Origin of the sequence: Allobosea rubneri (genome assembly GCF_032464875.1) — a bacterium.
GTDB lineage: Bacteria > Pseudomonadota > Alphaproteobacteria > Rhizobiales > Beijerinckiaceae > Allobosea > Allobosea rubneri.
In genome coordinates, this window is record NZ_JAWDID010000001.1 from 226,008 (window position 1) to 308,662 (window position 82,655).

Below are 82,655 nucleotides of genomic sequence, written 5' to 3' on the forward strand. Positions count from 1 at the left end.
CCGACATCCGGATCTGCGAGGTCCAGGCCAAGATCGGCCTGCCCGAAAGCGGGCTCGGCATGATCCCCGGCTGGTCGGGCACGCAGCGCCTGGTCAAGCGCCTCGGCGGGCGCGTGGCCCGGCGCCTCGCCCTCACCGGCGAGATCATCACCGCCGAGGCGGCACTGTCGCTCGGGATCGTCGATGAGGTCGTCGAGAAGGGTGGCGCGCTGGCAGCGGCCAAGGTCGTGGCCGAGCGCGTGCTGACACGCGGCCCCGTGGCGAACATGGTGGTCAAGCAACTGATCAACGCCGCCGAGGACGAAGACCGCGCCGCGATCATGGAGACGCTGGCGACCTCGCTCGTCTCCTATACCGACGATGTCAAGGAAGGCGTGGGCGCCTTCAAGGACAAACGTCCGCCAAGCTACCGGGGATCTTGAGATGACACGTCCCGTCGCCCTGATCACCGGTGGACGCCGCGGCATCGGCCGCGCCATCGGCCTTGCCCTCGCGCAGGCCGGCCATGACATCGCCTTCACCGACATCGCCGAGGACGAGGCCGTCGCCTCGGCCAAGGCGGCCTTCGCCGAGGCCGGCGCCCGCACCTTGTTCATGCGGCACGATGTCACCGCGATCGAGAGCCATGCCGATCTCGTCGCCAGCGTCCTGCGCGAATTCGGCCGGCTCGACCTCTTCGTCTCGAATGCCGGCATCGGCGCGCCGGTGCGCGGCGACATGCTGGAGATCACGCCGGAATCCTATGATCTCGTCATGGGCGTCAACCTGCGCGGCGCCGCCTTCCTGAGCCAGGAGGTCGCGAAGGCGATGATCGGGCAGGGCCAGGACCGGCATCAGGCGATCGTGTTCATCACCTCGGCCAGCACGGAACTGGTCTCGATCGACCGGGCCCAGTATTGCGTCTCGAAGATCGGCCTTTCGATGTGGGCGAAGGCGCTCGCCGTCAGGCTCGCACCGGAAGGCATCCCGGTCTTCGAGGTCCGGCCGGGCGTGATCCGCACCGACATGACCGCGAAGGTCGCGGCGAAATACGATGCCCGCATCGCCGACGGCTTGATCCCGGCCGGGCGCTGGGGCGAGGGAGAGGACGTCGCGCGCTGCGTGGTCGGTCTGGCAAGCGGCAACTTCGCCTACGCGACGGGAACTGTGATCAATGCCGATGGCGGCTTGATGATTCCGCGCCTGTAGTTAGGTTCGCCGCCTTCAGATTCGATGCAGATGAAGTGGCGGCCGCCGCCAAAGGACAAGGAGCAGGGCGCGCAATGACAGCAAAGACTTGCTCATCCCCGGAGGGGACACGCTGAATGAGCTATGAGTTCGATTTCGCGTCGGTCTTCGAAGCATGGCCGGAACTGCTGCACGGGCTGATCAATTCGCTGGTGCTTTCGGCCGCGGCGATGGCGATCGGCATGATCGTCGCCGTCGGAGGGGCCCTCGGCAAGACCTCGAGCCCGAAATGGCTCGTGTCGATCATCGACGGCTATATCGAGCTGATCCGCAACACGCCGTTCCTGATCCAGATCTTCATGATCTATTTCGGACTGCCGGAGCTCGGCCTCAAATTCTCGTCCAACACGGCGGCGCTGATCGCGCTGGTCGTCAATGTCGGCGCCTATGGTATCGAGATCATCCGGGCCGGCATCGAGAGCATCCAGAAGGGCCAGGTCGAGGCCGGAAAGTCGCTCGGCATGCGGCCGCTGCAGATTTTCCGCTACATCATCCTGAAGCCGGCGATCCAGGCGATCTATCCCTCGCTGACCAGCCAGTTCATCCTGCTGATGCTGAATTCGAGCGTCTGCTCGGTGATCGCGGCGAGCGAATTGACCGCCGTCGCCGGCGACATCCAATCGCGCACCTTCCGCAGTTTCGAGGTCTATTTCATCGTCACCTGCATGTATCTCGCCCTGTCCGTCTTCTTCTGGACGGCCTTCGCCGCGATCGAGCGCACCTTCCTGCGCAAGCCAACCCGGTAGGTCTGAGACGATGCGTGAACTTGGACCCAACGAAATCATCTTCATCCTCGCCGCGGTGCGCTGGACCCTGCTGCTCTCGCTCGTCGCCTTCCTCGGCGGCGCGCTCGGCGGCGCGCTGGTGGCGCTCGCCCGCACCAGCGAGTTCAAATGGCTGCGGCTCGCCTCGAACGGCTACATCAAGCTGTTCCAGGGCACGCCGCTGCTGATGCAGCTCTTCCTTGCCTTCTTCGTGCCGGGGCTGTTCGGCTGGTCGGTCGACCCGTGGACTGCGGCGGCACTCGGCCTGTCGCTGCATGCCAGCGCCTTCCTCGGCGAGATCTGGCGCGGCGCCATCGAGGTCGTGCCGCGCGGCCAATGGGAAGCGGCGACCTCGCTCGGCCTGCGCTACACCCCGAAGATGGCGCTGATCATCGTGCCGCAGGCGATCCGCATCGCGATCCCGCCGACGATCGGCTTCCTGGTGCAGCTGATCAAGGGCACCTCGCTGGCCTCGATCATCGGCTTCGTCGAGCTGACCCGCGCCGCCCAGGTGATCAACAACGCCACCTTCCGGCCGTTTACGATCTTCGCGCTGGTCGCGCTGGTCTACTTCCTGATCTGCTGGCCACTCTCGGCCTACAGCAAGCGAATGGAGCGCAAGCTCCTGGTCGCCGCGCGCTAGCGCGACGGCCCAAGCCCACCCCGAAAAAGGCAATCTGAGGAGAAACGCCTGATGTCCCTGTTCAAGTCCATCGCCCGCCGCAGCCTCGGCGCACTGGTCCTCGCCGGCTTCGCCGCCGCAGCCCTCGGCACCGCCCCGGCCAAGGCCGCCACCCCGGAGGAGATCAAGGCCCGCGGCAAGCTCATGGTCGGCCTGCTGACCGACTACCCGCCCTTCGGCGGCACCGACGCGCAGCAGCAGCCGGCCGGCTACGACGCCGACGTCGCCGCGCTGATGGCGAAGGCGCTCGGGGTCAAGCTCGAGCTCGTCCCGGTCACCGGCCCGAACCGCATCCCCTACCTGCTGACCAACAAGGTCGATGTGCTGATCGCGACCTTCGGCATCACCGCCGAGCGCTCGAAGCAGGTTCTGTTCTCGAACCCCTACAGCTCGCTGACGATCTATGTGCTGGCGCCCAAGAGCCTGAACATCAAGACGACCGACGATCTGAAGCCGGTGACCATCAGCGTCGCCCGCGCCTCGACGCAGGACACCGCGATCACCGCCGCCGCCCCGCAGGGCACGCAGATCAAGCGCTTCGACGACGACGCCACCGCCCTGCAGGCGCTGATCTCCGGCCAGGTCCAGGCGATGGGCGCGAGCAACACCATCCTCGCCCAGCTCAACAAGGACTATCCGCAGCTCAACATCGAGCCGAAGCTGACGATGCGCGAGCAGGCCAATGGCATGGCCTTCCGCAAGGCCGACACGGCGCTGGCCGAGTTCGCCAACAAGTTCATCGCCGAGATCGAGAAGAACGGTGAACTCTCGGCGATCAACAAGCGCTGGTTCGGCGTCGAGCTGACCAAACTGCCGCCGATGCCGCAGTTCTGATCCGGGCCCTTCCGGTCGAAGACAACGACGCTGCGCCCGGCCAAGCACCGGGCGCAGCGCCACAAGACGCAAGCGACGAGAAAGAACGATGGCGAGCGAAGCAACCGCGACGAAGCCCGCGGCAAGGTCGGACGAAGCCCCGATCATCCAGATGCGCAAGGTCGACAAGTTCTATGGCGAGTTCCATGTGCTCCGGAACATCGACCTCTCGGTGGCGCGCGGCGAGCGCATCGTGATCTGCGGCCCCTCGGGCTCGGGCAAATCGACCCTGATCCGCTGCCTCAACCAGCTCGAGGAGCACCAGTCCGGCGAGATCGTCGTCGACGGCACCACGGTGCATGCGGGCCTTCGCGGCATCGAGGATGTCCGCCGCGAGATCGGCATGGTCTTCCAGAGCTTCAACCTGTTCCCGCACCTGACCGCGCTGGAGAACTGCACGCTGGCGCCGATGAAGGTGCGCGGCATTCCGAGAGCGGAGGCCGAGGCTGCTGCGCGCGTCATGCTCGAGCGGGTGCACATTCCCGAGCAGGCGATGAAATTCCCGATCCAGCTCTCGGGCGGCCAGCAGCAGCGCGTCGCGATAGCCCGCTCGCTCTGCATGAACCCCAAGATCATGCTGTTCGACGAGCCGACCTCGGCGCTCGATCCCGAAATGGTCAGCGAGGTGCTGGACGTCATGGTCGAGCTCGCCGAGAGCGGCATGACCATGCTGGTCGTCACCCACGAGATGGGCTTTGCCCGCAAGGTCGCCGACCGGGTGATCTTCATGGATGCCGGCGAGATCGTCGAGGTCGCGCCGCCGGAAGAGTTCTTCAGCGCACCGAAGAACGAGCGCACCCGGAAATTCCTCGGCCAGATCCTGCACACCGCCGGGCATTGAGGCCGCCTCCGACCTCCGGATCGCGGTGACGCGCGACGCGCATCACCCGTCATCTTCGCTATGCTGGGCGGGTCGAGCCCCGGAGCCCCGCCCGCAATGCGCCTGAAGCAGCCGCTTCTCGTCTACGCCAATGTGCTGCTGCTCGTCGCAGCCGCGACCGCCCTCGCCGCTGCGGTCGTATCCTTCGCGACGCTGGAGAGCGTCTCGGCCATCTACATGCTGCCGGTCCTGGTCGCCGCCGTCCGCTACGGGACCGGGCCGGCGATCATGGCCGCGCTCCTCGGCGCGCTGCTGACGACGCTGTTCTACCCGCCGCTCTTCAGCGTAAAGGTCTTCCGTCTCCCACAGCTCATCGATCTCGTGACCTCGCTGGTGGTCGCGCTGGTGATCGGGCGGCTCGCCGGACGCATTCGCCAGGAGATGCTGCGGGCCCGGAACCGGGAACGCGAAATCAGGCAGCTCTACGAGCTCGGCGGCGCAATGGCCGCCGCGGGCGATGCCGACACGATCTACGTCGAGGTCGCCAGTCATATGGCCTTGGCCCTCTCCTGCCCGGTGATCGTCTTCAGGGTTTCGCGGCGCGGTGAGATCGAGACCGTCGGCGCCCCAGGCGGCAGCGCGGCGCCGGAGGCGCTGACGGCGGCAGCCGGAGACTTTGCCCGCACGGAAGCGACGAGCACGGCGAGCAAGGTCGCTCGCGTCGATCTGGGTGGTCATGGAGACTGGCTTCTCTGCCGGCTCGGCGGCAAGGATCGAACGGATGCGGTGCTGGCCGTTGCGCTCGGCGCACTCGGCGAAGTTCCGGCCGACGCGCTCGTCGCCCGCGCCAGCTCGATCCTGGCCGAAGGATCGCGCTCGCTGGAGCGGCTCGGCCTGTCGAAGACGATCGAGGAGCGCAATCTGCGGCAGCGCACGGACGAACTGCGCGACATCCTGATGGAATCGGTCTCGCACGACCTGCGAACCCCGGTTGCCAGCATCATGGGGGCGGCGAGCGTGCTGGCGGCGGCGCCCGCCATCGCCGGAACGCCCGAGCTTACCGGTCTCGCAGGCGCAATCGGCAGCGAAGCCCGGCGCCTCGACCTGCGCATCCAGAACCTGCTCGACGTCACCCGCATCCGCTCGGGCGCCCTGCAGCCGCGGCTCGACACGGTCGACGCCGCCGATCTCATCAACGCCGCCATGGCAGGCGCCGCCGCAAACCTGCGGGGTCGCAGGATCGAACGGCATTTCGCGGATGACCTGCCCTTCCTGCGCATCGACCCCGCCCTGGTCGAGCAGGCGCTGATCAACGTCCTCGACAATGCCGCCAAGTTCGGTCCGGCGGCGGCCGCCATCGCGATCTCGGCGTCGGTCGAGGCAGAAAAGCTCGTCATCGCGGTTCGCGACCAGGGGCCCGGATTGGATGCCGGCGAGCGGGAGCAGATCTTCGAGCGCTTCTATCGCGGGGAGCGCCACGCCGACATCGCCGGCGGCAGCGGACTCGGCCTCGCGATCGCCAAGGTCTTCGTCGAAGCCAATGGCGGGACGATCGAGGCCTTGAGCGACGGCCCGAACCGGGGCACGACAATGCGGATCGCGCTGCCCCTCGCCGCCGATCCGCCGCCGCTCGGAGACGATGATGAGTGAAGCCACGCGTTCGACCCCGCCGCTGCTGGCGCTCGTCGTCGACGACGAGCCGGAAATCCGCCGCTTCCTGCGCACCGGGCTGGAGATGCGGGGCTTCAGGGTCGTTGAAGCCCAGACCGCGCGCGAGGCCATCGAACTCGCCGTCATGCGGGCGCCCGATTTGGTGGTGCTCGATCTCGGCCTGCCCGATGCCGACGGGGCGAGCGTGCTCACCGAGCTGCGTTCATGGTCGAAGGTGCCGGTGATCGTGCTTTCGGTGCGCAGTTCCGAGGCCGAGAAGGTCGCATTGCTCGAAGCCGGCGCGGACGACTATATCGTCAAGCCGTTCGGCATGGCCGAACTGCTCGCCCGTGCCGGCGTCGTGCTGCGCCGGGTGGCGACGCGAGCAGCGCCGGCGCCCGTTCTCCGCGTCGGCGGGCTGACGCTCGATCTCGCCCAGCGGATCGTCAGCCGCGACGGCGTCGTCCTGACCCTCTCACCCAAGCAGTTCGCGCTGCTGCGGGCGCTTGCCGCCCATCACGGCCTGGTCCTGACCCACCGCCAGCTGATGCGTGAGCTCTGGCCGCACGATCCCGACGAAGACGTGCAGTATCTGCGCATCCTGATGAAGAAGCTCCGCAACCGGATCGAGCCCGACCCTGCCCGCCCGGTCTATGTCGTGACCGAGCTGGCCGTCGGCTACCGGCTGCGCACGCAGGAGCAGTTCGACGCAGCCGGCTATGCGATGGCTATGCCCTAGCCTCCTACGCGCCATGGAACGGCTAAGCGCATAGCTGCTAGCTCCCGACGAAGTCCGCGTGGCGAAAGAGCCGCGCAGGGCCGCGGCAGGGAGCGTTCATGTTCAAGATCTGGCTGGCGCTCGCCTCGATCGGCGGCATGGCTTCACTCGTCGCGATAGCCTGGCTGTTCTGCCGGCAACTGCTGCCGCTTTCCCGCGCCATCGACAAGCTCGGCGAATGGCTCGGCGTGATCGCGAGCTGGCTCGTCCTGCTCGCCTGCCTGGTCAGCGCGATCAATGCGACCGTGCGCTATCTCATCTCCTACAGCTCGAACGCCTGGCTCGAGCTGCAGTGGTACATGTTCGCCGGCATGGTGCTGCTCGGCGCCGCCTACACCCTCAAGGTCAACGAGCATGTCCGCGTCGACCTGATCTATGGCGCGATCTCGGACCGCGCCCGCCACTGGATCGACCTGCTCGGCGGCGCGATCTTCCTGACCCCGATGTGCCTGGTGATGATCTGGTTCACCTGGCCCTGGTTCGTGCAGGCCTGGACGCTGAACGAGAGCTCCAGCAATGCCGGCGGCCTGATCCGCTGGCCCGTCATCCTGCTCCTGCCGGTCGGCTTCGCCCTGATCCTGCTCCAGGGCTTCTCCGAAATGATCAAACGTGCGGCGGCGCTGCGCGGCTTCCATCAACACGAATACGCTTACGAGAAGCCGCTGCAATGATGGACGTGATCCGCGCGAATCTCGGCCCGATGATGTTCGCGGGCCTGGTGCTGTTCCTGCTCATCGGCTACCCGGCGGCGTTCTCGCTCGCGGCGGTCGGCCTGTTCTTCGGCTTCGTCGCCATCGAGATGGGTGTGATCAGCCACACCTATATGGGCAACCTGACCTTCCAGCTCTACTCGATCATCTCGAACGACCTGCTGCTCTCGATCCCGTTCTTCACCTTCATGGGCGCGGTGCTGGAGCGCTGCGGCCTCGCCGAGGACCTGCTCGACTCGATCGGCCAGCTCTTCGGCAGCGTCCGCGGCGGGCTTTCCTATGCAGTGATCTTCGTCGGCGCGATCCTCGGCGCGATCACCGGCACGGTCGCGGCCTCGGTCATCGCGATGGGCGTGATCTCGCTGCCGGTGATGATGCGCTATGGCTACAATATGCGGCACGCCACGGGCGTGATCGCCGCCTCCGGCACGATCACCCAGCTGATCCCGCCCTCGCTCGTGCTGATCGTCCTCGCCGACGTGATGGGCAAGTCGGTCGGCGACATGTATGCCGGCGCGATCGGCCCCAGCATCGTTCAGGTCGCGCTATTCTGCATCTGGGTGATGATCCTCAGCATCCTCAAGCCCGAGCAGGTGCCCGCGCTGCCGCCGGAGGCCCGTGTCCTGTCGGGCTGGCCGCTGGCGCTGAAGTGCATTCGCGGCATCGTCCCCTCGGGCGCGCTGATCTTCCTCGTGCTCGGCACCATCTTCCTCGGGCTGGCGACGCCGACCGAGGCCGGCGCGATGGGCGCCGTCGGCTCGCTCCTGCTCGCGGCAATGTACCGGACGCTGACCCCCAAGCTCACCTATCAGGCGATGTCGTCGACGATGCGGATCACCGCCATGGTGACCTTCATCCTGATCGGCGCCCGCGTCTTCAGCCTGGTGTTCCAGGGCGTCGGCGGCGGGCTGTGGATCGAGCACATGCTGACCGGGCTGCCCGGCGGTCAGGTCGGGTTCCTGACCTTCACCATGGTGTTCATCTTCTTCATCGCCTTCTTCCTCGATTTCTTCGAGATCGCCTTCATCATCATCCCGCTGCTGGCGCCGGCGGCGACCAAGCTCGACATCAACCTGATCTGGTTCGGCCTCCTGATCTGCGCCAATATCCAGACGGCGTTCATGCATCCACCCTTCGGCTTCGCGCTGTTCTACCTGCGCGGCATCGCGCCGCCGCAGGTGAAGAGCCGCGACATCTATCTCGGCTCGATCCCGTGGATCGTGCTGCAGCTCATCCTCGTCGGCCTGATGATCGTCTTCCCGGAGATGGTGACCTATTGGCTCGAGAAGCCGGTCACGCTCGATCCTGCGGCGCTGCAAAAGCAGTTCGACGCCCTGCCCTCAGTCGGCACGTTCGAACTCGAGGGGCTGACGCCGCCGAAGCCCTGATGGCACGTTGGCAATAAGGCCGCCCCGCCGCGCTGGTGGGGCCGCTCTCAGGCCTCTTCGAGCGGAAGATCTAAGCCATCGCCGGCCAGCACGGCTTCGACCAGGGTTTCATAGGGCGCAGGGTCCAACCCCTTCTCGGCGAGCCAGGCCGGATCGTAATAGGTCTTGAGATAGCGCTCGCCGGAATCGCAGATCAGCGTCACCAGCGAGCCCTTCCGGCCTGTCGCCTTCATCTCCGCCGCAAGCCAGCACAGGGCGAAGAAATTGGTGCCGGTCGAGCCGCCGACGCGCCGCCCGAGCCGCCGCGACAGCACATTCATCGCCGCGATCGAGGCCGCGTCGGGAACCCTGACCATCCGATCGATGACGCCGGGCACGAAGGAGGGCTCGACGCGCGGACGCCCGACGCCTTCGATCAGCGAGGCGCGCTCGCAGCGGCATTCGGGATCGGCCGTGCGGTAACCGTCGAAGAAGGCGGACTGCTCGACATCGGCGACGCAGAGCCGGGTGGCATGCCGCTTGTAGCGGAGATAGCGGCCGAGCGTCGCCGAGGTGCCGCCGGTCCCGGCGCTCATCACCATCCAGGCCGGGACGGGATGCGGCTCGCGTTCCATCTGGCGGAAGATCGCCTCGGCGATGTTGTTGTTGCCGCGCCAGTCGGTCGCCCGCTCGGCGAAGGTGAACTGGTCCATGTAGTGGCCGCCGAGGCTGCGGGCGAGCGCCGCGGCCTCGGCGTAGAGCGTGCTGCCATCGTCGATGAAATGGCAGGTCCCGCCATAGTGCTCGATCGCCACGACCTTCTCGCGCGACGTCGTTCTCGGCATCACCGCATAGAACGGCACGCCGATCATGCGGGCGAAATAGGCCTCCGACACCGCCGTCGAACCGGACGAGGCCTCGACCACCGCCGTGCCCTCGCGGATCTGGCCGTTGCAGAGGGCGTAGAGGAAGAGCGAGCGTGCTAGGCGGTGCTTCAGGCTGCCGGTCGGATGGGTCGACTCGTCCTTCAGATAGATGTCGATCCCGCTAAGCTTCGGGCATTCGAGCTTGAAGAGATGGGTGTCGGCCGAACGATGCTGATCGGCGTCCAGCGCGGCAATGGCCTGCTCCACCCAGCCGCGGGAGCACAGTCTCTGAACGGGAACGCGGATCGTCATCGGGCAGGCCCTGTCGGCGGCGAGGCCGGCATTATGCCGCTTTCGCAGGGGATCGCCACCGCTCCGCGAGAGGGCTGCGGGGAGCATGCATCGAGGCCGCCCCCGTCCTGCGGGCAATGAAGGGGCAGATGGATGGTCCCACCGGGCGACATGTCGTAGTAGCATGGCGAAGTGCGGCGGCGCTCTGCGCCAGGCCGACGGAATCCGGTCCCGGCCAGCGCAGCGACCGCCGGCCATGTCCGCGGAAACCCTTATGTGGAGAGATCGATGAAGATCGCGGTCATGGGTGCCGGCGCCGTCGGCTGCTATTACGGCGCGATGCTGGCCCTGGCCGGTCATCCCGTGACGATGATCGGCCGGCAGGCCCATGCCACTGCCATGGCGTCGAACGGCGTCATCCTGCTCAAGGCCGGAGAGACGCACCGGGCGCCGGTTCAGGCGACCACCGAGCCTTCCGGCGTAGCCGACGCCGATCTCGTGCTGATTTCGGTGAAGTCCGACGACACCGTCGCGGCCGCAGAGGCGATCGCGCCTTACCTGAAATCCGACTCGCGGATCCTGAGCCTGCAGAACGGCGTCGACAATGCCGAGCGCCTCGAAGCGGTCTTCGGCCGTGCCGTCATACCTGCCGCGGTCTATGTCGCCGTCGAGACGGTCGCCGCCGGCAAGGTCAGGCACAATGGCCGCGGCGAACTGGTGATCGGCACCGGGCCGGCAAGCGCCGAACTCGCCCGGACCTTCGCGCAGGCGGGCATTCCGACCGACGTCTCGGAGAATGTCGCGGCCGTGCTCTGGACCAAGCTGACGGTCAACTGCGCCTATAACGCGCTCTGCGCGATCGGGCAGCTGCCCTATGGGCCGATGGTCTCGGTGAACGGCGTGGCCGAGGTCATGACCGATGTGGTCAAGGAATGCCGCGCCGTGGCGCAGGCGGCCGGGATCAGCCTCCCCGACAATCTGATCGGCACCGTGATGGGCCTCGCTGCCGCGATGCCCAGCCAGTTCTCCTCGACCGCCCAGGATCTGCAGCGCCGCAAGAAGACCGAGATCGAGCACCTCAACGGCTATGTCGTCCGGACGGCCGAGAAATTCGGGCTGAGCGTCCCGGCCAACCGCACGCTGCTCGCCTGCGTTCGCCTGCTCGAGGAAGCGAATCGCCGAACCGCCTGAACGCCGCCCTCAGCACCAATTCTGGCACCCGGAAAGGGCGCCATCACGTTCATAAGCAGGAAAGAAGCACAACCATGCCCAGCAAGATCGGTGTCATCGGCGTTGGCCTGATGGGCCACGGCATCGCCAGGAACATCCTCAAGAAGGGCTATTCGCTGACGGTGATGGAGCATCCCGGCAACCAGCCGCTCGACGAGCTCCTGGCCGGCGGCGCCGCGACCCGGAAGACCGCGGCCGATGTCGCCCGCGAAGCCGAGATCGTCATCCTCTGTGTCACCGGCTCGGCCGAGGTCGAGGCCGTTCTGAGCGGTCCGTCCGGCCTGCTCGAAGGGCTGCGCCCGGGTGCCATCGTCGTCGATTGCTCGACCTCGGTGCCTGAATCCACCAAGAAGATGGCCGCGCTCGTCGAGAAGGCAGGCGGACGCTTCATCGACGCACCGATGACCCGGACCGCCAGGCACGCCCATGAAGGCAAGCTCAACCTCCTGGTCGGTGGCCCCGCCGAGACGCTGGAGGAGGTGCGCCCGGTGCTCGCCTGCTTCGCCGAGAACATCACCCATGCCGGCCCGCTCGGCGCCGGCCATCGCATGAAGCTCCTGCACAATTACGTCTCGCTCGGCTTCGTTACCTTGCTTGCCGAGGCCTCGGCCTGTGCAAGGCGATCGGAAGTCTCGCTCGACGTCTTCGTCGATGTGCTGGCGAGCGGCGGCGGCGCCGGCGCGGCGTTGGAGCGGCTCAAGCCCTTCCTGCTCGCGAACGATTCCTCCGGCCTGCAGTTCTCGATCTCCAATGCGCTGAAGGATCTCGGCTACTACACCCAGATGGCGCAGGATGCCGGCGCCGCTCACGGCGTCGCCGAAGCGGTGCGGGAAACGCTGGCGCAGGGCGTCGAGCAAGGCGGCAAGCAGGCCATGCTGCCGGAGCTTGCCGGCATGCTCTGAAGCCGCCTGTGCCGTCGCGATGCCGGGCCGCTCGAAGGCTCCTGCTGCGCGTGGCCAGCCGGGACGCTGTCAGTCCCGGCGATCGCCCGCGCTCGGCGGCGAGACCAGGAACGGCTTGAGGTGCATCTCGAGAAAGCCGAGGAAGACCGAGACCCGTTTCGGCCGGTAATTGCGGTTCACCGAGACGATGCTGAGCGCCATGGAATGGTTGGTCCATTCCGGGATCAGCCGCTGGAGCTTGCCTTCGGCGACCGGCGCCCAGGCCAGCCAGCGCGGCAGCATCGCCACGCCCAGGCCGGCCATGCAGCGCTGCATCAGGACGTCGGCGTCGTTGGCGATGAAATCGCCCTCGACATTCACCAGCCTGGCGACATCGCCGCGTGAGAATGACCAGCTCTGCGTGCCGGCATTGGTGGAGAAGCAGAAACAGTTCTTGCCGAGCAGGTGCTCGGGCTCGGTGATCGGATCGACACCAGCCAGATAGGCGGGGCTGGCGACGACGAGCTGCTCGACGATGCCGATCTTGCGCGCCGGGTGATCGTTGACCGGCTGCCGGCCGACCCGGACCGCGACGTCGATGCCGTCGGCCGCGAGATTGACCAGGTTGTTGTTCATCAGGAGCTCGACACGGACCTTGGTGTAGAGCTTCAGGAACTCGCTGACGATCGGCACCAGGAGAACGCGTCCCAGCGTTGTCGGGCAGGCGACGCGGATCAGGCCGCTGGGCTCGCGACCGCGGCCGCGCAACTCCCCCTCGCATTCATCGAGCGCGTGCAGGATCGAGGCGAGCCGCAGCCGATAGCGCTCGCCCTCCTCGGTGACCGTGACCGAACGCGTCGTGCGCCGCAGCAGCTGGACGCCGAGTTGCGATTCCAACCCTGCCACCAACCGGCTGACCTGCGACTGCTGCTGCCTCATCTCCTCCGCGGCGCGGCTGAAGCTGCCGGTCTCGGCAACGCGCAGGAAGGCCCGGTAGGCTTGAAGCATGTCCATTAATGTCGATTCTGCATAAATCCAATGCGACAAACAATCTTTATTCCTTAGCCACGGCAGGAAATTCTCCCTGCGTCACCGGGGTGGAACCGGGCGACCGGCCCCCCAGCGAAGGGCCGGCGGGGGCTCGTTCCATGATGACGGAAAGTGCAGCCGCACCGCGCCTGCACCGCAAAGGCGAAAAGCCGATGGAGGGGAATGTGAAGCTCGACCGCAGGACGGTTCTGAAGTCGATGGGCGCGGCGGTTGCGCTGCCCGCGATCGGGCGCGGCGCGCAGGCGCAGGCCACCGAGACCATCGTGATCGGCGGCTCCGTGCCGCTCTCCGGCCGCGCCGCCGAAACCGGGCTCAACGTCAACAACGGCTATCTCGCTGCGCAGAAATTCTTCAACGAGCAGCTGAACGGCGTCGAGATCGACGGCAAGCGCTACAAGATCGACGTCCGCCTGTTCGACGACGCCTCCGACCCGGCCCGCGCCTCGACCCTGATCCAGCGCCATCTCGACGACGGCGTGCAGTTCTTCCTCGGCTCCTTCGGCAGCAATATCGTGCTGCCGACCGCGGCGATCGTCGAGCGCGCCGGCAAGCCGATGATGCAGACCGGCGGCGCCTCCGACCAGATCTACACCCAGGGCTACAAGAACATCTTCTGCATGTTCCCGCGAGCCTCGCGCCAGCTCTACAACACGGTCGAGTATTTCAAGGTGCTCCAGCCGGCACCGAAATCGATCATGTTCGCCATGGCCAACGACGCCTTCTCCAAGACGCTGGCAGAGGGCGCCATCGCCTTCGGCAAGGAGAAGGGCCTGCCGATCAACGACATCGTGACGCTGCCGGAGAACATCACCGACGCGTCCAGCCTGGTGAACCAGATCCGCAGCAAGAAGCCGGACGTGCTGCTCGCCACGACGCACGACCAGAACTCGCTGCTGATCGCGCGCCAGCTGATCTCCTCGAATGTCGACGTGCCGCTGCTCTATCTCTCGCTCGGCCCGCAGCTGAAGAGCTTCCGCGACGCGCTCGGCGGGTACTCGGAAGGGCTCTACTTCCAGCAGTTCTGGGACGAGCGCTCGCCTTACAAGGATGCGTTCTTCGGCTCGGCCCAGAAGTTCGCGGACTATTACCGCCAGCACTTCAAGCGCGACATCGCCTATCACACCGCCTCGGGCGCGGCCTGCATCGTCGCCTATGTCCATGCGATGAAGGCCGCCAACTCGCTCGACCCGGCCAAGGTCCGCGACAAGCTCGCCACGCTCGACGTGGAGTCGCTCTATGGCCGCATCAAGTTCACCCCCGAGGGCGATGGCGACCCGGTCCATCTCGGCTCGACGGTCGGCCAGGTCCTGAAGGGCACGGCGGAAGTCGTGTTCCCGGAAGCCTCGCGCACTGCCGCTCCCGTCTTCCCCGCCCCGAAATGGGCCGAAAAGCGTCGCGGCTAGGCCTGATCGCATGACCATGCAAACCCTTGTCGACGGCCTCGTTCTCGGGGGGCTGTTCTCCCTTTCGGCCGTCGGCTTCTCGCTGCTCTTCGGCGTGCTCGGCGTCGTGAACCTCAGCCACGGCGCCTTCGTCCTGATCGGCGGCTATGCCGCCTATACCCTGCACGAGAAGCTCGGGCTCGATCCGCTGCTGGCGCTGCCGGTGATCATGCTCGGCATGTTCTGCCTCGGCTACGCCTTCCAGCGCTCGGTGATCCAGTGGGCGACCAAGCGGGCGAGCCTGCTCGCCTCGATGCTGCTGACCTATGGCTTCGCGCTGATGATCCGCAACGCGCTGGTGCTGATCTACTCGCCCGACTTCAAGAGCGTGACGCCGGCCTATGCCTTCGACTCGCTGAGCTTCGGCGAGGTCACGGTCGGGCTGACCCGCGTCGCGGCCCTCCTCGTCAGCATCGTGCTGCTCGCCGCCCTCGCCGCGACCCTGCGCTACAGCAATATCGGCCGCACCATCCGCGCCACGGCGCAACAGGAGCAAGCGGCGGCGCTGTGCGGGGTCAATATCCGCCATGTCTTCGCGCTGACCAGCGGGCTCTCGGCCGCCTTCGCCGGCGCGGCCGGCGTCGCGATCGGCCTCGTCATGCCGTTCTCGCCGCCTGACGAGACGCTCTGGACGGTCAATGCCTTCGTGGTCGTGACCCTGGGCGGCATCGGCAGTCCGGCGGGCGCCCTGGTCGGCGGGCTGATCCTCGGCGTCGTCAACACCATGACCGCCCAGCTCATCGGCGCCGCCTTCCCCAACGCCATGATGTTCCTGCTGCTCGTGCTGATGCTCGTGGTGCGTCCGGCCGGCCTGCTCGGCAACAGCTTCAAGGGCTCGCGATGAAACTCTTCGTCTCCGGCCGTTCGGCCTGGGTGTCGATCGCGATCACCCTCGCCGGCGCCCTCCTGTTCGCCCTGCTGCCCGCCTTCCTCTCGCCCTATGGCGTCCGCGTCGGCCAGCTCTTCGTCCTCGCGGCCGGGCTCGCGGTCGCCTGGACGGTGCTCGGCGGCTTCTCGGGTTACTGGAGCTTCGGCAACGCCGCCTTCGTCGGCACCGGTGCCTTCGTCGCCGCGCTGATCGAGCTTGCCCTGCCGGGCTGGTCGCCGGCCGGCGCCTTCACGGTCGCCCTGCTCGCGGCGATGCTGCTGAACGGGCTGCTGGCGCTGGTGATCGCCTGGCCGATCCTGCGCCTGCGCGGCATCTATTTCGCGATCGCCATGCTTGGCGTCAGCCAGGTCTGCTACGAGCTCGTCAGCAATATCGACGCCCTGCGCGGCGCGCTTGGCGTCAACCTCATCGACATCGTGCCCAAGGACGTCCGGCCCGAGCGCTTCTACTATTGGGCGCTGCTGCTGGCCGCGACCGCCATCATCCTGATCGCGATCTGCGTGCGCCATTCCAAGCTGGGCTACGGCCTGCTCGCCATCCGCGAGGACGAGGACACCGCCCGCATGCTGGGCGTGCCGACCGCGCCGTACAAGATCTCGGCCTTCGTGATCTCGGCGATGCTGACCGCGATGATGGGCGTGATCTATGCCCACAACCTCGGCTACATCACCGCCAACTCGGTGTTCCGCAACGAGTTCAATCTCAACGTCATCGTCTATTCGCTGCTCGGCGGCATGGGCACGATCATCGGCCCGATCGTCGGCGCCGGCGTGATGACTTATGTCACCCAGGTCCTGCTCGGCGACCTGCTCGACATCCACATGTTCATCACCGGCCTCTTGCTCGCGATCCTGGTGCTCGCCGCGCCGAACGGGCTCTACGGCATCTACGACGCCTACAGGCTGCGCCTGAAGCGGCAAAAGCGGGAGGCGGGACGATGAGCGCGGATGTGATCCTCGCCGTCCGCGGCGTCAGCAAGTCTTTCCGTGGCCTGAAGGCGGTGCGGGATGTCAGCTTCGAGGTGCCGCGCGGCTCGATCTGCAGCCTCATCGGCCCCAACGGCGCCGGCAAGTCGACCTTCTTCAACCTGGTCACCGGCTATTTCCGCCCCGACAGCGGCACGATCCTCTTCGAGGGGCGTGACATCGCCGGCGCCTCGCCGGTCGACGTCGCCCATCTCGGGGTGGCCCGCGCCTTCCAGATCGCCAAGCCGTTTCCCGGCATGTCGGTCACCGAGAATGTCCGCATCGGCGCGTTGTTCGGCCGGGCCGGGCCGCGCGATGTCGAGGCGGTGACGCAATCGGCGATGCAGCTCGCCGGACTCGCCGAACTGCATGACCGCGAGGCGCGCGAACTCACTGTCGGGCAATTGCGCCGGCTCGAGGTCGCACGCGCGCTGGCCGCCCGCCCGTCGCTGCTGCTCGCCGACGAGCCCTGCGCCGGGCTCAACCCGACCGAAACCGCCGAGATGGTCGCGATCCTGCGCCGGGCCCGCGATGCCGGTGCGACCGTCGTGCTGGTCGAGCACGACATGCCGGCCGTGATGGAGATCTCCGACACCGTGCTCGTGCTCGAAGCCGGCGCATTGATCGCGCAAGGCGCGCCTCAGGCGATCGCGCGCGATCCGCGCGTCATCGCCGCTTATCTGGGAACCGAGGAATGACGTTCATCAAGAGGAAGGAACTGACGCCGCAGGAGCGCGCCGCCAAAGGCGCCGCCGCGCTCGCCAAGGCGCTCGACGCGCGCGGCTACCTGCTGGCCTATCACCGCATGCTCTGCACCTACGATCCCGATCTGATGGGAGCGTATGACAATTATTATCGCGAGCTGACCCTGCTCGAGCGCTCCTTCACCTATTTCGAGCGCGAGGTGGTCTGGCTGGTGCTGCTGACATCGGCGCGCGAGGCCTATGGCGACATCCACATGCCGCGCGCCGAGGAATCCGGCCTGAGCCGTGCCCAGATCCATGACTGCATGGCGCTGGCCGGCGTCGCCGAGGCCTACCCGGCGATGGATTTCTCCAAGAGCTGGTCGAAATGGATCTCGCCCGAGGAGGCCGATGCCCGTTACGCCAGCATGGTCGAGGTGGCGCGGGGCGAGATCCCCGAGCAGATCGCCGAGATCGCGCTCGTCGTCGCCCATGCCGCGCGCAAATGCCGGGCCGGCATGCGCTTCCACCTGAAGCGCGCCACCGCGCTCGAAGCTCCGGCCGAGAAGATCGCCGAGGGCGTCTCCTATGTGATGCTGCCCTGTGGCGGCCCGACGCTGGTCGAGGCCTGCGACATCTGGGACGAACTCGCCCGCGAAGGCGGCTGCCCGCCGCCCTGGGTCCTGGGCTGACCCCATGCTCGAGGTCGCCAAGCTCCATTATGCCTATGCCGGCGCCGTCGCGGTCAGCGATGTCAGCCTGACCGTCGCGGAGGGCGAGATCGTCGCCCTGCTCGGGGCCAATGGCGCTGGCAAGTCGACCACTGTGCGGATGATCGCCGGCGCCCTGCAGCCGCAGGGTGGATCGATCCGCTTCGAAGGGCAGGACGTGACCCGTGCCGAGTGCCACGAGATGGTGCCGCGCGGCGTGGCGCTCTGCCCTGAGGGCCGGCTGATCATGCCGCAGATGAGCGTGCTCGAGAATCTGCTGATGGGCGGCTACACGCAGCGCGACCCAGTCCGCCGGCGCGAGGCAATCGAGGAGATGTTCGCCCTGTTCCCGCGTCTCGCCGAGCGGCGCAACCAGCTCGGTGGGCTGATGAGCGGCGGCGAGCAGCAGATGCTGGCGATCGCCCGCGCGCTGATGAGCAAGCCGCGCCTGCTGATCCTCGACGAGCCATCGCTCGGCCTCGCACCGAAGCTGGTGGCAGAGATGTTCCAGCTGCTGAAGCGGGTCAACGAGACCGGCACCGCGATCCTGCTGGTCGAGCAGAATGCCCGCCAGGCGCTACGCGTCTCGCACCGGGCCTATGTCCTGGAAAAGGGCCAGACGGTGCGCGAGGACCGCTCGAGCAATCTGATCGACGACGACGCCATCCGGGCGGCGTTTCTCGGCATCTGAAGACTGGAACTGCGGGCAAGGTTCGATGAGCGATTTCGATCTGGTGATCACCGGCCGCGTCGTCGGCACGGACCATGTCCGCGACAAGGGCTATGTCGCTGTTCGCGCCGGCCGCATCGAGCGGGTCGGCGAGGGAACGCCGCCCTCCGCCACGACGCGCCATGACTTCGGGAATGCCTTCGTCCTGCCGGGCGCCATCGATGCGCAGGTCCATTCCCGGTCGCAGAAGGGCCAGGAGGATTTCGTCTGGTCGACGCGCTCGGCGGCGGCCGGCGGCGTCACCACCATCGTCGACATGCCCTATGACGACGGCAACCTGATCTGCACGGCCGAGAAGCTCAAGACCAAGGCGGCCGAGGCCGGCGAGCAGGCGCGCGTCGACTTCGCGCTGTACGGCACCGTCGACCCGCAGGAAGGGCCAGCCCGGATCGGCGAGATGGTCGCGGCCGGCGCCGCCGGCTTCAAATTCTCGACCTTCGGCACGCATCCGCAGCGGTTTCCGCGGATTCCGCCGCAGACCCTGCAGGCCTGCTTCGCGGAGATCGCCCGTCACGGGCTGATCGCCGGCGTCCACAACGAGAACGACGAGATGATCCGCGACGCCGAGGCGCGCGTCGCGCAGGCCGGCATCACCGATTATCGGGCCCATGGGCTCGCCCGGCCGCCGCTCGCCGAAGCTCTGGCCACGGCAGAGGTCTACGAGATCGCCGCGGCGACCGGCTGCTCCGGCCACATCGTGCACTGCTCGATCGGGCGCGGCTACGAGCTCTGCGAGAACTATCGCCGCAATGGCTTCGACACGACGATCGAGGCCTGCGTGCATTATCTCGTGCTCGACGAGGAGAACGACGTCTCCCGGCTGGTCGGGAAGGCCAAGATCAACCCGCCGATCCGCTCGCGCAGCGAGGTGGAACGGCTCTGGCAGCATCTCGCCGCCGGCCATGTCACCATCGTCTCGACCGACCATGTCTCCTGGTCCGAAGATCGCAAGAGCGATCCGGTGATGGCGCGGAATGCCTCGGGCGTGCCCGGGCTGGAAGCGCTCTATCAACTGCTGATCAAGGGGCTGGTGGAGCGGGAGCTGCCGATCAGCTGGGCGGCCAGGCTGCTCGCCGCCAACCCGGCCCGGCTGTTCCGCATCGGCCAGGCCAAGGGCGCGCTCGCGCTCGGGCGCGATGCCGACATCACGGTGATGGCGCATGATCCGCGCCGCTACGATCCGGCACTCAGCGGGCACAACTTCGTCGGCTGGAGCCCCTATGAGGGGATCGAGCTGCCCTACCGGCCCGTCGCGACCTTCCTGCGCGGCGAGCTGATCTTCGACGGCAAGGACGTGCTGGCCGCCCCGGGGAGCGGGCGCTTCGTCTCACCGGCCCGGCACTGACCGGTTCGGCGAGGCCAGGGCGGCGACAGCGCATACCTCCCAAGCATTCGCCCGGTACCTGAAAGAAATCGACGCGGCTTCTGCTGAACGATCGAAACGTCCAACGCGCCGAGCGGCTGACTTTTCCGATTTGACAACGCTCGCGTGCAGGACGACAACAATGCACGACCATGAGCGCAAGGCCTGAATGCCTTGCAGCAAGCGAGTGCTTTGCGCCAATTCGGTCGCCGGCAGAGCCGAGGTTCGGCCATGGCTAGGAGAAGGCAACGTTCGAAACGCAAGGGCGCGCTCGACCGAGCATGCGCCCCGTGGCCTTCCTGCGCCGAGCCTTGCTTCGCCGTCCCCTACACCTTCTTCGACGCCCCCGCCTGCACTGCGGGGCCCGCCACGATTTTCGCGCCTGACTGTAGCTTGCTTTTCTAACGTCGCGACGCGGCCTGGCGCCGCGACGACCAGTGGTCCTGTTCATCGACGCCCCGGCAAGGATGACAGAGATGGCTATCGCGATCGCACTGATTCTGGTTGTGATTGGCTCGGTGGCCTTCCACTTCGTGAGCCCGTGGTGGTGGACGCCGATCGCCTCCAATTGGGGCTATATCGACCAGACCCTGATCATCACCTTCTGGATCACCGGCGCGGTCTTCGCGGCCGTCGTGCTGTTCATGGCCTATTGCGTGATCCGCTTCCGCCATCGCGAAGGCAATCGCGCCGCCTATGAGCCCGAGAACAAGCGGCTCGAATGGTGGCTCGCGATCGGCACCGGCGTCGGCGTCGCAGCCATGCTCGCGCCCGGCCTCGTGGTCTGGCATCGCTTCGTCACGGTGCCGGCCGATGCTGCGACGGTCGAGGTCGTCGGCCAGCAATGGCAGTGGAGCTACCGGCTGCCGGGCGCGGACGGAAAGCTCGGCGCCACCGACATCGCCCATGTCACCACGGAGAACCCGCTGGGGATCGCTCCGAACGATCCGCATGGGCAGGATGACGTCATCATCCAGGGCGACCAGCTGCATCTGCCGATCGGCAAGCCGGTCAAGCTGCTGCTGCGCTCGCTCGACGTGCTGCACAATTTCTACGTTCCGGAGTTCCGCGCCAAGATGGACATGATCCCGGGCGTCGTCACCTATTACTGGCTGACCCCGACCCGGCCTGGGACCTTCGAGGCGCTGTGCGCCGAGCTCTGCAGCACCGGCCACGCCTTCATGCGCGGTGGCGTCATCGTCGAGCCCGACGAGAACTACCAGGCCTGGCTGCAACAGCAGAAGACCTTTGCCCAGTTGCAGGCGCCGTCGAGGACGCAGGCGAAGAACTAGGAGCGGCTCCGGGCGGGCCCGAACCGGGTTCGCCGAGCCGGCGGGAGCGGAAAGGTGTCGCGATGGCGGACGTGACGCATGGCGTGGCAGGGCCGGTGCCGACGGCGGGGCACGACGATGTCGAGCTCTACCACCCGAAAAGCTGGATCACGAAGTATGTCTTCTCCCAGGACGCGAAGGTCATCGCGATCCAGTATTCGGCGACGGCGCTGGCGATCGGGCTGGTCGCGCTCGTCCTGTCCTGGCTGATGCGGATGCAGCTCGCCTTTCCCGGCCTGCTCTCCTTCATCGACGCCAACTACTACTACCAGCTCATCACCATGCACGGCATGATCATGGTGATCTATCTGCTGACCGCGCTCTTCCTCGGCGGCTTCGGCAACTACCTGATCCCGCTGATGCTCGGCGCGCGCGACATGGTGTTCCCTTATGTCAACATGCTGAGCTTCTGGATCTATTTTCTCGCCGTGCTGGTCCTCGTCTGCGGCTTCTTCGCACCGGGCGGGCCGACCGGCGCCGGCTGGACCCTCTATCCGCCCCAGGCGATCCTCGCCAACACCGCCGGCCAGGAATGGGGCATCGTCATCATGCTGGTCTCGCTGATGCTGTTCATCATCGGCTTCACCATGGGCGGGCTGAACTATGTCGTGACCGTGCTGCAGGGGCGAACCCGTGGCATGACGCTGATGCGCATGCCGCTGACGATCTGGGGCATCTTCACCGCGACGGTGATGGCGCTCCTCGCCTTCCCCGCGCTCTTCGTCGGCGCCGTGATGATGCTGCTCGACCGGCTGATCGGCACCAGCTTCTTCATGCCTTCGATCATCGCGATGGGCGAGCGGCTGGCCTACAAGGGCGGCAGCCCGATCCTGTTCCAGCACCTGTTCTGGTTCTTCGGCCATCCCGAGGTCTACATCGTGGCGCTACCGGCCTTCGGCATCGTCTCCGACCTGATCAGCACCCATGCCCGCAAGAACATCTTCGGCTACCGGATGATGGTCTGGGCGCTGGTCGCGATCGGGGCGCTGAGCTTCGTGGTCTGGGCCCACCACATGTATGTCAGCGGCATGCATCCGGCGTTCGGCTTCTTCTTCGCCACGACGACGCTGATCATCGCCATCCCGACCGCGATCAAGGTCTACAACTGGATCCTGACGCTCTGGCAAGGCGACATCCACCTGACCGTGCCGATGCTGTTCGCGCTCGGCTTCATCGTCACCTTCGTCAATGGCGGCCTGACCGGCCTGTTCCTCGGCAATGTCGTGGTCGACGTGCCGCTCTCCGACACCATGTTCGTGGTCGCGCATTTCCACATGGTGATGGGGGTCGCGCCGATCCTCGTCGTCTTCGGCGCGATCTACCACTGGTACCCGAAGATCACCGGGCGCATGCTCGACGACACGCTCGGCAAGCTGCATTTCTGGGTCACCTTCCTCGGCGCCTACGCGATCTTCTTCCCGATGCACTATATCGGGCTGATGGGGGTGCCGCGGCGCTACCCCGAGATGGGCGCGATGGCCTTCGTTCCACCTTCGACGGTGACGCTGAACATCTTCATCACCGTGGTCGCGCTGATCGTCGGCGCGGTGCAACTCATCTTCCTGTTCAACCTGATCTGGAGCCTGAAACGAGGCCGACCCTCCGGTGGCAATCCCTGGCGCGCGACCACGCTCGAATGGCAGACGCCACAGACGCCGCCCGCGCATGGCAACTGGGGCAAGGAGCTGCCGGTGGTCTATCGCTGGGCCTATGATTACAGCGTGCCGGGCGCCGCGCAGGACTTCCTGCCGCAGAACCAGCCGCCCGAGCCGAGAGCCGCCTAGGGAGCCGGCCATGGTCGTGATCCTCCTCTTCATGGTCGTCCTGGCAGGCTTCGCCGGCTGGTGGCTGCTGCGCCAGGGGCTCACCGCCAAGCCCTGGCTGGAGGTCGGCGTCGTCGGCGAGGTGGAATGGACGGGCCCCGCGCCCCGGCCGATCGCCAAGATCGGTCTCGCGGCGTTTCTCGTGGTGGCGGGCTCGCTGTTCGCACTGCTGGTCAGCGCCTATTTCATGCGCCGGGGCATGTCCGATTGGCGCCCGCTGCCGATGCCGCCTGTATTGTGGTTCAGCACCGGCCTGCTGGCGCTGAGCAGCATCGCGCTGCAGACGAGCGTCGTCGCAGCGCGCCGCGGTGAACTCGACGGCGTCCGATCCGGCCTGCTCGCCACCGGCGTCTCGGCGCTGGCCTTTCTCGCCGGTCAATTGCTGGCCTGGCGGGAGCTCGGCGCCGCCGGCTATTTCACTGCGGCCAATCCGGCCGGTGCCTTCTTCTATCTGGTCACCGCGATCCACGGGCTGCACCTGCTCGGCGGGCTGGTGGCGCTCTGCCGGACGACGGTGCGGGCCTTCGCCGTGCCGATGGGCAGCGCACCGGCGAACTGGGGCCGCTTGCAGCTCAGCGTCGAGCTCTGCGCCACCTACTGGCATTTCCTGCTTCTGGTCTGGCTCGTGCTGTTCGCCCTGTTGATGCGCTGGACGGACGATCTGATCGAGATCTGCCGGGCGCTGCTGACTTAGACGCGAGTACGACCACGGAGTGAATTACGGGCGGGACGATCCGCCATTTCGACGAGATCCGGGTGCAGGTTGGTGATCATCCGGCTCCCGGCTGCGAGCGAGGCGAGCGATGAACGAGGTCTTGCCGTCCACTGCGCATACCGAAGTCAGGCCTGCTGCGGGCTGGCCGGGCATCGTCTCGGACTGGTCGTCCGATCGTCAGGCCTTCAAGGAGGTCTCCTGGGGGAAGGCCATGATGTGGGTCTTCCTGCTCAGCGACACCTTCGTCTTCGGCAGCTTCCTGATCGCCTACATGACGGTCCGGATGTCGACCACCGTGCCCTGGCCCAATCCGAGCGAGGTCTTCGCGCTCGAGATCGCCGGCCACCATCTGCCGCTGATCCTGATCGCGATCATGACCTTCGTGCTGATCAGCAGCAGCGGGACGATGGCGATGGCCGTCAACTTCGGCTACCGGCGCGACCGCCGCAAGACGGCCGCCCTGCTCCTTCTGACCGCACTGCTCGGCGCTGCCTTCGTCGGCATGCAGGCCTTCGAATGGTCGAAGCTGATCTCGGAAGGGGTGCGGCCCTGGGAGAACCCCTGGGGCGCCGCGCAGTTCGGCTCGAGCTTCTTCATGATCACCGGCTTCCACGGCACGCATGTCACGATCGGCGTGATCTTCCTGATCATCATCGCCCGCAAGGTCTGGCGCGGCGATTTCGACGACGGGCGGCGCGGCTTCTTCACCAGCCGGCGCGGCCGCTACGAGATCGTCGAGATCACCGGGCTCTACTGGCACTTCGTCGATCTCGTCTGGGTCTTCATCTTCGCGCTGTTCTATCTCTGGTGAGGGAGGAAGCCATGTCGCAACCGACGAGCCCCGCCCCGGTGCAGGCGCCTCCCCCAAGCGAGGCGCAGCACCATCCGATCAGGCTCTATCTCGTGGTCTGGGTCTGGCTGTTCATCCTCAGCGCCTGCTCCTATCTGGTCGACTATTTCCAGCTCGTCGGCCTGCTGCGCTGGTCGCTGATCCTGCTCTTCATGGCGCTCAAGGCCGGGCTGATCATCGCCGTCTTCATGCACATGGCCTGGGAGCGGCTGGCGCTGAGCTATGCGATCCTGCTGCCGCCGCTGGTGCTGCTGGTCTTCGTCGGCATCATGATCCTCGAGGCGGACTACACGCTTCTCTCCCGGATGACCTTCTTCTCGGCGGGATCGTGAGGCGGTGAGTTTCGGGGCCGGCACGAGATGCCGGCTCGCCAAGCGAGCGCCGGTCGCATGCGCTCGGGAGCGACGTGATCGGTAGGGACCGGCCAGGAGGAGACTCGCTCGAGGCTCCCGCGCGCGCCGGTACTGCGACCGCCAGAGGAGGGCCCAGGCATGGCTGCGAAGGAACTGAAGTTCTCGTCCGAGGCACGGGAGAAGATGCTGCGCGGCGTCGAAATCCTCGCCGATGCGGTCAAGGTGACGCTCGGCCCGAAGGGCCGCAACGTCGTGATCGAGAAGGGGTTTGGCGCGCCCCGCATCACCAAGGACGGCGTTGCCGTGGCGCGCGAGATCGAGCTCGCCGACAGGTTCGAGAACATGGGTGCGCAAATGGTGCGCGAGGTCGCAGCCAAGCAGCACGATGCCGCCGGTGACGGCACGACGACGGCGACCGTCCTCGCCCATGCGATTGTCCGGGAAGGCGCCAAGGCGGTCGCCGCCGGGATGAACCCGATGGATCTGAAGCGCGGCATCGACATGGCCGTCGGAGCCGCCGTCGCGGACTTCAAGGCGAACGCCAGGAAGGTGACGGCCAATAGCGAGATCGCCCAGATCGGCACCATCTCGGCCAATGGCGACGAGGAGATCGGCAGGATGATCGCCTCGGCCATGAAGAAGGTCGGCAATGAAGGCGTGATCACGGTCGAAGAGGCGAAGACCGCGCTGACCGAGCTCGACATCGTCGAGGGCATGCAGTTCGACCGCGGCTACATCTCGCCCTATTTCATCACCGATGCCGAGAAGCTGCGGGCCGAGCTGGAAGACGCCTATGTGCTGATCCACGAGAAGAAGCTCTCGGCATTGCAGGCCATGCTGCCCTTGCTCGAGGCGGTGATGCAGACCGGAAAGCCGCTGCTGATCATCGCCGAGGATGTCGAAGGCGAAGCCTTGGCGACGCTCGTCGTCAACCGGCTGCGGGCGGGGCTGAAGATCGCCGCGGTCAAGGCGCCGGGCTTCGGCGACCGCCGCAAGGCGATGCTCGAAGACATCGCGATCCTGACCGGTGGCACCGCCGTCTCCGAGGATCTCGGCATCAAGCTCGAAACGGTGACGCTCGACATGCTCGGCCGCGCCAAGAAGGTCATGATCGAGAAGGAAAACACCACGATCGTCGGCGGCGCCGGCAGGAAGAAGGACATCGAGGCCCGCATCGCGCAGATCAAGGCGCAGATCGAGGAGACCTCGTCGGACTACGACCGCGAGAAGCTGCAGGAGCGGCTGGCCAAGCTCGCCGGCGGCGTCGCGGTGATCCGCGTCGGCGGCGCGACCGAGACCGAGGTCAAGGAGAAGAAGGACCGTGTCGACGATGCCATGCACGCCACCCGGGCGGCGGTCGAGGAAGGCATCCTGCCGGGGGGCGGTGTGCCGCTGCTGCGCGCGCTGAAGGCGCTCGCGGCGCTCAAGCCGGCGAATGGCGACCAGCGCACCGGCGTCGACATCGTGCGCCGCGCCCTGCAGGCCCCGGCTCGCCAGATCATCGAGAACGCCGGCGCCGACGGCTCGGTCATCGTCGGCAAGCTGATCGAGAAGAACGACTATGGCTGGGGCTATAACGCCGCGACAGGCGAGTTTCAGGACCTGGTCGCGAACGGCGTGATCGACCCGGCCAAGGTCGTGCGCACGGCGCTCGAGGATGCCGCCTCGATCGCCTCGCTGCTGATCACCACCGAGGCCCTGATCGCCGACCTCCCGAAGAAGGAGACGGCGCCGGCAATGCCGGGTGGCATGGACTTCTAGAGCATTTTCGAGCGAAGCGGGCACCGGTTCGCGTGAAGAAAATGCGATAAAACAAAGAATTAGAGCATTTCCGCGATTCAGAGAATTGCGGAAATGCTCTAGTTCCGGGTCACCTGAGTTCGATCGTCGTCTCGACCACGTGCTGGAGCGCGGGAGCGTCCTCCGAGGTCAGCGTCATGCGCAGGCGCACGCGTCCACCTTGAGCCGTGCCGTCGCGCACGATGCGTTCGATCTCCCGCTGCGAGGTCACGCCGACCTCCTTCAGGAACTTGCGGACTGCCATGTTGAAACGGTCTTCATCCATGATCTGCCTCCAGGCCCGAGCACGCAGGACGCGCTCTCGATAGATCGCTTGTCTCTCGACCATCCTATCGGGTGCGGATCGGCGATCCATCTCTTTGTCGACCCAACGGATTGCCGTGACATCCGGCCGCGCCGGCGATCAGGAGACGCGCGCGAGCAGGCCGCGAACCCCCGGCAGGAAGCGCATGGTCAGCCAGCAGGACGCGACACCGCAGACGCCCCCGGCCAGCTTGACCAAGAGATCACCCAAGCGGGCATGCCGGTCCGGCGAGAGCAGCTGGAAGAACTCGAGCCCGATCGCGACGGCCACGACGAACAGCAGCACGGCCGCGATCCGCCTCGGATAGACGGCCGCGAACAGGAAGCCCAGGAGCCCGAAGGCCCCGAAGCGTTCGAGATGAACCGCATGGCCGATTCGCGGGCGCATTTCGAGCGAAGACAGGGTGGCGAAGACGATGAAGGCGAGCAGCAGCCAGGGCAGGACGCGCAAAAGCGCTCTTGAATTCATGATCTGCTCGTCTCCGGTTACGGCGAGCCGGCCTTGTCGCGCGCCCGCGGGCCTGAGGCAAGCAAACTAGTTCACCAGGGTGGAACGGTAGACCTGAAGCGTCTTCTGGGCGACGCTCGGCCAGCTATAGGCCTGCTCGACCTGCAGCCTCTGGGCTCGCGCCTGCTCCTCGCTGAGCGGATTCGCCATCTTTGTCGCCATCGCTTTCGCGAGGGCGTCGATGTCGCCGAGCGGAAAGTAGTCGTCGGCCGGCAGGGCTAGCGCCTTGTTCGCGGCAATATCGCTGGCGAGCACCGGCAGGCCCGACGCCATCGCTTCGAGCAGCGCGATCGGCATGCCTTCATGGCTCGACGGAAGGACGAACAGAGCCGCATTGGCGAAGAGCTCCGCGAGCCTGCCGCCGGTCTGGAAGCCGGTCAGCACGACCCCGGGCATGTTCTTCGCCAGAGCCCTGACCTCGCGCGAATAGGGTGTCTCGAACTCCGCATCGCCGGCCAGCACCAGCTGAAATCCGGAAGCGCCGCATTTGGCGAAAGCCTTGATCAGGTCCGGCTGTCGCTTCTCCGGGACGAAACGCGCCGCCATCAGCACATAGCGTTTCGGCTGCAGGCCGAACTCTTCGAGAATCCCGGTCTCTGCGCCGGGCGGCGCGACACTCACGCCATTCGGCACATAGGTGACGGGCGCCGCATAGCGCTCTGCCATGGCCCGAGCGACCTCGCTGGAGACCGCGATCCGGCCGTGCGACAGGCGCATGCCGAAATACTCGCCGAGCTTAAGCGCGCGCCGGGCAAGGCCCCCCCATTTCTGGCGCTCATAGTCATAGCCGTGATGGGTGACGACGACCCTGAGGCCGAGAAGCCGGGCGAGTGGCACGAGCAGGGCCGGACCGACCGCATGGATGTGCAGGATGTCGGGCCGGCGCAGCGCCGCGAGCCAAACCCCGAGGAAGGTGTGGACGAGGGCTTCGAGCGCCATCTTGCGCGGCGCCCATAGCGGAGAAACGCGAATGCCGTTCCACGAGCCGGAACCGACATGCGGCAGATAGCGGCTGCGGCCGATGACCTCGACATCCCAGCCGCAGGCAGCCAGCTCGCCGGCGAGCATCTCGACATGCTTCTCGACGCCCCCCTGGACGTTGGGGATGCCGCGCAGGCCCAGGAAAATGATCCGGCGACGAGGCTCGGGTGTTGCCGCAGCGGAAGCCGATTTACCGGGCGGCATCGCGATGGGAAGACTGGTCATGGTCGCCTCCACCCGTCACGCCCAGTCGAGCCCGGCGTAACGCTGCAACCCGAACGGCGTTGCAAATGTCCCTCTTCAATCCCGAAAGTTCTCCCTGAGGGCCGGAGAAATCTAGGGCTCGAGACCCTCATGTCTCAAGCTGCCAGCAGACATAAGGAAAACAGCCATCCAGCCGCAAGTGAAGCGGCAAGATCGGCGCCATTTTCCATTTGTTAACCTTTACGTCGTGCCCTTCCCTTCCGTTTCAGCTGCCGAGCCTGCCGTAAAGGTCGAGCGTCCGGTCGCGATAGGCGGCGGCGGAAAACTCACTCGCGATCCAGTCACGCCCGGCCCGGCCCATCCGCGCGCGATCCGCATCCGACAGCGCCGCCAGATCCGCCAGCCTCTGCGCGAGATCGTCGACGTCGCCAGAGGCGCTGAGCAGCCCGGTCTCCCCGTCCCGGATCATTTCCGGGATGCCACCGATCGCAGCGCCGATCACCGGGCGCCCGAGCGCATAGGCTTCGAGGATGCTGATCGGCGCGTTCTCATACCATTCGGACGGGAGAACGAGCGCGCGCGACTGGCCGATCAGACGGTGCAGCTCCTGTCCCGAGAGGTGCCCGACGAAACTCGCATCGGCGCCGGTCCTGGCGACGAGGTCGCGAAGCGCCGCTTCCTCCGGCCCGGTCCCGGCCAGGATAAGCCGCTGCCCTGCGCGCGCGGCCGCCTGGATCAGCGTCGCGAGCCCTTTTTCCGGCGCGAGTCGCCCGGCGAAGACGACATAGTCGCCCTCATCCCAGGTGTCGCGAAATCCGTCCACCTCGACGAAATTCGGAATGTAGACGAGCTTCTCGCGCGGCCAGCCCCATTCCACCAGCTTCTCCAGATAGAAGCGGCTGGGAACCACGATACGGTCGAGCTTGTCGCGGTAGAGGCCGAGCGCCCGGTGCACCATCGTCTCGACCAGGACGAGCCCGCTGAGCGGCACCGAATCCTTGACGCAGCGATGGCGCAGGACGTTGTGGATCCGCCCGCCCTTGCAGTCCTCGCAGACCTTGCCATCGCGCAGCATCTTATAGGCCGGACAGGCGAGCTTCAGATCATGCGCCGTCATCACAACGGGAATCCCGGCATCCTTCAGGGTCGAAAAGATCGCCGGCGAGAGATGGTGGTAGACATTGTGGGCATGGGCGACGGTGGGACGCGCCTGCTCGATCAGCCGCGCGAGATTGCGCTGCGCCTCGCGCGAGTAGATGATGCTGGCGGCCTGCGCGACCTTGCGCAGCGGGCTCGTGCGCCGGCCATATTCGATCTCCGAGACGAAATACCCCGACCAGGGCGAGGGCGCATTGTTCTCGTGCTGCATGGCGAAAGGGACGACGTCCCAGCCGAGCTGCGAGAACATCGCGATATGGTCGAAGAAGACGGTCTCCGCGCCGCCGCGGCGGTAGAAGTAGTTGTTGATCGCCAGCAGGCGATTTTCGGCCGGTTGCGCGTTCGACACGGCTTCCCCCTTCACCAGCCTAACCGGTCGAGCACCTGGTCGACCGGCAGGACGGTGCACCCGCGCGCGACCGCATGCGCGACCAGATGCTCGAAGGTCTCGGGCGTGCAGCCATAGGGCGTCGGGCGTGCCGCGATGTCGTGCGTGAAGAAGACGAGCCAGCCGGGCGCCCTCACCACCTCGTCGATCCAGCCTGTCAGGGCTCGCGCCTCCTGCTCCGGTTGGCGGATTTCGACCGCCTTCAGCATGAGCGGGTCGACACGTCCGCGATTGATCGTCTCGCCGGCAGCACGACAACTGCGGAAACGACGCCGGAACTCCGCGCGCGCCGGCGGCCATGCCGAGTTATAGGGAAAGGCGAAATTGGTCGGAGGCCGGGCAATCCCGGCCGCGGCGAGAAAGGCCGCGTTGCGGTCGAGATCGCCGGGCAGTTCCGCGCGGGCAATGTCGCGGACCCTGCGATGCGAGAAGGTATGGCAGCCGACCTCGTGGCCACGCTCGGCGAGATCCCGGCAGCCCTCCGGCCCGATCAGCACGCGCTCGGGCTCAACCTGTCCCGAAAGGCCACCGGCGATGTAGAAGGTGCCACGCACGCCATGTCGTTCGAGGATCGCGGCACCTTCGTACAAGGCGCTGTCGGGCACGTCGTCGAAGGTGAAGGAGACCAGCGGGACCTCGGTCTCGAGCATGCGTCGGGGACCGGCGAACTTCCAGATCAGCCGGTTCGCCAACCGGTCGACCTGACCTCCCTTCTCTCCAATCCGTTCGATCAGGCTAGGCATGCGCGACATTTCCCTGCGGCTTCGGTTCGGTGGCGGGGGTCAGCGCCGCCGAGGTCTGCAGCAAGAGCCCGTAGATCACGATCAGGAAGGTGAACCAGAGCGGATTGGCGCCTTCGAAGAACAGACTTTCCAGGCAGGCATGGAAGATCACGTAAAGCCAGATCCTGATGAAGAGCCGGGTAAGATGGCTGTGCTCGCTCGCAGGCTCGATCCGGGAGATGTGATAGAGCGGCATGACGAAGAGCCAGGCCAGGGTCAACAGGAGCCCCGGCACTCCCATCATCAGGATCACTTCGAGATACGAGTTGTGCGCGTGGGCCGCCGCCACGGCCCAGGTCTCGACCGAGCCGCCGCCGTTCACGAGCTGCGAGGTCTGCCAGAAGCCCTTGATGCCATAACCGGTCAGCGGCTGCTCGGCGATCGCGGTGAAGGCCAGGCGCCAGACATCGGCCCGGTTGGTGAAGGTCGCGTCGATGCCGAGCTCGGTGACGAAATCGCCCAGCGGCCGGATCACGGCCGAGCCTATGGCGAAGAGATTGAACAGCGCGACGCCGCCGATGACGATGGGCAGGCGCAGGATGCGCACCTTCTCGAAAATCCAGGCGACGACCAGCACGGCCGGCAGCATCGCGGTCGAGGTCTTCCCGCCCGTGTTGACCAGAAAGACGAAGGCCAGGCAGACGATGACGATGCCGAGCAGGCGCGACCAGACGTTCATGACGAACAGGCCGAAGAGCGCCATGACCACCATGGCGACGGCAGCGTCGTTCTTGTGCCGGAAATGGCCGCGCCACAGGCCGGCATTGGTCTGCTCCAGCGCCTCGGAAGCCTGATGGATCGACAGTGCCGGCTTGAACAGGATGCCATAATACGAGACCGACAGGACGATCAGGCAGCCGATCCCGAGCAGCTTCGCAAAATGCCGCTCGGAGCGCGGCAGCAACAGGAAGATGCTGGCGTTCACCACCGCGATGACGGCCAGGACCATCCCCTTGATGCCCTGGAACGGATAGGCGGAGACGATGATCGAAACGAAGCCCAGCCAGGCAAAGATCAGCGACAGCAAGACGCGCGGCTGAAGGATGATGCGGCGCATCGGGTGAAGCAGGCCGTACCCGAGCATGCAGGCGAAGAGCGCGAGCGAGACGAGCTGGTTCAACGCGCTCGAGGCGCGCGCCGACTGGTCGAGAACCACGGCGCCAGAGAGATCAACGAAGGGGTTGAGGGTTATCCAGGAGAAGAGGAAAACCGACAGGAAGAGGAAGGTGCCGACGCGCCCCCTGAGCCCGTCCGTTCCGCCCTCCTCATCGTCGATTGCGTCGCGCATCCGGGCGACGCCCTCAGGCGGTCGCGAGCCGCGGATCGCGCAGATAGCGCCACGCGCCGCGCCCCAGGGCGATCGAGACGCCGAGGAGAAGACCGAGGAAGACCGCCGCACCGAGCAGGATCAGCGTCCGCGGCGGCCAGCTACGCGCCTTCGGCGGGACTGGCCGCGAGATGACGCGGACATTGCTGGTGTCGATCTGCTGGCGTTCGCTGATCTGCTGCGTCCGTGCCAGATGGGTTTCGTAGAGCGCGGCCTTGGCCCGTGCGTCGCGCTGCAGGTCGCGCAGCTGGACCTGCTCCTCATTGTCGCTGAAGACGTTCGACTTTTCGTCACTCGCCTTGCTGCGCAACGTCGCGAGGTTCGAGCGCTCCCGCTCGAATTCCGCCCTCGCCCCATCGAGAATGCGACGTGCCTCGCGCACCAGCGCGGCCTCGATCGCCTGCTGCTCGGAGAGCGCCGTGACCATCTGCGGGTGCCGCGTGCCGAAGGTCGCCCTGATCGATCCGATCTGCTGCTGGAGCTGGTTGAGCTGCGCCCGCAGGCTGACCATGGTCGCGGAATCGAAGATCGCTGCGCTGGTGGTCCGCCGTTCGGCGATCGCAGCGCTCATCTGCCGGTAGCGCGTCTCAGCCTGGATGAAGCGCTGCTGGGCATCGAGCACCTGGGTGTTGAGCTCGCTCGAAAGCCGGGCGCTGACCGGCTCGCCATTGTTCAGCTGCAGCCCTTTCGAGCGGCGGAAATCCTCGACCCGCTGCTCCGCCTCGGTGACGTTGCGGCGCAGCTCGTCCAGGCGGTTGTTGAGGTTCTTCACCACCCGGCCGGCACTTTCGGCGGAGGACTGGAAAAGCTCCGCCTCGAAGGCGTCGACGATGGCGTTCGAGATCACCACCGCCTTTTCGGGATCCTCGGCCCAGAAGCGCATCACGACAACGAAGGAGCGCTCCTCGCGGCGCGCGTCGACCCTCTCCGACAGGGCGCGCATCACGGCCAGTCGGTTGTCGCGGGCGACCTCCGCCGGCGAGATCAGGTTCCAGAGCGGCGTCAGCAAACCCGGTTTGACGAATTCCGGATCACTGGTCAGGTCGAGCTTGTCGATCACCCGCGAGAGGACGTTGCGCGAGGTCAGGATCCGGAGCTTGCTCTCGACTTCCAGAAGCTGCGCGTCGCGCTGTGGGTTGGAGGTGAAGACGTCGTCCCGCACGACATTGAGGTTGGACGGGTCGATCAGGATGTCGGTGAAGACGGTGTAGCGCGGCGGCGTCGTGGCGGCATAGAGGAGCGCGCCGACGAGGCAGACGACGATGGCTCCGATGATCCAGCCGATCCCGTCGCGAAGCCAGGCGAGGACGTCATCGACCCCGATACGCGCGAGCTGGCCGATGCGCGCGAGCGGGCTTCTGCTCGCAACCGCCGCCGTGCCGTCGGAACCGACCACGAAATCGGCGGCCGTCCTGGCGCCGCGGCTCTGGCCGACGGGTCGAGGCGTCTGACGCTGCTCCGACTCCTTCGGCCCGTACATTACGCTTCGCCCTCGGTACGCAACTCAAGACGGAAGAGACGCACCTGCCTCCCGCAACTCTGCCCCAGAGCTAGGCATACCCCCCTGAACATTGCGTTAATCCAGTAGGAGACACGGCGAGGACGGCAGCGTCGCCCGGGCGGTATCACCGGGTTCTCGGATGGTATCGGCCGGCGCCGGAATGCGGGTTTCCGAATTGTCAGGCGCGTCTGTTGCAGCCTTCCCTTGCGCTTTCCGGCCTTCCAAAATTTACCATCCGCGTGAATATCCGGCGACGTTAACGCCTGCCCCCGTTCGGCTGGCTATAATTCCAAGAAGAGTTCGCCGGACTTTCGGAAACATCTCGGTATGTGTGGTTTCGTTGGCTATTTCGGCCCCGGCCGGGATGGAAGAGATCTTCTTGGGAGGATGACGGCCGCGATCGCCCATCGCGGCCCCGACGCGCAGGGCTTCTTTGCGACTGACGATGCCGGCCTCGGCCACGCCCGGCTTTCCATCGTCGGCCTCGGCGACGGCCAGCAGCCGATGTCGGATGCATCAGGCGAACTGACGATCGCCTTCAACGGCGAGATCTTCAACTATGTCGAGCTGCGCGAGGAGCTGCAGGCCAAAGGCCGCCGCTTCCGGACCGCGAGCGACACCGAGGTGATCCTGCATCTCTACGACGAGATGGGCGAGGACTGCCTCTCGCTCCTCAACGGCGATTTCGCCTTCGCGATCTGGGATGCTCGCCGGCGGCGCATGTTCCTCGCCCGCGACCGCATGGGCGTCAGGCCGCTGTTCTACACGCGCCAGGGCGAGCGCTTCTATTTCGCCTCCGAGGTCAAGGCGCTGCTCCAGGTGCCCGGGGTGAGCGCGGAGATCGACCCTGTCGCCCTCGACCAGATCTTCACGCTCTGGGCGCCGATCGCGCCGCGCACCGCCTTCCGCGACATCAGCGAGCTCGAGCCGGCACAGCTGATGGTCGTGCAGGATGGCAGCGTCTCGACCCGGCCCTATTGGAGCCTGGACTATCCCGACGGCGACGCCCCCTCCCGGCACAAGGACGAGCGCGAAGCCGCCGAGGAGCTGCGCACCCTGCTGACCGAAGCGACACGCATCCGCATGCGGGCCGACGTGCCGGTCGGCTCCTATCTTTCGGGCGGGCTCGATTCCTCGATCACCTCGGCGCTCGCCGCCGGCATGGCTCCGGGCGGGCTACGGACCTTCTCCGTCACCTTCGACAGCGCCGAGCATGACGAGAGCGAATTCCAGCAGGAGATGGCGCGCGCGCTCGGCACGCAGCACAGCGCCGTCGCCTGCCGCGAGGGCGATATCGCCGCGGTCTTCCCCGATGTCATCCGCTTTACCGAGCGGCCGATCATCCGGACGGCCCCTGCCCCGCTGTTCAAGCTCTCCGGGCTGGTGCGCGAGGCCGGGCTGAAAGTCGTGCTGACCGGCGAAGGCGCCGACGAGGTCTTTGCCGGCTACGATATCTTCAAGGAGAACCGGGTGCGCCGCTTCTGCGCGCGCCAGCCGGGCTCGCGCATCAGGCCGCACCTCTTCCGCAAGCTCTATCCCTATCTACCCGGCCTGCGGCAGCAATCGGCGGAGTATCTCGCCTCCTTCTTCGGCGCGAACGGCCACGCCCTCAGCGACCCGCTCTATTCGCACCGGCCAAGGCTCGACGGCACGGCGGCGACGAAGCTGTTCTTCTCCGGCGACCTGCGCGCGAGCCTCGCGAACTACGACGCGGCCGACGAGATGGTCTCGCGCCTGCCGGAGGCGTTCGCGCGCTGGCACCCGCTGCATCAGGCGCAGTACCTGGAAGCCCGTTTCCTGCTGCCCGGCTACATTCTCTCCAGCCAAGGCGACCGCATGGCGATGGCCCATGGCATCGAAGGCCGCTTCCCCTTCCTCGACCACAAGCTGGTCGAGTTCGCCGCCGGCCTGCCGCCCGAGATGAAGCTGAAAGGCCTCGTCGAGAAGCACATCCTGCGGGAGGCGACCAAGGACCTGCTGCCGCCATCGATCGGCAAGCGCAGCAAGCAGCCCTATCGCGCGCCCGACAGCGCCTCCTTCGTCGGAGCCGGCGCCTCCGACTATGTCGAGACCGCACTCAGCGAGGCCGAGATCGGCGCGAGCGGCCTTTTCAACCCGAAGGCGGTGGCGAAGCTGCACGAGAAATGCCGCACGCGACCCGCTTCCGGCTTCCGTGACAACGCGGCTTTCGTCGGCATCCTGTCGACGCAGCTCTGGCTCAAGACCTTCACCGGCGCGGGCAGCCAGAGCTCGAAAGCCGCCTGACATCTCTTCAGAAAAGGAACTGACATGACCGATACGATCAGGGATGCGGTGAAGGCCTTCGTCATCGAGAATTTTCTGTTCGGCGATACCAGCAACCCGCTCGCCGACACGGACTCGCTGATCGAGAACGGCATCATCGATTCCACCGGCGTGCTCGAGCTCGTCGCCTTCATCGAGGATCGCTACGGCATCACGGTCGCCGATGCCGACATCATGCCGGCCAATCTCGACTCCCTCGCGCGCATCACGGCCTTCATCGCCTCGAAGACCGCGGCGCCCGCATCGGCGTAACAGGCAGGCGGGATATCGGGCAGATGCGGGTCGAGCACTTCGTCATCAACAGCGCCAGAGCGCATGGCGCCAAGATCGCGCTGGTCTCCGGCGGGAAGCGGCTGGCCTATGCCGAGCTGGACGCGCTTTCCAGCCGGCTCGCAGCTTCGCTCGCCGCAAACGGGGTGAAGCGCGGCGACCGCGTGCTCGTCTTCATGGACAATTGCTGGGAAGCAGCCGTCTCGATCTTCGCGATCCTCAAGGCCGGCGCGACCTTCAGCCCGATCAACGCCTCGACCAAAGCCGACAAGCTCGCCTACATCATCGACGATTGCGAGGCCGCCGCGATCCTGACACAGGCCAGGCTGATGCCGGTCGTGACACAGGCGCGCGCGACCAGCGCCGGGCGGCCGCTCTTCGTCGCCTCGACACAGGCCGTGGCCGATCAGACGCCGGAGGGAGCGGTCGCCTTCGAGGATTGCCTCAAGGCCGAGCCGACCCCGGTCGCGCATGGCGGGATCGACATCGATCTCGCGATGTTGATCTACACTTCGGGGTCCACCGGCCGGCCCAAGGGCGTGATGATGACCCACCGCAACATCGATGCGGCGGCGGAATCGATCACCACCTATCTTCAGAACACGCCGGACGACGTCATCCTCAACGTGCTGCCGCTGGCCTTCGATTACGGGCTCTACCAGCTGCTGATGGCGATGCGGCTCGGCGCGACCCTCGTCCTCGAGAAGTCGTTCGCCTTCCCGCAGGCGATCTTCGAGCGCATCCGCACCGAAAAGGTCACCGGCTTCCCGCTGGTGCCGACCATGGCAGCGCTGATCCTGCAGATGCGTGACCTCGAGCCCGGCTTCCTGCCGAGCCTGCGCTATATCTCGAACACCGCCGCGGCCCTGCCGCCGGTGCATATCGCCCGGCTGCGCGAGCTTCTCCCCGGCGTGCGGATCTATTCGATGTACGGGCTCACGGAGTGCAAGCGCTGCACCTATCTGCCGCCGGAAGAGCTCGACCGCCGGCCCGGCTCGGTCGGCATCGCGATCCCCAACACCGAAGCGCTCGTCGTCGACGACGACGGCAATCGCGTGCCGCCGGGCGTTGCCGGCGAGCTCGTCATCCGCGGCCCGCATGTCATGCAGGGCTACTGGCGCAATGACGCGGCGACCACGCAGATGCTGCGCGCGGGCCCGAACCCGTGGGAGAAGCGGCTGCATACGGGCGATCTCTTCCAGACCGACGCGGACGGTTTCCTCTATTTCGTCGGCCGCAAGGACGACATCATCAAGACGCGTGGCGAGAAGGTCGCTCCCAAGGAGGTCGAGGCCGTCCTGCATGCCCATCCCGGCATCGCCGAGGCCGTGGTGATGGGCGTCGCCGATCCGGTGCTCGGCCACGCCATCGCGGCGCTCGTGGTCCGTTCGGACGAGAGCCTGAGCGAACGCGACATCATCCGGCACTGCGCCGCTCATCTCGAGGACTTCATGGTGCCGAAGATCGTGGAATTCCGAAGCGAACTGCCGAAGACCGACACCGGGAAAGTCAGCCGCAGGCTGGCCGCCGAAACGCTGGGAGCCGCCGAATGAACATCGCTCCTGCCCCGGAAAGCCTCGCCTTCTCGGCTGAGACGCTGAAGATCGACGGTGCGGCCGAGATCGAGCGCATCGTCGCCGGCCTGCGCGCGCAATTGCGCGGCATGCGCAAGCGCGGGCTGGTGCTCGGCCTGTCCGGCGGCATCGATTCCAGCGTCTCGGTGGCGCTGGCGGTGCGCGCGGTCGGCGCGAAGAACGTCTTCTGCCTGTTCATGCCGGAGAACGATTCCGATCCCGAGAGTCTCAGGCTCGGTCGGCTGGTCGCCGAGACCTTCGGCGTCGCGGCCGTGATCGAGGACATCGGGCCGACGCTGCAAGCGATGGGTTGCTATGAGCGGCGCGACGGCTTCATCAGGGAGCTGGTGCCGGAATACGGACCGGGTTGGGCCTCGAAGATCGTGATCGCCAACTCGCTCGCGGGCGAAGGCTACAACATCTCCTCGCTGGTGGTGCAGGACCCCGACGGCAAGCGCACCAAGCTGCGCATGCCGCCCGCGGTCTATCTCGGCATCGTCGCCGCGACCAACATGAAGCAGCGCACCCGCAAGCAGATCGAGTACTACCACGCCGACCGGCTGAACTTCGCCGTACTCGGCACGCCTAACCGGCTGGAATACGATCAGGGCTTCTTCGTCAAGAACGGCGACGGCGCGGCGGACGTCAAGCCGATCGCGCATCTCTACAAGAGCCAGGTCTATGCGCTCGCCGCCGATCTCGGCATCCCCGAGGAGATCCGGCGCCGGCCACCGACGACCGACACATACTCGCTCGAACAGACGCAGGAGGAGTTCTACTTCTCCCTGCCCTATGACCGCATGGATCTGTGCCTTTACGGCCTGAACAACGGTCTCTCGGCCGAACAGGTCGGCGCTGCCGCTAAGCTGACCACGGTCGAGGTCGAGCGCGCCTGGGCAGACATCGCAGCCAAGCGCCGGGCGACGCGCTACCTGCATCTCGAGCCGCAACTGGTCGAAGCGGTGACGGAGATCGCCGGCTGAGACCGGACGCGCCGGCGCGGGCGATCGCCGCGTCGGTCCGGCGCGCTATTCGAAGCGCCCGCCGACCAGCCGGCTCCAGCTCTCGCCGGCCAGCCCGTTGAAGAAGCTCTGGCCCGCGAGGAAGGCGTCGACCAGCGCCTGCTCGCGCGCATGCACGACGGTCGAGGCGAGATGGGTGAAGGCGATGCGGCGCCCCAGCATCGCTTCGAGCAGAGCCGGTTGGGTCCGGCCGCGTAATCCGGCGGCGCCGCGCTGCGCCGCATGCCCGATCAGACAGTCGATGACGGGGCCGGCCTGACCCGGCGCGGACAGGATCTGCAGGACGCGCGCGATCCCGCCGGGACGCATATGGTAGAGGAAGGCGCCGATCGGCATCCCACCTGGCGTCGAGACCGAGGCGAGCACCGCCTCGCCATGTTCCGGCTTGCCGGTGGCTTCGGCGACGATGTGTGCGAGTTGCTCGGCGCTCCAGTCCGGCCGAAGCGCGAATTGCCGGGTCAGCGGCTCGACGAGCGCCGCAAAGCCGGCCTGATCGATCTCGGCGACCTTGAGGCCGCCCTTGACCGCCCAGCTCTCCGGCACGCCGGACCAGCGCAGGTCGTTCTCCTGCATCCTCCCGCGCAGACGACGATCGATGACCCCGGCGAGCGGGGAAAGCAGCCGCACCGCGCCGACACGGCTGGATGCGAGCTCCATCATGAAGGCCGAAGGCCGGATGATGCGAACCCAGTCGAGACTGTATTCCGGCAGCGCCACGCCGCGCAGCCTCGCCCACATCTGCGCCGAAACCTCGCTCGCCGTCTCGCTGAAGGAGAGATCCTGCGGCCCGGCCAGGAAGGTCTTGAGGAGCCTGGCGCCGGCCATCGGATCGCTACCCCGGCGCTCGACCATGAGCGAGCCGCAGATCGCCGCGCGCAGCTTGCGGCCATCATGGCTCATCGGCAGGGCATTGACGCCGATGAAGCCGGAAACGTCGCCGTCGCCGGAGACATGGACGAGCGGCCTGATCTCGGAATCGCAGCCCGGCGCTTCGAGATAATGGCGTGCCAGATAGGTGGCGAGCGCCGCGGGCGGCGGCGCATCGCTGTTGCGGAACACGCGCTGGAAGAGCCCTGCGACCGCCGGAATATCGGCGCCCTCCAGCGGGCGGACCAGGCTCATGCCGACCGCCCCGCCGCCTCGCCGGCGACCGGCGCAGCAACGCGCTTGCGGACGAGCGCGACCCGCGGCGTTCCAGCCTCGTTCTGGGCGAAGCGCACGGGCTCGTAGGCCTTGGCGCGGGCGATCAGTGCCGCCGCCTGACGATCCTGGCCTTCACCGAACTCGAACAGCAGCCAGCCACCCGGCTTCAGGAACTCAACGGCATCGCGGATGACGCGCTGATGGATCGAGATGCCATATGGCCCGCCATCGAAGGCCTCGCGTGGCTCTGCCGCGAGCAGATGGGCGCTCTCGCCCTCGAGCCGGGCGGTCGAGATATAGGGCGGATTGCAGACGATCATGTCGACCGTGCCGGCGAGCCCATCCTTCGCCAGGGCGTCGAACAGATCGCCCTGCCGGATGGTCACCCGGTCCTGGACGCCAAGGCGCTCGGCGTTGCGGCGGGCGAGCGCGACCGTGCTGTCGGTCAGGTCCGCTCCCCAGATGCGGGCGGAAGGAATTTCGCTGGCGATCGACAAAGCGAGATTGCCGGAGCCGCAGCACATGTCGACCACCATCTGTCCCGGCGGCTGCTCGCGCAGGATCGCGACGGCGCTTGTCCCGAGCAGCTCGGTCTCCTGCCGCGGCACGAGGACGTCCGGAGCGAGTTCCAGCTCGATATTCATAAAGCGCTGCATGCGAGGCCCGTTCTGGCCCATAGGATCGACTGCTTGGCCCGACATCGGGTCTCCTTCCGTCGCTGGACGGCTGTGACGCGCGGCACGCTACTCCAGCGCGGGTAAACACCTGCTGAAACGCAGCTGCGGTGTTAACTGCGCCCTTATTTTTGCCTGCTACAGACGCCGCTGCGATGGTAGGTCCATCGTGGCGGCCTCGTTCGGCCGATGTCTAAGGCGGGAGAGGATGGCTCCGGGCAACGCAAGAGGATCGGGCAGTCGCGGACCCCTGCTCCCGATGCTGATGTCCTATGCCGCCTCCGGCGGCAGCCTTGTCATCAGCTCGGCCGCGCAGCTCCTGACCTTCGCGATCCTCGCCCGCTTTCTCGGCGTCCACGAGTTCAGCCTGTTCGTCGCGATCACGGCGATCTCGAACATCGCGGTCCATATGTGCGGACTCGGTGCGATGGAGTGCCTCGTCCGCCGGGTCGCCCGCGATCGGGCGATGTACCCGGTCATGCTCGGCCACAACCTGATCCTGACCGCGGCCAGCGGCGTGGCCCTCGTGCTGATCGGCGCGGTCCTGCTGCCCTTCTTCTTCACGCTGTCCCCTGATCCGGCGACGAACGTCGCCGTGATCACGCTGATGCTCGCGACCAACATCGTGCTGGTCCGCGTCATCGTGCTGGCCGAGCAGATCTTCATCGCCCATTCCGACTTCGCTTCGGCGAACATAGTCGTGGTCGGCTTCGCTTTGGCGCGGACCGCCGCCGCAGGCCTCGCCTGCCTCGTCTTCGGCGTCGCCAGCATCGCATCCTGGGCGATCTGGCAGTTCGCCTGCCATGTCCTCGTGGCCCTCGTCTGCTGGCACGCCCTGCGCGGGCTCGGCCGTCCGGAATACCGGCTGGTGCGCGAGGAGCTACCGCTCGGCCTCTATTTCAGCGTGCCGTTCATCCTGCGTGCGGTGCGCCAGAACGCCGACCTGCTCGTGCTCAGCCTCGTCGCAACCGCCGAGATCGTCGCGAGCTACAGCGTCGCCCGGCGCATGCTGGAGAGCAGCTATCTCTCGGTCGAGGCTCTCAACCGTCTCGTCTATCCCGGCTCGGCCCGGGCGACGGTTGAAGGGTTGCAGCATGCCATGCCGCGGGTCCGCAAGGTTCTGGTCGCGGCCACGCTGATCAGCATCGCCGCGGCGGTCGCCGTCTTCGTGCTGGCGCCGATCCTGCCCTTCCTCTTCGGCCAGGGTTATGTCTCGCTCGTCTCCTTCGTCAGGATCCTCTGCTGGGCGGTCATCCCTCTGGCGATCTGGGCTGTGGCGATGGAAGCGCTCGGCGCATCGGGCCATCAGCCGACCCGCGCCGCCGTGATGGGTCTCGGCAGCTTGCTGGGCGCCGCGCTCGCCGCAGTCGCGACCTGGTATGCGCCGCCGGCCGGCACCTTCGTCTCGTTCTACGTCATCGAGATCGCCATGGTCGCCGCATCCTGGACCGCCTTGACGAGGATCGTGCGCCGGGACCGGGAGCGGGCGACCGAGCAGGAACCCGGAGCCGGGATGGCGCATGGACGCTGATTTGCGAGACGATCTGCGCCCCTCCTCCCCGGCCCGCAACGAAGCGGCATCCCGCGTCGGCGGCGTTCGGCCTATGGCGCGCGGCGATGTTCCGGCGGTAGCGAAGCTGTTCGCGCGGAGCTTTCGCGACGGCAAGGGCGCGGTCGCACCCGATCTCGAAGCCTATCTGGAAACCGTCTTCTTCGGCAGCCCGCATTACAGGCCGGAGCATGGCAGCATCGTCCATGACAGCGGCGCCAGCGGCGTGACCAGCGCCATCCTCGCCATTCCCATGGAATTCACGGTCCATGGCCGCAAGGTGATCGCCAAGCTGCTCTGCGCCTTCATGGCGGAGGGGAAAGAAGGCGCCGCCGGCGCGGCGCGCCTCGCCCGCCAGATGCGGGCCGCCAAACAGGACATGTGCTTCTCGGACAATTCCTCGCCGGTCAGTGCCGACCATTGGGTGGCGGGAGGCGGCGTCGTCCTGCCGATCCAGAGCCTCGAATGGCATCGCTCCTTCCGGCCGCTCTCGGCCGGGGCCCTCAATTGCAGCCGGCATCTCCCGGCCCTGCGCTCCCGTCCCATCCTCCACCTGTTGGGGCGGATCGATGATGTTCTGCGTCGACGGAGGCCGTCGCTGGTCCCGCCCGCGCCATCAGGTTGCCGAACCATCGAAACGAGCGTGGATGCGTTCTTCGCCTGCGCCGGCCCGATGACGGAGCGCTTCTCGATCCGTCCGGCCTGGTCGAGGCCGGAATTCGATTGGCTGCACGGGGTGGCCGCGCTGAACAAAGGCCTCGGGACGCTGCAGGTTCGCAGCGTCGTCGACGAGAGCGGCCGCACGATCGGCGCCTTCCTCTTCTTCGGGAAGAGCAAGCTCGAGGCGACGGTGCTGAACGTACTCTGCGAAGCCGGCCGGGAATTCGAGGTGGTCGGCCAGATGTTCTCGCATCTGGATGCCGAGGGCTATGCGCGGGCCAGCGGCATAGCGCAGCCCTTCATGATGAACGCGATCTCGCGGCAGCGCCGCCTCTCGTTCAAGCATCGCGGTTATTTCTGCATGGTCACGCGCCATGCCGAGATCAAGGAGGCCGCGCTGCACAACGATATCTATATCGGCGGCCTGGCCTCGGAGAGCTGGAGCAGGCTGCTCACCGACTTCTGACGCCTTCGCGCAGATCGTATCGATACCGGAGACCCGATTGGCCGTTTCGATCATCATCAAGACCCTGAACGAAGAGAAGCGCATCGCCGCGACGATCGAGAGCGCCCTGGCGGCGCTCGGCGAGGTGCAGGGCGAGGTGATCATCGCCGATAGCGGTTCGTCCGACCGCACCATCGAGATCGCCTCGCGCTATCCGGTCCTGGTCGTCCAGATCGTTGCGCCGGCGCGGCCGAGCTGCGGGATCGGCCCACAGCTCGGATTTCAGCATTCGCGCGGCGAGCATATCTGCCTGCTCGACGGCGACATGCTGCTCGATCCCGGCTTCCTGCCTGCGGCGGTCCGCTTCCTGGAAGAAAACCCCTCGGTCGCTGGCGTCACCGGCCATGTCGAGGAGAAGCTGGTCACCTCGCTGGAATATGCGCGCAGAGTCCAGCGCAGCAGTTCCCAGTACGGCACCGGCACGGTCGACCGGATGAATGGCGGCGGGCTCTACCGGCGCAGCGCCATCGAGCAGGCCGGCTATCTCTCGGATCGCAACCTGCATGGCCATGAGGAGTTCGACCTCGGCGTGCGCCTGCGCAGCGCCGGCTGGCAGCTGCATCGGCTCGACCGGCGCTTCGTCCAGCATTTCGGCCATACGGTGAACTCCTACCAGCTGCTCCTGCGGCGCTGGAAGAACAAGTACCTGCACGGCGTCGGCGAATTGCTGCGGGCCTCGCTCGGCAAGCCCTATTTTTTCCAGATGCTGCGCGAGCTCCCCGAGCTCAAGCTATGGAGCGCGGTCTATCTCTGGTGGGCGCTCTGCATCGCCATTCTGCTGTTCCTGCCGCACAAGTGGCTGGCCCTCGGACTGGTGCTCGCGGTTCTCGCCGGCATGATCGGGCTGATGAGCCTGCGCAAGGGCGGACTGAGCATGGGGCTCTACACCGTCACCGCCTGGTTCTTTCATGCCGCGGCGTTGCCCGTCGGCTTCCTGCGGCAGCGGCTCCCGCCGGCTGCGCCGATCGAAAGCCGCATCGTCCACAAGCCTTCGCAAACGGCGGCCTGACGCGCGCCGCGCCACAAGCATCTCAGGAAAGCCCCTTCATGACCGATGACAGCGTGAAGAAGACCGTTTCGCTCTGGGACAGGATCGTGCACTCGTCCTCGGAGTACTTCCGCCGGAAGCGCGGCGGCCTGTTCCGGGAGACCCTGCCCGACTTCACCTCGCTCAAGGTCTGCGATGTCGGCGGCTCGCGGCACTTCTGGGAGAAGCTCGACCCGGCCGATGTTCCCAGGGACCTGACATTGGTCAACATCCGCGACGACGGGCAGGCGCGCTCGTTCACCGGCTCATACGGCCACGTCAAGGTCATCGTCTATGACGGAGACCGCCTCCCCTTCGAGGACAAGGCGTTCGACGTAGCGGTCTGCAACTCGGTGATCGAGCATGTGCCGCCGGCCAAGCGAGCCAATCTGATGCGCGAGATCAACCGGGTCTCGAACTACTATTTCGTCCAGACGCCGGCCTATGTCTTCCCGATCGAGCCGCACTTCTTCTGCCCCGGCCTGCACTGGCTGCCGCGCTCGGTCGCCCGCCATGCGGTCCGGCTGTCGCCCTGGCGCTTCCTGTCGAAGCCGTCCGAGGAGCATATCCGCGAGTATTTCGAGGAGATCCAGATCCTGACGCTGAAGGAGTTCCGCTCCTACGCGCCGGAGGCGAATCTGGTCCGGGAGAAGATCGCGGGCCTCACCAAATCCTACATCCTGCACGGTCCTTCGCGGCCCTGAAGCAGAGACCGGATGTCCAGCGAACGCCGGAAGAAGGGCGGGTCGGCATGAAGAGACTGATTTCCGCGATGATGGCGGGCCTGGCGCTGGGCGCCGTGTCGCCCTGCGCCATCGCCGCCGAGACATGGCTACCCGTGCGCGAGATTTCGCTTGAAATCCGCCCGGGCAGCCCGCTCGACTTCTCCGGGATGCTGCCCAACCGGCCGATCGGCGTCAGGGCCGGCAGCGGCGCCGACCAACGGGTGATCGCGCGCCAGGATGGCCGCCTCACCTTCGCCGACAGCCCCGGCGAACCGGCGCGCCTTTTCTGCGCATCCCTCGCCTGGAGCCCGGCTTCGGGCGGCTTTCCCGACCGCGCCGGGGCCGACCGCTACGCCCGCCAGCTCGCGCTCCACGGCTACAACATCGCACGGCTGACCTTCCTCGACGCTTCGCTGATGATCGGCCGCGCCCGGGATTTCGATTTCGACCCGGAGACGCTCGACCGAATCCACTACCTGCTCGCCGCGCTGAAGCGGAACGGCATCTACTGGATGATCGACGGCATGACCTCGTGGCACGGCGCCTATGGCGGCCGCGACGAGCGCTGGGACCCGGGCGGCAATCTCAAGCTCGCGCTGCATCTCGACGAGGCCGCCTTCGCGCACTGGAAGCAGATCGCCGAGAAGATCCTCACCCGCGTCAATCCCTATACCGGCATCGCGCCGATCCATGACGAGGCGCTGGCGCTGGTGATCCTCGTCAACGAGAACAGCCTCGAATTCGAGAGCGTCGTCCACGACCGGCCGGGCAAGGCGCCCTATGACGCGATGTTCGCGGCCCCGTTCAACGCATGGCTGGCGCGGCGCTACCCGTCGAGCCAGGCGCTCGCCAAGGCCTGGGGTGGGCTCGGCTGGGGCGAGAAGCTGGAGAACGGCACGATCCGGCTTCCGACCGACCGCTATGTCCCCAGCCCTCGCCTGCGCGACCTGCAGGCCTTCTTCACCGAAGTCGAGACCGCCTCGGCAGCGAAGATGAGCGAGGCGCTGCGGGGCTTCGGCTACAAGGGACTGATCAGCACCTACAACAACTGGCCGACGGTGCAGGCCGCGCTCAGCCGGCGCGGGCTCGATGTCGTGACGATGAACACCTATCACGACTGGGCCAGCGGCTATGCCCCCGGCAGCAAGCTCCTCCAGCAAAGCTCCCTCGGCGACGCCGCAAACTCGATGCGCATGGCCGCTGCGGCGCGCTGGCTCGGCAAGCCCTTCGTCATCAGCGAATACGACCACCTGTTCTGGAACCGCTACCGCTACGAAGGCGGGCTGGTGTTCCCGGCCTATGCCGCCTTGCAGGGTTGGGACGCGCTCTGCCGGCATGCCCATGGCCCGATCGCCCTCTCCTATGGCGAGCCCTACCCGCACAAGCGCGCCATGCTGCCCTATGCGATCGCGCTCGATCCGGTGGCGCGGGCCGGCGAGACGCTGACCGCGCTACTGTACAGGCGCGGCGATGTCTCGACCTCGCGCCTCACCATCCCCTTCGCCGTTCGCGGCGAGGCCGATCTCGGCCCGAACATGCAGGCCCGCGAGCCGGAGAAGCTGACGGAACTCGCATTGCTCGGCAGGATCGGGCTGCAGGCGGCCGACCGCATCGGCGACCAGATCGCAGTCACGCAGCCGCGCGACGCCAACCGGCTCGATGCGATCGTCGAGAAGCTGAGAGCAAGCAGGATGCTCCCGGCAGAGAACGAGACGAAGCTGGCGGCCGGTCTCTTCCAGAGCGATACCGGCGAAATTCTCCTGAACCGCCGCGACCGACAATTGCGCCTGACGACGCCGGCGAGCGAGGCGGTCGCCTTCGCCGCGGCGACCCTGCCGGCCAGCCTCAAGACCCTCAGCGTCGACGGCGCGCAGGGCGATGGACTGATCGCGATCTCCTCGCTCGACAAGCCCGCATCGCTGGCCAAGGGCAGCCGTTTCCTGCTGATCTTCGCGACCGACGCCCGCAATACCGGGATGATCTTCCGCGACCGGGAGGAGAAGGTGATCGAGGATTTCGGCAGGCTGCCGGTCCTGATCCGCAAGGGGCATGTCGATATCAGGCTCGCCCGGACCGCCCGGCAATGGCAGCTTTCGCCCATCGGCCTCGACGGCAGCGTAAAGCCACCGGCGGTCAGCGGCTCCGGTCCCGTCGCCTTCCGCCTCAGCAACGACCTGCCGAGCGGGCCGACCACCTATTTCCTGCTTGAGCTCAAGGAGTGACGGCTCCTGACGGCGGGCCGACGAGCGGATGAACGTTTATCGCCGGTGCGGCGCATGCGATAACCCGGTCGGAAACGTAGAGAGAACCGGCGACGAGAATGAGCGATGCGGCTGAACAGGCCTGAGCCCCACAGGCTCGACCGGCCTGGCCCGACCTCCGACAGGGCGTCCAATCCGCCGGCCGGAGCCCGGCCCGGAGATGGCGAGCGCGCCGATCATGAACCAGGCTTCGAGCTCGGCTCCCGCGTGAGGCGGCTGCGCAAGGCGGCGGCGCTGACGCTGGACGGCCTCGCCGAACGGTCCGGAGTCAGCCGGGCGATGCTGTCCAAGGTCGAGCGCGGTGAGAAGAACCCGACGCTCGCCATTGTCACTCGGATCGCGCGCGGCCTAGGCACTTCGCTCTCCGGGCTGATGGGCGCAGAAAGCGATGCCGCTCCCGTTTCGGTCCGGCGCGCCGATCAGCGCCTGAGTTTCCGCGACGCGGAGACCGGCTTCGAGCGGCATGTGCTCTCCCCGGCCCATCCCGAAAGCGGGGTCGAGCTCTTGCTCCACGTGATCCCGCCGGGCATGTCCTCGGGCTGGCTGCCGACCTATGAGGGTAGCGTCGAGAAGCACCTGATCATCCAGGAAGGCCGGCTCTCGGTCGAGATCGGCGCGACGATCCACCGGCTCTCTGCCGGCGACAGCTTCTATTTCCAGATCCGCGAGCCCTATCGCTTCGTCAACGAAACGGGCGAGCGCTGCAGCTATTACTGCGTGATCGTCCGCCGCCCCTGAGCAGCATCCTGCTCCCTCCCGAACAGGCGGGAAGCGCTGCGGCTATTGCAGAGTGAACGGGTTTGAGATCGCAGGTTTCGCGTTGATGAAGACGCTCTTGGGTTCGAGATATTCCATGATCGCGGCCTGGCCGTTCTCGCGCCCGATCCCGGATTCCTTGAAGCCGCCGAACGGCGCGAGATAGCTGACGACGCGATAGGCGTTGACCCAGACCGTACCCGCCTTGAGCTTCTTCGGCAGGGTCATGGCGCGGCCGAGATCCGTGGTCCACACGCCGGCCGCGAGCCCGAAGGGCGTGTCGTTGGCGAGAGCGATCGCCTCCTCCTCCGTCTCGAAGCTGAGGACGCTGAGCAGCGGCCCGAACACCTCTTCGCGGGCGATGCGCATCGTGTTGGTGACGCCGGCGAAGATGGTCGGCTCGACGAACCAACCCTGCGTGCAGCCGGGGCGCGTGCTGCGCTCTCCGCCGAGGACGCAGCGCGCGCCGTCGCGGCGCGCGATCTCGATATAGTCGAGCACCTTGGCGAGCTGCTGCTCTGTCGCGACGGGGCCGATATCGGTTTCGGGGTCGCTGGGATCGCCGAGGCGCGCCTCGCGCATCCTTTCGACCAGCCTGTCCAGGAAGCGATCATGGATCGAGGCCTGCAGCAGGAGCCGCGAGCCGGCCATGCAGGTCTGGCCGCCTGCCGCGAAGATGCCGGAGATCACGCCCTTCACCGCCGCGTCGATATCGGCGTCGGCGAAGACGATATTGGGCGACTTGCCGCCGAGCTCGAGCGAGACCCGCTTGAACTGGCGCGCGGCGGCCTCGTAGATCCGGCGGCCGCCGGCGTTGCCCCCGGTGAAGGCGATACGCGCCACGAGCGGATGCTCGACGAGCGGCTCGCCGGCCTCCTGCCCCAGGCCCGTGACGACGTTCACGACCCCGGGCGGGAAGCCGGCTTGCGTGAACAGCTTCGCCAGCTCCAGCATCGAGACCGAGGCGAATTCAGAGGGCTTGACGACGACGGTATTGCCGGCCGCCAGCGCCGGAGCGAGCTTCCAGACCGTAAGCAGCAGCGGCGAGTTCCAGGGCGTGATTGCGCCGACCACGCCGAGCGGCTCATAGGCGACGTAGTGGAACATATTGGCCTTGTCGATCGGCGTGACATGGCCCTCGATCTTGTCGGCCAGCCCGCCATAATACTGGAACCAGCGCGGCAGATATTTCATCTGGCCGAGCATCTCGACGCGCAGCTTGCCATTGTCGCGAACCTCGAGATCGGCGAGGCGCTCGGCATTGGCGGCGACCAGATCGGCGAGGCGGAACATCAGCAAGCCGCGATCGCTGGCGCTCATCCGCGACCAGGGGCCGGTGGTAAAGGCTTCATGCGCAGCCCTGACGGCGAGGTCGACATCGGCGGCGGTGGCGCGCGGGATCAGGGCCCAGGGCTTGCCGGTATAGGGGTTCTTGGTCTCCAGCCAGCCGCCTTCGACGGCCTCATGATCCTTGCCGTCGATATGCATGGGAAAGCGCGGGAGCGCCGGTGCCGTCGTGCTGGTCATCGTGCTGGCTGTCCGTCTGGTCGCGAGGCCGGCAGGCCCCGGAACGCCGGCAAACGCCGACACCGGGGCGAGCGGGGATCAGGGCTTGTGGAGATGCTGGCAGCCGCTCTGCTCGGCCGGGGTGAACAGGCCCTCGCTCGGCAGAGTCGCCAGCACCTTGTAGAGATCGGCCGGGCTCTTCGATTCCGCCGGGGATTTCACCTCGAACAGATGCATGTCCATGACGACGCGGCCATTGTCCTGGATGCGCGCCTTCTGGATCATGTCGCCGGTGATCGGAAGCTCGCGCATCTTCCTGGCGATGCCCTTGGCATCGTCGCTGCCGAGCGCCTTGACCGCCTTGAGGTAGTGCGTCGTCGCGATATAGGCGAGCGCATGGCCCATGGTCGGAACCTTGTTGTCGAAACGCGCCATGTAGCGCTTGGCCCATGCGCGGGTCGCGTCGTTGATGTCCCAGTAGAACGGGGCGGAGAGCTTGAGCCCCTGCGCCGCCGGCAGACCGAGCGCGACGACGTTGTTCTCGTAGACCAGCATCGTCGCAGGCTTCGCCTTGACGCCGAATTCGCGCATCTGCTTCAGCGAGTTCACGAGATCGGGACCGGCGTTGGCGAGGCCGATGACGTTCGCGCCCGAGGACTGGGCGGTCAGCAGCGGCGATGACAGGTCGGCCGTCCCGAGCGGGTGGCGGGCCTCGCCCACCACCTGGCCGCCAGCAGTTTTCACCGCCTTGCCGGCATCGGCCGCGAGGCTGTGGCCGAAGACATAGTCAGCGGTGAGGAAGAACCATTTGTTGCCGCCCTCGTCGACGACGCCCTTGGCGACCGCATTGGCGAGTTCCGCCGTCGAAGGAGCCCATTGCGTGCCATAGGGCGAGCACTGGTTGCCGGTGAAGTTCGGGGCATAGCCGCCGCTGACCAGCGTGGTGATCTCCCGCTCGCGCGCCACCGCCTGCACGGCGAGGCCGACCGAGCTCGAGCCGCCGGGCAGGATGACGCTGACGCCGCGCTCGTCGATGAACTGACGTGCCTGCGCCGAGCCGATATCGGGCTTGCTCTGATGGTCGGCGACCACGACCTCGATCGGCCGGCCCAGCACCGAACCACCGAAATCCTCCACGGCCATGCGGACCGACAGCGCGGTGCCGGGACCGCCATTGTCCGAGAACGTGCCGGACATGTCGTCGATGACGCCGATGCGGAACGGCTTGTCATTGGCGCTCGCCGGCAAGGTGCAGGCGATCATCGCCGCAGCCAGAAGCGAAGATCGCAGCGCAGGCATGGTCATGGTGAAGTCCTCCCCTGGACCGTTTCGGTCGCCGATCGGCCGGCCTTTTGGCCGTAGCCTTGGCTTCAAGCCCGCGTGGGCGGGCCGGAAGCAGGGGAATGCTAGCACTCGATCCCAGGAATTCTACTATAGAAGAAAAATATGGCGGCCATAGCGGTTCAGGGTGCCCTGCCGCGCGGTGGCAGCTTGCCCGTGGCCCGACGCGGCGGACACTATCCCCCGAACACCTCCGGATAGGCGAACAGGCCGGGAGCGCCGCCCGTGTGCCAGAAGACGACGGTCTCGGTGGGAGCGATGGCACCACTCCTGACGAGCGCGAGCAGGCCGGCCATCGCCTTTCCCGTATAGACGGGGTCGAGCAAGATCCCTTCGGTGCGGGCGACCAGCTCGACGGCCTCGACCATGGCGGCGGTCGGCTGACCATAGCCCGGTCCGATCTGGGTATCGTCGACCACCAGCCCGGCCACCGCCCCCCTCTGGCGGCCTTCGAGGGCGAAGATCTCCTGGACCAGCCCGGCGACGATGGCCCCCGCCTCCCCGGAGGAACGCGAGACGCTGACACCGTGCACGCGGCAAGACAGTCCGGCATCCTCGACGCCGGCAAGGATGCCGGCATGCGTGCCGCCGCTCCCGGTCGGCACGACGATATGGTCGAGCTTCAGCCCCTCCTCCTGCGCCTGCACCGCAAGCTCCAGAAGCGCCTCGCGATAGGCGAGGCTGCCGAGCGCGTTCGAGCCTCCGACCGGAATAAGGTAGGGCTTCCGTCCCTGCGCGGCCAATGCCGCCATCGTCTCCGCAGCAATCGCCGTACTGTCCGCGCCCGCGGCGAGGAAACGGATCTGCGCGCCGAAGATGCGGTCGAGCAGTTGGTTCCCATTCGTCCGGTAGGTTTCGCCGCGGTTGGCCACCGAGTCGGTCAGCAAGAGGACGCAGCCGAGACCGTGCCGTGCCGCGGCCGCCGCCGTCTGACGGGCATGGTTCGATTGCAGCGCGCCGATGGTCACCAGCACATCCGCGCCCTGCTGCAGAGCTTCGGCGACCAGGAACTCCAGCTTGCGGGCCTTGTTGCCGCCGCCGGCGAAACCCGTGCAATCGTCGCGCTTCATCCAGATCGCCGGGGCGGGACCATGCCGCCCGAGTTCTTGTGACAGGCGTGCGCACTTCTCGAACGGCGTCGGCAGCGTTGCGAGCTCGATCCTCGTCCGTCCGGACGGCATTGCGGGCTTGGTCATTCCAGCTGGTCCTCGCAGAAACCCGGCGCCCCCCGCGCCTTTCCCGCAGCATATTGGCCGTGACGGAAAAGGCAGCAGCAATCCTGCATCCCTGCCGAGCGTCCAGGGACTGGGACAGCTCGCTCCCGTTTGCGGGCTCACGAAAGGCGGATGAAGGAGCCTGCGGCGAGCATCGCGTCGCACCGCCGCCGACCCGACGCTGACGCGCTGGCTCGGGAGGAGAAATGGCGAAACCGGAAATCCCGCATTGCCGAAGCAACTGGGATCAGCCGTGCTTCACGGTTGATTCCGCAGCTCAGTTGGAGGAGCAGTGCCCTCCGGGGCAAGGATTCGGCACCAGTCACAGCCCGATCCGGCAACCGCCTCGTCGGCATGACTGCCTAGCAGGCTGCACCAGTGTCCGATCTGCTGGGGCCTTCGCGCAAAGCGCGCTTGAAGCGATTTTCCGGCGGCTTCACCGCGCCCCGTCAGATGAAGGAGACGCCGATGGCGCCGAGCGGGCCGTAATCGGCATGGATGACATCGCCTTTCCTGATGTCGACCGGACGCGTGAACGACCCTCCGAGCACGATCTGGCCCTTCTTCAGCCCAGCGCCGACCGCGTGCAGCTTGTTGACCAGCCAGGCGATGCCTGCAGCCGGATGTCCCATGATCGCGGCAGAGACGCCGGATTCTTCGATGATGCCGTTCTGCGAAAGGGTCGCCCCGATCCAGCGGACATCGACATCGAACGGACGGATGGTGCGGCCGCCGAGGACGATCGCCCCGAAGGCGGCATTGTCGGCGATGGTGTCGACGATCGCGCGGGGAACCTCGGTTCGATAGTCGATGATCTCCAGCGCCGGCACGACGAACTCGGTCGCGCGCATGACGTCGTGGACACGGCAGCCGGGGCCGGCGAGATCCTCTCCCATGATGAAGGCGAGCTCGACCTCGAGCCTGGGCTTGATGAAGGTCTCGGCCTTGATCTGTGCGCCGTCATTGTAGAGCGCATCGTCGAGGATACGGCCGTAGTCCGGCTCCGAGATCTTCGAGGCCATCTGCATGGCGCGCGAGGTCAGGCCGATCTTATGGCCGACCACCCGAGCGCCGTTGGCGATCCGCGCTTCGGCCCAGAGATCCTGGACGCGATAGGCGTCGGCGAGCTCCATCCCCGGAAACGTCTTTGAAAGCTGGACGCAGGGTACCCGCTCCCGCTCGGCCTTGAGAATGGCCTCGGCCGCTTTCCTGTGATCGTCTTCACTCAGCACGACAGGTCGTCCCCGTTCGAAATGCGTCGGTCGGCACGCGGCGACGCGCCAGCCATGGCCGCGATGGGCTCGGGCAGGCCATGCCGCCCGCCCGAGGCATGCTCATTCGATCCGGCCGCCGAGGCCGATCTTGGCGTAGATCTCGTTGATGTGCTGCTTCACGCTGTCGGGCGTGGTGTCGCTTTCAGACTGATGCGCCCAACCCACTTTCGCGCGGGCATAGCGGCCGATCTCTTCGTCCTGATCGCCGGTCGCGCCGCTGATCCCGTAGGCACCGACCATTTCGGAGCCCTTGAAGACCGGCGCGCAACCACCCGAGGCCACAATCTGGCCGTTGGTGAAGATCGCTGCATTGACCAGCATCTGCGGATTGCGCTCCTTGAACCATTGCTGGATCACCTGGCCGTCAGGAAAGCGCGGGCTCATCGAGCGGAAGGCGGCGGCCGTGAAGGCCTTGGCGCGCGCGATATCCGGCGTGATGAAGCCGGCATCGTCCATCCGCTCGAGCGCGATCAGATGCCCCTCCGGCCCGACGATCGCAACCGAGATCGGCACGCCCATCTCGGTCGCCTTTTCGGAGACCGCCTGAATGAACTCACGACATTCCGTCACATGCAGCTTTGGCATCTTCGAATTCCCTGGATCACTGAGCGGTGATGCCGGCAGCCCGGATCACCTCTGCCCATTTGTCGGTTTCGCTTCGGATGTATTTCGCGAAGGCATCCGGGCCGTAGCGCAGGATCTCGATGCCCTGCGTCTGGAGTTGCTTGCTCACCTCAACCTGATCGAGCACGGCATCGGTCGCGCTGCGCAGCTTCTCGACGACATCCGGCGGCGTACCGACGGGCACCAGGAAGCCAAACCAGACCGAACTCTCGAAATCCTGGAAGCCGAGTTCCTGGATCGTCGGCAGATCGGGCGTGAGTTCGCCGCGCTTCGCGCCGGTTGTAGCAAGCCCCTTGAGAGCACCGCTGCGGATGTGCGGCAACACCGAGGAAGCAGGCGAGAACATCAGCTGGACCTGCCCGCCGAGCAGGTCGGTCACCGCGGTGGCGCTGCCGCGATAGGGGACATGCACCAACTTGATGCCCGCCTTGGTCGCGAAGAGCTCGCCGGACAGATGCGGGGAGGTGCCGTGCCCCGAGGAGGCGAAGGTCAGGCCTTCGGGCTTGGCCTTGGCAGCTGCGACCAACTCGGCGACCGAGGACACACCGAGCGAGGGGTGCACCACCAGCACGTTGGGAACCGTTCCGATCATCGAGACCGCGGCGAAATCCTTGCCGAGATCCGGCGCCGTCGAATTCGGGAATGCCGCATTGATCGTGTTGGCGACGGTGCCGACGAAGATCGTGTAGCCGTCGGGCGTCGAGGTGCCGACCGCCTTGGCAGCGATGTTGCTGGAAGCGCCCGGGCGGTTCTCGGTGATGACCGGTTGGCCGAGCCGCTTCGAAATCGCCTCCGCGACGACCCGCGTCGCGACATCGGTCGCCGTTCCCGGAGGAAACCCGACCACGATCTTAATCAACCTGCTGGGATAGTCCTGTGCGGAGACCGCGAACGGCGTGATCGCGGTTGCCGCCAACAGAATTCCAGCCAGGCACTGTCGCCGATCCATGGTGTCTCTCCCGTCGCTTGCCATTTTTTTCTTCCCTTAGCAGCGCCAGGATTTATGAATCCAACGAGTAATTTGTATCGACTAACAAGGTATTTTTATAAGTGTCGAAGTGCTGCATGTCCGCCCGCGAGAGCATCTCGATACCGCTGGCGCATGGCGCGCCACGGCCGCGCCGTTCTGCCATGCGCGGAGAATCGGTGATCGCGGCCACGGGTACCGGAGACGTCGGCGGACGATCGCAATGCGGAGGCCGGGCGGGGCCGGCCCGGCAGATATCAGCGAAGGCGGCTGAACGATGAACGTTACCATTCGCCAGTTGCGCGCCTTCGTCCTCGTCGTCGAGCTGAAGAGCTTTACCAAGGCAAGCGAACGCCTGCGCCTGACGCAATCGGCCTTGAGCCTGCTGATCCGTCAGCTCGAGGATAATCTGCAGGTTCAGCTCGTTGAACGGTCGACGCGCCGGGTGGAGCCAACGGCGATCGGGCTCGAGCTGCTGCGAAGCGCCGAACGCCTGCTCGAAGATTTCGATTCCACCGTCTCCAACGTCGCTGAATTGGGCGCGAAGCAGCGAGGCAGAATCGTCATCGCTGCGCCCTACATCCTTGCCACGACCTTCCTCGTCGACGTCATCGCCGAGTTCAAGCAACGCTACCCGACGATCACGGTGCAACTGAGGGACTCGCTGCCCGAAGAGGTCCTGGCACAGGTGCGTAGCGGCAGCGCTGATCTTGCTGTCGGGAGCTTTCGCGATACGGAGCCCGAGCTGCAGTGGACGCCGTTGTTCCAGGAGCCGCTGGTTGCAGTCTATCCCCGCGGGCACGCGATCGCAGAACGCGACACGATTTCCTGGGGCGATCTCGGCAGCCTGCCGGTGATCGTGCTGAACCACCGCAGCATCTTCCGACACCTCGCCGAAGAGGGATTCTCCAGGGCCGGTGTCACGCTGAAGCCGGCTTATGAAGTGGCCTATGCAGGGACTGCGTTGGCGATGGTGAGGGCAGGCCTGGGCGTCGCAGTTCTCCCCCAATGCGTCGCCACGCTGACGGAGACGGCGGTCAGTCTCAAGCGGATCGCGAATCCGGAGATCCTTCGCTCTGTGTCGATCATCACGAGGGCCGGTCGCTCGCTCTCGCCTGCAGCGAGCGCCTTCGTCGAGATCCTGAGTCAATCCTCGAACGATCTCGTCGATCGAAGCGAGCATCGAACTCGATCGCCGACGTAACGGCGATGGATTCGCCAATGCCTTGAGGAGCCGTCAACCCCAACGGACATGGCGTGGAAACTCCATGTCTGCCTCGCACACAAACGAAGCCGCTCCAACGGCCTGGGGCGCACTAAGGGTGCAATCCGGAAAACAACGGCGCGCGCTTCTCGAGAAACGCATTCATCCCTTCCTTGAAGTCGTCGCTCATGTAGCACATCAGGATCAGGCGATCGCCCTCGTCGCGCGGGATCGCGGGCCTGAGACGGCGCAGGGCCTGCTTCGTCGCCTGCAATGTAAGCGGCGCATGCCCGGCGACGAGGCGCGCCAGTTCCTGCGCGCGCGGCATGAGGTCGGCAGGCTCCGCCACCACTTCGCTCACGAGCCCGATCGCGAGCGCCTCCTTGGCCTCGAACAGGCGCGCCGTGAAGATCAGTTCCTTCAGCCGCGCGGTTCCGAGCAGTTCGGCGAAGCGAGCGTAGTTGGACATCGACAGGCAGTTGCCGAGTGTGCGCGCAATCGGGAAACCGAATTTGGAGTTGCTCGCCGCGATGCGCAGATCGCAGCAGCCGGCAATCGCCGCTCCGCCACCCGTGCAGGCGCCAGCGATCGCCGCGATCGTCGGCGCGCGGCAGGTCTCCAGCGCACCGAGCACGCGGTCGATGCGCGCCTCGTATCCCAGCGCGTCTTCCGGGGTGCTGAATGCGCGGAACTGCGCGATGTCGGTGCCCGCGGCGAAGGCCCGCCCTCCCGCGCCAGTGAGGATCATCGCCCGGATCGAGCCGTCGGCATTCACCGTCTCGCAAATCTCGACGAGCCGCTCGTACATCTCGAAGGTGAAGGCGTTGCGTGCCTCGGGGCGGTTGAAGGTGACCGTCGCGATGCCGTCCGCGACGTCGTAGAGGATCGTCGGCTGGGCTTCGGCCTGGGCGCTGTCGGACATCGTCGTTCCCCGGCTCAGCGGCCCTTGAAGTTCGGCTTGCGCTTCTCGGCGAAGGCGCGTCGGCCTTCGGCATAGTCCTCGCTGTCGAAGCAGGCCTTCACCAGTCTGTCGCAGAAGGCGAGATCGCGGTCCGCCTCGTCCTTCAAGGCCTCGTTCACAATCTGCTTGATCGCCGTCACCGTCAGCGGCGCATTGCCGGCGATGGTGCGGGCGTAATCGGTGACATAAGCTTCGAGCTCGGCCTGCGGGACGATACGGTTGGCCAGCCCCATGGTCCGCGCTTCCTCGGCATCGAACTGGCGGGCCGTGAAGAAGATCTCCTTGGCGAAAGAGGGGTGCACCACCTCCAGCAACCGCCGGATACGGGCATAGCCGTAGCCGAGGCCGAGCTTGGCGGCGGGAATAGCGAATTTCGCCGTCTCGCTGCAAAGGCGCAGGTCGCAGCAGACCGCGAGGTTCGCACCACCGCCGATGCAATAGCCCTGGATCATCGCGATGGTCGGCTTCTCGATGGCTCGCAGCGCGCTGTATGTGCCCTCGGTCGCCTCCTCATAGCGCCTCACTGCCGCTTCCTGCGCGCGCTCGTCGTCGAATTTCGAGATGTCCGCGCCGGAGACGAAGGATTTCTCGCCGGCGCCGCGCACCACCACGACTCGGACCTCCGGATCGGCACGGAAATCGGCGATGATCCTGATCGCAGCCTCCCACATCTCCAGCGAGACGGCGTTGTGGCGCTCGGGATTGTTGAAGATCAGCCAGCCGATACCATCGGCCTTGCGGGCGATCATCTTGTCGGTCATTGGGAAAAATCCTGACTGCGGTCGCTTCGGTTAGATCGTGCCATTGGCGTGGAAGGCGGCGATGTCTGCGGGCGAAAAGCCGATCTCGCGCAGGATCTCGTCGGACTGCTCGCCCTGTTCCGGTGGCGGCACGCGGATGGAGCTCGGCGTGTCGCTGAGCTGGACCGGCTGGCCGACAAGCGTGATCTCGCGGGCGAGCGCCGGCGAATGGATGCTCTGCGCAATGCCCAGATGCTGGACCTGCGGGTCTGCGAAGACCTCGTCGATGCTGTTGATAGAGCCGCAGGGCACGCCGAACTCGCTGAAACGCGCGATCCAGTAGCTGCAATTCTGCGTCGTGAGGATCGCGTTGATCTCCTGCCCCAGCGCGTCGCGGTTGCGGGAGCGCAGCGCCGCAGTGGCATAGTCCGGATGCGTGATAAGGTCGGCGCGATCGACCGAGCGGCAGAAGCGCTCCCAGATCGCCTGCCCGGTTGCTGCGATGTTGATATGGCCGTCTGCGGTCTGGAAAACGCCGGTGGGGATGCTGGTCGGGTGATTGTTGCCGGCCTGCTTGGGGACTTCGCCATCCATCAGCCAGCGCGCCGCCTGGAAATCGAGCATCGCGATCTGGGCCTGGAGCAATGAGGTCTGGACCCATTGTCCCTTGCCGGTTTCCTCGCGCGCCAGCAGCGCCACCATGATGCCGAGCGAACAGTAGAGTCCGGCCGTCAGGTCAGCGATCGGAATACCGACGCGCACCGGTCCCTGCCCGGGCAGACCGGTGATCGACATCAATCCGCCGAGGCCCTGCGCGATCTGGTCGAAGCCCGGCCGCGTCGCATAGGGCCCGTCCTGCCCGAAGCCCGAGATGCTGGCATAGACGAGGCGTGGGTTGAGTGCGGCCAACTGCTCATAGGCGATGCCGAGCCGGTGTTTCACGTCGGGGCGATAGTTCTCGACGATCACGTCGGCTTTTTCGACCAGCCTGCGCAGGATCGCCTTGCCCTCTTCCGATTTGAGATTGAGCGTCAGGCTGCGCTTGTTGCGATGCAGGTTCTGGAAATCGGGACCGTTGCGCGGGCCGCCCGGCCCCTCGCCCGGCTCCAGCTCCGGCGGCGTCTCGATCTTGATGACGTTCGCACCCCAGTCGGCGAGTTGGCGGACAGCGGTCGGCCCGGATCTGACGCGTGTGAGATCGAGCACGGTGAAACGGGACAGGGCTCGCGAGGCGGGTTTGAAAGGCATGGCCTTCTCCTTCCCAGCAGCCTGCCGAGCAAAATGCAGACTGTCAACAATGTTCGTAAACTGTTGACACTTGCATTTTGTGTGTCAAGGATCAGGCCATGAACGACGTCATGTCAGCCATCGCCCAGCGCCGCACCCAGACCCTGACCGATATCGTCCAGGGCGAGATCGAACGCATGATCCTGGCCGGCGAGCTGGCGGCCGGCGAGCGCATCAACGAGCAGGCATTGGCCGTCCGCCTCGGCGTCAGCCGCGGGCCGATCCGCGAGGCGACACGCGGCCTGGTCCGCTCGGGGTTGCTCAACTCGGTCGTCAATCTCGGCGTGTTCGTGCGCCAGATTACGGACGAAGAGGCCAACGAGATCTACGATCTGCGCGCCGTCGTCTTCGGCTTCGTCTGCCAGAGATTGGTAGAGCTGATCACGCCGGATCAGCTCGCGGCACTGTCGGGGCTGGTCGCGCAGATGGACGACGCCATCGAGCGCGACGACGGGGCGAATTACTATCGCCTCAACCTCGAATTTCACGATGTGATCCTGGACTTCGCCGCCCATGGCCGCGCCAGGCAGACCTATGAAGCGCTGATCAAGGAGACCCATCTCCTGCGCCAGAGCGCGCTCAGCACGGCCCCGCGCATGCGCGAATCCAATGCCGAGCACAGGGCGATCGTCGAGGCCATGGCCGTCGGCGACGCCGACCGTGCCCGCCGGCTTGCCGAAGCTCACGCCCATGGCGGCAAGCGCCGCTGGCTGCTCGCGCGGCAGGAAGCGGAGGAACGCAAAGAAGCCTGAACAGGGGACGGGAACGAGCCCGAATGGGCCGGCCCAGCAACGGAGGAGGAAACGACTATGCCAGCACATCAGAAGACGTGCCTTGCGCTGGGCTTCGGCCTCGCTGTCCTGGTCGCGGGAGCAGCACGGGCCCAGGAGGCGTTTCCGTCCAAGCCGATCGAGGTCGTCACCCATGCGGGCGTCGGCGGCGGCACGGACATCACCGCCCGCATGATGATGGTTCAGGCGCCCGCCGCACTGAAGACAGAGCTCGTGGTCGCCAACAAGACCGGCGGCAGCGGCTCGGCCTCGCTCGGATATGCCGCCTCCCGTGCCAAGGACGGCCACACCATCATGCTGATCACGCAGACCCATCTGCTGACCTTGTTGCAAGGCAAGGGCGCTGGAGTGAAGGTCGGCGATCTCGTCGGCATCGCTCGCGCCACCGAGGACCCGCAAGTTCTGATGGTCGGGGCCAACAGCCCCTACAAGACGGCGCAGGATTTCATCGCGGCGGCCAAGGCCAAGTCGCTGAAGTTCGGCACCACTCAGATCGGCAGCGTCGATCACATCGCCGTCGTCGGCTTCGCCGAGAAGGCCGGGCTGCTGAAGCCGATCGTCGTACCCTTCCGCGGCGGCGGCGACATTGTCGTCAATCTCGTCGGCGGCAATCTCGATGGCGCGCTGCTGAACTACGCCGAGGCTGAATCGCAGATCAAGGCGAATGAGGTCAGGGCGCTGATCGCCTTCTCCAAGAACAAGATGGATTCGCTGCCGCAGACCCCGACGGCGGCTGAGATCGGCATTCCAGCGGTCTATTCGACGACGCGCGGCTTCGCCGTTCTGAAAGGCACGCCGGAGGACCGGATCAAGGTGCTGGAAGAGGGCGTGGTCAAGGCCATGAAGGGCCAGATCTATCAGGACTATCTGAAGAGCTCCGGCCAATCCCGGGACAGCGTCGTCGGCCGCGCCGAATGGCAGGCCGAGATCGACGAATTCCTGAAAACCGGCGACGCCGCCCTGACCTCGATCGGGATCAAGAAATGATGGCCCGGCAGCTTCCGTCGCCGTCGACCACGCTTGCAGCGTCGACGACGGAACGGGACGCCGCGACATCCGCTGCGGCCGGGTCCGTGCCCGGCCGTGTCCGCTCAGATGTCACGACTGCCCTCGTCATCATCGCGCTGTCCCTCGCGGTCTGGGGCCTGACACTGGCCTTTGACGACGTCCCGGCGGCGATTTCCACGGGCATGAGTCCGGCGGCTTTTCCGCAGCTCGTGCTCAGCGTCATCATCGTGCTGGCGTGCTGGCTGGCCTGGACGGCCCGCAGCCGCTGCCAGCCGGAGATCGAGGCGGTACATCCGATGGTCTACGCCACAGCGGCCGCGGTCGGCGGCGTAATGGCGGCCATGGCGGTGTTCGGCATCCACGGTGCCGTCGTCGCATCAATCATCGGCATCGGGCGTCTCTGGGGCGAGCGGCGCTTGCTGCTGCTGGCAACGATCGCCGCCGGCATGTCGCTCTCTCTGCATTTCGCCTTTGTGCGTGGCTTTGGCATCGGCCTGCCCCGCGGATTTCTTCAGACCTGTTTGAGCTGAGCAGCGCGCTGCATCGCGCCTGCCGGAGCGTTGTGCAACCCGCTACGAGGACCAGATGGACGCTTTTCTTGCCGGCATGGCGATCCTCGCCGACCCCTATATGGTCGGCATCATCCTCGCGGGAACCGTGCTCGGCGTCATCGTCGGCGCGCTGCCGGGCCTCAGCGGCAGCACGACGGCGGCACTTCTCCTGCCGATCACCATCACCATGAGCCCGGTCGCCAGCATCGCCTTCCTCGGCGCGATCTATTGCGCAGCCAATTTCGGCGGCTCGATCACCGCAATCCTGATCAACACGCCCGGTGATCCGTCCGCCTCGGCAACCGCCTATGACGGCTATCCGATGGCGCGGCGCGGCGAGGCCGGGCGAGCCCTGGGCATATCGACGATCGCAAGCGCGATCGGCGGCATCTTCAGCGTCTTCGTGCTGATCGTCGCGGCCCCGCTGCTAGCGAAGGCGGCATACAGCTTCGGCCCGCCCGAATATTTTGCGCTCGCGATCTTCGGCCTGTCGATGCTGGCTGCCGTGGGCAGCTCTACGGGCATCAAGAACCTGATGGTCGGGGCCTTCGGCGTGCTGCTGGCGACGGTCGGGCTGGATCTGATGACCGGCGTCGACCGCTTCACCTTCGGCGTCCCCGAACTGAGCGAGGGGCTCGGCCTGGTGCCGGTGCTGACTGGATTGTTCGCGATCAGCGAATTGCTGGTGCAGGCCGGCAGGCTGCAGATCATTCCCGAGCGGCTTGGCCTTGGGGTGATGAAGCTGCCCACCATGGCCGACTATCGCAAATGCGCCAAGGCGATCGGGCTGTCGAGCGTGCTGGGCACCTTCATCGGCATTCTGCCCGCGTTAGGCGCGACCACCGCCGCCCTGATTTCCTATAACGAGACCAGGCGCTGGTCGAAATACAAGGACGAGTTCGGCAAGGGCTCGATCGAGGGCATCGCCGGCCCCGAGGCCGCCAACAACGCCGCGGTCGGCGGCAGCATGGTGCCCACACTGGCGCTCGGCATACCGGGCAGCGCGACCACGGCGATCATCCTCGCCGGCCTGATCGTCCAGGGCGTTCGGCCGGGCCCGCATCTGTTCAACGAGCAGCCGACCCTGCTCTACGCGGTCTTCGCCTCGATGCTGGCCTCGAACCTGATCTATGTCGTCCTCGGCCTGTTCGCCGCCAAGCTCTTCGCCCGGATCACGCTGATCCCCGATGCGATCCTGTGGCCCGGCGTGCTGGTCTTCGCGATCGTCGGCGCCTACGGCCCCAACCAGTCGCTGGTCGATGTCTGGGTGATGCTCGGCTTCGGCGTGATCGGCTATGTGATGCGCCGCTATGGTTTCTCACCTGCGCCGCTCGTGATGGGCTTGGTGCTCGGCACGATGGTCGAGGAGACGCTGAAGCAGTCCTTGCTGATCTTCGACCACAACTGGCTGCTGTTCTTTAGCCGCCCGATCGTGGTCGCCCTGTTCGTGGTGACGGCGTTGAGCGTATGCGCGCCCTGGCTGGCGCGGGCGATCCGAGGCGCGACGAAATCGGCGCGTCTGCGTGCCGCCGAGAAGTGACCGCGTAGCGGCTGACGCCAACCCAGGCCCGGCGGTCGATCAGCCGAGGCAGAGTCTGTGCTGAGCCGCCGGCTTCCCCCGGGCGAAGTTCGCAAGCCTCGTCACCGCGGACGCGTCTATCGCAATGCGGATCACGATGAAGGCGATCACCGCATATCGGTCCGTTCGACGATCTACCACTGTCGATGAGCAGCCACAGCCCCGCCACGCCCGACACGATTCGAATGCGCGACCTTTGCCGCGCTCGGGCTTCACTCAATCGCGAAATCCCGCATTGCCGAAGCGGCTGGGATCAGCTATCCAGCCTTCACGGTTTGCGCCCGTAGCTCAGCTGGATAGAGCGTTGCCCTCCGAAGGCAAAGGTCACACGTTCGAATCGTGTCGGGCGCGCCATTACTTGGCTCCTTTTGAGGGCGCCGTTTACAGCCCGTTTGCAGGGCCGCTTACAATCCCAGATTTGCACTTGGTTCTGGGCTCGGCGCTTGGCGTGGAGGTCGATGACGTTGTCGATCTTGGCCTGCCCGGTGCCTGCGAGGCCGCGCCGCTCGGCCTGCCGGCGATCGATCATCGCGCCTTGTCCGTGGCGCGCTCGATCTGGGCCATGTTCTCGGCATCGCTTGTTCCAGCCATCGCCAGCTCTACGCATCAAGACGTGCGCCGTTGCGGCTGCGGCGGCTCCGATCTTTGAGCCGAGCGCCTCAGGCGCCTGCCACAAGCGGACGGCTCCCTTCGTCACCGTGCCAGATTCTGGAGCTATCCACCGGGCTAGCCGAGCGCCCCTTCCCGGTAGAAGATCCTCAGAGCGAAATTGACGATCAGCCTGTAGAGGCGAACCGGCTTCGCCTCGACGACCGCCGTTCCGACGATGGTGTGGCGCACTTGCGGATGGGTCAGGGCCTCGATCGCGACGCGATAGACCGGGACTTCCGGAACCGCCTGGCGGTTCTCATCCTGGCGCACGGCGATGTGGCCGCCGTGCAGCGACGCCAGCTCGCGATCCGGCAGCGCGCGTACCGCCGTCTCATCGATCGCCGCGACGCGGACGTCGATGCCGGCCTGCGACAGGTCCGTCGGGATGAAAGTGCCACCGGCTCCGGGCGCCAGCCGGCCGAGATCGGCCTCCTCGACATAGGCGTCGATCCTGACGGCGGTGAGGTCGACGATATAGGCCACGGCCTCGCCGGCCTTGAACCATTCACCGTCCCCGAGCGGCTCGGCGAGCTCGGCGACGACGCCGGCAAAGGGGGCCCGGACCACAAGGCGTTCGCTTTCCTGCTCGAGGGCTGCGACCTCCGAGCGTGCGGCTGCGAGCCTTTCCGCCAGAACCGAGGCTCGCGCCGGATCGCCTGCTCCGGTCGCCACGGCCTGGATCTGGGCGGCCAGGCTCGCGACGTTCCGTCCGGCCTGAGCGAGCTTGAAGGCGAGGTCCGGCGACTCGAAGCTGACGATCGCCTGCCCCGCCGTGACGCTGTCGCCGACGCCGGCGTGAACGGCCTTCGCCTGCGCAGCGACGGGAAGATAGAGCTGGGTGCGCTCCCGCGCCGCCAAGATGGCCGGCAGATGCAGCGAGGTTCGCCACGGCACGAACAGGCCGGCGAGCAGGGCCGCCAGCAGCGCGAGGCTCGTCAGGCTGCGCCGGTTGAGGCCGGTCGTCCGCAGCCGCCGTCCCCATTCCGCCAATTCGCGCATGACCGGCCGCAGGATGAAGAACCAGATCTCGATGGCGAACAGCGCCAGGCCGAGAGCCTTGAAGAACATGTGGTAGACGAGCAGCGCGATCCCGAGGAACAGGAAGAAGCGATAGATCCAGGTCGCGACCGCCCAGGAGATCAGGAAGAGCCGTGTGCGCTCCGGCCAGTGTTCGGGCGGCTCCTCGTCGAAGGCGAACAGCAGCCGCCGGATGCGATGCCGCGTCAGGGCGAAGGCACGCTCCTGCAGATTGGGGATCTCGACGATGTCGGAGAGCAGATAATAGCCGTCGAAGCGCATGAAGGGCGAGACGTTGATCAGGACAGTCAGGATCCAGGTCGAGGTCGCCCACAGATAGACCGCGCTGCGCAGCACGCCGTCAGGCAGGAAATTCCACAGCAGCAGCGCGTAGAGCGCGAGGTAGAGCTCGGCCGCGATGCCGGCGCCGCCGATGGCGAGCCGATGCCGGCGCTCGCGCAGGCGCCAGGCGGCGCTGGTGTCGGTGTAGAGCACCGGCGCCATGACGAGGAAGGCGACGCCCATCGTCGGGACGCGGCAGCCATAGCGGACCGCGGTCAGCCCGTGCCCGATTTCGTGCAGAGCCTTGGCGGCGAACAGGGCCAGCGCGGCCACCACCATGCCTTCCAGCGAGAAGAACCATGGCAGCGCGGAGACAAAGCCGTCCCATTGCCGCGTGACCAGGAAAAGGCCGGTCAGCCCCGCAAGCAGGCTCACGAGGAAGAAGGTCCGGCCATAGACCCAGGGTACGGCCGCCAGCAGCGCCCTGAGCAGCGGCTCCGGCCGCAGCAGCGGCACCCGTACGAAGAGGTAGCTGTGCAGGAGCCAGCTCAGCCAGTCCTTCCGGCCGGCAAGCTGGCGCCCGACGAGCCGGCCCGTATCGTCCGGGGTGGATCGGCGCAGCAGCTCGGCCTGGTCGAGGAAGGACGAAACCCTCTCGACATCCTCCGGCTCGATCGTCAGGGCAGTATCGGCATTGACGCTGCGCACGATCTCCTGCGGACGGCGCAGGCGCCAGCGGCAAAGGATTTCGAACTCGACCCAGCTGATCCTGAAGAAGCGATTGCGCGCCGGGTCGCACAGCGTCCAGCTCGGCGCCCCGCCGCGCAGAGAAGGGCCCGGCTCGAGCATGATCTCGTCGCGCAGCGGCGACAGCGGCGCGTCAGCGGACAGGGCTCCGGCGGCGGTCGCCATGGCTAGAGCCCGGCCCATTGCCGCAGCGCCGCGAAGGGGCGGCGGAACAGGGCATAGGCCAGCGGCACAGGCTCCCCATAGATCCTCGCCGTGCCCTTGAGGCCGATCCGCGGCTGTTCCTCGCCGGTCAGGCGCGCCTTGAGGCGATAGGCCAGCACGCCGTCCGTCCCCTGGATCGCCTGATAGGAGGACTGGCTGAGGACCGCATCGAGGGGCCGCTCGGGCGCGATGTTGAGGAAGAGGCGTAACGGCGCGTCGTCGTCGAGCTGGATGGCATCGGCGACGGACAACCTCGCCTGGATCTCGACTTTCGCCGGGTCGGCGACGACAAGGACCCTCTCGCCGATGGCGACCGGCCGTCCGAGCCATTCACTGGGATCGTCGAGCACGGCGACGCCGCTGCGCGGCGCCCGCACCTCGATGCGCGCCAGCTGCTCGCGCAGATAGGCGATCTCGGCGCGCTGCTGATCGAACTTGCCCTGCAGCATGGGCAGCGTCGAACGCACCTTCTGGTCGACGACGGCGAGCTGCCTGGCCTGCCGCAGCTCGAGCTCGATCGCCTGCAGGGCGCCATTGGCGACGTCGAGCTGGTTGGTCAGGCGGCGATCGTCGAGATTGAACAGCACGTCGCCCGCCGAAACGGGCTGGTTCGGCTTGACCAGGATCCGGTCGATCACCCCTTCCAGAGGCGCGCGGATGACCGCCGGCTCGCGCGGAACGATCTCGGCTGGTGCCAGCGCCGTCTGCCGCACCGGCAAGAAGGCCGCGAGCAGAACAAGTGCGGCCGCTCCCGCACCGATCAGCCGTTTCCGGCGGGTGGCGAGGCCGAGCGAGCGCCCCGCCAGACCGCGGGGGCGTTGCGCGGCAAGGGCATGCCCATAGGCATCGACCAGGAAGCCGAGCAGTTGCCGGTCGCCCTCGTCAAGCTCCGTCTCCCGGGCAAGGACGAGGACATCCGCGCCGTGCCCGAGCGGCAGCCAGACCAGATAGGGCGGCAGCCATTCCGGCCAGTCCTGCCGGTTGGCTTGCGGCACATCCCCGGCGGTCAGCGTGCGCGGCCCGGACGCGTCGGAGCGTGCGATCGCGCCGAAGAGCTTTTCGAGCCAGGCGACCATCGGTGCATTGCGCTCGACCGTCGCGATCCCGGACATGGACAGGATCCGCCCTTGCGACGCGCCGCTCCAGAGGAAGGCCTGCCGGTAAGGGACCAGCCCAAAGGTCTCGTTCGCGATCAGGAAGGCGAGCTCGTCGCCTTTCGCCGCCCGCGCCCTCCGTTCGAGCTGCAGCAGCAACGAAAGCCGGAGTAGCGGCGTCGAGGACTGGCTGTTCATGGCGCGCGGGGGGGCGCCGTCAATTGGGCAATGCCGCTCATTCCGGCGACCAGCTCGGCATGGGCGCCCATGATCGTGCCGTAGATCTTCAGGGTCTGGCTCACCGGGTCGATGCGCGGCACGATGCGCGTCACCTCGGCCGGATAGTCGCGCTGCAGCTCCTCGATCCGCGTGGTGAACCGGGTTCCGGCCTTCAGCCAGGCAATCCAGCGCGACGGCACGAGCAGCTCGATCTCGAGCTCGCGCTCGTTGAGGATGTCGGCCAGCGGTTCGCCGGCGGCGACGTATTGATGGCGCTTCACCCGCAATTCGGCGATGCGGCCGCTGAACGGGGCGTGCACGATGCAGCGGCTGACGTCCTTGGCTGCCATTTGCTGCTCGGCCTTGGCGGCATCGAACTCGCTCGCCGCCAGATCGACGTCGATGCGCCCCACCGCCTTGCGCTGATCGAGCAGGCGGATCGCCTCCAGCTTGCGTTCGGCGCCGCTCACTTTTGCGTCGGTGAGCTGGAGCCGCGCCCGATAGGAATCGCAGTCGAGCGAAGCGATCTCCTGCCCCTTCTCGAAGGCCTCCCCTTCCCGAAAGGGCAGCTCGCTGATCTTGCCGGCGATCTCGCTCGACAGAATGGTCGCGTGGCGCGGGGTGATCTGCACCCGGACTTCGACGGCAGACTCGGCCGCAGCCGGCCGTACCGGCGCAAGGCCCGACAGCAGCACGGCCGCAACGACATAGCACGGCAAGCGTGCCGCCCGGCCGGCCTGCTCCCGCGCGGGCCGGTCGCGATCCGGTCGCGGCAAGGCCATCTAGAGCGCGTTGGCGACGGTCGTCGTGCCCGGCTTCGCCGGCTGCTCGACCTCATCGAGGCGCGGAACCGCGATGCGGCCGGCCCGCCACTCCTCGTTGCGGCGATTGATCTGCGCTGTCAGCTCGCCGAGATCGCGGCCAAAGGCTTCGGCCGGAACCGGGTCGAGGCCGAGGCTGACATTGATCGCGGCATGGGCATTCTGCAGATCGGCATAGGCGCGGTGCCGGCGCAGCTCGGTCAGCGCCGAGGCGGCCTTCTCGCGGATCGCATCGAGCTCGGAGGTCGTCTGGGCCTCCTGACCATCGCGTGACAGCTGGGCGATGCGCCGGTTGATGGTCGAGATGGAATTGAGCCGCTCATAGCTCTTCCGCGCGATCTGGTATTGCTGGGCCGAGACCTGGACCTGCGCCAGGACGGCCATCGTCGTGGCCAGTCGCCGGGTTTCGGAGATCTCCGACTGGACCTCGTTGAGTTGGCTGATCTTGGGATAGTTGGTCACGATGCGGAGCAGGTTCGCGGCAACGCGCACCCCGCCTTCCTGCCAGTTGTTGAAGAGCAGGTAGCTGTTGCTGTCGTAGTTCAGGGAGCCGAGCAGGGTGACACCCGGCACGAGGCGCAGCAGGGCGCGATGGCCTTCGTTGCGGACGATGCGGGCGTTGTAGCCCTCTTCGCGGAGCTCCGAGCGGTTGACGAGGGCGACGCGCTCCATCTGCTCGACCGAGAGGCCGAAACGGCCGAGGCGACGCCGTCGAAGGACATCACCGTATAGACGATCTGCTCGGGCGCTGCGCCGGGCACGGAATAGTGCAGGCCCGGGCGTTCCACGCCGCCCGAAGGCCGGCCGTCATAGAGGACGACAGTGCCGCCCTCGGTCAGGTTGCCGACGGCATGACCGCTGGCGTCGGTGCCGGCGTGCTCGCTCGTCTGATGCGAGGGGGTGCGATCCGGGTCGGCCGGCAGTGCGCCGCCCTCGCCATCCTGCGTCTCGTGGAGGCGGACCGTGAAGGTGAAGTTCTTCAGCCTGCTCGTCTCGCTGGCCGGGTCGTCATAGATGCCGCTCGGGCGCTCATAGAGCGTGCCGTCCTCGCGCCAATGCAGCGAGACGCCGTTGTCGACGACCTGGAACTGGAAGCTGTCGGTCTCGTTCGGACCGGCGCCGAGATGCTGGACGTACTGGACACGGCCGGCCTTGATGTCGGCGAGCGTAAAGGTGCCGCCGACAGGCAGCGGGACGGGAGCTCCGCCGCCCACCGGCGTCAGATAGAGCCGGCCCTTGTCCATCTCCCGCCCGGTGACGACGAAGGACAGGCTGTCGTCCAGCGAATCCGGATCGCTCACATTGAGCATGCCGGTGTCGAGCGTGATCCGGTGCGAAGCGTCGACCGTCGCCTCGAGCGAGCCGCCCGCCCAGACCGGCTCGTCCCGGCAGGACGTCGAGCGTGATCCGGGAAGAGGCGGACAGTGCCGCGGCGGCGCCGGCCCCGCCGCCACCGTCGATCACGGTGACGTCGAAGCCGTCCTGCGGGTTCGGCCGACCATTGGCCCGATCCACGCCGTTATGGGCATAGGTCAGCCGGCCGCGATCGGCGTAGGCGAAACTGATCCCGGCCGCGATGTCGGCGACGGTGATGGCGCGGTCTATCGTCTGAACGACGCCGCCGATCGTGACCGTGCCGTTGAAATGGAGCATGCCGTCCGCGGGCAGCGAATCCAGCCGGACGATCAGCAAGGGATCGTTCGGGTCCCCACCGCCATCGGCCACGATGTAGTCGCCGACCCTCGAGGGGGCCGGACCGGGCCCCTGGGCGTTGTTGGGCTGCCCTTCGTAGACGCGACCGTCGCCCGAGACATTCGGCGCCTGGTTGACCGGCGCGATATCGAGCCGAATGGTCGCGAGCTCGGAATGGGACAGCGGCGTCGCGCCGTCGTTGACGCGCACGACGAAGGCGTCCTGCGTGTTCTGAAGGGCTCCCGTCGCGGTATGGACATAAGCTAGCCGACCGGCCTCGATATCGGCCTGGGTGAAGACCGAGCCCTGCCCGATGCGGACCCCGGCCAGGGTGAGGTAGCCGTGCTGCGTATCCGTATCGAGCGTATAGACGATCTGGGCCTTGCTCTGGGACCCGAACGCCACCTCCGCGTCCGTCGGCGCGATCATGCTACCGTCGAGGATGGTCACGCTCGGCGCGCCGCCCGGACCGACCTCGGCGACGTTGACCGTGACGTCGTCGAGCACGGTCGGATCGTTGGAGGCGGTGACACGGATCGCCGCGGTCCTGTCGGCCGTGCCACCATCGGTCTGGTTGGTGACCGAGACCGCGATATTGGTCGAGGCGATGGCGTTGCCGCGCTCGACATCGGCCGCCGTGAAGGTCAGCCCCTTCAGCCAGGCGTCGGCCTGCTGCATCGTGCCGTTGAAGGTCCAGACGTTACCGAGCTGGACGCCGCCGCCGACCGTATCGGCGAAAGCGCCGATACTGGTATCCGAGACGGTGACGGAGACGGTCACGGCATCGTTGGCGTCGGCCGGATTATAGCCCAGCCCCCAGCCGGCATCGCCGAGATTGACGCTCGCGCTCGTGCCGAAGGCCGGGTTGAGCGTGCTCGGCTCGGCCACCTGCAGACTCTCGGAGCCGGAGATGGTCGGAGGGGCGAGCTCATGGTTCCAGGCCGCTACGGCCTCGGCCGCGAAGGGGAGAGCCGTCTCGATCGCGCCGGTGTGCGCTTCCAGAACCCAGTCGCCACCGCGCTCCTGTGCGCCAGTCGTGTCTTCGGAGGCGGCGACATCCCCGCCTGTCAGCCTGGCGAGGCTACCGAGCAGCGCCTCGCCCGCGGGCGTGCCGGCGACGTCGCAACCCCAGATCATGAGGTCGGCATCGGCGTTCAGCGCCGCGCTCCAGGAGGCGATTTCGGCGCCGCGAGCTTCGAGCAGCGCCGCGTCGACTACCGTTCGGCCGAGGGTGAAGGCGCCGCCCTCGCCATGGCCGACGAAATGCACCGCATCGAGGCCGCTGCGCCCGGCCAGCGCCGCACTCACCTGCGCAAGACCGTCGCGTTCGGGATCGAGGACGATGAGTTCGACGCCGGGCGCCGGCGTCAGGCTGCCGAGCTCCGGCAGGCGGGCATCGACGAAGACGATCTCGTGCCGCGACGCCTGCGAGCGGCCTTCCGCTTCGATCAGCTGCGCCTCGGCCTTGCCACCGAACGGCCCGACATCGGTGACCGTGTCCGATACTCCATTGCCGGCAGCGGCGCCGCGATCCTGGTCGTTCGCCGGCTTATTAGCCACTTCTGCAGACACGTGCATGTCGGCAGCGACCGCGGCAGCCGTCGTGGCGCCAGCGGCGTCGAACATGAAACGAGGTTCGAGAGAAAGAGTCAGGCTGGGGAGCGAGAAAGGCCGGCGAACCCGCCGCAGAATATCAGTTTTAGACAATTAGGCGTATCCGAATCGCTTGCGCAACGAGCGCATATCAGAACTACCGCAAATTGGAAGAATGTGATGTTCAATCTGCCCCAGGGGCAGATTTTTATTCTTTACGGCTCGCGGCGGACGCTCTGCAGAACTAGGTTTTCAATCGGAATATTGAGTTTTTCTAACTTTTGACGCGTTTTCTTCCTGGAAGCGGGCTTCTTTGCGGAGCATCAGCCCGCCCGGCCACATCGCCGCATATTCGATCATGCCCTCGCCACACAGGCCGCACGCAGGACCGCTGTGACATTAGGCCGCCGCGATCACGGCGCGATCGAGCGCAAGCATTCGCACAAAGCGCCTGTTCAGAATCGGCCGATGCCTTGCGCAAGCTCTCGTCGCATGCCGCAGTTCCCGGCTCTCGCGCTCCAGAGCCTGGCCGCCATACCCGTCGTCAGCCTGGCCGGCGGCAGAAATGCCGCCGGCATTTGCGAATACTCAACGTTTGGTCAGCTTAGCTGGCCGGGATACGGAGAGATCGGGATCGCTGCGGATGTCAGAGGTTGAGTCACCCCCGGCGACGCAGCGGGGCACGGGGAGCCTGTTCCGGCAGCAGTCGCTGCAGCAGCTAGACCGGCCGGAGGATTTCCACGCGCCGCTGCGCGTGGTGGGCCGCGTCGAATGGATCGCCGGGCTGCTCTGCCTGGCGCTCTGCATCGCCGTCATCGTCTGGGCCTGCCTGGCGCGCTATCGCGAGACGGTGGAGGGCCCCGGCATGTTCGTGCGCAGCGGCGGCGTCTTCATCGGGCTCAACGCACCGAAATCGGGCTGGATCGACGGGCTCGTTCCGGCAGGCCAGAAGGTCACGGCCGGGCAGATCGTCGCCTCGCTGACGACGCCGGAGGAGGATGCGCGCATCGCCGATCTCGAGCGCCGCATCGACCAGGCCGAGGACCACCGCACCGCCATAACCCAGCGCTACGAGGTTCGGGTCGCGGCCGAGAACGTCTCGCAGCAGCGCCGGCGCGAGGAGCTGGACGAGGCCGCCGACCTGACCCGTCAGCGGATCGCCGAAGCGGAGGGCACGCTGGCCAATCGCGAAATGCTGTTCTCGCGCGGCGCCGGCACCACCGACCGCGTGCAGGAGGCGCGCGAGCGGCTGTTCAGCGCGCGCTCCAGCCTGTCGCGCACGCAATCCGAACTCGCCGCGCTGAATGGCGCGATCCTGGCGCTCGGCGGCACGCGGGACCAGGAGCTGGAGGCGAGCCAGCGCCAGATCCTCGATCTCAAGGGCCAGCTCGAACAGGCGAGATTGAGCCGCAAGCTCGCCGACGAGATTCGTGCGCCGCGCGACGGCATGGTCGCCCTGGTGCCGGTGACGATGAACGCGCTGGTCACGGCCGGACAGCGCATCGTCACGCTCGAAACCGGCGGCGAGCGCCTGGAGGCCCTGTTTTTCGTCCCGGGCGACATGGGCAAGCGCATCACCCCGGGGATGGAGGTCAGGCTCTCGCCCTCGATCGCACCGCGCGAGGAATACGGCATGCTCGTCGGCAAGGTGGTCTCGGTCTCGCCGCAGCCGGAGGGGCAGGCCGAGATCGCCGAAAGGCTGGGCAATCCGGATCTCGCCCGGCAGATGGCGCGCAACGGCGCCCCCTTCGAAGTGCGGGCGACGCTGGAGACACCCCCCGGCGAGAGCGCCGGCTATGCCTGGACCTCGCAGCGCGGGCACGAGATTCCGCTCAGCAGCGGGCTGCTGCTCACGGCCAACGTCACCGTGCGGCGCGCCCCGCCGATCACCCTGATCATTCCGGCGCTGCGCCGCTGGACCGGCCTGTGAAGGCGCGCGGCCATGACTGAGAGTCCGCCAGCGGCCGCCACCATGCCGCCCCTGCCGAGCGCGGGACGGCCCTGCCGCGTCCCGACCATACTGCAGATGGAGGCGGTCGAGTGCGGGGCGGCGGCGCTCGGCATGGTGCTGGCCTATCACGGCCTCTGGCTACCGCTGGAGCGGCTGCGCGAGGCCTGCCAGGTGACGCGCGACGGCGCCACGGCGGCATCCCTGCTGCGCGCCGCGCGCAGCTTCGGCATGGAAGCCAAGGGCTGGCGCGTCGAGCCGGTGGCGCTGGTGCAGCACCGCTTTCCGGCGATCGCCTTCTGGCAGATGAACCATTTCGTCGTGATCGAGGGCGTGTCGCGCGGGCGCGTCCAGATCAACGACCCCGCCCATGGCCGGCGCAGCGTCGATGCGGCCGAATTCGACGGCGCCTTCACCGGTATCCTTCTGACCTTCTCGCCCACGCCCGCCTTTCAGCCGGGCGGCGAGCGGCCAAGCCTGCTGCGCGCATTGCTGCCGAAGGGCGGCGAGACCCGCGCGGCGCTGGGCTTCCTCGGCATCATCGCGCTCTGCAACGTGCTGCCGCCGATCTTCGTACCCGCGGCCGGCAAGATCTTCGCCGACAACATCATGGTCCAGCACGCGACGAGCTGGCTGCGGCCGCTGCTGCTGGCGCTGATCGGCTCGGCCCTGCTCTCCATGCTGCTGTCCTGGCTGCACGGGCTGGTGCTGGCCCGGCTGCAGCGGCGGCTCGGCACCGAATCCGCCGTCGGCCTGATGGCGCACATGCTGCGCCTGCCGATCGGTTTCTTCGTGCAGCGCCATGTCGGCGACATCACCTCGCGCATGGAGGCCGCGCGGCGCCTGTCGCACAGCGCCGTGGTCTCGATCTCCTCGGCGCTCTTCAGCATCATGGGCGCGCTGATCAGTGCCGCCATCATGATGGTCTACGACGTGCCGATGGCGCTCGCCTGCTTCGCCTTCGCGACGGCGGACATCGCGGCGATCGCCTTCATCACCCGGATCCGCGTCGAGGGCGTCAGGCGCGTGGTGGTCCAGCGCTCGCGCATGGCCAGCGTCGCGCTCGGCGGCATCCAGTCGATCGAGACGATCAAGGCCTCCGGCGCCGAGGACGCCTTCTTCACCCGTCTGATGGGCGCCCAGGCGCAATTGCTCAACATGATGCAGGAGCTGGAGCGCTCGACGCTGTTCCTCACCCTGGCGCCTTCGGTGATCAAGAGCCTGTCCTATGCGGCCCTGCTCGGCTGGGGCGCGCTGAAGGTCATGGACGGCCAGATGACAGTGGGCACGCTCATCGCCTTCCTGGCCGTGCTCCAGGCCTTCCACACGCCGGTCCAGTCGCTGGTCGGCGCGGTCGCGGGGCTGCAGGAGCTGCGCGGCGACCTGGAGCGCGTGCAGGACACGATGCGCCATGCGCCGGCCCCACGCCTGCAGGGCGATGTGGCGGTCTCCGCAAACTGGCCGGCGCAGCAGGGCCGCCTCTCCGGCAGCATCGACATCCGCGGTCTCGGCTTCGCCTATCCGGGCCAGGCCGGGCTGATCGAGAAGCTCGACCTTTCGATCGCGCCCGGCCAATGGGTCGCAGTGGTCGGCGGCTCGGGCAGCGGCAAGTCGACCCTGGCGCGGCTGGTCGCGGGATTGCTGCAACCGGCCGAGGGAAGCATAAGCTTCGACGGCACGGCGGCCGGCGAGGTTCCGCGCCGCGTGCTCGCGGGCTCGCTGAGCTATGTCGAGCAGGATGTGGTGCTGTTCGAGGGCACGATCCGCGACAACATCGCGCTCTGGGACGCCTCGCTCGACGATGCCCGCCTCATCGCGGCGGCGCGCGATGCCGGCGTCCACGAGGAGATCGTACGCCGGCGCGGCCAGTACGGCGCCGATGTCGCCGAGGGCGGGCTCAACTTCTCCGGCGGCCAGCGCCAGCGCCTGGAGCTCGCCCGCGCGCTCGCCATCGACCCGTCGATCCTGATCCTCGACGAGGCGACTTCGGCGCTCGATCCCGTCACCGAGGCCGAGGTCTTCGCCAATCTGCGGCGGCGCGGCGTCAGCGCCCTGGTGATCTCGCACCGGCTGAGCACGGTGCGAGATTGCGACGAGATCATCGTGCTCGACCGCGGCCGGATCGTCGAGCGCGGCACACATCAGGCGCTGATCGCGGCCGCGGGCCGCTATGCGGAGCTCGTCCGTGCGGAGTGAATTACTCGAACGCGCCGAGGCCGAAGGGCCGTCCGCCCCGCCGCGCATCGTCTGCGAAGAGGGCTTCGCCTACCGGCTCAACGGCGCAGGCGCGGAGCTGCTGGTCGAGCAGAAGGGCCAGGCCGGCAGCCTGCGCCATCTCGCCATGCTCGGCGCGGGCGCAGCGGCATTCGGTCTCGCAGCCGACAGGATGCGTCTCGTCCTGATCCCGAAGGACGGCGCGGCGGTCGAGACAATCGCCCTGCCCGATCTGGCGGGCCAGGCCGACCTCTTCGTGCGCACCGCCGAAGCCTGGGTCGCGGTGACAGCCGAGCGCGCGCGGCATCTGGCGGGGCTTCCGGCGCAGGCCGGTCCTGCCGACGGCGTGCCGTCATGCCGGCTGGAACCTGGTCTCCAGAACCTGGCGGCGGGCGAAGCCGCCCTCCCCGGTGGATCCCATGCCCTGCTCTGGTGCCGCGCACAGACCGGCGCCTGCGCGAACATCTGGGGGCGGAGTGCCGGCCCAACGGACCTCCCGGTGCCGGTGCTGCGCAGCGCGCCGCTCCATGTCGAGCGCGCAAGCGAGATCCAGGCGGTCGACAGCGCCGCGCTCGCGCGGGAGGGCACCCTGCTTGCCGCGCTCGCGGGCTTCAACGCGACGCTCGGCCGGCTGCTGCAGGACTGGTGCGACGCCAGAATGGCCGCTCTCAGCGAGCATGTCGCAGACGTCGCCGACGCGGATGCCGCAGCGATCTCTGCGGCGATGGCGAGGCTCGCCGGGCGCGGAGCGCCGCAGACGCGGCAGGTGCGCCCCGGTCTGGAGCCGCCGCTCGCGGCGACGATCCGGACGGTCGCCCGGGCGATGCGCGTCAGGCTCCCGGCGGATTTCGGCCAGCTGCGCGCGGCCGGCGAGAACGAGGATGCGCTCGCGCTCTACACGGCGAAGGCCGGGCTGAGGTCGCGCGAGCTCAAGCTGCAGGAGGGCTGGTGGCGAAAGGCCGGCGAGGCGATGGTCGGGCAGCTGCGCGACGGCACGCCGGTCGCGCTCCTGCCGGCACGAAGCGGCTGGCGGATGGTCCGCCCCGGCAGCGGCGAGCGGGTGAGGGTCGATGACGGGGTCGCGGCCTCGCTGACCCCGCATGCCCATGTGCTCTATCGCGGCTTCTCCGGCAGTGAGGAGCGTCCCGGCCGGGCGCTCGCCGCCTTCGTCTTCTCGATCGTGCGCGGCGAAATGGCGCTGATCGCGCTGGCGAGCCTCGCCGCCGGCCTGCTGGCCATGGCGACGCCCTTCCTGTCCGGCATGCTCATCCAATCCGTCATCCCGGACGGGGTGCGCAGCGAGATCCTTCAGCTCATCCTGGTGATGGTCTCGGTCGCCTTCGGGATGATGGGGTTCGAGCTGGTGCGCGGCCTTGCCGTGCTGCGCGTCGAATCCGTGCTCGGTTCGGCGGTCGAGGGCGCGCTCTGGAGCCGCCTGCTGCGGCTGTCGCCCGGCTTCTTCCGCCGCTACGGCGCGGGCGATCTCGCCTTGCGCGCCGATGCGGTGAACCAGATCCGCCGGACCGTCGGCGTCGCCAGCATCACGGCACTGCTCGGCGTGCTGTTCTCCTGCGTCAACCTCGTCGTGCTCCTGAGCTATGGGCTGAAGCCCGCTCTGCTCGCGCTCGCGGTGTGCGCCGTCCAGCTCGTGATCCTGCTTGGCATGACCCTGTTCGAGCTGCAATTGCAACGCCGCGCGCTCGCCAACAGCGGCGCGATGCAGACGCTCACCGTGCAGATCTTCCAGGGCATTTCGAAGCTGCGCGTCGCCGCCGCCGAGAACCGCTTCCTGGCGCGGTGGACCCATCTCTTCGCGGTGGACCAGGCGGTGAACTTCCGGGCAAACGTCGTCGGCAGCGCGGTCAGCGCCTTCGGCGCCGGCTGGAACATCCTCGTCATGGCGGCGCTGATCGGGCTCGTCGGCTTCGGCGGCGTCAAGATGACGCTCGGCGACTACGTCACCTATTCCGGCGTCTCCGGCCAGTTCGTCTCCGCCATCCTCTCGCTCGCGGGCCTGATCCCGGCGCTGGCAACGGTCCTGCCGCTATGGGAGCGCGCGCGGCCGATCCTGGTGGAGCCGACGGAGGACGACGCCGGCAGTCTTCACCCCGGAACGCTGCAGGGCGAGATCGAGGCGTCCCGCGTCAGCTTCAGCTATCCCGGCGGGCAAAGCGCGCTCAGCGACGTCTCGCTGCGTATCCCCGCCGGCGCCTTCGTCGCTTTGGTAGGCCCCTCCGGCTCCGGAAAATCCTCGCTGCTGCGCCTGCTGCTCGGCTTCGACCAGCCGGACAGCGGCTCGGTGCTGCTCGACGGCCATGACCTGCGCGATCTCGACCGGGGCGCCGTCCGACGCCAGCTCGGCGTCGTGCTGCAGCACAGCCGCATCGAGGCGGGCAGCCTCTACCACAACATCGCAGGGACGGCGCCGCTGAGCCTGGAGGCGGCCTTCGAGGCAGCGAGCCTCGCCGGCCTCGGCCCCGACATCGCGGTGATGCCGATGGGGCTGCACACCTATGTCGACGATGCCGGCGCGACCCTGTCCGGCGGGCAGCGCCAGCGGCTCCTGCTCGCCCGCGCCATAGCGCGGCGGCCGCGGATCATGCTGCTCGACGAGGCGACGAGCGCTCTCGACAACGCCACACAGGCCCATGTCATGGCGACGCTGGCGCAGATGAACGTCACCCGCGTGGTGGTGGCGCACCGGCTGAGCACGGTGCGCGATGCGGACCTGATCTATGTGCTGTCGGAAGGGCGCATCGTCGAGCAGGGCGACTACGCGACGCTGGCGGCCGCCGGTGGCGTCTTCGCCGGGCTGATCCGCCGCCAGATGGCCTGACCGCCTACGACCACCGGGCGGCTGGCAGATCGGGACCGCCGACGCCGTAGCGGCGCTGCCACGCCTTCTCAAAACACAATCGCCCGGCTCCCTGGGGAGCCGGGCGATCAAAGGACCATCGCGACCGCATCAGCGGATGGCGACGGTGACCTCCTTGGTGCCGTCGAACTTGATGAAATGGCGCTTGCCGTCGATCAGCTCGCTGCGAACGTTGCCGCCGCTGCTGCTGCCCGTCGCATGGAAGTCGGCGGAATTGCCGGTGAAGGAGGACTGGCTCTCCTTCCAGACCCACCACTGACCGCGCGAGGGAGCGACCCACTGCCCGGCGCCGCCGGCCGCGGCCTCGAGCTCTTCGTCGGTCAGGGCGATGTTGTTCAGGTCCTGCTTGGTCATCGGCTTCTTCCTCTCTCCATCCGTCCGACCGTCCCGGCCGGCTCGTTTCGTGAGAGGACCTTATGTCGGCCCGCCTTACACCAACCTTACTGATCGTCATCGCCGTTTGCGGCCAGAGGGAAAGTTGGCCTGGAGCCATCGGGAGTCTCGCCAATTCCCCGCGCCGCGGACCGCCGGACAACGCAGGCGCTGCGTTCCTGTCGGCTATTTCTGCTTTCCGAGAGCGGTGGCGAGCCAGGCCTCGATCGTCGCCTTCTCCTCCTTCGCATTGTTCTTGACCCAGCTCAGATACATCGCAGAGCCCTTGGAATGCATCGCCAGATCCAGCACGGCGCTCGGGCTGATCTCGTATCGCTTCTTGAACGCTCGGCTGAAATGGGCCTCGCTGCGAAATCCATGCTGGTGCGCCACGGCCGCGATCTTCAGCTTTCCCTCGGACAGCACGATCGCCCGCAAGCTGGCCTTCAACCGTTCCCCGAGCAGCCAGCGCTGGACACCGCCATGGTTCTCGAACGAACGAAAGAGCTTCGAGCGCGAGACGCTCAGCGCATCCGCCAACTCGTCCGGACCGAAATCCGGATCGGACATTTTCCCCCGGGCGAGGCGATAAGCCCGATCCAGCACGGAGATGTCGTCGTACTGCCTTCTCGGGGCAGCGGCAGGAAGCGTCGCTTCGGCAAACCGCAGGATGCCATCGACGGCCGACTGGGCCTGGTCGACGCTGAAGCCGTCGACATGGTCCACGAGCGACCTGATCTGGCCACCGAGATAGACGCCGGCGCTGCTATCTGCGGCCAGCACCATGCCATGGACATCGCCCTGGAGCTTGGCGGGCGCACTGGCCCTGTCGAAGGTGATGGTTATGCCTTCATAGCCCGTCGTGTGGCACTCGTAGGGCCTGGAATAGTCGACGGCGACGATATCGCCGGGAGCATGGCAACGCTTGCGCCCATCGTAGTCGGTGGTGATCTCACCGCTCACGACAAGGTAGAGCGACATATGGGAATTCGGCCTTTCAGCGATGACGCGCCGCGTCCGCGACATCGTCATCGCCGATCCGCCGTTGATCTGCAGAAAGGCTTCGGGAAGCTGCCAGGTGCAGCCATAGAACTCGAACGACGCCAGATCGAAATCCGCCGGTATCGAGCAGTCGACAAGGCGGGAGAGCGCCGCCTTCCAGGCCGCATAGCTTTCCGCGCCTGGGGGATAGGGCCAGATGAGCCCGCGCGATGCGCGCAATTCCGACGCAACCTCGGCCTCGGGCGGAAAATTCTCGTGCTTGCTCATCACTGGCTTGCCCGGTTTCAGCGCGCCCGATTCAGATCAGGCTTCAGCCGGATCGAGGACCTGACGCTGATGAGTTTGGGGAGTTCGTCAGCATTGTAAAGTCGAGGCGGGCCGGTGCCCAAGACAGCGGTGAAACCAAGAACGATCTTGGCCGCGCGGCGAGCAGGGACGTCAGGTCATCAAGTTGGGATCGCCAGTCATGGTGCCCCGCGGCGGTTTCCTTCTAGATTCAACCAGAGGTCCGCCTTCAGAGCGGCACGGGGCATTGGGGACTTATGGCGAGGGCATCGATCGGCGCAGGCCGAGGCCGGCAGAAGCTGTGTCTGCGGTCATGAGAATCCCCGGACGCTTCAGGCGTCGCTCCCTGATCGCCGGCCCTTCGCCATGAGCGGCTGACACAGCCCACCAGCCGCCGAGCCCAGGCGCCAATGCGACATCGGGCTCGGCTTGCGCCGATCATCGTCGAGAATCCCATCAGCCGTGACGTCGAGTCATGGCTCCAGATCACATTTGCTTTGAGGCCGGCCACTGAGAGCTGGCCCATCCGGGGGCAAGGCCATGCAAATTTCAGTTCACGCGCCGCTGCGGCGCGCCCTTCTGGCCGGGACGATTCTGGGCTGCCTGTCGGCGGGGCACGCCCTCGCCCAGAACGCGACCTGGACCGGTGCGACCTCGTCCGTCTTCGGCGATGCCGGCAACTGGACGCCGAGCGGCGCTCCTTCCGGCACGGCTTTCTTCGACGGCAGTAGCCGGACGACGGTCGAAATCGGCTCCGATCGGACCGTGGGCGGTTTCACCTTCAATCGCCATGCCAGCAGCTACGGCATTTCCAACTCCGCGAACCTGACATTTTCCGGCTCGGGCATCGTCAACAATTCCGGACAGCTACAGCTGCTGAACAATCGGGGCGGCCTCTACTTCCAGAACTCCAGCTCGGCCGGCGCCACCATCGTCAATGGCGGCGGCATCTTCCATTCATCTGTTGTCTTCCAAGATAGCAGTACGGCTGGTGCGGCAAACATCATCAGCAACGCGAACGGAAGTGTCGTATTTCAAAACAACAGTACAGCCGGGTCCGCGATCATCATAAGCAACAAGAATGGGGGCGTTGGCTTCGTCGACAGCAGCACGGCCGGAAATGCGACCATCCGTAGCAATCCTGGGTCAATTATTCAGTTTGCGAACACCGGCACGGCCGGAAACGCGACGATCGACAATTCCGGTGCGCTCTATTTCTTCAACACCAGCTCCGCCGGCAATGCCACCATCCGCAATCATGCGGGCGCACATGTGGAATTCGCCTCCAGCAGCAGTGCTGAAAACGCGACCATCGACAATTCCGGGACCTTGATGTTCTGGCTCAACGCCTCGGCCGGCAATGCGCGGCTGACCACCAGTGCCGGCGGCGAAACGATCTTCGAGGCCAAGGCCCACGACACCGTCGGATCGATCGCCGGCGCCGGCAATTACGAGCTCAGGAATTCGTCGCTCACCACCGGCGGCAATGGCGACACGACCGAGGTGAGCGGCGTGATCAGCGGCGGCGGCGCGCTGATCAAGACAGGCGCGGGCACGCTGACGCTGTCGGGTGCCAACACCTATACCGGCGCGACCACGGTCAACGGCGGCAGGCTGGTGGTCAACGGCTCGCTGGCGAGCGCGGTGACGATCAATGGCGGCGGTTCGCTGGGCGGCTCCGGCACGGTCGGCGGGATCGCGGTGGCGGGCGGCGGCATGGTGGCGCCGGGCAATTCGATCGGGACGCTGAACGTCACCGGCAATGTCGCCTTCGCGGCAGGCTCCACCTATCAGGTCGAGATCAACGCCGCCGGCCAGGGCGACCGGATCGCTGCGACGGGGATGGCTACCTTGTCCGGCGGAACCGTCCAGGTTCTGGCCGAGGCCGGCAATTATGCGGCGGGGACGCGCTATACCATCCTCACCGCGGGCGGCGTGACCGGCCAGTTCGCCGGCGTCTCGTCGAACCTCGCCTTCCTGACGCCGGCGCTGGTCCATGGCGCCAGCGACGTGACGCTGACCATGACCCGCAACGACACCGGCTTCGGCCCGGATGGTGGCGGCGGATCGGGTGGTGGAAGCTCAGGCGGCGGGAGCGGTGGTGGTTCGGGCGGCGGCTCCGGCACC

71 protein-coding genes, 1 tRNA gene and 2 pseudogenes (1 of these 74 only partly in view) are annotated in these 82,655 nt (G+C 66.8%); 46 read left to right on the forward strand and 28 right to left on the reverse strand.

Annotated elements, in window-relative coordinates; genetic code table 11:
- From RKE40_RS01025 to RKE40_RS01070, 10 genes are all read left to right on the forward strand, one after another.
- On the forward strand, positions 1-422 hold the 3' portion of the coding sequence (locus RKE40_RS01025) for an enoyl-CoA hydratase/isomerase family protein (RefSeq protein WP_316016384.1). 352 nt of this gene lie to the left of the window's left edge; only the last 422 of its 774 coding nucleotides appear in the window; the start codon falls outside the window, past its left edge; its stop codon occupies positions 420-422.
- A gap of 1 nt (position 423) precedes the next feature.
- On the forward strand, positions 424-1,188 hold the full coding sequence (locus RKE40_RS01030) for a 3-ketoacyl-ACP reductase (protein WP_316016385.1): 765 nt from the start codon (positions 424-426) through the stop codon (positions 1,186-1,188).
- A 116-nt stretch (positions 1,189-1,304) separates the two neighbouring features.
- A complete protein-coding gene (locus RKE40_RS01035; protein WP_316016386.1) occupies positions 1,305-1,973 on the forward strand; it encodes an amino acid ABC transporter permease in 669 nt (222 codons plus the stop codon).
- A 10-nt stretch (positions 1,974-1,983) separates the two neighbouring features.
- Complete coding sequence (locus RKE40_RS01040) at positions 1,984-2,634, forward strand: amino acid ABC transporter permease (protein ID WP_316016387.1); 651 nt, start codon at positions 1,984-1,986, stop codon at positions 2,632-2,634.
- A gap of 51 nt (positions 2,635-2,685) precedes the next feature.
- Positions 2,686-3,507 carry a transporter substrate-binding domain-containing protein gene (locus RKE40_RS01045; protein ID WP_316016388.1) on the forward strand — a complete coding sequence of 274 codons (822 nt, stop codon included), beginning with the start codon at positions 2,686-2,688 and terminating at the stop codon, positions 3,505-3,507.
- A gap of 88 nt (positions 3,508-3,595) precedes the next feature.
- Positions 3,596-4,387, forward strand: coding sequence for an amino acid ABC transporter ATP-binding protein (locus tag RKE40_RS01050; RefSeq protein WP_316016389.1), 792 nt, complete (start codon positions 3,596-3,598; stop codon positions 4,385-4,387).
- Positions 4,388-4,483: 96 nt separating this feature from the next.
- Complete coding sequence (locus tag RKE40_RS01055) at positions 4,484-6,016, forward strand: ATP-binding protein (RefSeq protein ID WP_316016390.1); 1,533 nt, start codon at positions 4,484-4,486, stop codon at positions 6,014-6,016.
- The gene (locus tag RKE40_RS01060) at positions 6,009-6,755 is read left to right on the forward strand and encodes a response regulator (RefSeq protein ID WP_316016391.1); all 747 of its coding nucleotides are present in this window, start codon (positions 6,009-6,011) and stop codon (positions 6,753-6,755) included. The genes RKE40_RS01055 and RKE40_RS01060 overlap by 8 nt, the downstream gene beginning before the upstream one ends.
- 137 nt (positions 6,756-6,892) lie before the next feature.
- Positions 6,893-7,465: a TRAP transporter small permease subunit gene (locus tag RKE40_RS01065; protein ID WP_066475830.1), complete on the forward strand. Its 573-nt coding sequence runs from the start codon at positions 6,893-6,895 to the stop codon at positions 7,463-7,465.
- Positions 7,462-8,892 (forward strand): TRAP transporter large permease, encoded by a 1,431-nt coding sequence (locus tag RKE40_RS01070; RefSeq protein WP_316016392.1) that lies wholly within the window; start codon positions 7,462-7,464, stop codon positions 8,890-8,892. The genes RKE40_RS01065 and RKE40_RS01070 overlap by 4 nt, the downstream gene beginning before the upstream one ends.
- A 47-nt stretch (positions 8,893-8,939) precedes the next feature.
- Here RKE40_RS01070 and RKE40_RS01075 read toward each other — a convergent pair whose 3' ends face one another.
- Positions 8,940-10,049, reverse strand: a complete 1,110-nt coding sequence (locus RKE40_RS01075; protein WP_316016458.1) for a PLP-dependent cysteine synthase family protein — start codon at positions 10,047-10,049, stop codon at positions 8,940-8,942.
- Between the two features lie 267 nt (positions 10,050-10,316).
- On the opposite strand from RKE40_RS01075, the gene RKE40_RS01080 reads away from it, so the two are divergent.
- Both RKE40_RS01080 and RKE40_RS01085 read left to right on the forward strand, forming a co-directional pair.
- Positions 10,317-11,219, forward strand: a complete 903-nt coding sequence (locus RKE40_RS01080; RefSeq protein ID WP_316016393.1) for a ketopantoate reductase family protein — start codon at positions 10,317-10,319, stop codon at positions 11,217-11,219.
- 74 nt (positions 11,220-11,293) lie between these two features.
- Positions 11,294-12,160, forward strand: a complete 867-nt coding sequence (locus RKE40_RS01085; RefSeq protein ID WP_316016394.1) for an NAD(P)-dependent oxidoreductase — start codon at positions 11,294-11,296, stop codon at positions 12,158-12,160.
- A 69-nt stretch (positions 12,161-12,229) separates the two neighbouring features.
- On the opposite strand, the gene RKE40_RS01090 is transcribed toward RKE40_RS01085, so the two are convergent.
- Complete coding sequence (locus RKE40_RS01090) at positions 12,230-13,153, reverse strand: LysR family transcriptional regulator (RefSeq protein WP_316016395.1); 924 nt, start codon at positions 13,151-13,153, stop codon at positions 12,230-12,232.
- A gap of 134 nt (positions 13,154-13,287) precedes the next feature.
- On the opposite strand from RKE40_RS01090, the gene RKE40_RS01095 reads away from it, so the two are divergent.
- The 13 genes from RKE40_RS01095 (at position 13,288) to groL (ending at position 26,804) form a co-directional block, all read left to right on the forward strand.
- On the forward strand, positions 13,288-14,592 hold the full coding sequence (locus tag RKE40_RS01095; protein ID WP_316016396.1) for an amino acid ABC transporter substrate-binding protein: 1,305 nt from the start codon (positions 13,288-13,290) through the stop codon (positions 14,590-14,592).
- A gap of 10 nt (positions 14,593-14,602) precedes the next feature.
- On the forward strand, positions 14,603-15,475 hold the full coding sequence (locus tag RKE40_RS01100; protein WP_316016397.1) for a branched-chain amino acid ABC transporter permease: 873 nt from the start codon (positions 14,603-14,605) through the stop codon (positions 15,473-15,475).
- A complete protein-coding gene (locus RKE40_RS01105) occupies positions 15,472-16,461 on the forward strand; it encodes a branched-chain amino acid ABC transporter permease (RefSeq protein WP_316016398.1) in 990 nt (329 codons plus the stop codon). The genes RKE40_RS01100 and RKE40_RS01105 overlap by 4 nt, the downstream gene beginning before the upstream one ends.
- Positions 16,458-17,183, forward strand: coding sequence for an ABC transporter ATP-binding protein (locus tag RKE40_RS01110; protein WP_316016399.1), 726 nt, complete (start codon positions 16,458-16,460; stop codon positions 17,181-17,183). Before RKE40_RS01105 ends, RKE40_RS01110 begins: the two co-directional genes overlap by 4 nt.
- Positions 17,180-17,860: a carboxymuconolactone decarboxylase family protein gene (locus RKE40_RS01115; RefSeq protein ID WP_316016400.1), complete on the forward strand. Its 681-nt coding sequence runs from the start codon at positions 17,180-17,182 to the stop codon at positions 17,858-17,860. Before RKE40_RS01110 ends, RKE40_RS01115 begins: the two co-directional genes overlap by 4 nt.
- A gap of 4 nt (positions 17,861-17,864) precedes the next feature.
- The gene (locus RKE40_RS01120; RefSeq protein WP_316016401.1) at positions 17,865-18,569 is read left to right on the forward strand and encodes an ABC transporter ATP-binding protein; all 705 of its coding nucleotides are present in this window, start codon (positions 17,865-17,867) and stop codon (positions 18,567-18,569) included.
- Positions 18,570-18,594: 25 nt separating this feature from the next.
- Positions 18,595-19,953 carry a dihydroorotase gene (locus RKE40_RS01125; protein ID WP_316016402.1) on the forward strand — a complete coding sequence of 453 codons (1,359 nt, stop codon included), beginning with the start codon at positions 18,595-18,597 and terminating at the stop codon, positions 19,951-19,953.
- Between the two features lie 494 nt (positions 19,954-20,447).
- A complete protein-coding gene (locus tag RKE40_RS01130; RefSeq protein ID WP_316016403.1) occupies positions 20,448-21,263 on the forward strand; it encodes a cytochrome c oxidase subunit II in 816 nt (271 codons plus the stop codon).
- Positions 21,264-21,325: 62 nt separating this feature from the next.
- On the forward strand, positions 21,326-23,086 hold the full coding sequence (locus RKE40_RS01135) for a cbb3-type cytochrome c oxidase subunit I (RefSeq protein WP_316016404.1): 1,761 nt from the start codon (positions 21,326-21,328) through the stop codon (positions 23,084-23,086).
- Positions 23,087-23,096: 10 nt separating this feature from the next.
- Positions 23,097-23,819 carry a cytochrome c oxidase subunit 3 gene (locus tag RKE40_RS01140; protein ID WP_316016405.1) on the forward strand — a complete coding sequence of 241 codons (723 nt, stop codon included), beginning with the start codon at positions 23,097-23,099 and terminating at the stop codon, positions 23,817-23,819.
- A 109-nt stretch (positions 23,820-23,928) separates the two neighbouring features.
- Positions 23,929-24,651 carry a heme-copper oxidase subunit III family protein gene (locus RKE40_RS01145; RefSeq protein ID WP_316016406.1) on the forward strand — a complete coding sequence of 241 codons (723 nt, stop codon included), beginning with the start codon at positions 23,929-23,931 and terminating at the stop codon, positions 24,649-24,651.
- 11 nt (positions 24,652-24,662) lie between these two features.
- Positions 24,663-25,022 (forward strand): cytochrome C oxidase subunit IV family protein, encoded by a 360-nt coding sequence (locus RKE40_RS01150; protein ID WP_316016407.1) that lies wholly within the window; start codon positions 24,663-24,665, stop codon positions 25,020-25,022.
- A 159-nt stretch (positions 25,023-25,181) separates the two neighbouring features.
- On the forward strand, positions 25,182-26,804 hold the full coding sequence (gene groL / locus RKE40_RS01155) for a chaperonin GroEL (RefSeq protein ID WP_316016408.1): 1,623 nt from the start codon (positions 25,182-25,184) through the stop codon (positions 26,802-26,804).
- A 109-nt stretch (positions 26,805-26,913) separates the two neighbouring features.
- Here the strand turns inward: groL and RKE40_RS01160 are convergent, their stop codons facing one another.
- From RKE40_RS01160 to RKE40_RS01190, 7 genes are all read right to left on the reverse strand, one after another.
- On the reverse strand, positions 26,914-27,108 hold the full coding sequence (locus RKE40_RS01160) for a DUF6494 family protein (protein ID WP_316016409.1): 195 nt from the start codon (positions 27,106-27,108) through the stop codon (positions 26,914-26,916).
- 138 nt (positions 27,109-27,246) lie between these two features.
- Positions 27,247-27,615: a VanZ family protein gene (locus tag RKE40_RS01165; protein ID WP_316016410.1), complete on the reverse strand. Its 369-nt coding sequence runs from the start codon at positions 27,613-27,615 to the stop codon at positions 27,247-27,249.
- A gap of 66 nt (positions 27,616-27,681) precedes the next feature.
- Positions 27,682-28,839, reverse strand: a complete 1,158-nt coding sequence (locus RKE40_RS01170) for a glycosyltransferase family 4 protein (RefSeq protein WP_316016459.1) — start codon at positions 28,837-28,839, stop codon at positions 27,682-27,684.
- Between the two features lie 265 nt (positions 28,840-29,104).
- Complete coding sequence (locus RKE40_RS01175; RefSeq protein ID WP_316016411.1) at positions 29,105-30,346, reverse strand: glycosyltransferase family 4 protein; 1,242 nt, start codon at positions 30,344-30,346, stop codon at positions 29,105-29,107.
- A gap of 11 nt (positions 30,347-30,357) precedes the next feature.
- Positions 30,358-31,128 (reverse strand): polysaccharide deacetylase family protein, encoded by a 771-nt coding sequence (locus tag RKE40_RS01180; protein WP_390893167.1) that lies wholly within the window; start codon positions 31,126-31,128, stop codon positions 30,358-30,360.
- Positions 31,121-32,455 carry an O-antigen ligase family protein gene (locus RKE40_RS01185; protein WP_316016412.1) on the reverse strand — a complete coding sequence of 445 codons (1,335 nt, stop codon included), beginning with the start codon at positions 32,453-32,455 and terminating at the stop codon, positions 31,121-31,123. Before RKE40_RS01185 ends, RKE40_RS01180 begins: the two co-directional genes overlap by 8 nt.
- A gap of 13 nt (positions 32,456-32,468) precedes the next feature.
- Positions 32,469-33,974, reverse strand: a complete 1,506-nt coding sequence (locus RKE40_RS01190; protein ID WP_316016413.1) for a GumC family protein — start codon at positions 33,972-33,974, stop codon at positions 32,469-32,471.
- A gap of 348 nt (positions 33,975-34,322) precedes the next feature.
- On the opposite strand from RKE40_RS01190, the gene asnB reads away from it, so the two are divergent.
- From asnB to nadE, 4 genes are read left to right on the forward strand one after another with little or no spacing between them, the layout of a single operon-like run.
- Entirely contained in the window at positions 34,323-36,260 is a 1,938-nt protein-coding gene (gene asnB, locus RKE40_RS01195) for an asparagine synthase (glutamine-hydrolyzing) (RefSeq protein WP_316016414.1), read from the forward strand.
- 24 nt (positions 36,261-36,284) lie between these two features.
- A complete protein-coding gene (locus RKE40_RS01200; protein WP_316016415.1) occupies positions 36,285-36,551 on the forward strand; it encodes an acyl carrier protein in 267 nt (88 codons plus the stop codon).
- A gap of 23 nt (positions 36,552-36,574) precedes the next feature.
- On the forward strand, positions 36,575-38,122 hold the full coding sequence (locus RKE40_RS01205; protein WP_316016416.1) for a class I adenylate-forming enzyme family protein: 1,548 nt from the start codon (positions 36,575-36,577) through the stop codon (positions 38,120-38,122).
- The gene (gene nadE / locus RKE40_RS01210; RefSeq protein ID WP_316016417.1) at positions 38,119-39,126 is read left to right on the forward strand and encodes an NAD(+) synthase; all 1,008 of its coding nucleotides are present in this window, start codon (positions 38,119-38,121) and stop codon (positions 39,124-39,126) included. The genes RKE40_RS01205 and nadE overlap by 4 nt, the downstream gene beginning before the upstream one ends.
- A 45-nt stretch (positions 39,127-39,171) precedes the next feature.
- Here the strand turns inward: nadE and RKE40_RS01215 are convergent, their stop codons facing one another.
- Positions 39,172-40,287 carry a hypothetical protein gene (locus tag RKE40_RS01215; RefSeq protein WP_316016418.1) on the reverse strand — a complete coding sequence of 372 codons (1,116 nt, stop codon included), beginning with the start codon at positions 40,285-40,287 and terminating at the stop codon, positions 39,172-39,174.
- Positions 40,284-41,009 carry a N5-glutamine methyltransferase family protein gene (locus RKE40_RS01220; RefSeq protein ID WP_316016419.1) on the reverse strand — a complete coding sequence of 242 codons (726 nt, stop codon included), beginning with the start codon at positions 41,007-41,009 and terminating at the stop codon, positions 40,284-40,286. The genes RKE40_RS01215 and RKE40_RS01220 overlap by 4 nt, the downstream gene beginning before the upstream one ends.
- Positions 41,010-41,190: 181 nt before the next feature.
- On the opposite strand from RKE40_RS01220, the gene RKE40_RS01225 reads away from it, so the two are divergent.
- The 6 genes from RKE40_RS01225 (at position 41,191) to RKE40_RS01250 (ending at position 48,447) form a co-directional block, all read left to right on the forward strand.
- Positions 41,191-42,513, forward strand: a complete 1,323-nt coding sequence (locus tag RKE40_RS01225) for a lipopolysaccharide biosynthesis protein (RefSeq protein WP_316016420.1) — start codon at positions 41,191-41,193, stop codon at positions 42,511-42,513.
- Positions 42,503-43,657 carry a GNAT family N-acetyltransferase gene (locus tag RKE40_RS01230; RefSeq protein WP_316016421.1) on the forward strand — a complete coding sequence of 385 codons (1,155 nt, stop codon included), beginning with the start codon at positions 42,503-42,505 and terminating at the stop codon, positions 43,655-43,657. Before RKE40_RS01225 ends, RKE40_RS01230 begins: the two co-directional genes overlap by 11 nt.
- A gap of 37 nt (positions 43,658-43,694) precedes the next feature.
- Positions 43,695-44,705 (forward strand): glycosyltransferase family 2 protein, encoded by a 1,011-nt coding sequence (locus tag RKE40_RS01235; protein WP_316016422.1) that lies wholly within the window; start codon positions 43,695-43,697, stop codon positions 44,703-44,705.
- Between the two features lie 38 nt (positions 44,706-44,743).
- On the forward strand, positions 44,744-45,427 hold the full coding sequence (locus tag RKE40_RS01240) for a class I SAM-dependent methyltransferase (RefSeq protein WP_316016423.1): 684 nt from the start codon (positions 44,744-44,746) through the stop codon (positions 45,425-45,427).
- Between the two features lie 47 nt (positions 45,428-45,474).
- Positions 45,475-47,670 carry a glycoside hydrolase gene (locus RKE40_RS01245; protein WP_316016424.1) on the forward strand — a complete coding sequence of 732 codons (2,196 nt, stop codon included), beginning with the start codon at positions 45,475-45,477 and terminating at the stop codon, positions 47,668-47,670.
- Positions 47,671-47,775: 105 nt separating this feature from the next.
- Positions 47,776-48,447: a helix-turn-helix domain-containing protein gene (locus RKE40_RS01250; RefSeq protein WP_316016425.1), complete on the forward strand. Its 672-nt coding sequence runs from the start codon at positions 47,776-47,778 to the stop codon at positions 48,445-48,447.
- 42 nt (positions 48,448-48,489) lie between these two features.
- Here RKE40_RS01250 and RKE40_RS01255 read toward each other — a convergent pair whose 3' ends face one another.
- The 6 genes from RKE40_RS01255 to RKE40_RS01280 form a co-directional block, all read right to left on the reverse strand.
- The gene (locus tag RKE40_RS01255) at positions 48,490-49,992 is read right to left on the reverse strand and encodes an aldehyde dehydrogenase (protein WP_316016426.1); all 1,503 of its coding nucleotides are present in this window, start codon (positions 49,990-49,992) and stop codon (positions 48,490-48,492) included.
- A gap of 78 nt (positions 49,993-50,070) precedes the next feature.
- Positions 50,071-51,276 (reverse strand): ABC transporter substrate-binding protein, encoded by a 1,206-nt coding sequence (locus tag RKE40_RS01260; protein ID WP_316016427.1) that lies wholly within the window; start codon positions 51,274-51,276, stop codon positions 50,071-50,073.
- A 212-nt stretch (positions 51,277-51,488) separates the two neighbouring features.
- A complete protein-coding gene (locus RKE40_RS01265) occupies positions 51,489-52,508 on the reverse strand; it encodes a D-cysteine desulfhydrase family protein (protein ID WP_316016428.1) in 1,020 nt (339 codons plus the stop codon).
- A gap of 467 nt (positions 52,509-52,975) precedes the next feature.
- Positions 52,976-53,755, reverse strand: a complete 780-nt coding sequence (gene hpaH, locus RKE40_RS01270) for a 2-oxo-hept-4-ene-1,7-dioate hydratase (RefSeq protein ID WP_390893170.1) — start codon at positions 53,753-53,755, stop codon at positions 52,976-52,978.
- Between the two features lie 105 nt (positions 53,756-53,860).
- The gene (locus tag RKE40_RS01275) at positions 53,861-54,385 is read right to left on the reverse strand and encodes a GlcG/HbpS family heme-binding protein (protein WP_316016430.1); all 525 of its coding nucleotides are present in this window, start codon (positions 54,383-54,385) and stop codon (positions 53,861-53,863) included.
- 16 nt (positions 54,386-54,401) lie between these two features.
- Positions 54,402-55,340, reverse strand: a complete 939-nt coding sequence (locus RKE40_RS01280) for a Bug family tripartite tricarboxylate transporter substrate binding protein (RefSeq protein ID WP_316016431.1) — start codon at positions 55,338-55,340, stop codon at positions 54,402-54,404.
- Between the two features lie 328 nt (positions 55,341-55,668).
- On the opposite strand from RKE40_RS01280, the gene RKE40_RS01285 reads away from it, so the two are divergent.
- Positions 55,669-56,595 (forward strand): LysR family transcriptional regulator, encoded by a 927-nt coding sequence (locus RKE40_RS01285; protein ID WP_316016432.1) that lies wholly within the window; start codon positions 55,669-55,671, stop codon positions 56,593-56,595.
- 112 nt (positions 56,596-56,707) lie between these two features.
- On the opposite strand, the gene RKE40_RS01290 is transcribed toward RKE40_RS01285, so the two are convergent.
- The 3 genes from RKE40_RS01290 to RKE40_RS01300 are packed head-to-tail and all read right to left on the reverse strand — an operon-like array spanning position 56,708 to position 59,544.
- On the reverse strand, positions 56,708-57,517 hold the full coding sequence (locus RKE40_RS01290; protein WP_316016433.1) for an enoyl-CoA hydratase: 810 nt from the start codon (positions 57,515-57,517) through the stop codon (positions 56,708-56,710).
- A gap of 14 nt (positions 57,518-57,531) precedes the next feature.
- The gene (locus tag RKE40_RS01295) at positions 57,532-58,317 is read right to left on the reverse strand and encodes an enoyl-CoA hydratase (protein ID WP_316016434.1); all 786 of its coding nucleotides are present in this window, start codon (positions 58,315-58,317) and stop codon (positions 57,532-57,534) included.
- A gap of 30 nt (positions 58,318-58,347) precedes the next feature.
- The gene (locus RKE40_RS01300; RefSeq protein ID WP_316016435.1) at positions 58,348-59,544 is read right to left on the reverse strand and encodes a CaiB/BaiF CoA transferase family protein; all 1,197 of its coding nucleotides are present in this window, start codon (positions 59,542-59,544) and stop codon (positions 58,348-58,350) included.
- Positions 59,545-59,642: 98 nt separating this feature from the next.
- Here RKE40_RS01300 and RKE40_RS01305 point away from each other — a divergent pair, with 98 nt between their 5' ends.
- The 6 genes from RKE40_RS01305 to RKE40_RS01330 all read left to right on the forward strand — a co-directional run bounded on the left by RKE40_RS01305 (position 59,643) and on the right by RKE40_RS01330 (position 64,161).
- Entirely contained in the window at positions 59,643-60,335 is a 693-nt protein-coding gene (locus RKE40_RS01305; protein ID WP_316016436.1) for an FCD domain-containing protein, read from the forward strand.
- A 57-nt stretch (positions 60,336-60,392) separates the two neighbouring features.
- Positions 60,393-61,361, forward strand: a complete 969-nt coding sequence (locus RKE40_RS01310; RefSeq protein ID WP_316016437.1) for a Bug family tripartite tricarboxylate transporter substrate binding protein — start codon at positions 60,393-60,395, stop codon at positions 61,359-61,361.
- Positions 61,358-61,912 carry a tripartite tricarboxylate transporter TctB family protein gene (locus RKE40_RS01315; RefSeq protein ID WP_316016438.1) on the forward strand — a complete coding sequence of 185 codons (555 nt, stop codon included), beginning with the start codon at positions 61,358-61,360 and terminating at the stop codon, positions 61,910-61,912. Before RKE40_RS01310 ends, RKE40_RS01315 begins: the two co-directional genes overlap by 4 nt.
- 55 nt (positions 61,913-61,967) lie before the next feature.
- Positions 61,968-63,473, forward strand: coding sequence for a tripartite tricarboxylate transporter permease (locus RKE40_RS01320; protein WP_316016439.1), 1,506 nt, complete (start codon positions 61,968-61,970; stop codon positions 63,471-63,473).
- A gap of 316 nt (positions 63,474-63,789) precedes the next feature.
- Positions 63,790-63,866: transfer RNA gene (locus tag RKE40_RS01325), tRNA-Arg, on the forward strand.
- Between the two features lie 70 nt (positions 63,867-63,936).
- Positions 63,937-64,161 (forward strand): hypothetical protein, encoded by a 225-nt coding sequence (locus RKE40_RS01330; RefSeq protein ID WP_316016440.1) that lies wholly within the window; start codon positions 63,937-63,939, stop codon positions 64,159-64,161.
- A 77-nt stretch (positions 64,162-64,238) separates the two neighbouring features.
- Here the strand turns inward: RKE40_RS01330 and RKE40_RS01335 are convergent, their stop codons facing one another.
- The 6 genes and pseudogenes from RKE40_RS01335 to RKE40_RS29735 all read right to left on the reverse strand — a co-directional run.
- Positions 64,239-66,374 (reverse strand): efflux RND transporter periplasmic adaptor subunit, encoded by a 2,136-nt coding sequence (locus RKE40_RS01335; RefSeq protein ID WP_316016441.1) that lies wholly within the window; start codon positions 66,372-66,374, stop codon positions 64,239-64,241.
- A gap of 2 nt (positions 66,375-66,376) precedes the next feature.
- Positions 66,377-67,705: an efflux RND transporter periplasmic adaptor subunit gene (locus tag RKE40_RS01340; RefSeq protein ID WP_316016442.1), complete on the reverse strand. Its 1,329-nt coding sequence runs from the start codon at positions 67,703-67,705 to the stop codon at positions 66,377-66,379.
- Entirely contained in the window at positions 67,702-68,508 is an 807-nt protein-coding gene (locus tag RKE40_RS01345) for an efflux RND transporter periplasmic adaptor subunit (protein ID WP_316016443.1), read from the reverse strand. The genes RKE40_RS01340 and RKE40_RS01345 overlap by 4 nt, the downstream gene beginning before the upstream one ends.
- Positions 68,509-69,219, reverse strand: coding sequence for a TolC family protein (locus tag RKE40_RS01350; protein WP_316016444.1), 711 nt, complete (start codon positions 69,217-69,219; stop codon positions 68,509-68,511). It lies immediately after the preceding gene.
- 458 nt (positions 69,220-69,677) lie between these two features.
- Positions 69,678-69,857: pseudogene (locus RKE40_RS29730) on the reverse strand (hypothetical protein); the annotation flags it as partial.
- A gap of 580 nt (positions 69,858-70,437) precedes the next feature.
- A pseudogene (locus RKE40_RS29735) lies at positions 70,438-71,865 on the reverse strand (DUF4347 domain-containing protein); the annotation flags it as partial.
- A 610-nt stretch (positions 71,866-72,475) separates the two neighbouring features.
- Between RKE40_RS29735 and RKE40_RS01360 the strand changes: the two are divergent.
- Genes RKE40_RS01360 through RKE40_RS01370 form a run of 3 tightly spaced genes read left to right on the forward strand, consistent with a single transcriptional unit; the run spans position 72,476 to position 78,830 of the window.
- A complete protein-coding gene (locus RKE40_RS01360; RefSeq protein WP_316016446.1) occupies positions 72,476-73,762 on the forward strand; it encodes an NHLP bacteriocin system secretion protein in 1,287 nt (428 codons plus the stop codon).
- Between the two features lie 12 nt (positions 73,763-73,774).
- Positions 73,775-75,976 (forward strand): NHLP family bacteriocin export ABC transporter peptidase/permease/ATPase subunit, encoded by a 2,202-nt coding sequence (locus RKE40_RS01365; protein WP_316016447.1) that lies wholly within the window; start codon positions 73,775-73,777, stop codon positions 75,974-75,976.
- Positions 75,966-78,830, forward strand: coding sequence for an NHLP bacteriocin export ABC transporter permease/ATPase subunit (locus RKE40_RS01370; protein ID WP_316016448.1), 2,865 nt, complete (start codon positions 75,966-75,968; stop codon positions 78,828-78,830). The genes RKE40_RS01365 and RKE40_RS01370 overlap by 11 nt, the downstream gene beginning before the upstream one ends.
- Before the next feature lie 129 nt (positions 78,831-78,959).
- On the opposite strand, the gene RKE40_RS01375 is transcribed toward RKE40_RS01370, so the two are convergent.
- Entirely contained in the window at positions 78,960-79,223 is a 264-nt protein-coding gene (locus RKE40_RS01375; protein WP_316016449.1) for a hypothetical protein, read from the reverse strand.
- Positions 79,224-79,427: 204 nt separating this feature from the next.
- Entirely contained in the window at positions 79,428-80,510 is a 1,083-nt protein-coding gene (locus RKE40_RS01380) for an AraC family transcriptional regulator (protein ID WP_316016450.1), read from the reverse strand.
- A gap of 783 nt (positions 80,511-81,293) precedes the next feature.
- Here RKE40_RS01380 and RKE40_RS01385 point away from each other — a divergent pair.
- On the forward strand, positions 81,294-82,655 hold a 1,362-nt coding region (locus tag RKE40_RS01385), incomplete at its 3' end, for an autotransporter-associated beta strand repeat-containing protein (protein ID WP_316016451.1).

What these genes read in the sequence shown, in the direction of transcription:
- RKE40_RS01030 (WP_316016385.1), top strand. Translation starts at nt 424, where the DNA reads ATGACACGTCCCGTCGCCCTGATCACCGGTGGACGCCGCGGCATCGGC.
- RKE40_RS01035 (WP_316016386.1), top strand. Translation starts at nt 1,305, where the DNA reads ATGAGCTATGAGTTCGATTTCGCGTCGGTCTTCGAAGCATGGCCGGAA.
- RKE40_RS01040 (WP_316016387.1), top strand. Translation starts at nt 1,984, where the DNA reads ATGCGTGAACTTGGACCCAACGAAATCATCTTCATCCTCGCCGCGGTG.
- RKE40_RS01045 (WP_316016388.1), top strand. Translation starts at nt 2,686, where the DNA reads ATGTCCCTGTTCAAGTCCATCGCCCGCCGCAGCCTCGGCGCACTGGTC.
- RKE40_RS01050 (WP_316016389.1), top strand. Translation starts at nt 3,596, where the DNA reads ATGGCGAGCGAAGCAACCGCGACGAAGCCCGCGGCAAGGTCGGACGAA.
- RKE40_RS01055 (WP_316016390.1), top strand. Translation starts at nt 4,484, where the DNA reads ATGCGCCTGAAGCAGCCGCTTCTCGTCTACGCCAATGTGCTGCTGCTC.
- RKE40_RS01060 (WP_316016391.1), top strand. Translation starts at nt 6,009, where the DNA reads ATGAGTGAAGCCACGCGTTCGACCCCGCCGCTGCTGGCGCTCGTCGTC.
- RKE40_RS01065 (WP_066475830.1), top strand. Translation starts at nt 6,893, where the DNA reads ATGGCTTCACTCGTCGCGATAGCCTGGCTGTTCTGCCGGCAACTGCTG.
- RKE40_RS01070 (WP_316016392.1), top strand. Translation starts at nt 7,462, where the DNA reads ATGATGGACGTGATCCGCGCGAATCTCGGCCCGATGATGTTCGCGGGC.
- RKE40_RS01075 (WP_316016458.1), bottom strand. Translation starts at nt 10,049, where the DNA reads ATGACGATCCGCGTTCCCGTTCAGAGACTGTGCTCCCGCGGCTGGGTG.
- RKE40_RS01080 (WP_316016393.1), top strand. Translation starts at nt 10,317, where the DNA reads ATGAAGATCGCGGTCATGGGTGCCGGCGCCGTCGGCTGCTATTACGGC.
- RKE40_RS01085 (WP_316016394.1), top strand. Translation starts at nt 11,294, where the DNA reads ATGCCCAGCAAGATCGGTGTCATCGGCGTTGGCCTGATGGGCCACGGC.
- RKE40_RS01090 (WP_316016395.1), bottom strand. Translation starts at nt 13,153, where the DNA reads ATGGACATGCTTCAAGCCTACCGGGCCTTCCTGCGCGTTGCCGAGACC.
- RKE40_RS01095 (WP_316016396.1), top strand. Translation starts at nt 13,288, where the DNA reads ATGATGACGGAAAGTGCAGCCGCACCGCGCCTGCACCGCAAAGGCGAA.
- RKE40_RS01100 (WP_316016397.1), top strand. Translation starts at nt 14,603, where the DNA reads ATGACCATGCAAACCCTTGTCGACGGCCTCGTTCTCGGGGGGCTGTTC.
- RKE40_RS01105 (WP_316016398.1), top strand. Translation starts at nt 15,472, where the DNA reads ATGAAACTCTTCGTCTCCGGCCGTTCGGCCTGGGTGTCGATCGCGATC.
- RKE40_RS01110 (WP_316016399.1), top strand. Translation starts at nt 16,458, where the DNA reads ATGAGCGCGGATGTGATCCTCGCCGTCCGCGGCGTCAGCAAGTCTTTC.
- RKE40_RS01115 (WP_316016400.1), top strand. Translation starts at nt 17,180, where the DNA reads ATGACGTTCATCAAGAGGAAGGAACTGACGCCGCAGGAGCGCGCCGCC.
- RKE40_RS01120 (WP_316016401.1), top strand. Translation starts at nt 17,865, where the DNA reads ATGCTCGAGGTCGCCAAGCTCCATTATGCCTATGCCGGCGCCGTCGCG.
- RKE40_RS01125 (WP_316016402.1), top strand. Translation starts at nt 18,595, where the DNA reads ATGAGCGATTTCGATCTGGTGATCACCGGCCGCGTCGTCGGCACGGAC.
- RKE40_RS01130 (WP_316016403.1), top strand. Translation starts at nt 20,448, where the DNA reads ATGGCTATCGCGATCGCACTGATTCTGGTTGTGATTGGCTCGGTGGCC.
- RKE40_RS01135 (WP_316016404.1), top strand. Translation starts at nt 21,326, where the DNA reads ATGGCGGACGTGACGCATGGCGTGGCAGGGCCGGTGCCGACGGCGGGG.
- RKE40_RS01140 (WP_316016405.1), top strand. Translation starts at nt 23,097, where the DNA reads ATGGTCGTGATCCTCCTCTTCATGGTCGTCCTGGCAGGCTTCGCCGGC.
- RKE40_RS01145 (WP_316016406.1), top strand. Translation starts at nt 23,929, where the DNA reads ATGAACGAGGTCTTGCCGTCCACTGCGCATACCGAAGTCAGGCCTGCT.
- RKE40_RS01150 (WP_316016407.1), top strand. Translation starts at nt 24,663, where the DNA reads ATGTCGCAACCGACGAGCCCCGCCCCGGTGCAGGCGCCTCCCCCAAGC.
- groL (WP_316016408.1), top strand. Translation starts at nt 25,182, where the DNA reads ATGGCTGCGAAGGAACTGAAGTTCTCGTCCGAGGCACGGGAGAAGATG.
- RKE40_RS01160 (WP_316016409.1), bottom strand. Translation starts at nt 27,108, where the DNA reads ATGGATGAAGACCGTTTCAACATGGCAGTCCGCAAGTTCCTGAAGGAG.
- RKE40_RS01165 (WP_316016410.1), bottom strand. Translation starts at nt 27,615, where the DNA reads ATGAATTCAAGAGCGCTTTTGCGCGTCCTGCCCTGGCTGCTGCTCGCC.
- RKE40_RS01170 (WP_316016459.1), bottom strand. Translation starts at nt 28,839, where the DNA reads ATGCCGCCCGGTAAATCGGCTTCCGCTGCGGCAACACCCGAGCCTCGT.
- RKE40_RS01180 (WP_390893167.1), bottom strand. Translation starts at nt 31,128, where the DNA reads ATGCCTAGCCTGATCGAACGGATTGGAGAGAAGGGAGGTCAGGTCGAC.
- RKE40_RS01185 (WP_316016412.1), bottom strand. Translation starts at nt 32,455, where the DNA reads ATGCGCGACGCAATCGACGATGAGGAGGGCGGAACGGACGGGCTCAGG.
- RKE40_RS01190 (WP_316016413.1), bottom strand. Translation starts at nt 33,974, where the DNA reads ATGTACGGGCCGAAGGAGTCGGAGCAGCGTCAGACGCCTCGACCCGTC.
- asnB (WP_316016414.1), top strand. Translation starts at nt 34,323, where the DNA reads ATGTGTGGTTTCGTTGGCTATTTCGGCCCCGGCCGGGATGGAAGAGAT.
- RKE40_RS01200 (WP_316016415.1), top strand. Translation starts at nt 36,285, where the DNA reads ATGACCGATACGATCAGGGATGCGGTGAAGGCCTTCGTCATCGAGAAT.
- RKE40_RS01205 (WP_316016416.1), top strand. Translation starts at nt 36,575, where the DNA reads ATGCGGGTCGAGCACTTCGTCATCAACAGCGCCAGAGCGCATGGCGCC.
- nadE (WP_316016417.1), top strand. Translation starts at nt 38,119, where the DNA reads ATGAACATCGCTCCTGCCCCGGAAAGCCTCGCCTTCTCGGCTGAGACG.
- RKE40_RS01215 (WP_316016418.1), bottom strand. Translation starts at nt 40,287, where the DNA reads ATGAGCCTGGTCCGCCCGCTGGAGGGCGCCGATATTCCGGCGGTCGCA.
- RKE40_RS01220 (WP_316016419.1), bottom strand. Translation starts at nt 41,009, where the DNA reads ATGTCGGGCCAAGCAGTCGATCCTATGGGCCAGAACGGGCCTCGCATG.
- RKE40_RS01225 (WP_316016420.1), top strand. Translation starts at nt 41,191, where the DNA reads ATGGCTCCGGGCAACGCAAGAGGATCGGGCAGTCGCGGACCCCTGCTC.
- RKE40_RS01230 (WP_316016421.1), top strand. Translation starts at nt 42,503, where the DNA reads ATGGACGCTGATTTGCGAGACGATCTGCGCCCCTCCTCCCCGGCCCGC.
- RKE40_RS01240 (WP_316016423.1), top strand. Translation starts at nt 44,744, where the DNA reads ATGACCGATGACAGCGTGAAGAAGACCGTTTCGCTCTGGGACAGGATC.
- RKE40_RS01245 (WP_316016424.1), top strand. Translation starts at nt 45,475, where the DNA reads ATGAAGAGACTGATTTCCGCGATGATGGCGGGCCTGGCGCTGGGCGCC.
- RKE40_RS01250 (WP_316016425.1), top strand. Translation starts at nt 47,776, where the DNA reads ATGCGGCTGAACAGGCCTGAGCCCCACAGGCTCGACCGGCCTGGCCCG.
- RKE40_RS01255 (WP_316016426.1), bottom strand. Translation starts at nt 49,992, where the DNA reads ATGACCAGCACGACGGCACCGGCGCTCCCGCGCTTTCCCATGCATATC.
- RKE40_RS01260 (WP_316016427.1), bottom strand. Translation starts at nt 51,276, where the DNA reads ATGACCATGCCTGCGCTGCGATCTTCGCTTCTGGCTGCGGCGATGATC.
- RKE40_RS01265 (WP_316016428.1), bottom strand. Translation starts at nt 52,508, where the DNA reads ATGACCAAGCCCGCAATGCCGTCCGGACGGACGAGGATCGAGCTCGCA.
- RKE40_RS01275 (WP_316016430.1), bottom strand. Translation starts at nt 54,385, where the DNA reads ATGCCAAAGCTGCATGTGACGGAATGTCGTGAGTTCATTCAGGCGGTC.
- RKE40_RS01285 (WP_316016432.1), top strand. Translation starts at nt 55,669, where the DNA reads ATGAACGTTACCATTCGCCAGTTGCGCGCCTTCGTCCTCGTCGTCGAG.
- RKE40_RS01290 (WP_316016433.1), bottom strand. Translation starts at nt 57,517, where the DNA reads ATGTCCGACAGCGCCCAGGCCGAAGCCCAGCCGACGATCCTCTACGAC.
- RKE40_RS01295 (WP_316016434.1), bottom strand. Translation starts at nt 58,317, where the DNA reads ATGACCGACAAGATGATCGCCCGCAAGGCCGATGGTATCGGCTGGCTG.
- RKE40_RS01300 (WP_316016435.1), bottom strand. Translation starts at nt 59,544, where the DNA reads ATGCCTTTCAAACCCGCCTCGCGAGCCCTGTCCCGTTTCACCGTGCTC.
- RKE40_RS01305 (WP_316016436.1), top strand. Translation starts at nt 59,643, where the DNA reads ATGAACGACGTCATGTCAGCCATCGCCCAGCGCCGCACCCAGACCCTG.
- RKE40_RS01310 (WP_316016437.1), top strand. Translation starts at nt 60,393, where the DNA reads ATGCCAGCACATCAGAAGACGTGCCTTGCGCTGGGCTTCGGCCTCGCT.
- RKE40_RS01315 (WP_316016438.1), top strand. Translation starts at nt 61,358, where the DNA reads ATGATGGCCCGGCAGCTTCCGTCGCCGTCGACCACGCTTGCAGCGTCG.
- RKE40_RS01320 (WP_316016439.1), top strand. Translation starts at nt 61,968, where the DNA reads ATGGACGCTTTTCTTGCCGGCATGGCGATCCTCGCCGACCCCTATATG.
- RKE40_RS01335 (WP_316016441.1), bottom strand. Translation starts at nt 66,374, where the DNA reads ATGGCGACCGCCGCCGGAGCCCTGTCCGCTGACGCGCCGCTGTCGCCG.
- RKE40_RS01340 (WP_316016442.1), bottom strand. Translation starts at nt 67,705, where the DNA reads ATGAACAGCCAGTCCTCGACGCCGCTACTCCGGCTTTCGTTGCTGCTG.
- RKE40_RS01345 (WP_316016443.1), bottom strand. Translation starts at nt 68,508, where the DNA reads ATGGCCTTGCCGCGACCGGATCGCGACCGGCCCGCGCGGGAGCAGGCC.
- RKE40_RS01350 (WP_316016444.1), bottom strand. Translation starts at nt 69,219, where the DNA reads ATGGAGCGCGTCGCCCTCGTCAACCGCTCGGAGCTCCGCGAAGAGGGC.
- RKE40_RS01360 (WP_316016446.1), top strand. Translation starts at nt 72,476, where the DNA reads ATGTCAGAGGTTGAGTCACCCCCGGCGACGCAGCGGGGCACGGGGAGC.
- RKE40_RS01365 (WP_316016447.1), top strand. Translation starts at nt 73,775, where the DNA reads ATGACTGAGAGTCCGCCAGCGGCCGCCACCATGCCGCCCCTGCCGAGC.
- RKE40_RS01375 (WP_316016449.1), bottom strand. Translation starts at nt 79,223, where the DNA reads ATGACCAAGCAGGACCTGAACAACATCGCCCTGACCGACGAAGAGCTC.
- RKE40_RS01380 (WP_316016450.1), bottom strand. Translation starts at nt 80,510, where the DNA reads ATGAGCAAGCACGAGAATTTTCCGCCCGAGGCCGAGGTTGCGTCGGAA.